Genomic DNA, 102,403 nt, shown 5'->3' with positions numbered 1-102,403 from the left:
GCGGGGTGGACCCCCTACCTGCGGTGGGTCCCCCCCCCGGCGCCTCGCACCCCTTCTTTACCCCCCCCCCCCCGCCCCCCCCCCCCGGGCCGGGGGGGGGGGGGGGGTCCCACCCCCCCCCCCCCCCGGCCGTCGCCGTTCGATCTACCCGTCGGTAGCATCCTGGCCATGGCAGACACCAAGCAGGTTGACGAGACCGCGGACGCCAAGCGGGCCGCGAAGGCCGAGCGCACGGCGACCCGCCTCGCCAAGCGGATCAGCACCTTCTCCCAGGCGCACGGCGGCGCCGAGGGCCAGGTCGCCCACCTCGGCGAGCGCGGCGCCCGGATCGTGCTCGTCGGCGAGGACGGCGGCTGGGGCGACCTCGTGGCGCCCAGCGTGGAGATCGCCGCCAAGGCGGTCGAGAAGTCCGGGATCACCGTCCACGAGAACTTCGACGGCGAGTTCGCCGCCAAGGTGACGACCGGCCCCTACGAGTGGACCCGGATGGCCGGCATCCAGGTCGGCGGCCCGCGCAACACCTGAGCAACACCTGACGCCGGGTTCACCCGTTAGGACGTGTGAGGAGCACACCGAGCACACGGTCCAGCCGCGGGAGTCCCGGATGATCGAAACACCGTCCCTGGCGGACCCACCGTCCCTGGTGGACCAGTACTGCCACGGCGTCCTGAGGACGGAGCTGGGCCTCGGCACCTTCGAGGCCCAGCTGGCCCGCACCGAGGGGCCGCCCGCGCCCGGCACCACCCTGTTCGACACCCAGACCGGCTTCGCGGTACGCCGCTGGTGCCCCCCGCTGCTCGGCCTGGAGCCGCACTGCCCGCCCGCCCGCTACCTCGCCCGCCGCCGCGAACTGGGGGTGCCGGAGGCGAGCCGCCGGCTGCTGCGCGGCAGCGGCATCACCACCTACCTCGTCGACACCGGCCCGCCCGGCGACCTCACCGGCCCCGACGAGATCGCCTCGGCCGGCGAGGCCGAGGCCCGCGAGATCGTCCGGCTCGAACCGCTGGCCGAGCAGGTCGCCGACACCTCCGGCACCGTCGAGTCCTTCCTCGCCAACCTCGCCGAGGCGGTGCACGGCGCCGCGGCGACCGCCGTGGCCTTCACCTCGGTGGCCGGCACGCGCCACGGTCTCGCCCTCGCGCCCGAGCCGCCCGGACCGGGCGAGGTCCGGGGCGCGGCGGGCCGCTGGCTCGCCGGGCGCCGCGCCGGCGAGGAGGTGGACGACCCCGTGCTGCTGCGGCACCTGCTGTGGATCGCCGTCGCCGCGGGGCGGCCGCTCCAGCTCCACGCGGGCCTCGGCGAGCCCGGCCCGCGCGGCGACCGCACCGACCCCGTCCTGCTGACCGACTTCGTCCGCGCCACGGCCGGCCTCGGCACCGACCTGGTCCTGCTGCACGGCTACCCCCACCACCGGCAGGCCGCCCATCTCGCCGGCGTCTTCCCGCACGTCTACACCGACTCCGGGGCCGCCCTCGTCCGCACCGGCGCCCGCGCGGCGACGGTCCTCGCCGAGATCCTGGAGCTGGCCCCCTTCGGCAAGATCCTCTTCTCCAGCGGGGCCCGCGGACTGCCCGAGCTGCACGTCGTGGGCGCCCGCCTGTTCCGCGAGGCACTGGGACGGGTGCTCGGCGGCTGGGTGGCGGAGGACGCGTGGTCGCTCGCGGACGCCCGGCGGGTGGCGGGGCTGGTCGCGGCGGGGAACGCGCGGCGGGTCTACGGGCTGGGATGAAGCGAAGGCCCCACCGGCCGGAGCGTGCCCCACCGGCCGGAGCGTGCCCCACCGGCCGGAGCGTGCCCCACCGGGCGGGGCGGATGCCGTACCAGACTGGGCGGATGCAGACCGAAGCCCTGCTCGACCGCTTCCTGGGCGCCTTGGCGCCCCTCGGACCCCTCGCCGTCTGGGCGCACGGCTCGCTCGCCGGCGGCGACCACCAGGAGGGCCGCAGCGATCTGGACCTGATCGCGGTGCTGCCCGGACCCGTGCGGCCCGGCACGGTGTGGCGGGTGGCCGTCCTGCACCAGGGGCTGCGCGCCGACCCGCTCGCGGCGAAGCTGCACTGCAGCTACCTGACCCCGGCCACGGTCGCGGACTCCGGGCACCGGCACCTGACCTGGGCGCACCAGGAGCTGATGCGCCGCCCGGTCACCCCCGTCACCCGCCGCGAGCTGCACACCTTCGGGCGGGTCCTGCACGGCGGCGCCCCGGGCGGGCTGCTGCCGGAGGTGCCGGACCGCGAGTTGGCGGAGTTCGTGGTGTCCGACCAGCGGGACTTCTGGCGGCCCGCCGTGGACAGGGCGCAGCTGTGGACGCGGGACGTCTGGGTCGACATGGGCCCGGTGACCTTCGCGCGGGCGACGGTCACGCTGCGGGAGGGGCGGCTGATCTCCAAGCGCGAGGCACTGGAGGAGCTGCCCGGCCTCGGGGCGCCCGCCGAGATCGTCGAGGACATCCGACGGCGCCGCTACGGCGGGCCCGCTCCCGTCCCCTCCGGGGAGGGGTGGCGGGTCCGCAGGGCCGAGCTGGTGCGCGGCTGGCTCGGACCGGCGATCGACGCCCTGGTGGCGGCGTACGCCTGAGCCGGGGACACGGGCCGGGAGCGGTCACGTACGGATGCCGTGAGGCGTCACGCGCGGGTGCCGGGAGGCGTCAGGCGTGGCTGCCGACGGTCGCCTCCGCCGTCGGCCCCGGCCGGTCGAGCACCGTGTCCGGGCGCTCGCGCAGGGACAGCAGGACGCGCAGGACCGCGATCCACACCAGGCAGGAGCCGAGCATGTGCAGGCCGACCAGGACCTCGGGGAGGTCCGTGAAGTACTGGACGTAGCCGATGACGCCCTGGGCGAGGAGCACCAGGAAGAGTTCGCGGGTGCGGTGCAACGGGCCCGCGGGGGCGTCGACCGCCTTGAGGACGAACCACAGGGCGAAGGTCAGCGTCACCACGATCCAGGCGAGCACGGCGTGCAGCTTGGACACGGTCTCCCAGTCCAGCGGCATGCGCGTGACCTCGCTGGAGTCGCCCGCGTGCGGACCGGCCCCGGTGACCACCGTGCCGACCGCGATCAGCAGTACGGACGCGGCGACCAGGAACCACACCAGCTGCCGCACGGACTGGCCGACCAGCGGCTCGGGCGCCCCGTCGCCTTCCCGGGTGCGCTGCCACATCACCGCGGCGACCGCGATCAGCGCCGAGGAGAGCAGGAAGTGGGCCGCGACCGTGTACGGGTTCAGACCCACCAGCACGACGATCCCGCCGAGGATCGCGTTGCCCATCACGACCCAGAACTGCGCCCAGCCCAGCCGGGTGAGGCCGCGCCGGTACGGCTTCTGCGCGCGGGCGGCGACGATCGCCCAGCCCACCGCGGCGCACAGCACGTACGTCAGCATGCGGTTGCCGAACTCGATGGCGCCGTGGACGCCCATCTCGCTGGTCGAGGTGAGCGAGTCGGCGGTGCACTTCGGCCAGGTCGGGCAGCCGAGGCCGGAGCCGGTGAGTCGGACGGCACCGCCGGTGACCACGATGATCACCGACATCACGAGCGCGGCGAGGGCCGCCCGCTGGACCGTCCGGGGGGCGGGGGTCCAGCGCGCGGCGATGAAGGCGAGGGGGTTGCGCACGGCTGCTACGGCGTCGGCGCGGGTCACGTTCGGCACGCCGTCCATCGTAAGGGCCCGCTTGTGCACGCTTTCACGAGGGTCCCGGGCGGACCCGGAGCGGGTCATTCCCAGCGGAAGAACCGGCCGGCCGCGGCCAGCCCCAGGGCCGCCCACACGGCGAGGATCCCCAGGTCGCCCCACGGCATCGCGGCCCCGTGCCGGAGCACGTCCCGCAGTCCGTCCGAGAGCGCCGAGATGGGCAGCAGGGCGAGCACGTCCTGGGCGCCCGGGGGGAACTTCTCCAGCGGCACGATCACCCCGCCGCCCACCAGGAGCAGCAGGAACACCAGGTTGGCGGCGCCCAGCGTGGCCTCCGCCCGCAGCGTGCCCGCCATCAGCAGACCGAGGCCCGAGAAGGCCGCCGTGCCGAGGACCAGCAGCAGCAGTACGGCGAACGGGTTGCCGTGCGGCGACCAGCCCAGCGCGAAGGCGATCACCGTGAGCAGGGCGACCTGGAGGACCTCCGTGACCAGCACGGCGAGCGTCTTCGCGGTCATCAGCCCCCACCGGGGGAGCGGGGAGGCTGCCAGCCGCTTGAGCACGCCGTAGCGGCGCTCGAAGCCCGTGGCGATGGCCTGGCCGGTGAACGCCGTCGACATCACGGCGAGCGCGAGGACGCCGGGGGTCAGGAAGTCGACCGCCTCGCCGGCGCCGGTGTCGATGATGTCCACCGAGCTGAACAGCACCAGCAGCAGGGTCGGGATCACGACGGTCAGCAGCAACTGCTCACCGTTGCGCAGGAGCATCTTCGTCTCCAGCGCCGCCTGGGCCCTGATCATGCGGGGCAGCGGCGCGGCCCCCGGCTTCGGCGTGTACGTACCGGTGGCCGTCATGAGCGCAGCTCCTTGCCGGTCGGCTCGAGGCCGTGTCCCTCCGGGGGGCGACCCCCGGACCCCCGGCCGGTCGTGTGGCGGGCGGGAATCATGAGCGCAGCTCCTTGCCGGTCAGCTCGAGGAAGACGTCTTCGAGGGTGTGCCGTTCCACCGAGATCCGGTCCGGCATCACTCCGTGCTGGGCGCACCACGAGGTCACCGTGGCCAGCATCTGCGGGTCGACCTTGCCGGTGATCCGGTACGAGCCCGGTGTCGGTTCGGCGGCCTCGCTGTCGGCGGGCAGTGCCTTGAGTAGGGAGGTCACGTCCAGACCGGGGCGGCCGTTGAAGCGGAGGGTGTTCTCGGCGCCGCCGCGGCACAGCTCCTCGGGGGAGCCCTGGGCGACGACCCTGCCCGCGTCGATGATCGCGACGTCGTCGGCGAGCTGTTCGGCCTCGTCCATGTGGTGCGTGGTGAGGATGACCGAGACCCCGTCCGCGCGCAGGTCCCGGACCAGGTCCCAGGTGGCGCGGCGGGCCTGCGGGTCCAGGCCGGCGGTCGGCTCGTCGAGGAACACCAGTTCCGGGCGCCCCACCACGGCCATCGCGAGCGCGAGGCGCTGCTGCTGGCCTCCGGACAGCCGCCGGTACGTCGTGCGGCCGCAACCGCCCAGCCCCAGCCGCTCGACGAGCGCGTCCACGTCCAGCGGGTGCGCGTGCAGCCGGGCGACGTGCCGCAGCATCTCGTCGGCCCGCGCCCCCGAGTAGACGCCCCCGGACTGGAGCATCACCCCGATGCGGGGGCGCAGGTCGGAGGCCTGTCCCACCGGGTCGAGGCCGAGGACGCGCACGGTGCCGGAGTCCGGTCTGCGGTAGCCCTCGCAGGTCTCGACGGTGGTCGTCTTGCCGGCGCCGTTGGGGCCGAGCACGGCCGTCACGCCCGCTGTGGCCACCAGGTCGAGGCCGTCCACCGCGGTCTTCGTGCCGTACCGCTTCACCAGGGCCTGGACCTGGACCACGGGCTCGCTTCGCATGGGTCCAGAGTCTAGGTTCGCGCGCGGGCGCCCGGACGGGCGGGTGCGGGAAGCCACCCGCCGGCCCTCCTGCGCGGGGCCCGGGACGCCGCCGGTCCCGCGGGTGGGGCGAGATGGCCGTTCCGGCCGGCCGGAGATCGTTCGCGCAGGTCAGATTAGGTTCACCTAAGTGACGCAGGGCACCGGGCGGTGATCCGGACGCGGCTTGCCTGCCTCCGAGGAATTACGCAACAATGGCGTTGTGAAAAACGTCGGCGAGGCTCGGGAGACCCCCGAGGGGACCCCTCAGGAAGAGCTGGCGACCGGTGAGCGCTCCACGCGCAACCGCGTCGCGCGCTCCATCCTGGACCACGGGCCGTCGACCGTCGCCGAGCTGGCCGGACGGCTGGGGCTCACCCAGGCCGCCGTGCGCCGGCACCTGGACGCGCTGGTCGCCGACGACGTCGTGGCGCCGCGCGAGCAGCGGGTGTACGGAGCGCGGACGCGCGGGCGTCCCGCGAAGGTCTTCGCCCTCACCGACTGCGGCCGCGACGCCTTCGACCAGTCGTACGACAAACTCGCCGCGGACGCCCTGCGCTTCATCCAGGAGCGGTTCGGCGGGGACGAGGCCGTCGCCGCCTTCGCCCGCGCGAGGATCGCCGAACAGGCCGCCGGCTACCGCCGGGCGATCGAGGCCGCCGGACCCGAACAGCGCACCCAAGCCCTGGCCAAGGCCTTGAGCGCCGACGGGTACGCTGCTACGGCGCGCAGCGCACCGGTCGGCGAGCAGCTGTGCCAGCACCACTGCCCCGTCGCCCACGTCGCGGAGAAGTTCCCCCAGCTCTGCGAGGCGGAGACCGAGATCTTCTCCCAGCTGCTCGGAACGCACGTCCAGCGGCTGGCGACCATCGCGCACGGCGACGGCGTCTGCACGACGTTCATCCCCGGGATTTCCCACACGACTGATCACCGCACCGATCACACCACCGATATCGCATCTGCAAGCACGGCCGGGAGGAACCCCGCATGACTCTCCCCACGGAGACTGCCCACCCCGAACTCGAGGGACTGGGTAAGTACGAATACGGCTGGGCCGACTCCGACACGGCCGGCGCCTCTGCGAAGCGCGGCATCAACGAGGACGTCGTCCGCGACATCTCGGCGAAGAAGAACGAGCCGGAGTGGATGACCAAGCTCCGCCTCAAGGGTCTGCGCCTGTTCGAGAAGAAGCCCATGCCGAACTGGGGCTCGGACCTGTCGGGGATCGACTTCGACAACATCAAGTACTTCGTGCGCTCCACGGAGAAGCAGGCGGAGTCCTGGGAGGACCTGCCCGAGGACATCAAGAACACGTACGACAAGCTCGGCATCCCCGAGGCGGAGAAGCAGCGCCTCGTCGCCGGTGTCGCGGCCCAGTACGAGTCCGAGGTCGTCTACCACCAGATCCGCGAGGACCTGGAGGAGCAGGGCGTCATCTTCCTCGACACCGACACGGCGCTGAAGGAGCACCCGGAGCTCTTCAAGGAGTACTTCGGCACCGTCATCCCGGTCGGCGACAACAAGTTCGCGTCGCTGAACACCGCGGTGTGGTCCGGCGGCTCCTTCATCTACGTGCCGAAGGGCGTGCACGTCGAGATCCCGCTCCAGGCCTACTTCCGCATCAACACGGAGAACATGGGCCAGTTCGAGCGGACCCTGATCATCGTCGACGAGGGCGCCTACGTGCACTACGTCGAGGGCTGTACGGCGCCGATCTACAAGTCGGACTCGCTGCACTCCGCGGTCGTCGAGATCATCGTCAAGAAGAACGCCCGCTGCCGTTACACGACCATCCAGAACTGGTCGAACAACGTCTACAACCTGGTCACCAAGCGCGCCGTCGCCTACGAGGGCGCGACCATGGAGTGGATCGACGGCAACATCGGCTCCAAGGTGACGATGAAGTACCCGGCCGTCTATCTGATGGGCGAGCACGCCAAGGGCGAGACCCTGTCCATCGCCTTCGCGGGCGAGGGCCAGCACCAGGACGCCGGCTCCAAGATGGTCCACATGGCGCCGAACACCTCCTCCAACATCGTCTCGAAGTCCGTGGCGCGCGGCGGCGGCCGCACCTCCTACCGCGGCCTCGTCGAGATCGGCGAGGGCGCGCACGGCTCCAAGTCCAACGTGCTGTGCGACGCGCTGCTCGTGGACACCATCTCCCGCTCCGACACGTACCCGTACGTGGACGTCCGCGAGGACGACGTGTCCATGGGCCACGAGGCGACCGTCTCCAAAGTCTCCGAGGACCAGCTCTTCTACCTGATGAGCCGCGGCCTGAGCGAGTTCGAGGCGATGGCGATGATCGTGCGCGGCTTCGTCGAGCCGATCGCCAAGGAACTGCCCATGGAGTACGCCCTCGAGCTCAACCGGCTGATCGAGCTCCAGATGGAAGGCTCGGTCGGCTAAGCGCCGGCCGCCGTATCCATCAAGCCACTCACGTAAGAAAGCGAGCAGACCGACAGCCATGGCTGAGGCTCAGAATATTCCGGTGGGCAGCACGACCGCCGGCCAGATCGCGGTGGCCGCCGAGTCGACCGTCGCCACGCGCATGAGCGCGCCCGCGTCCTTCGACGTGGCGGACTTCCCGGTCCCGCACGGCCGCGAGGAGGAGTGGCGGTTCACCCCGCTGGAGCGGCTGCGCGGCCTGCACGACGGCACCGCGGTCGCCACCGGCGACGGCGTGAAGATCGACGTCGACGCCCCCGAGGGCGTCGTCGTCGAGACCGTCGGCCGCGACGACGCCCGCCTCGGCAGGGCGGGCACCCCCGTGGACCGCGTCGCCGCCCAGGCGTACTCGGCGTTCGAGAAGGCCGGCGTCGTCACCGTCCCCAAGGAGACGGTCCTCACCGAGCCCATCCGCATCACCGTGCACGGCGAGGGCGGGGTCGCCTTCGGCCACCAGGTGATCGAGCTGGGCGCCTTCGCCGAGGCCGTCGTCGTCATCGACCACACCGGTGACGCCGTGCTGGCCGCCAACGTCGACTACGTCCTCGGTGACGGCGCCAAGCTGACCGTCGTCTCCGTCCAGGACTGGGACGACAAGGCCGTGCACGTGGCCCAGCACAACGCGCTGATCGGCCGGGACGCCACCCTCAAGTCGTTCGTGGTCACCTTCGGCGGCGACCTCGTACGGCTGCACCCGCGCGTCGCCTACGCCGGCACCGGCGGCGAGGCCGAGCTGTTCGGCCTGTACTTCACCGACGCCGGCCAGCACCAGGAGCACCGCCTCCTCGTCGACCACAACACCCCGCACTGCAAGTCGAACGTCGCCTACAAGGGCGCGCTCCAGGGCGACGGCGCCCACGCGGTGTGGATCGGCGACGTCCTCATCGAGGCCAACGCCGAGGGCACGGACACCTACGAGATGAACCGCAACCTGGTTCTCACCGACGGCGCCCGCGTCGACTCCGTGCCCAACCTGGAGATCGAGACCGGCGAGATCGTCGGCGCCGGCCACGCCTCCGCCACCGGCCGCTTCGACGACGAGCAGCTGTTCTACCTGATGGCCCGCGGCATCCCCGCCGACGACGCCCGCCGCCTGGTGGTCCGCGGCTTCTTCGCCGAGCTGGTGCAGCAGATCGGCGTCGCCGACATCCAGGAACGCCTCCTCGCCCGGATCGACGAGGAGCTGGAGGCGTCGGTCTGATGACGTTCGTACGCGCCTGCGGGCTGGGCGAGCTGGAGGAGAACACCCCCAAGCGGGTGGAACTCGACGGCACGCCGGTCTCCGTCGTGAAGACGGAGGGGGAGGTGTTCGCGATCAACGACATCTGCTCCCACGCGAACGTCTCGCTCTCCGAGGGCGAGGTGGAGGACTGTCAGATCGAGTGCTGGCTGCACGGCTCCGCCTTCGACCTGCGCACCGGCAAGCCGTCCGGTCTTCCCGCGACGCGCCCCGTCCCCGTATACCCCGTAAAGATCGATGGGGACGACGTGCTCGTCTCCCTCACCCAGGAGTCCTGAGGCACCCATGGCAACGCTTGAAATCCGAGACCTGCACGTCACCGTCGAGGCCGACAACGCCACGAAGGAGATCCTCAAGGGTGTCGACCTGACCGTGAAGCAGGGCGAGACGCACGCCATCATGGGCCCCAACGGCTCGGGCAAGTCCACCCTCGCCTACTCGCTCGCGGGTCACCCCAAGTACACGATCACCGGGGGCACCGTCACCCTCGACGGCGAGGACGTCCTGGAGATGTCCGTCGACGAGCGCGCCCGCGCCGGCCTGTTCCTGGCGATGCAGTACCCGGTCGAGGTCCCCGGCGTCTCGGTCTCCAACTTCCTGCGCACCTCCGCCACCGCCGTCCGCGGCGAGGCCCCCAAGCTGCGCACCTGGGTGAAGGAGGTCCGGGAGGCCATGGAGCGCCTCAACATGGACGCGTCCTTCGCCGAGCGCAACGTCAACGAGGGCTTCTCCGGCGGTGAGAAGAAGCGCCACGAGATCCTCCAGCTGGAGCTGCTCAAGCCGAAGGTCGCGATCCTCGACGAGACGGACTCCGGTCTGGACGTCGACGCCCTGCGGATCGTCTCCGAGGGCGTGAACCGCGTCCGCGAGACCGGTGAGGTCGGCACCCTGCTGATCACGCACTACACGCGCATCCTGCGCTACATCAAGCCCGACTTCGTCCACGTCTTCTCCGGCGGCCGCATCGTCGAGTCCGGCGGCGCCGAACTCGCCGACAAGCTGGAGAACGAGGGCTACGAGGTTTACACGAAGGGTGGCGTATCCGCGTGACGCAACTGCCGGGCCTCCTCGACACAGAGGCGATCCGCAAGGACTTCCCGATCCTGGACCGCGTGCTCCACGACGACCGGAAGCTCGTGTACCTGGACAACGCGGCGACCTCGCAGAAGCCGCGCCAGGTGCTGGACGCCCTGAGCGAGTACTACGAGCGCTACAACGCCAACGTCCACCGTGGCGTGCACGTCCTCGCCGAGGAGGCCACGGCACTGTACGAGGGCGCGCGCGACAAGGTCGCGGAGTTCATCAACGCGCCCAGCCGCGACGAGGTGATCTTCACCAAGAACGCCTCGGAGTCGCTGAACCTGGTCGCGAACATGCTGGGCTGGGCCGACGAGCCCTACCGCGTGGACTCCGAGACCGAGATCGTCATCACGGAGATGGAGCACCACTCCAACATCGTGCCGTGGCAGCTGCTGTCGCAGCGCACGGGCGCGAAGCTGAAGTGGTTCGGTCTCACCGACGACGGCCGCCTCGACCTGTCCAACATCGACGAGATCATCACGGAGAAGACGAAGATCGTCTCCTTCGTGCTGGTGTCGAACATCCTGGGCACGGTCAACCCGGTCGAGGCGATAGTGCGCCGCGCCCAGGAGGTCGGCGCCCTGGTGTGCATCGACGCCTCGCAGGCCGCGCCGCACATGCCGATGGACGTGCAGGCCCTCCAGGCCGACTTCGTGGCCTTCACCGGCCACAAGATGTGCGGCCCGACCGGCATCGGCGTCCTGTGGGGCCGCCAGGAGCTGCTCGAGGACCTGCCCCCGTTCCTGGGCGGCGGCGAGATGATCGAGACGGTGTCGATGCACTCCTCGACCTACGCGCCGGCTCCCCACAAGTTCGAGGCGGGCACCCCGCCGATCGCGCAGGCGGTCGGTCTGGGCGCGGCGATCGACTACCTGTCCGCGATCGGCATGGACAAGATCCTCGCCCACGAGCACGCGATCACCGAGTACGCGGTGAAGCGGCTCGGTGAGGTTCCCGACCTGCGGATCATCGGCCCCGCCACGGCCGAGGAGCGCGGCGCCGCGATCTCCTTCACGCTCGGTGACATCCACCCGCACGACGTGGGCCAGGTCCTCGACGAGCAGGGCATCGCGGTCCGGGTCGGACACCACTGCGCGCGCCCCGTCTGCCTGCGCTACGGAATTCCCGCGACCACGCGAGCGTCGTTCTACCTGTACTCCACGCCTGCCGAGATCGACGCGTTGGTCGAGGGCCTGGAGCACGTACGGAACTTCTTCGGCTGAGGGGCGTGACGACGACGATGGGACGCGAGGTTAGCTGACGTGAAGCTGGACTCCATGTACCAGGAAGTCATCCTGGACCACTACAAGAACCCGCACGGGCGGGGCTTGCGGGACGGCGACGCCGAGGTGCACCACGTCAACCCGACGTGCGGCGACGAGATCACCCTGCGGGTGAAGTACGACGGCACGACCGTCGAGGACGTCTCGTACGAGGGGCAGGGCTGCTCCATCAGCCAGGCCTCGGCCTCCGTGCTGAACGAGCTCCTCGTCGGCAAGAGCGTCTCCGAGGCGCAGAAGATCCAGGAGACCTTCCTGGAGCTGATGCAGTCCAAGGGCAAGGTCGAACCGGACGACGCGATGGAGGAGGTGCTGGAGGACGCGGTCGCGTTCGCCGGTGTCTCCAAGTACCCGGCACGGGTCAAGTGCGCCCTCCTCAGCTGGATGGCGTGGAAGGACGCGACGGCCCAGGCGCTGGGCGCCGACGCCGACGTCGAAAGGAAGACGGCATGAGCGAGACCGTTGAGATGAAGCCGGCCTCCGAGGAGGAACTCCGCGAGGCGCTGTACGACGTCGTCGACCCCGAACTGGGCATCGACGTCGTCAACCTCGGGCTGATCTACGGCATCCACATCGACGACGCGAACATCGCGACGATCGACATGACCCTGACCTCCGCGGCCTGTCCGCTGACGGACGTCATCGAGGACCAGGCGAAGTCCGCCACGGACGGCCTGGTCAACGAGTTGCGCATCAACTGGGTCTGGATGCCGCCGTGGGGCCCGGACAAGATCACGGACGACGGCCGCGAGCAGCTCCGCGCGCTCGGCTTCAACGTCTGAGATCCGCGGTACCCCCGCGGTACCTCCGCAGCACCACAGAACGGCGACGTCCGCGAGGACGTCGCCGTTCTGTCGTGCGCCGTTCTTCCGTGTGTGGTTCTTCCGTGTGTGGGCCCTACGCCAGCCCCTCCACGAGTCGGAAGGCGGAGTCGGCGGCGTACTGACCGCCGTTCTGGTACCGCTGCAGCTTCACCTGGAAGCTCTGGTGGCGCAGGAAGTACCCCGGGAAGTTCGCCGACTCCAGCATGACCGCGCCGGAGCCGGCGGCACGGGCGCAGAAGGTGGCGTCCTGCCGGAACAGCGAGGATCCGTCGTCGGGTTCCGCGCGCAGCACGAAGTCGCGGTGGCGCAGATAGGTTCCGTCGGACGTGCGGAACGACAGACACGAGCCGCTCGCCAGACCGCTCACCACGGTGAAGGTGGCGTCCGCACGGAACTCCGCGCCGCCGGCCGCTTCGAGCCGCACCTGGCCGCCGCCCACCCGCCAGTACCGGTCGGGGTAGTTGACGGACCGCACCGACCGCCGCACGGTCACCGGCCGGGGATCGGAACCGCCCCCGCCGGCCGAGGCCGAGGGGAAGGGCGGAGCCGGAGGGCGCGGCGAGGAACTGCCGCCGGGCGACGGCGACGAGGAGGCCGACGCGGACGGCGAGGCACCGGCCCGCGCGGCCGCCGCCGAGGGCGAACCGCTCACCGGGGGCGAGGCGAAGGAGATGAGCCCCGGCGACGTCTCCTTGTCGGACATGGTCCGCCCCGCCCGGGCGGCCGACTGCTCGTCGGACGGCCGGTCGGTGAGCGAGACGGTGGCGACGCAGGCCACGACGGTCGCGACGGCGAGGACGCCGGCCACCCACAGCCGCCGCGTCCCGGGTATCCGGGAGGTGTCCGGAGCCCAGCCGTTCTCCCAGGGATGCTCCGGAGAAGGCCGGGACCTGTTGTCTGGCATGCGCTGTTCCTCCAGCGGCGCCCGAAGGGCGAACACGGCTGCGACGGCCCGGTGTTTGAACGGTGAAACAGTAGCGGAACCGGCGGCTCTCGAGCAGGCGTTTGGGTGAGCGGTTTCCCTGACGGGTTCCGGGTGCGGTGGGGGACCGGAACGATGGGCTGGACGAGCCGGACGAACCGGGGTCGGCCGGGTGTCTGGACCGGCGGGAGCGGCCGGGCCGGCCGGGTCGGCCTGGGTGGCCGCCGGGCCCGGACCGGGGTGGCCGTCGGGGCCCGGAACACCGGGAGCAGGGCCGTGGCACGCCCCCGTCGGCGGCCCCGCACGCCGCGCCGCCGCTTCCCGCCCGCCACCTGAGACACCGCCCCGCGGGTTGGCCTCCACCCGTTCCCGCCGGTTAGGTTTCCCTCATGACCGACACCACTCGCACCACCGGCGCCGCGGCCGCCGGCCTCGCCACCCTCGCCGCCGACGGCACCGTTCTCGACACCTGGTTCCCCGCCCCCCTGCTCACCGACGAGCCCGGCCCGTCCGGCACCGAGCGCCTGTCCGCCGAGAAGGCCGTGGAACTGCTCGGCGAGGGAGCCGCCAGGGCGATCGGCCCGGACGCCCGGCGAGGCGTCGAAGTGGTCGCGGTCCGCACGGTCATCAGCTCCCTCGACGACAAGCCGATCGACACGCACGACGCCTACCTGCGCCTGCACCTGCTCTCCCACCGCCTGGTCAAGCCGCACGGCCAGAGCCTGGACGGCATCTTCGGCCTGCTCGCGAACGTCGCCTGGACGTCCCTCGGCCCGGTCGCCGTGGACGACATCGAGAAGGTCCGGCTGAACGCCCGCGCCGAGGGCCTGCACCTCCAGGTCACGTCGATCGACAAGTTCCCGCGCATGACGGACTACGTGGCCCCGAAGGGCGTCCGCATCGCCGACGCCGACCGTGTCCGCCTGGGCGCGCACCTGGCCGAGGGCACCACGGTCATGCACGAGGGCTTCGTGAACTTCAACGCGGGCACGCTCGGCACGTCGATGGTCGAGGGCCGCATCTCCGCGGGCGTCGTGGTGGGCGACGGCTCGGACATCGGCGGCGGCGCCTCCACGATGGGCACCCTCTCCGGCGGCGGCAACGTGATCATCGCCATCGGCGAGCGCTGCCTGATCGGCGCCGAGGCCGGCGTCGGCATCGCCCTCGGCGACGAGTGCGTGGTGGAGGCCGGCCTGTACGTCACGGCGGGCACCCGCGTGACGATGCCCGACGGCCAGATCGTCAAGGCCCGCGAACTCTCCGGCGCCTCCAACATCCTGTTCCGCCGCAACTCCGTGACCGGCACGGTGGAGGCCCGTCCGAACAACGCGGTGTGGGGCGGTCTGAACGAGATCCTGCACAGCCACAACTGACATCCCGACACCCCGGGCCGGGGCCCGTACCGCGGACACCCGCGGTACGGGCCCCGGCCCATCTTTATGCCGGTGCCGGTGCCGGTGGCGGGGCCGGTGACGACCCGCCGGGGGAGGTGCGTACCGCCTGCCGCCCCTCCTACCCGGACACGCAGGCCCGGTACGCCGCCAGCAGCGCGTCGACCGTCTCGCGGCCGGCGGGCCGCAGGGGCGCCCGCACGGGGCCGGCCGGGAGGCCGAGTTCGCCCAGCAGGCCCTTCGCGGTGACCGTGCCCGGCAGTCCCGAGGCCGTCATCAGCTCGACGAGTTCCAGGGCACGTCGCTGGAGGCGCGCGGCCCCCGCCGTGTCACCGGCGTCGAACGCGTCGACGACGGAACGGAGTTGGCGGGGGACGACGTTCGCGACGGTGCTGATGTACCCGGCCGCGCCCACCGCGTACAGCGCGAGGATCTGCTCGTCGCAGCCCGCGTAGTAGGCCAACTCCGTGCGGGAGAGCACCTTCTGGGTGCCGAGGAGGTCGTAGGAGCAGTCCTTGACGCCCACGATCCGGGGGTGCTCCGCGAGGCGGATCAGCGTCCGCGGCTCTATGCGGGTGCCGGTGCGGCCGGGGATGTCGTAGAGCAGGACGGGGAGGCCGGACGCGTCGGCGACCTCGCGGAAGTGCGCCTCCAGGGCGTCCTGCGGAGGGCGGCTGTAGTACGGACTGACCACCAGCACGCCGTCGGCGCCTGCCTTCTCGGCGGCGAGGGCCAGTTCGACGGTGTGCCGGGTGTCGGCGGTGCCCACGCCCGCCACCAGGGCGGCCCGGTCCCCGACCGCCGCCCGCACCGCCCGCACCAGCTCCGCCTTCTCGGCGTCCGACGTGGTCGGGGACTCGCCCGTGGTGCCGGACAGGACGAGCCCGTCGCAGCCGTCCGCCACCAGACGGGCGGCGAGGCGCTGGGCACCGTCGAGGTCCAGGGCGCCCGACGCGGTGAAGGGCGTGACCATCGCACAGAGCGCACGGCCGAAGGGGGTGGCGGGGAGGGCTGCGTTCGTCATGGAAGCAGTCTCGGCACCGTGATCGTGAAGCTCCACTTAAATCTGCTACGAGGTAAGGCTAAGGACTGCTGCGACGTCGACGGCGCGGCGAACCCGTCGCACCGCACGGGTAGCCGTCGTTCCTGTGGGTACCCGGACCGTCACCACCGCGAGAGGAGGCGGAGCACGTGGCAGGTACCACGGAGACCCGGCCCGTCCACGACGGGCACCACACGGTCGGAGAACTCGTCGGACAGGCGAGCGAACAGCTCTCCCGGCTCGTCCGGCAGGAGATGGCACTGGCCAAGGAGGAGCTGGCCGAGAAGGGACGCCGCGCCGGCCGCGGCGGCGGTCTGCTGGGGGCCGCGGGCGCGTTCGCGTACGCCGGTCTGCTCGCACTCGCCGGCACGGGCGTCGCCGCCCTCTCGCTGGTGCTGCCGGTCTGGGCCGCGGCGCTCATCGTGACGGCGGTGCTGTTCGTGATCGCCGCCGTCCTGGGGGCGACCGGACGCAGTCAGCTGCGTCAGGCCACGCCGCCCACCCCCGAGGCGGCCCTCGGCAGCGTCAAGGCGGACGTCGAGGAAATCAGGGAAAGGGCGCACCGATGACGGACAGGGCAGCCGGGGACGGCGCCGCGGAGCTGCGCAAGCAGATAGCACAGACCAGGAACCAGCTGGGCGCCACGGTCGAGGAGCTGGCGGCGAAGACGGACATCCGCGGGCGGGCCAAGGCTCGCGCGGCCGACCTCAGGGACCGCGCGGGCGCGATGACGGTCCAGCTCCGCAGCACGGCGGCCCAGGCGGGCCACACCGTGCAGGAGAAGGCGAAGGGCGCGGGGCACACCGTCCAGGACAAGGCGGGCCGCGTCGGCCACACGGCCCGGAACAGGGCGAAGGACACGCGGTACGAACTCCGGGCCAGGGCCGCGAAGGCGGGCGAGGACCTCCAGGAAAGGGGGTCTCACACGGAACTCGCCGCCCCGGCGCCGCTGCGCGCGCCGGTCCGGTTCGCCGCGCGGCATCCGAGGCCGTTGGTGATCGCGGCCGTGGCGGGCATCGCGATCGTGGCGGCGGGAGTGCTCGGCCGCCGCCGCTGCGCACGCTGACCCGACCGCCGGCGGACGACGGCCGCCGGCGACCGGCGGTCGGCCGTCGATGGTCGGCAGCCGACGGGACACCGGACCCGGCCCCCCTCCGGGGCGCCGGGTCCCTCCCTGTCCGGGCACGCCCCGTCCTGCCCGCCGGGCCGGCGAAACGGCCCGGCGGGGCCGACTGAACGGGTGTGTTCAGCCGGCCCGGGAACAGCCGGTCACGGCTTGAAGCGCAGCACCTGCGGGTCGTGGTCGCTGATCTGGTCGTTGAACTCCGCGTTGATGTGCACGCTGTCGTACGCGAAGTCGCAGCCGCGCCGGATCGACGGGCTGACCAGGATCTGGTCGAGGACCTGGCTGTTGCCCTGGTAGACGTACGAGTAACGCTCGCTCCTCGGCAGCGACTTGACCGCCGACCACAGCTCGCCGTCACCCTCGAGGAGCTTCGCGGTGCCGGAGAACTCGAAGTCGTTGATGTCGCCGAGCGCGACGACGTCCGCGTTCTTCTGGGTGTCGAGGATGTCCTTGACGAAGGCGTTGACCAGCGTCGCCTGCTGGTGGCGCTGGGTCTCCGAGCTGCGCGCCGCCGGCTGGTACTGCGAGGTCAGGCCCTGGTCGCCGCCCTTGGAGTTGAAGTGGTTGGCGATCACGAACACCGTGCGCCCACGGAAGACGAACTCGCCGACCAGCGGCTTGCGGCTGGAGTTCCAGGCCGCGTTCGCCGGGTCGATCCGGCCCGGCGAGACGGTCAGGGCGGCCTTGCCGCGCTCCTCGGTGACGCCGGCCGCGGTGGTGGCGTCGCCGCCCGCGCGGTCGGTGAAGGAGACCCGCTCCGGGTTGAACAGGAACACCTGGCGGATGTTCCCGCCCGGCTCACCGCCGTCGGTCTTGTCCGCCGGGTCGATCGAGCGCCAGTCGTAGCGGGGGCCGCCCGCGGCGACGATCGCGTCGATCAGCTCGGTCACCGTCCGGTCGGCGGCCACCGTGCCGTCGTCGGTCGCGCCGTTGTTGTCCTGGATCTCCTCCAGGGACACGATGTCGGGCGACTTCAGGTTGTTCACGATCGCGGAGGCGTGCGCCTCGAACGTGGTGTCGGACGGGTCGAGGTTCTCGACGTTGTACGTCGCGACCGCCAGCTCGCCGTTCTTCTGCTTCCGGGTCGTCTCCCGCTCCACACCGGCGCTCTCGAGTGCGCCGATCCGGTTGGCGGCGACGGTGTAACCGCCGAACTGGTTGTAGTCCAGCGGGCCCTCGGTGGCGCCGGTCAGCTTGTCGCCGACGTTCGCCGCCGGGAAGTCGGCGGTCTTGCCGAGCGACTGGATCTGGAGCCGGCCGGTGTTCTGGGCGTCGTAGGAGCCGTAGACCGTGCCGCCGCGGCGGTTGCGGTTCTCCCACGGCTTCACCGTGACCCACAGCTCGGTGTACGGGTCGGTGGCGCCGACCACGCGGACGTCGGAGACCTGGACGTTCATGCCCTCCAGGGACTCGTAGAGGTCCAGGGCGTAGGTGCCGGGCCGCAGGGGCAGGGCGTTGACCGAGTTGTTCGCGGCGGGGTCGCCGGCCGGGGCGTAGGCCGCCGGCACCGACTTCGCGTCGACGACCGTCGCGGCCGGGACCGCGTTGCCCGCGGAGACCACGGTCACCGTCGGCCGGACGATCTCCGTCACGGCCTGGTTGCCGGACGAGGTGCCGCCCGGGACGTACTCCGAGACCGTGCCGGAGACGCTGACCGCGTCCCCGACGGCGGCCTTGGGGGCCGAGCTGGTGAAGACGAAGACGCCCTCGCTGGTGGCCGGGTCGGCGTCCGGGTTCGGGTCCTGGATCCAGAAACCCTTGGAAGAACCGTAGGTGCGCACACCGGTGACGATTCCGGTCACGTCCGTGACCTGCTTGCCGGCGTACGGCGAGACGCGGGTGGTGCCCTGGATGTCGTGGATGCGCACCGAGTCCGCGTGCGCGGGCGCGGCGACGACGACCGCCGACGCGGCGGAGCAGACGGCGGCGACGGTGAGCGCGGCGAGGCGCGTGGAAGACCTGCTAGGCAAGGGGTTCCCTCCGGGGACGTTCATGAGCGCCGGGACGAGGGTGAGACGTGGGGCGCGGATGACGCGCGTAGAAACCAGTGAACACCTGTCCCCCCAACTTCTACGCGCGTCAATCTCCAGCCTGGCCGGTCCAGTTGTCAAGGTTTCGGCCACGTACGAGACCTGACCGGTAGATGAACCGGGCGGCATGCGTCCAAACCCGTCTAGGCTGAGCGGTCGAGTGGCACCACGCGTCCGAGGAGAACAGCCGATGTCAGACAGCTCCCCCCTGCCGCCGGTGCGGCTGCACCCCGAAGCGGAGCTGGCGCGCGACGCGCTGTCCACGCCGTTGCTCTCCCGGGCCGCCCTCCTCGCCCGTTGGGCCGGACCCGGCACCCGCGTCGACGCCGGCGGCGGACTCCTCGACGAGCAGCTCCCGGCCGCCGCCGAAGCGCTCGGACTCACCGGCGACGACGCCGCCGCCCACGCGAGCGAGGCCTGGCGGGTCGCCGTCGACGCCGGGCTCGTCGAGGTCACCGACGAGGAGGCCGGCACCGTCACCGCGGGCGAGGACCTCTCCCTGCTCACCGGCGGCGCCCCGCACGACGTGCTCGCCGTCTGGCTCACCGCCCTGGAGACCGTCCTCGCCGACGCGACCGTGCCCGACCTCGACGAGCTGGTCGACGCCATGGACGAGGGCGGCGAGATCGACTTCTCCCGGCTCGACTGGGACCCCGAGGGCGAGGCCGCCTTCCTCGACGGCGTGCTCGGCAACCTCTACCTGCTCACCGTCACCGAGGACGGCCCCGGCGGCCCCGTGCCGCTGCCCGCCCTCGCCGCCTCCATGATCGTCCCCGGCGACCTGGGCGAACCCACCAACGACATGCTGGAGCAGATCTCCGACGCGATGATGCGTCTCGACGACCAGTTCCGGCTCCTGGAACCCATCGGACTGGTCGTCTACCAGCCCGTCGACGAGGCGCTGATGGGCGACCCCGAGGAGGAGCCCGCCGCCCCCGTCGACGAGACCGACGTCTCCCGCTACGGCATGGTCCGCCTCACCCCGCTCGGCCTCTACGGGCTCCGCGCGCGCCTGCTGGAGGCCGGCTTCCGGGCGCCCGCCGTCGGAGACCTCGTCGACAAGGGCGCCGACGCCCTCCTCGACGGCAGCTCCGGCTACGGACCGCACGCCGCCCGCGCCGAGACCGAACAGTGGCTGGACCGGCGCGAACCCCTCGGCGCCGCCCGCGAACTGCTCGCCGCCGCCCGCGGCTCGGACGAGGGCGCGCCGCTGCGCCGGCTGCGCTGCCAGCAGGCACTCTCACTCGTCGGCGCGCAGGCCGAACCCGCCGTGCGGGAGGTCCTCGACGACCCCGAACTCGGCGGGCTCGCCCGGGTCTGGCTGAGCGAGCTGGGCGCCGCCGACGTACCGCCGCCCTCCGAGGACCTGGTCTACTGGCTCACCATCGACACCCTCGCCGCCCAACTGGCCGCCGAGGGCAACTCCGACGAACTCCAGGGGCTCGTCGAAGGACTCGCGCAGCAGCACAGCGGCTTCTTCGCGGCGGCCTGGCGGGTCGCGCACCCGGCCACCGCCGACGTCCTGGAAGCCATGGGGCGCCTGCACCCGGACAAGCGGATCGCCAAGGAGGCCCGCAAGGCCGCGTTCAAGGCGCGCTCGCAGCAGGGCGGGTGACCGGGGCGGGCCGGTGCGGGTGAGCGGGGGCCGGGCGCGGTTCCCCGCGCGCCCCGGGGCCGCGGACGCGGGCGCGGGTGCGCAGTTTCCCCGGAGCCTGACCGGGCGCCGCTCCGTGTTCAGCCGGTGTTCAGGGGCGAGGGGGACGGTTGCGCGGACCGAGGTCCGCCACCCTCCACGGCACACCAGCGTCTCAGGAGACAACATGTCGCTCACCCGCAGGGACTTCGCCAGGAAAACCGCGGCCACCGGCGCAGGTGTCGCGCTGGCGGGCAGCGTCGACGTGCTCGCCAGCGCACCGAACGCCCTCGCGGCCACGGAGACCGCGGACGCGGACACCCCGGGCGCGGACAGCGCGGACGCGAGCCGGAAGCCGGCGGCGCACCACGGCGGAGTCGGCTACGGACCGCTGCTCCCCGACCCCGACGGCATCCTCGCGCTGCCCGCCGGCTTCGGCTACCGGATCATCACCCACAGCGGGAAGACCAGGCTGGAGTCGGGCGAGCCCACTCCCTCGAACCACGACGGCACGGCCGCCTTCGACGGCCCGCGCGGCACCACCCTCCTCGTCAACAACCACGAGCTGAAGGGCCCGCGCGCCAACTGGAAGTACCCCGTGCCGCTCACCGAGGGCCTCGTCTACGACCCGGCCGCCTCGGGCGGCTGCACGGTCGTCGAGGTCCGCCCCGGCGGCCAGGTCGCCGAGTGGGTGGGCATCGCCGGCACCTCCACCAACTGCGCGGGCGGCAGCACCCCGTGGGGCACCTGGCTGACCTGCGAGGAGAACTCCGACCGGGCCGGCACCAACGGCATGACCAAGGACCACGGCTACGTCTTCGAGGTCGACCCCCGCGACCGGCGCGCCAACCGGGACCCCAAGCCCCTGAAGTTCTTCGGCCGCTACGACCACGAGGCCGTCGTCATCGACCCCAGGCGCGGCCACGCCTACCTCACCGAGGACGCCGCGAACCCCAACGGCCTGTTCTTCCGCTGGACCCCGCCGCCCGGCTTCGAGCACGGCCGCGGCAGGTTCCGCACCCTCGCCGACGACGCCGGCGTCCTCCAGGCCCCCCGGTGCTTCGACTCCGGCGGCCAGTTCGTCGACGACCTCTCCCGCGCCACCAGGACCGGCACGGTGTACGGCGTCGACTGGGTGGACGTACCCGACCGCGACGCGCGGACCACCGCCGTGCGCAAGCAGTTCGGCGCCGGCGAGATCACCCGCGCCCGCAAGCTGGAGGGCATGTGGTGGGGCGACGGCGGCGCCTACCTCGTCTCCTCGTACGCCCGCGCCGAGAGCCCCGTCCAGCACGACGGCCAGGTCTGGTTCTACGACCCCCGGCGCCGCACCCTCACCCTGAAGGTCCTCCTCGGCGTCAACCCCGACCCGTCGGCCGACGGCGCCTTCGACGGCCCCGACAACATCACCGTCTCCCCGTACGGCGGCCTGGTGATCGCCGAGGACGGCGAGGGCGTCTCCCACCTGTTCGGCGCCACCGACAGCGGCCGCACCTACCCGATCGCCCGCAACGACCTGAACATCGGCACCGAAGAGGCCCCCGAGTACAGCGAGTTCACCGGCGTCACCTTCTCTCCCGACGGAAGGACCCTGTTCGCCAACATCCAGCAGCCGGGCATCATGGTGGCGATCACGGGCCCGTGGAAGCGGCAGAAGCGCGGCTGAGCGAAATAGGTTCGCACCCCGCGTGCCGCGCCTCCTACAGTGAGAGCACGACGACGCACCTCCCGGTGCGAAGGCGGCGGCTACTTCTCTTCCACGGAATCCGGGCCGCAGCCGGTCCGATCTCGGGAGGCGCGGCACGCGGTGGGTGCCCGGTGCGCAGGCAACGGTTACTTCATTGGATCGGACGGTCGCGGGTTCGAGTCCCGTCATCGACTTCGGGTCGGTGTAGCTCAGTCGGTAGAGCATCTGGCTAAGTCCGTCGCCGACCTCTGATCTCGGGCACCCTCCCCCTGCCGTGTCTCCCTCCGCAACACCATGGAATTCGGGGGGATTTCAGCATGGCGCGCTTCAACACCCGTGCCGCGAGGGCGCAGCCCGCCTCGGCCGTGCGCACGACGGGCCGGACCCTGCGCACCCACCAGGGCGGCCGGGGCCACGAGCGGGACGCACGCTCCGAGCTGTTCCTGCTCGCGGTGTCCCACTTCGTGACGCAGAAGACCTTCTACGAGACGGCTGCCGACCGCGACGACCGGTTCGTGCGGCTCGTGCGCGAGCTGGCCGTCTCCGACCCGTCCTGGACGGCCGGCCTGCTCGGCTGGCTGCGCGGCGAGGGCGGTCTGCGGACGGCCGCGGTCGTCGGGGCCGCCGAGTACGTCCACGCCCGCCTGAAGGCCGGCGCGACCGACGGGCCTACGGGCCGCCAGGTCGTCGACTCCGTCCTCCAGCGCCCGGACGAGCCCGGGGAACTGCTCGCGTACTGGACCGCGACCCACGGCCGCAACGTCCCCAAGCCGGTCAAGCGCGGCATCGCCGACGCCGTACGGCGTCTCTACGGCGGCAAGTCGCTCCTGAAGTACGACACCGCGTCCAGGGGTTACCGCTTCGGCGACGTCCTGAACCTCGTCCATGCGACACCGGACCCGGCCAAGCCGTGGCAGGGCGAGCTGTTCCGGTACGCGCTGGACCGCCGGCACCACCCCGACACCGCCGTGCCGCCCGCCTCGGACCGGGTCCTGACCGCGCACCGCGAGCTGATGGCACTGCCGGTCGAGGAGCGGCGCGCGGTCGTCACCTCCGCGGGCGGCGCCGAGCGGCTCGCCGCGGCCGGCATGACCTGGGAGGCGCTCGCGGGCTGGCTCCAGGGGCCGATGGACAAGGCGGCCTGGGAAGCGGTGATTCCGTCCATGGGGTCGATGGCACTGATCAGGAACCTGCGGAACTTCGACGAGGCCGGTGTCTGCGACGAGGTCGCGGCGCGGGTCGCGGCCCGGATCAGCGACCCGGCCGAGGTCGCGCGCTCACGGCAGTTCCCGTTCCGCTACCTCGCCGCCCACCAGCACGCGCCCTCGCTGCGCTGGGCGTACCCGTTGGAGCGGGCGCTCGGGCACGCGCTGGGCAACGTGCCCGCGCTGCCCGGCCGCACGCTGGTGCTCGTCGACCGTTCGGGCTCGATGTTCTTTTCCCGGCTGTCGGACCGTTCCGCCCTCAACCGTGCCGACGCGGCGGCGATCTTCGGCACGGCACTCGCGCTGCGGGCGGCGGACGCGGACCTGGTCGAGTTCGGCACCACCAGCAGGCGGGTGGAGTTCCGCACGGGCGGGTCGGTGCTGAGGATCCTGGAGCGTTTCGGCGACCTGGGCGGCACCGACACGACCGCCGCGGTGCGCGAGCACTACCGGGGGCACGACCGGGTGCTGATCGTCACCGACGAGCAGTACGGCTTCAGCGGTCACGGCTCGCCGACCGAGCAGGTCCCGGCCGACGTGCCGGTCTACACGTGGAACCTCGCGGGGTGCCGGGCGGGCCACGGACCCTCGGGGGAGCGGAGCCGGCACACCTTCGGGGGGCTCTCGGACGCGGCCTTCCGCATGGTTCCGCTGCTGGAGGCGGCGCGCGACGCCGACTGGCCGTGGGAGGGCCGGCCGTCCGGCCCTGAGCCCAGAGGCCAGAGGCCCGAGGCCCGCACCGCGCCGGTGCGGGCCTCGGGCCTCTTCCCGTACGGGTCTTCTCCTGCCGCCGACTGACATCTAACATGTCAGTCCATGGAGCCTCTGCGACCCGTGCCCCGCACCCTGCTCAGGGAGCGGGCGTACACAGCGATCCGCGACGCCATCGTGGCCGGGGAGATCGAGCCCGGCGCGGTGGTGCGCGACGCCGACCTCGCGGAGCGGCTCGGGCTGTCCCGGGCGCCGGTCCGGGAGGCGTTCGCGCGGCTCGTGGACGAAGGGCTGCTGGAGAGCAAGCCGCAGAGCTACACGCGGGTGACCCCGGTCGTCGCCGGGGACGTGCGGGACGCGGCGGCCGTGGTCGGCGCGATGCACGAGCTGGTCACGCGGGTGGCGGTGCCCCGGCTGTTCGCGGCGGACGTCGAGGCGATGCGCGCCGCCAACGAGCGGTTCGGCGCCGCCGTGGACGCCGGTGACGTCGAGGGCGCCCTGCGCGCCGACGACGAACTGCACGACGTCCTGGTGCGGGTGAGCGGCAACCGCGCGGCCGCCGCCACCGTCGCCCGCTACACCCCCCTGATCCGGCGGCTGGAGCGACGGCGCTTCGGCGAGGGCGGCACCTGCCGCTCGGCCGGGCTGCACGACCGGCTGATCGCCGCCTGCGCGACCACCGACGTGGACGAGGCGGTCCGCGTCACGGCCGAGATCTGGCGCACCCTCGCGGATCTCGCCGACACCGACGACTGACCGTCCTGCCGAACCAGCCCCAGGAGGCGACATGTCCCTGTCCTCGTACGAGCGTTACCCCCTGCTCTTCGGTCCGTCGCCCGTGCACCCGCTGCACCGGCTGACGGAACACCTCGGCGGCGCCGCCGTGTGGGCCAAGCGGGAGGACTGCAACTCCGGGGTCGCGTACGGCGGCAACAAGACGCGCAAGCTGGAGTACCTGATCGCCGACGCCCTCGCGCAGGGCTGCGACACCCTGGTGTCGATCGGCGGGGTGCAGTCCAACCACACCCGGCAGGTGGCGGCCTGCGCGGCCCGCGCCGGACTCAAGTGCGTGCTGGTGCAGGAGAGCTGGGTGGACTGGCCCGACGCGGTGTACGACAAGGTCGGCAACATCCTGATCAGCCGGCTCGCGGGGGCCGACGTCCGGCTGGTGCGGGCCGGGTTCGGGATCGGCTTCAAGGAGAGCTGGGAGCTGGCGCTCCGGGAGGTCGAGGAGTCCGGCGGCAAGCCGTACGCCATCCCCGCCGGTGCCTCCGACCATCCGCTCGGCGGGCTGGGTTTCGCCGGGTGGGCGTACGAGGTGGCGGAGCAGGAGCGGGACCTGGGCGTCTTCTTCGACACCGTGGTCGTGTGCTCGGTGACCGGGTCGACGCAGGCCGGCATGGTCGCCGGGTTCGCGGCGCTGGAGGAGGCGGGCGGCCGGCCCCGGCGCGTCCTCGGCGTCGACGCCTCGGCCAAGCCGGCCGAGACCCGGACGCAGATCGCCCGCATCGCCCGGCGCACCGGAGAACTCATCGGGGTGCGGCGGGAGTTGACCGAGACGGACGTCGAGCTGGACGAGCGCTACCACGCCGGGGTCTACGGCGTCCCCGACGAGGTCACCCTGGAGGCGATGCGGCTCGCCGCGCGCACCGAGGGCATGGTCACCGATCCCGTCTACGAGGGGAAGTCGATGGCCGGACTCGTCGACCTGGTCGCCCGCGGCGAGATCGGCCGCGACTCCACCGTGCTCTACGCCCACCTGGGCGGCCAGCCGGCGCTCAACGCCTACAGCGCGCTGTTCTGAGTCCGGACGGCGCCACCGCGGTCCTCGCTACCATCGGGGAGAATCCCCGGTTGACGAGGAGTGACGGGATGACGCAGGTCAAGCCCATGCGTGCGGACGCCCGCCGCAACTACGAGCGGTTGCTGACGGCGGCGGCGGAGGCCTTCGCCGAGCACGGGGAGGGCGCCTCCCTCGACGACATCGCCAAGCGGGCGGGGGTCGGCTCCGGCACGCTGTACCGGCACTTCCCCACGCGTCAGGCGCTGCTGGAGGCGGCGTACGTCGACCGGATCGAGGCGTTCGCGGTGCGCGCGGACGAACTCGCCGCGCGCCTGCCGCCGGGCGAGGCGCTGGTGGAGTGGCTGAACGAGGTGTGCGTCGGCACGATCCAGGTGCGCGGCATGAAGGCGCTGCTGGGCTCGGCCGTCACCGACGCCGGCAGCGCCGCGGCCACCGCCTGCGGTACCACCGTGCAGGGCGCGGCGGCCCGGCTGGTGGAGGCGGCGCAGCGGGAGGGGACACTGCGGGCGGACGTCGAGCCCGTGGAGGTGCTGCGGCTGGCGCACGGTGTGGCCACGGCGGCGGAGCTGGCGAACGGGGGCGCGAGCGGCATCCGCCGGTACGTGTCGCTGCTGACGGAGGGGCTCGGCCCTACGCGGTGAGCGGGCGCCGGCGACGGGCGCCCCCGCCGAGGGGGGCGCCCGCGTGCGTCGGCGGGGGCCGGCCGGGCCGGAGGTCAGAGTGCCTGCGCCGCCGGCTTCACCATGTTCCGCACCGTGCGGGCCTTGACGAAGTCGCCCATGGCCGTCATCTCCCACTCGCCGGTGAACTGGCGGATCAGCTTGGCCATCATCACGCCCGTCTGCGGCTCGGCGCTGGTCAGGTCGAAGCGGACCAGTTCCTCGCCGGTGGCGGCGTCCAGGAGACGGCAGTAGGCCTTGGCGACCTCGGTGAACTTCTGCCCGGAGAAGGAGTTCACGGTGAAGACCAGGCCGGTGACCTCCTGCGGGAGCCGGCCCAGGTCGACGACGATCACCTCGTCGTCGCCGCCGCCCTCACCGGTGAGGTTGTCGCCCGAGTGCTTGATCGCGCCGCCCACGATGGACAGCTTGCCGAAGTAGCAGCTGTCGATGTGGTTGCGCTGCGGGCCGTAGGCGATCACCGAGGCGTCCAGGTCGATGTCCTTGCCGCGGTACGCCGGCTCCCAGCCGAGACCCATCTTGACCTGTGAGAGCAGCGGGCTGCCGCCCTTGACCAGGGACACCGTCTGGTTCTTCTGGAGGCTGACGCGGCCCTTGTCCAGGTTGATCTTCCCGGCGCCGGGGGCGGGCGGGGCCGGGGGAGCGGGCGGGGCGGCCATCGGCGGGGCGGGCGGGGTGACCGGGGGCTGCGTCGTGGGCACGGGCGGGGCGGCCGGCCGGGCCGGGGCGGCCGCCGCGGGCTCCTCCACGGTGACGCCGAAGTCGGTGGCGATGCCGGCCAGGCCGTTGGCGTACCCCTGGCCGACGGCGCGGGCCTTCCAGGCGCCGTTGCGCAGGTAGATCTCCACGATCACCAGCGCCGTCTCGGCGCCCAGCCGCGGGGGAGTGAAGGTGGCCAGGACGCTGTTGTCGTCGGCGCCGCGGACGGTGGCCGTCGGCTCGATGCCCTGGAAGGTCTGGCCCGCCGCGTCCGGGCTCGCGGTGACGACGATCTTCTCGATGCCCGGGGGCAGCGCGGAGGTGTCGACGATGATCGCGTCGGGGGCCGCGCCGCCGCCGGAGCGGTAGGTCACGCCGGGGCCGGCCGGCTGGTTGTAGAAGATGAAGTCGTCGTCGGAGCGCACCTTGCCGTCGGCGGTGAGCAGCAGGCCCGAAACGTCGAGACGCACGGGGGCGGCGACGTCCACCGCCACACGGGTGACGGGGAGAGGGATGTTCGAGCCGGGGGTCATAGCTGTCATGCCCGGATGAACGAGCGAGGGCGTTTTACCGTTCCCTTACCTGTGGTCCGATCGGGGCCGGTGGGCCCGCGGGGGCCTCGCCCCGCCGCCCCGTCCCGCCCCGTCCCCGGGGAGGGTGAGTGCCCCGGGGACGGGACGGGGAGGGGCGGCGGGGCGAGGAAGCCCCTACGGGACGACCACGATCTTCCTGCCCACGCCCGCGGCGAACTGGTCCAGGGCCTGGGGGTACCGGTCCAGCGGGAGCCGGTCGCTGATGAAGACGTCCGGGTCCAGGACGCCACCGGCGAAGAGCTCCGCCGCCCGCTCGTAGCTGTGCAGGACGGCCATCGAACCCGTGATCGTGATCTCCTGGTTGTAGATCCGGTACGGGTCGATCGTCACCCGCGTCGCGTAGTCGGCGACCCCGAACTGCAGAAACGTACCGGCCTTGGAGACCCGCTCCAGTCCGTCCTGGATCGCCGCCGCGTTCCCCGTCGCGTCGATGACGAGGTCCCACCCCTGGGGCCGGTCCAGCTCGTCCGGGCTCGCCGCCGACGCGGACACCCCCAGCTGCCGCGCCGTCTCCAGTCGCGCCGGGTTCAGGTCCACCACGTCCACGCTCGCCGCCCCGGTCCGTTTGGCCAGCTCCAGCATCATCAGGCCCATGGTCCCGGAGCCGTAGATGAGGACGTGGGCACCCAGGCGGGACTGCAGCACGTCGTAGCCGCGCACCGCGCAGGAGAGGGGCTCGATCAGCGCCGCGTCCTCGGTGCGGACGTGTTCGGGCAGTTTCACGCAGTTCGCCACCGGCGCCACCGCGTACTGGGCCGCGCCGCCGGCCGCCGTCACGCCGATCGCCGCCCAGCGCTCGCAGAGGTTGTTGTGGCCGGTGCGGCAGTAGCGGCACTCGTGGCAGTACAGGGACGGGTCGACGGCCACCCGGTCGCCCACCGCCACCTCGGTGACCTGGGCGCCGGTCCCCACCACGGTGCCGGCGAACTCGTGGCCCGGCACGATCGGCAGCTTGGGCGCGAACTCGCCCTGGAGGATGTGCAGATCGGTGCCGCACAGTCCGCAGGCGGCGACCTCGACGACGACGTCGCGGGGACCGGGGGTCGGGTCCGGGACCTCGGTGACGACGGCGCGGCCGATGGACTCGATGACGGCGGCCTTCATTTCACGGCTCCCAACGACAGGCCCTGGACCAGCTTGTCCTGGGCGGCGAACCCCGCGGCGAGCACCGGCAGGGAGATGACGAGCGACGCGGCGCACACCTTCGCCAGGAACAGGCCCTGGCTGGTGATGAAGCCGGTCAGGAAGACCGGGGCGGTCTCGGCGACGACGCCCGTGAGGACCCGGGCGAACAGCAGCTCGTTCCAGCTGAAGATGAAGCAGATGAGGGCCGTGGCGGCGATGCCGGGCAGGGCGATCGGGCCCACCACCCGCGTGAGGACGGTGGGCAGGCGGGCCCCGTCCACCCGGGCCGCCTCGATGACCGCCACCGGGACCTCGGCGAGGAACGACTGCATCATCCACACCGCGATCGGCAGGTTCATGCAGGTGTAGAGGACGACCAGCAGCCAGATGTTGTCGAGCAGCCCGGTGTCCCTCGCGAAGAGGTAGATCGGCAGCAGGCCCGCGACGGCCGGCAGCATCTTCGTCGACAGGAAGAAGAACAGCACGTCCGTCCACTTGCGCACCGGGCGGATCGAGAGCGCGTAGGCCGCCGGGACGGCCAGCAGCAGCACCAGCAGGGTGGACGCCACCGAGGCCACCGCCGAGTTGGTCAGCGCGGGCCAGGGGCTGGCTCCGCCGTCGGTGCCGAAGAACTCGCGGTAGCCGTCCAGGGTGAGCGGCGCGGTGAAGGAGGGCGGGTTGGTCGCCGCGTCCTCCTCGGAGTGGAAGGAGGTCAGCGCCATCCACGCGATGGGCAGGAAGAAGACGATCCCGGCCAGCCAGGCCAGCAGGCCGAGTCCGGCGCCCTTGCGGCGGGCCCGTACGGTCGGTGCGGTCATGCGCGCGACACCTCCTCGCGGAACAGGGACGACACCACGCGCAGCGCGAAGGTGGCGATGACGATCGAGCCGATGACCACCAGGACGCCCGCGGCCGACGCGAGGCCGTTCTCGTGGGCCTGGTAGAAGCTCTGGTAGACGGTGTAGGGCAGGTTGGCGGTGCCCAGGCCGCCGGACGTGATCGTGAAGACCGCGTCGAAGTTCTGCACGATGTAGATCGAGCCCAGCAGGGCGCCCAGCTCCAGGTACCGGCGCAGGTGCGGAAGCGTGAGGTGCCGGAAGATCTGCCAGTCGCTCGCGCCGTCCACCCGCGCGGCCTCCATCTGCTGCTGGTCCCGGCTCTGCAGCCCGGCCAGCAGGATCAGCATCATGAAAGGCGTCCACTGCCAGACCAGCGAGGCCTCCACCGCGAGCAGCGGGGTGTCGGAGATCCAGTCGGGCTGCGGGCCGCCGACGTAGTGCAGCAGGCCGTTCAGCAGGCCGTACTCGGGGTTGTACAGGACGTGCTTCCACAGCAGGGCCGCCGCCACCGGGACCACCAGGAAGGGGGCGATGAGGAGCGTGCGGACCACGCCCCGGCCGCGGAACCTGCGGTCCAGGAGCAGGGCGAGGCCCAGGCCCAGGACGAGACTGGCCAGCACCACCGAGACCGTCAGCACGACCGTCGTCCACACCGAGTGGCGCAGGTCGGCGTCGCTCAGCACCTGCCGGTAGTTGTCGAGGCCGGTGAAGCTGCGGGCGTCGGGGTAGAGGGCGTTCCAGTCGTAGAACGAGATCACCAGCGTGGCCACGAACGGGAGCTGGGTCACGACGATCATGAAGATCAGGGCGGGCAGCAGCGGGGCGCGGGTGGCCCAGGCGCGCAGCCGGGCGGAGGGCCGACGTCCGGCCGGTACCGGGGTGGTGGCCACGGGGGCCGTCGTGGTGGCGGTCATCGGCCCTCGTACTCCTCGGAGACGCGCTCGGCGAGCTTCTGGGACTTCTTCAGGGCCGACTCGACGGACTGGCGTCCGGCGATGGCCGCGCTGATCTCCTGGGAGACCTTGGTGCCGAGGTCGGTGAACTCGGGGATGCCGACGAACTGGATGCCGGGCGCGGGCCGCGGCTGCACGCCGGGGTCCTTCGGCCGGGCCCCCTCGATGGCGGCCTTCGTCATGTCCTGGAAGGCGGACGCCTCGGCCCGGTAGGCCGCGTTGGCGTACGTCGAGGCGCGCTTGCCGGCGGGCACGTTCGACCAGCCGATCCGCTCGCCGACCAGCTGCTCGTACTCCTTGCCGGAGGCCCAGGAGACGAACTGCCAGGCCTTGTCGGTGTTGCGGGAGGCCTTCTGGATGCCCCAGGCCCAGGTGTAGAGCCAGCCGGAGGTCCCCGTCTTCTCGACGGGGGCGGGGGCGTAGCCCATCTTGCCCTTGACCGGGGAGTTCGCCGCCTCCAGGGAGCCGGCGGCGGAGGTGGCGTCGTACCACATGGCGACCTTGCCCTGGGTCATGTTGTTCAGGCACTCGGCGAAGCCGGACTGGGCGGCGCCGGACTCGCCGTGCTCGCGGACGAGGTCGACGTAGAACTTCGTCGCCTTCTCGAACTCGGGCGAGTCGAGGCGTGCCGTCCAGTCCTCGTCGAACCAGGTCCCGCCGAAGGTGTTCACGACGGTGGTGAGCGGTGCCATCACCTCGCCCCAGCCGGGCAGTCCGCGCAGGCAGATGCCCTTCATGCCGGGCTCGGCCCCGTCGGTCTTCGCGGCCAGGTCGGCCACCTGGGTCCAGGTGGGGCGCTCGGGCATCGTCAGACCGGCCTTCGCGAAGACGTCCTTGCGGTACATCAGGAAGGACGACTCGCCGTAGAACGGCTGGCCGTAGAGCTTGCCGTCGTCGGCGGTGAGCGACTCGCGCATCGGGGCGAGGACGTCCTGCTCGTCGTAGGCCGGGTCCCGGGCGACGTAGGAGTCCATCTCGTGCAGCCAGCCGTTGCGGGCGTAGATCGGTATCTCGTAGTTGGACAGGGTGGCCACGTCGTACTGGCCCGCCTGGTTGGCGAAGTCCTGGCTGATCTTGTCGCGGACGTCGTTCTCCGGCAGGACGGTGAAGTTCACCTTGATGCCGGTGTCCTTGGTGAAGTGGGCGGCGGTCAGTTTCTGCAGCTCGGCCATCTGGGGGTTGTTGACCATGAGGACGTTGAGGGAATCGCCGCCCGATCCGGCCCCGCCGGCTCCGGTCCAGCAGCCGGAGAGCAGGGGGGCGAGCAGCGTCCCTGCGGCGGCCAGGGCGAGCGTGGCGCGCGGTGGCCGCCGTCGGCTCGGGGTTCGCATGGATCACTCCTGGACTTGTGGAACATAGGGGATGTTCAGGGAGGCAAAAGGGTGTGCGGGGGCAGGGGAGTGCCCCTCGGCGGGGGAGAGGGCGGGTTCTCCGGACGCGCGTCCGGCCGGGTGTGCCGGTTCCTCAGACGCGGACGACCTGGGGGCCCAGCAGGGAGTAGCGGTGGGCCTCGGGGGCCGGCAGCAGCGTGCTCGTCACGATCGCCTCCAGCGAGCCGATCTCGGCGAACCGGCAGAAGCTGACCGCGCCGAACTTGGTGTGCACGCCCACGAGCACCGTGCGGCGGGCGGCCCGTACCGCCTGCGCCTTGACCTCCCCGACGGCCGGGTCGGGGGTGGTCAGGCCGTGCTCACGGGAGATGCCGTTGGCGCCGATGTAGGCGAGGTCGACGACGAAGCCCGCGAGCATCTTCGTCGTCCAGTGGTCCACCGTCGCCAGGGTGCCGGCCCGGACCCGGCCGCCCAGCAGCAGGACGGACACGTTGTCGGTCTCGGCGAGGGCGCCCGCGACCGGCAGGGACGCGGTGACCACGGTCAGCGGCCGGTCCCGGGGCAGTGCCTCCGCGATGAGCTGCGGGGTGAAGCCCTCGTCGACGAACACCGTCTCGGCGTCCCCGAGGAGTCCGGCCGCCGCGGTGGCGATCCGGCGCTTCTCGGGCACGTGACTGGTGGAGCGGAAGGCGAGGGTCGTCTCGAAACCGGCGCTCTCCACGGGATACGCGCCGCCGTGCGTGCGCCGCACCAGGCCGTGGTCCTCCAGGGCGCGCAGGTCCCGCCGCACGGTCTCCTTGGCCACGCCCAGTTCGGTGGCGAGCGCGGCGACGTCGACCGAGCCGGTGGCGCGCGCGGCCCGCACGATCTCCCGCTGGCGCTCCTCCGCCGTCCTCGGGGTCACTGCCGTCACCTCGTTCTTCCGCCCGTTTCTGCCCGTTCGGGCCCGGTGGGGCCCATGGGGGAAGTTCTACAACGGGGTGGGGGCGGTGACCAGGCCTGTCGCGGGCCCGATGCGGCCCGTCTGTGCCCGTTCTCCGTGGCCGCCGCCCGCCGCGGACCTGCACGGCTGTGGCGGCGGGCGACGGTTCGGGCAGCGCGGACGCCCGAACGCGGCGGCGGGCGGGCCCGTTCGGTGCCCGCCCGCCGCCGTACCGCTCCCGTGGGGGCGTCAGTACGGCCAGATCGGCGGGTCGTTGACGAAGTGGCCGCCGAGGTGGGCGTGCGCGATGTTCTCGGGGTCCAGCTCGCCCTGCTCGGCGATCAGCTTCCCGGCCCACGGCTCGGAGTCGTCCTGCGGCTCGTAACCGAGCGCCCGCGCGCTGGTCAGGTCCCACCACAGCCGGGTGTTGGCGGAGGAGCCGTGGACCACGGTGTGTCCGACGTCCCCGGCGGTCAGGGCGGCGTGGAACAGCCGGGCGCCGTCGGCCGGGCTCATCCACACCGACAGCATCCGGACGCTGGTCGGCTCCGGGAAGCAGGAGCCGATGCGCACCGAGACGGTCTCCAGGCCGTGCTTGTCCCAGTAGAACTGGGCGAGGTCCTCGCCGAAGGCCTTGGACAGGCCGTAGAAGGTGTCCGGGCGGTGCGGGGTCTCGACGGGGATGAGGGGGTCGTCGCCCTGAGGACGCGGGGTGAAGCCCACCGCGTGGTTGGAGGAGGCGAAGACGACGCGCCGCACACCCTCCTCGCGGGCGGCCTCGTACAGGTGGTAGGTGCCGACGATGTTGGCGTCGAGGATCCTGTCGAAGGGGGCTTCCAGGGAGATGCCCGCCAGGTGGATGATCGCGTCGACGCCCCGTACGGCCTCCCGTACGGCGTCCCGGTCGGCGAGGTCGGCGACGAGTGCCTCCGGCTCGCCCTCGATCGGGCGCAGGTCCATCAGGCGCAGCCGGTAGCCGTACGCGGGGAGCAGCTCCCGCATCAGGGTGCCGAGGCCTCCGGCGGCGCCGGTGAGCAGGACGGTGCGCGGAGCGGGCATCCTCGGGTCTCCTTGGGTCGGCGGGTGCGGCAGGCGACGGGCCCGGCGGCCGTATGCGTGGACATCATTCACATGCATGGACACGCTAAGGATCTCCCGCCCGTCGCGTCAAGTGTCTCGCGGAGCCGGAGAATCGGCCCCTGTCTGGTGGTTTGTGCGCTTGACCGGGCATCGGGGGCCTTCATAGGCTGAGTCCGTTCATAGATGTGGACATTAGTCAGAAGAACGCACGCGTCGTCCTAGGGAGAGCCCGTGACGCCAGCCCCGCTCGCCGCACGTCTGCGCGTCCCCAGCGGACCACTGTTCTTCCCCGTCACCGCCTACGGTCCCGACGGCTCCCTCGACCTCGACACCTACCGCGCGCACGTCCGCCGCGGCATCGAGGCCGGAGCGGCGGCCGTCTTCGCCTGCTGCGGCACCGGGGAGTTCCACGCGCTCACCCCCGAGGAGTTCGAGACGTGCGTGCGCGCGGCCGTGGACGAGACGGCCGGACGCGTGCCCGTCGTCGCCGGCGCCGGCTACGGGACCGCGCTCGCGGTGCGCTACGCGCGCCTGGCCCAGGCCGCCGGCGCGGACGGGCTCCTCGCGATGCCGCCGTACCTCGTGGTCGCCGGCCAGGAGGGGCTGCTGCGCCACTACCGGGAAGTGGCCGCCGCGACCCCGCTCCCGGTGATCGTCTACCAGCGCGACAACGCCGTCCTCACCCCCGAGACGGTCGTCGGACTGGCCCGCACGGACGGGATCATCGGGCTCAAGGACGGGCTCGGCGACCTCGACCTCATGCAGCGCATCGTCAGCGCCGTCCGCACCGACGCCCCCGGCGACTTCCTCTACTTCAACGGCCTGCCGACCGCCGAGCAGACCCAGCTCGCCTACGCCGCCATCGGCGTCACCCTCTACTCGTCCGCCGTGTTCTGCTTCGCCCCCGAGATCGCGCTCGCCTTCCACCGGGCGCTCGCCACCGGCGACGAGACCACCGCGCACCGTCTCCTCGACGGCTTCTACCGCCCCTTCGTCGAACTGCGCGCCCAGGGCCGCGGCTACGCGGTCTCCCTCGTCAAGGCGGGCGTACGGCTGCGCGGCCTCGACGTGGGCGAGGTGCGGCCCCCGCTGCACGAGCCCGCCGAGGAACACGTCAAACTGCTCGCGCAGCTGATCGACCGCGGGTACGCGCTGCTGGAGGAGGGCGAGTGAAGGCGTCGGCGTTCGTCTACCCCTGGGACGTCAACGGCGACCCGGCCGCACCGGGCCGGATCGCCGCGCTCGGCGTCCGGCAGGTCACCCTGGCCGCCGCCTACCACTCCACCCGCGCCCTCACCCCCCGCCACCCCCGCCACCGCGTCGTCACCGCCGAACACGCGGCCGTGCTGTATCCGGCCGGCAGCCGCTGGCAGGGCCGCGCACTGCGCCCGTACCCGGCCGGGGACTGGGCGCCCGGCGACGCGTACGGCGAGGCCGCCGCCGCGCTCGCACGGGCCGGCCTGGAGGTGCACAGCTGGGTCGTCCTCGCCCACAACTCCCGGCTGGGCGCCGAGCATCCGGCGACCTCCGTCGTCAACGCGTACGGCGACCGGTACCCGTGGGCCCCGTGCATCGCGCAGCCCGCCACGCGCGCGTACCTCGTCGACCTGGCCGCCGAGGCCGCCGTACGGCCCGGTGCGGCCGGCACCGAACTGGAGTCCCTCGGCTGGTACGGCCTCCAGCACCTGCACGCCCACGACAAGACCGGCGGGGTCGGGCTCGGCGAGGCCGGGCAGTACCTGATGTCGCTCTGCTTCTGCCCCGCCTGCCGGGCCGGCTACGACGACCTCGGCCTGGACCCCGACGAGCTCGCGGCGGCCGTGCGGAGCGCGCTGGAACCGGTGTGGCGGGGACTGCCGGACGACGGGGGCGCCGCCCGGCCGGGCGAAGCCGGGACCGGGGAAGGCTGGGCCGGCGTGGAGAAGCTGCTCGGCACGGAGCCGGCGGGCGCCACGCGCGCGTGGCGCGACGCCACCGCCCGCTCGCTCCAGGAGGAGGCCGTCGCGGCCGTCCGCGCGGCGGCACCCGAGGGCTTCCAGGTGCTCCTGCACGCCGACCCGGTCTCCCACCACGTGGGGGCCAACCCGGGCGTCGACCCCGCGCACGTCCTGTCGGTCGCCGACGGCGTGGTCGTGCCCTGCACGGGCGGGCCCGCGCTCCTGGGCCCGTTCGCGCGGCAGCGCCGCGAGAAGGCCGTGATCGCCGCCAACCTCACCGTCGTCTCCGGCATGGGCGGCAGCCCCGGCACGCTCGCCGCGGACGCGGCACGCGCGCGTGAGCTGGGCGCCACGGAGCTCCGGCTGTACCACGCGGGACTGGCCTCGGACGCGGACCTGGAGGCGGTCCGCGAGGGACTCGGCGCGCTCTGAGCCGGCACGGGCGCGGGGACGGGGACGGGCGCGGGGACGGGGACGGGCGCGGGGACGGGGACGGGCGCGGGGACGGGGACGGGCGCGGGGACGGCAGCGGCGCGGGACACGGGGCACGTGCCGCGGCGCGGCGGAGCGGCCCGTCACCCGGTGATCACCGGGTGGTGCGCGGGCGGCGGACGGATTCCGGCCGGGCCGGTCCGGGCCGCGGCGAAGAGACGGTCCGCCCTGCGATGAGTTCGGGCCGCTCCGCCGGTCTGCCCTTCAGGACCCACCTGGAGGAGCGGCAGATGACCGACACCGACACCAGCACTGACACCGACACCAGCACTGACACCGACACCAGCACTGACACCGGCACCGGCACCGGCACCGGCACGGTGACCCTCGACCTCGGAGCGCAGACCCGGACCGTGGCCCGGCTCGCGGCGGGCGTGCGGGACGACCGGCTCGCGGACGGGACGCCCTGCCCCGCGTACGCGGTCCGCAACCTGCTGGGCCACCTCGCCGGCCTCGCCGTCGCCTTCCGTGACGCCGCCCGCAAGGACTTCGGCCCGACCACCGACACCCCTCCCGACGACGCCACGCCCGACATCGGCCCCGGCTGGCGCGAGGAACTGCCCCGCGTCCTCGACGAACTCGCCGCGGCCTGGCGGGAGCCCGCCGCGTGGACCGGCATGACCCGCGCCGGCAGCGTCGACCTGCCGGCCGAGGTCGCGGTCGCCGTCGCGGTCGACGAACTGGTCGTCCACGGCTGGGACCTCGCCCGCGCCACCGGCCAGGACTACACCCCCGACCCGGCCGCGCTCCGGGCGTCCCACGCCTTCCTGCGGGCGGCCGCCGAGGACCCCACCCGCGGCGGAGGCATCTTCGGCCCCGTCGTACCGGTTCCGCCGGACGCCCCCCTCCTGGACCGCACGATCGGCCTGAGCGGCCGCGACCCGGCCTGGACGAAACCGTAGACGGACGTGAACCGGGCGCGGTCCCCAGGCGCGGTACGTAGCCTCCCCTCCACGCCCCTCAGCCTCACCGTCCTCGGCACCGCCTCCCCGCATCCCGGGCCGGGGCGGCCCTGCTCCGGCCACCTGGTGCGGGGCGGGGATGCCGAGGCGTGGGTGGACGCCGGGCCGGGGACGTTCGCCGAGTTGCAGGGGCACACGGATCCGCGACGGCTCACCGCGATCTGGATCTCGCACCTGCACGCCGACCGCAGCGCGGATCTCCTCGCCGCCGTCCACGCCTTCGCGTTCGGCGACACGACCCCGCCGGCCCCGGTGCCGGTGCGCGCGCCGCGCGACCGCGCCCGGCGCCCGGCGGGCTTCCTCGGCCGGCCGGACGTACGGTTCCTGGACGGAATCCCCGACTTCAGGGCGCTGCGCGACGGTCACGCCGTCCGGCACCGGAACCTCCGCCCCACCTCCCGCGCGGTGCTCCGCGACACCGGGGCGTACGGGCTGCGCGCCGAGTGCCAGGGCGGCGTGCTCGCCCACTCGGGAGACGGCGGACCGTGCGACGTGCTCACCGGACTCGCGGCAGGCTCCGACCTGTTCCTGTGCGAGGCCGACGTCGACGCGCATCGCGAAGGCGAACAGCCGGTGCACCTCGCTCCGGAGGGCGCGGGGGCCTGCGCGAAGGGCGCGCGGGAACTGCTCGTCACCCATGTGGGACCCACCCTCACCCGTGAGGCCGCGGCCGACCGCGCCGCACGGGTCTTCGGCGGCCGGACCGCCGCCGCGCGCGAGGGATACACCGTCTCCTTCTGACGGGCGAGCCGACGGGCGAAAAGAAGCAACCTCGACTTCCTCTGTCAGAAGCATTGACGAAACACACCGCCCCTCCTACCTTCAACCCGTCGTACTTCGTACGTCATATATGAGACGCGATACGCGAGATCAGATACGCGACACCGAGAGGCGCGCATGACCTCTGTGCCCACGCCGATCCCCTCCCGCACGCAGTACGTGCTGGAGGAGATCAAACGCCGCATCCTCACCGGGCAGTTGACGCCCGGTCAGGCGCTGGTCGAGACCGAGCTGGCCGCGCAGTTCGGGGTCTCCAAGACCCCGGTGCGCGAGGCGCTCAAGACCCTGGCCGGCACCGGGCTGGTCGTCATGAGCCAGTACAAGGGCGTCACGGTGCGCATGGTGGACGCGGACATGGCGCGCGAGGTCTACGACGTGCGACTGCTCCTCGAACCCGAGGCGCTGAAGCGGGCCGTACGGCGCGGCGCCTCCCTGGACGCCGCCCGCGCGGCGCTCACCATGGCCGACGAGGCGACCGACACCGCCGAACGCTCCCTGGCCAACCGGGAGTTCCACCGCGCCCTGTACCTGCCGTGCGGCAACCCGCTGCTCGGCCGGATGCTCGACGAGGTCCGCGACCAGGCCGCCCTGGTCTCGGCCGTCGCCTGGGCCGCCTCCCCCTCCTGGGAGCGGGAGGCGGGCGAGCACCGCGAGATCCTGCGGCTCGCCCTGGACGGCGACGCCGACGGCGCGGCCCGCGCCCTGCACGCCCACATCGCGTCGTTCGTCCGCAGGGCGTTCCCCGACGTCCAGGCAGAGGAAGGTCAGGAATGAGCAGCGTGGTGTTCGAGACCCAACGTGCGGCCCTGGCCGACATCGTGGCCATCCCGGTGACCCCGTTCGCCGAGGACGGCTCCGTCGACCGGGACGTCCACCGGGCCCTGCTGCGCCGTCTGCTCGACGGCGGGATCAGGACCCTCACCCCCAACGGCAACACCGGCGAGTTCTACGCCCTCACCCCCGAGGAGCGCCGTCTCGTCACGGAGCTGACGATCGAGGAGGCCGGGGACCGCGCGGCGATCCTGGTCGGCGTCGGGCACGACGTGCCCACCGCCGTCGCCTCCGCCCGTCACGCCCGTGAACTCGGCGCGGGCATGGTGATGGTCCACCAGCCCGTGCACCCCTACGTCTCGCAGAGCGGCTGGGTCGACTACCACCGTGCCATCGCCGAGTCGGTGCCCGAGCTGGGTGTCGTCCCCTACATCCGCAACGCGCAGCTCGCCGGCGCCCGCCTCGCCGAACTCGCCGACGCCTGCCCGAACGTGATCGGCGTGAAGTACGCCGTCCCGGACGCCTCCCGGTTCGCCGCGTTCGCCCGTGACGCGGGTCTCGAGCGGTTCGTCTGGGTGGCCGGCCTCGCCGAACCGTACGCCCCCTCCTACTTCTCCGCGGGCGCCACCGGCTTCACCTCGGGGCTGGTGAACGTCGCCCCGGCCGTCTCGCTGAACATGATCGAGGCGCTGCGCTCCGGCGACTACCCGGCCGCGATGAAGGTCTGGGAGCAGATCCGCCGCTTCGAGGAACTGCGCGCGGCCAACGGTTCCGCCAACAACGTCACCGTCGTCAAGGAGGCCCTCGCCTCCCTCGGCCTGTGCCGCCGCGATGTCCGCCCGCCGAGCCGGCCGCTGCCCGAGGCGGACCGCGCCGAGGTCGCCGCCATCGCCGCGGGGTGGTCCATATGACCGAGCCCGTCCGCAGGCGCCCCGAGGACCTGCGCAGCCACCAGTGGTACGGCACCGACGGCCTGCGTTCCTTCAGCCACCGCGCCCGCACCCGCCAGCTCGGCTACCTGCCCGAGGAGCACCTCGGCAAGCCGGTGATCGCGATCCTCAACACCTGGTCGGACATCAACCCCTGTCACGTGCACCTGCGCGACCGGGCGCAGGCCGTCAAGCGGGGCGTGTGGCAGGCGGGCGGCTTCCCGCTGGAGTTCCCGGTCTCCACCCTGAGCGAGACCTTCCAGAAGCCGACCCCCATGCTCTACCGCAACATGCTGGCGATGGAGACCGAGGAACTGCTGCGGTCGTACCCGGTGGACGGCGCCGTCCTGATGGGCGGCTGCGACAAGACCACCCCCGCCCTCCTCATGGGCGCCGCGAGCGTCGACCTGCCGGCCGTCTTCGTGCCCGCCGGCCCGATGCTGCCGGGCCACTGGCGCAACGAGGTCCTCGGCTCCGGCACCGACATGTGGAAGTACTGGGACGACAAGCGGGCCGGCCTGATCGGCGACTGCGAGATGGCCGAGCTGGAGAACGGCCTGGCCCGCTCGCCCGGTCACTGCATGACGATGGGGACGGCGTCCACGCTGACGGCGGCCGCCGAGGCGCTCGGCGTCACCGTCCCCGGCGCCTCCAGCATCCCGGCCGTGGACTCCGGGCACGACCGGATGGCCGCGAAGGCCGGCATGGCGATCGTCGACCTCGTCCACCGGGACCGCAGACTGTCGGGCATCCTCACCCGCGACGCCTTCGAGGACGCGGTGACGACCGTCCTCGGCCTCGGCGGCTCCACCAACGCCGTCATCCACCTGATCGCCATGGCCGGACGGGCGGGGGTGAAGCTCACGCTGGACGACTTCGACCGCATCGCCCGCACGGTCCCGGTGCTCGCCAACGTCCGGCCCGGCGGACAGACGTACCTGATGGAGGACTTCCACTTCGCCGGCGGTCTGCCCGGGTTCCTCTCCCGCATCCCCGACCTGCTCCACCTGGAGCGGCCGACCGTCTCGTACGACACGATGCGCGAGCAGCTCGCCGGGGCGCGGGTGCACGACGACGACGTCATCCGGCCGCGGGACAACCCGGTCGCGGCCGAGGGCGGGGTCGCCGTCCTGCGCGGCAACCTCTGCCCGGACGGCGCGGTCATCAAGCACATCTCGGCCGAGCCGCACCTGCTCAAGCACACCGGCCCCGCGGTCGTCTTCGACGACTACCGGACCATGCAGCGGACCATCAACGACCCGGACCTCGGCATCACCGCCGACAGCGTGCTGGTCCTGCGCAACGCCGGCCCCAAGGGCGGCCCGGGCATGCCCGAGTACGGCATGCTGCCGCTCCCCGACCACCTGCTCCGGCAGGGCGTGCGGGACATGGTCCGGATCTCCGACGCCCGGATGAGCGGGACGAGCTACGGGACGTGCGTGCTCCACGTGGCGCCCGAGTCCTACGTGGGCGGGCCCCTCGCCCTGGTCCGCACGGGCGACCCGATCACCCTCGACGTGGAGGCCCGCACCCTCCACCTCCACGTGGACGACGAGGAGCTGGAGCGGCGCAGGGCCGACTGGACGCCGCCGCCGAACCGCTACGAACGCGGCTACGGCGCGCTCTACAACGAACAGATCACCCAGGCCGACACCGGCTGCGACTTCGAGTTCCTGGCCCGCCAGGGCACGGTGGCGGACCCGTACGCGGGCTGACCCGCACAGCGGAGCCGCCTCCGCCGACCCCTACCCGGGGAGAAAGCGCTTCCTACGCGACGCGAGCACCACGACAGCACCACAAGCACCACGACAGCACCACAAGCACCGCGACAGCACCACACCAGCACGACGTACGACGACGTACCCAGAAACGGAGAACAGTCATGGCCCAAGCCGCAGCCGTGGCGAAACCGCCCGCGCCAGCCCGGCGGCGCCGTGCCTCCGCCACGCCGCGCAGGCTGCCGTACCTGCTGATCGCGCCGGCGGCCCTGCTCATGCTGGGCTTCATCGCCTACCCGGTCATCAGCGTCTTCTACTACAGCCTGCAGAACTACAACCCCACCAAACCGTGGCGCAACGGCTACGCGGGCTTCGACAACTTCGTCCACGCCTTCACCGACGACCCGGTGTTCTGGGACACGCTCACCTTCAGCGCCAAGTGGGTGTTCGTCGAGGTCGGGCTCCAGCTGATGTTCGGCCTGGCGCTGGCGCTCATCGTCAACCAGACCTTCGTGGGCCGCTCGCTCGGCCGCGCCCTGGTCTTCTCCCCGTGGGCCGTCTCCGGCGTGCTGACCTCCGCGATCTGGGTGCTGCTCTACAACTCCCAGACGGGCATCACCCGTTACCTCGCGGACATGGGCATCGGCAGCTACGGCACCAGCTGGCTGTCGGACACCTCCACGGTGTTCCCGGCCGCGATCGTCGCCGACCTGTGGCGCGGCGTCCCCTTCTTCGCGATCCTCATCCTCGCCGACCTCCAGTCCGTCTCGAAGGACCTGTACGAGGCCGCCGAGGTCGACGGGGCCAGCAGGCTCAAGCAGTTCTGGCACATCACGCTGCCCCACCTGAAGGACGCGATCGTCCTGTCCACGCTGCTGCGCGCGGTGTGGGAGTTCAACAACGTCGACCTGCTCTACACCCTGACCGGCGGCGGGCCCGCGGGCGAGACCACCACGCTGCCCCTCTACATCGCCAACACCTCCGTGGACGCCCACAACTTCGGCTACGCGTCCGCCCTGACCACCGTCGCGTTCGTGATCCTGCTCTTCTGCTCGATGGTCTACCTGAGGCTGAGCAAGTTCGGAAGTGAGGCCAAGTGATCACCAAGGAGGCCACCGAGGTGGCGCCCACGCCCGTGAGCGTCCCCACCCCGTCCGAGCCGCGCCCGCGCGGCGGGAGGAACCGCGCCTGGGACGAGGCCCCGCGCTGGCAGATCTACCTGCCGCTGTCGGTCTACCTCGTCTTCACGCTGATCCCCTTCTACTGGATCCTGCTGTTCGCGCTGCGCCCGGCCGGTTCCACCTCGCTCCTGCCCTGGCCGGTCACCTTCGACCACTTCGAGAAGGTCTGGACGGACCGCAGCTTCGGCACCTACTTCCAGAACAGCCTGCTCGTCGGCGTCGCCACCCTGCTGATGACGACCCTCGTCGCGCTGGCCGGCGGCTACGCCCTCGCCCGCTTCGACTTCAAGGTCAAGCGCGCCTTCATGCTGGCCCTGCTCTGCTCCCAGTTCGTGCCGGGCGCGCTGCTCCTGGTCCCGCTGTTCGAGATCTTCGCCGAACTCCAGATGATCAACTCGCTGACCAGCGTGATCATCGCCGAGACGGTGTTCCAGCTGCCGCTGTCGATGATCCTGATCAGCAACTTCATCAAGAACGTGCCGTACTCGCTGGAGGAGGCGGCCTGGGTCGACGGCTGCAACCGGCTGACGGCTTTCCGCATCGTCGTGCTGCCGCTGCTGCGGCCCGGTCTGATCGCCGTCGGTTCCTTCGCCTTCGTGCACTCCTGGAACCACTTCCTGTTCGCCCTGATGTTCCTCAACAACCAGAGCAAGCAGACCATCCCGGTCGGCCTCAACACCCTGATGAGCGCGGACAGCGTCGACCTCGGCGCCCTCGCCGCCGGCGGCATCATCGCCGCCGTCCCGGTGGTGCTCGTGTTCGCCTTCATCCAGAAGTGGCTGATCACCGGCTTCAGCGCGGGGGCGGTGAAGGGATGAGGATCCGTCACCCCGCCGCGGCGACGGCCGCCGGAAGCCGCACCCCCACCCCGCGCGCGGCGACCGGCCGTGCCACGGCGACCGACCACGGGACGGTGGCAGACCACGGGACGGTGGCAGACCGCGGAACGGCGACCGACCACGGGACGGCGACCGACCACGGGACGGCGACCGACCGCGGGACGGTGGCAGACCGCGGGCCGGCCCGCGGCGCGGGCGCGGGGAGGACCCCGTGAACACCCCCGAACCCCTGACCACGGGCGCTTCGCCGGGCACGGGCGTCCCCGTCGTCCTCGCCGGTGCGCGCGGCCACGGCCGCTGGCACCTGGAGAACATCCGCCGTCTCCAGGACAAGGGCATCGTGCGCCTCGCGGGCATCTGCGAGTTGACCCCGCTCACCCCCGACGAGATCCCGGACGGCCTCGGCACGCCCGAGCAGTCCGCCGACTTCGGCGCGCTGCTGGACTCCACCGGCGCCCGGATCGCCGTCGTCTGCACCCCGATCCCCACCCACACCGACCTGGCGCTGACCGCGGCGGGCAAGGGCGTGCACCTGCTGCTGGAGAAGCCGCCGGCACCGTCGTACGCGGAGTTCCGCCGGATGGCCGACGGGGTCGCCGAGGCGGGCGTGGTCTGCCAGATCGGCTTCCAGTCGCTGGGCTCGCACGCCGTGCCCGCGGTCCGCCGGATGATCGGCGACGGGGTGATCGGCGAGGTCACCGGGGTCGGCGGGGCCGGCGCCTGGGCCCGCCCGGAGGTCTACTTCCGGCGCGCGCCCTGGGCCGGGAAGCGGCGGCTGAACGGCGTCGACGTGATCGACGGCGCCCTCACCAACCCGCTCGCGCACGCCGTCGCCACCGCCCTCACGCTGGCCGGCGTCACCCGCGCCGAGGACGTCACCGGCATCGAGACCGAGCTGGCGCACGCCAACGCCATCGAGTCCGACGACACCTCCTGCGTCCGGATCACCACCGCCGCCGGACGCCCCGTCGTCGTCGCCGCGACCCTGTGCGCGGAGGACCCCGACGACCCGTACGTCGTCGTCCACGGCAGCCACGGCCGGATCACCTTCTGGTACAAGCAGGACCGCGTCCTGCTCCAGCGCGGCGGCCACGGCCCCGAGGAGTTCGAGTACGGCCGCACCGACCTGCTGGAGAACCTCGTCGACCACCTCACCGACGGCGCCGAGCTGCTGGTCCCGCCGGCCACGACCGAGGCGTTCATGCGGGTCGTCGAGGCGGTCCGGGTCGCCCCCGACCCGCTCGAACTGCCCGACGACGCCTGGCACCGGCTCCCCGGCGAGGACCGCCGGGTCGTCCCCGGCGTCGACGGGCTGGTCGCCGCCGCCGCCGACACCCTCGCCCTCTTCTCCGAGCTGGGCGCCGCCTGGGCGTCCCCGACCGCGCACCCGAAAGGGGTGGACACCTGATGGCACAGGCCCCCGACGCACCCGTCGTGCTGCGGGTCGCGGGCCGCCCGGTCGGCGGCTACGTCACCCGGCCCGAGCTGCCCGACCGGCTCTCCCCGCGCCCCTTCCTGCACCCGGTCACCACCCTGGCCGGCACGGCCGTCACCGAACTGAGCCCCGCCGACCACACCCACCACCTCGGCGTCGGTGTCGCCGTTCCCGACGTCGAGGGGCACAACTTCTGGGGCGGCCGCACCTACGTCCGCGACCAGGGACCGACCGAACTCGCCAACCACGGCGTCCAGCGGCACACCGGCTTCCCCCTGTGCGACCCCGACGGCTTCGTGGAGGAGCTGCGCTGGACGGCCGCCGGAACCGAGCTGCTGCGCGAACGCCGTACGGTCGCGGCCACCGGACTCACCGACACCGCCTGGGCCCTGGACTTCACCTTCTCCCTCACCAACGCCACCCCGGACCCGGTGACCATCGGCAGCCCGGCGACGAACGGACGCCCCGGCGCGGCCTACGGCGGCTTCTTCTGGCGCGCCCGCAAGGAGGACCGGGCCCCCGACGTCTTCACCGCCACCGCCGAGGGCGAGGCCGAGGTGCACGGCGGGTGCGCCGACTGGCTCGCCCTGGCCGGCCGGGACTGGACCCTGGTGTTCGCGGGCGCCACCGACGCCACCCGCCGCGACCCCTGGTTCGTGCGCACCGCCGAGTACCCGGGCGTCGGCTCCTCGCTCGCCTGTGCCGAGCGGCTCGTGATCGCCCCCGGCGACACCGCCGTCCGCCGCGTCGTCACCGTCGTCGCCGACGGCCGCCTCGGACGCGACGAGGCGGCCGCCCTCGTGCGGAAGGCGGTCACCCAGTGACGGACGCGGTCGTGGCCGACGAGACGTACGAGAACCCGGTCCTGAACGCCGACTGGTCCGACCCGGACGTGGTGTGCGTCGGCGACGACTTCTACCTCACCGCCTCCAGCTTCGGCCGGGCCCCCGGCCTGCCGCTGCTGCACTCCCGCAACCTGGTCGACTGGACGCTGGTCGGGCACGCCCTCGAACGCCTCGAACCGGCGGCCGAGTTCGACTCCCCGCGCCACGACCGCGGGGTCTGGGCGCCTTCGCTGCGCCACCACGACGACCGCTTCTGGATCTTCTGGGGCGACCCCGACCAGGGCGTCTTCCAGGTCAACGCCCCCGAGATCAGGGGACCCTGGACCCGGCCCCACCTGGTGAAGGAGGGCAAGGGCCTGATCGACCCGTGCCCCCTGTGGGACGAGGAGACCGGCGAGGCCTACCTGGTCCACGCCTGGGCGAAGTCCCGCTCCGGGATCAAGAACCGCCTCACCGGCCACCGGATGCATCCCGACGGCACCTCGCTCCTCGACGACGGCAAGGTGATCGTCGACGGGGACCGCATCCCCGGCTGGTTCACCATCGAGGGCCCCAAGCTGTACCGGCACGACGGCTGGTTCTGGATCCTCGCCCCGGCCGGCGGGGTGGAGACCGGCTGGCAGGGCGCCTTCCGCTCCCGGGACTTCTTCGGCCCCTACGAGGAGAGGATCGTCCTGGAGCAGAAGGACACCGACGTCAACGGCCCCCACCAGGGCGGCTGGGTGCGCACCCCGTCCGGCGAGGACTGGTTCCTGCACTTCCAGCAGCGCGGCGCGTACGGCAGGGTCGTCCACCTCCAGCCCCTGCGCTGGGACGGTGACGGCGCCTCCGGCCCGGGCGGGGCCGGGAGCGGGGGAAGCTGGCCGGTGATCGGGGACCGGGGCGCCCCCGTCGCCGTGCACCGCAGGCCCGCGCTGCCGCCGCAGCCCGCCGCCGCGCCCGCCACCGACGACGACTTCCCCGGCGGACGGTTCGGCAGGCAGTGGCAGTGGACGGCCAACCCCCAGGACGGCTGGGCCACCCAGCACTCCGGCGACGGACTGCGCCTGTCCTGCGTCCGCACGGCCGACGCGCACGACCTGCGCAAGCTGCCCCACGTGCTCACCCAGCGGCTGCCCGGCACCCCGTCGGCCGTCGAGGTGGACCTGGAACTGCACGGTGAGGAGCCCGGCGCACGGGCCGGACTCGCGGTGCTGGGGGACGCCTACGCCTGGATCGGGCTGCAACGCGGCACCGACGGCACGGTCCACCTCGTGCACCGCTTCGCCGAGTCGGCCGCCGAGCGGGAACGGGACGCCGCCCACCCGCGGCCCGCCCCGCACGGCACGGTCCGCCTGCGCATCGAGATCGGCGCCGGCGCCCGCTGCCGTTTCGCCTACGACCTCGGCGACGGCCGACGCCGCAGCGGGCCGGTCTTCGCCGCCACCCCCTGGCGCTGGGTGGGCGCCCTGCTCGGCCTGTTCGCCCTGGCACCCGACGGACCGGGCCGCCCCGGGGCCGCCACGTTCACCCGCTTCAGGATCAGCCCCCTCTAACCCACCGCAACGGTCAGCCTGTCGGGAGCCGCAATGACGCACTTCCCCAGCAAGCGCTCGTCGAGACCCGGCGCCGTCCCGGCCGCCGTGGCCGCCCCGGTCGCCGTGCCCGCCCTCGGCGCGGCCGGCGAGGCCCGCTCCGCGCCGGCCCCGGTCGCCGTCGCGCCGGACACCCGCCGCGCGGAGGCGTCCGTCCCGGCGGGCGAGCCGAACATCTTGCCGCAGGGGACTGGACAGGACCGCTCCGGCACCGTCATCGTCTACGACACGCCTGTGGCGCACGGGGTTCCGACCGGCGGCGCCACGTTCCGGATCGCGGCCCACGGCGTCACCGCCCGCCACCCCGCCCTCGGCGACGACGGCGACGAGGCCGCGCACGAGCCGAACGGCGAGCAGGCGCCGGCGGCGGGGACGACCGGCGACCGGACCGTCCTCGAGGACACCGCCTTCCCGGCCCGCCGGGGCACCCCGGTCACCGGCAGCCCCCGGCCGGCCGCGGCCGGCCGGATCCGCGTCCGCGCCTCCCGCTCCGAGGGCGACGTCGACCACCTCAGGGGCACCGGCGACCCGGCCCCCCACGCCCGCCGCTGACCCCGCGCCCCCCACACGCCCGCACCGCACATGCCCGCACAGCCCGTTGGATCCAGAAGAGAAGAAGAAGAGAGCCGACCAATGAAGATCAGCATCCACAGAAGCAGGCGCGCCGCCACGGCCGTAGCCCTGGGGGCCGCGCTCGCCCTGACCGCCACCGCCTGCGGTGACGACGGCAGCGGCGCCGGCGGGGACAAGGGGTCCGACGGCAGCGGCAAGGGCAAGATCGTCTTCTGGGACAACAACGGCGGTGTCCGCACCGACATCTGGAAGCAGGTCATCGCCGACTTCGAGAAGGCCAACCCCGACATCGACGTCGAGTACGTCGGCATCGCCTCCACCGAGTACCAGTCCAAGGTCGACACCGCCATCCAGGGCGGCGGCCTGCCGGACGTCGGCGGCATCACGGCGTCGATGGCGGCGGCGATCGCGGCGCAGGACGCCCTGGAGCCGCTGGACGACCGCCTCGCCAGGTCCTCCCTCAAGGGCGAGCTCAACGCGTCCATGGTCGAGTCGCTGAAGTCCGCCGGCGGCGGTGAGGCGCTGTACTCGATCCCGACCTCCGCCAACAACGGCGTCCTCTACTACCGCACCGACCTGTTCAAGGCGGCGGGGCTGGCCGAGCCGACCACCTGGGACGCGTTCTACACGGCGGCGGAGAAGCTGACGAACAGCGGCAAGAACCAGTTCGGGTACACCATCCGCGGCGGCGCCGGATCCATCGCCCAGGCGCTGGACGCGATGTACGGGCAGAGCGGGATCACCTCGTTCTGGAACGGCGACAAGACCACCGTCAACGACCCGAAGAACGTCGCGGCGCTGGAGAAGTACGCGGCCCTCTACAAGAAGGTCACCCCGGCCGCCGACCTCAACAACGACTTCACCAAGATGGTCGCCCAGTGGGACTCGGGCACCATCGGCATGCTGAACCACAACCTGGGCTCGTACCAGGACCACGTGAAGGCTTTCGGCGCCGGCAAGTTCCGGGGCATCCCGCAGCCGGTCGGCGCCTCCGGCAAGCGGGTGCAGGTGTCCAACCCGGTCGACGGCATCGGCATGTTCAAGAGCTCGAAGAACAAGGACGCCGCCTGGAAGTTCATCGAGTTCGCCACCTCGCAGGCGGAGAACTCGAAGTTCAACGAGTCCGCGGGGCAGGTGCCGTCCAACACCAAGGCGGCGAAGGACGCGTGGATCGACAAGGCCGAGCCGACCAAGCTGGCCGCGCAGGCGCTGTCGGACGGGTCCACGACGATCGTGCAGCTGCCGTACTACCTGCCCGACTGGGGCACCATCTCCAAGTCCGACAACGAGCCCAACTTCCAGAAGGTCCTGCTGGGCAAGCTCACCGCCAAGGAGTTCCTGGACACCCTCGCCGAGCAGCTGAACACGGCGCAGGCGGAGTGGAAGGAACAGAAGGGCTAGGCCTTCCCCCTTCCGCAGCACGGCGGCCGGCCGCGGTGTCCCGCCGGAGCCGGCCGTGACTTCCGCGGCGGAGCCGGCCGTGACTTCCGCGGCGGAGCCGGCTGTGACCTCCGCGGCGGAGCCGCACATGCGTACCGTCCCGCGCCCCGGCAGGGGCGCGGTCCCCCTCCCTGTGAGAAATCCCTGTGCGAAAGGCGCACCTCCGTGTCCCTCACCCGCAGACAGGTCACCTCGGCGGCCCTCGCCGCCGTCCCCCTCGCCGTCGCGGCCACCGGCACCGCCCGGGCCGCGGGGCGACCCCGCACCCTCTACATCGCCGGTGACTCCACCGCCGCCCAGAAGTCCGCCGACGCGGCGCCCGAGACCGGGTGGGGCATGGCGCTGCCGTTCTTCCTGCACAAGGACCGGCCGGTCGCCAACCACGCGGTGAACGGCCGCAGTTCGAAGAGCTTCGTCGACGAGGGGCGGCTGGACGTCATCCTGGCGTCGATCCGGCCGGGGGACTTCCTCCTGATCCAGTTCGCGCACAACGACGAGAAGACCACCGACCCGGCCCGCTACACCGAGCCCTGGACGACGTACCAGGACCATCTCCGGCTGTACGTCGAGGGGGCGCGCTCCCGCGGGGCGCGGCCCGTGCTGGCCACGGCCGTGGAGCGCCGCCGCTTCGACGCGGACGGCGACGCCCTGCCCACCCACGGCGACTATCCGGCGGCGATGCGCGCCCTCGCCGCGGAGGAGGACGTCGCGCTCCTCGACCTCCAGGCCCTGTCGCTCGCGCTGTGGCAGAAGCTCGGGGCCGAGGAGACCAAGCGGTACTTCAACTGGACCGACACCGAGCAGGACAACACGCACTTCAATCCGCCGGGCGCGATCGCCGTGGCCCGGCTCGCCACCGCCGAACTGCTGCGCCGCCGGGTGCTGACGGCGCGGGACGTGCGCCGGCTGGACGCGGAGATCCCGGAGTCGTGGATCACCTGGCCTCCGGCCACCACCGCCTGACCCCTACCTTCCGTGAAAGAGAGCCGCACAGTGAACACACAGAGATGGCATGGGCATGCCATAAAGTCGGCCGTCGTGGTCGGCTGCACCGCCCTCGCCCTGACGGTCACCGGCACCCCCGCCCAGGCCCACTCCGCCCAGGACGTCGCCCGGCAGACCCTGCCGGCCGGCGACGGCTGGGCGGCCTACGGAACCGGCACCACCGGCGGTGCCGCCGCCGACGCCGAGCACGTCCACACCGTCACCACCTGGGCGGAGTTCAGGGCCGCCCTGGAGGGCGGCGGCACCGCACCGAGGATCATCAAGGTCAAGGGCACGATCGACGCCGTCTCGGAAGGGTGCGACGCCTTCGCCGCGCCCGGCTACGACTTCGACGCCTACCTCGCCGCGTACGCGCCCGAGGTGTGGGGCCTCGACACCGACCTGAGCGCCGAGCCCGCGGACAGCCCCGAGGGCCTGCGGCGCGCCTCCGCCGCCGCCCAGGACACGGCGATCAAGGTGAACGTCCCCTCCAACACCACCATCATCGGTGTCGGCAGGAACGCGGGCATCAAGGGCGCCAGCCTCCAGATCAAGGCCGTCGACAACGTGATCATCCGCAACCTCGCCTTCGAGAGCCCCATCGACTGCTTCCCGCAGTGGGACCCCACCGACGGCTCGAAGGGCAACTGGAACTCCGAGTACGACACCGCCGTCGTCTACGGGTCCACGCACGTCTGGCTGGACCACAACACGTTCACCGACGGCTCCCACCCCGACAGCGCCGCGCCGACCTACTTCGGCATGCTCTACCAGCAGCACGACGGCGAACTGGACGTCGTACGCGGCTCGAACTACGTCACCGCCTCCTGGAACGTCTTCACCGAGCACGACAAGACGATCCTCATCGGCAACAGCGACAGCGAGTCCACCGCGGTGGGCGACCGGGGCAAGCTGAAGGTCACCTTCCACCACAACCTGTTCTCGAAGCTCGTCGAGCGCGCGCCCCGCGTCCGCTTCGGACAGGTCGACTCCTACAACAACCACTTCGTCGCCGACGCCTCCTACTCCTACAGCTTCGGCATCGGCAAGGAGTCCCAGCTCGTCGCCCAGCACAACGCGTTCACGCTGCCCGCCGGCGTGAGCGCCGCGAAGGCGCTGAAGAAGTGGAGCGAGGCGCCGGTCACCGCCGACGGCAACTACGTCAACGGCAAGCCCGTCGACCTGATCGCCGTGCACAACGCGGAGATCCCCGCCGAGACCCTCCGCTCCGGCGCGGGCTGGACGCCCACCCTGCGCACCAGGGTCGACCCCGCGAAGGCCGTCCCCGGCATCGTCACCGGCCGGGCCGGCGCCGGAAAGATCTGCTGACCCGCACCGCAGAGCACCACACCGCACCACACCGCACCGCAGAGCACCGCACCGTGCGGGCCGGGGCCCCACCGCCCCGGCCCGCACACCCCACCCCCCACACGTCCGAGGTCCGCATCCCACGAGCCGCACGAGCCGCACCCCGAAGGAGCACCCGCATGCCCTCGCACCACGTCCAGCTCCCCCTGTCCAGAAGGGGTTTCCTCCTGGCGAGCGCCGGTGCGGGCGCCGCCCTCGGCCTGTCGGCCGGACCCGTCCGCGCCGGCACCCGCGGGCCGTTCGGCCGCTTCGGCTCCCCGTCCGCCCGCCTCACCCCGGGAACCCTGTACGTCGACGCGCGCGGACGCGGTGACCACACCTCGGTCCGCGACGCCGTGGCCGCCGCCACCGGCACCGGCCGCACCCTCGTCATCGCCCCCGGCACCTACCGGGAGACCCTCGCGGTCGACGTCACCCGCGCGGAGGCGACCTGGATCGGCGCCTCGGAGAACCCCCGCGACGTCGTGATCGTGTACGACAACGCGGCCGGCACCCCGAAGCCCGGCGGCGGCACCCACGGCACCACCGGCTCGGCCACCACGACCGTGCAGGCCGACGGCTTCACCGCCCGCTGGATCACCTTCGCCAACGACTGGCTGCGCGCCGACCACCCCGGCGTCACCGGCACCCAGGCCGTCGCGATCAAGGTCCAGGGCGACCGCTCCGCCTTCCACCACTGCCGCTTCCTCGGCCACCAGGACACCCTCTACGCCGACTCCATCGCCCTGGGCACCTTCGCCCGGCAGTACTTCTCCCACTGCTACGCCGAGGGGGACGTCGACTTCGTCTTCGGCCGGGCCACCGCCGTCTTCGAGCACTGCCACTTCCGCACCCTGAACCGCACGGACCTCGCCGCCGCCCCCCACGGCTTCGTCTTCGCGCCCTCCACGGCCGGCGCCAACCCGCGCGGCTACCTGGTGACCGGCAGCCGGGTCACGAGCGAGGCCCCGGACGCCTTCTACAAGCTGGCCCGCCCCTGGGTGCCCAGCTCCGACACCACCGCCCGCCCCATGCTCACCGTCCGCGACACCCACCTCGGCCCCGGCATCGACGCGGTCGCGCCCTACGCGAACATGTCGGCCGCCTTCCCCTGGCAGGACCAGCGGTTCGCCGAGTACCGCAACTCCGGACCCGGCGCGGTCGTCACCGTCCCCGAGAACCGGCCCCAGCTCACCCCCGAGCAGGCCGCGTCCGCGACCCGGTCGGCCCACCTCGGGGACTGGACGCCCTGGAAGGAGACCTGCTGACATGCGCAGGCGCACCCTCCTGACCGGTCTCACCGCCGCTCTGGCCGCCACCGCCACCGCCACCCCCGCCCTCGCGGCCGGCACGGGCACGGGGGGCCGCCGGGTCCTGCACGTGCGCCCCGGCGACTCCGTCCAGGCCGCGGTGGACGCCGTCACCGGGCCCGGCTGGACGATCGTCGTGCACCCCGGCACCTACCGCGAGGTGGTCACCGTCCCCGCCGGCGCGGCCGGGCTGACCCTGCGCGGCGCCTCCCGCGACCCGCGCGCCGCCGTCCTGGTGCACGACAACGCGAACGGCACGAAGAAGCCCGACGGCACCACCTACGGCACCGCCGGCTCCGCCACCTTCACCTCCGCCGCCCCCGGCCTGACCGTGCGCGACCTCACCCTCGCCAACGACTGGCTGCGCGCCGACCACCCCGACATCACCGGCACCCAGGCGGTCGCCGCGTACGTCACCGGCGACCGTTCCCGCTTCGACAACGTGCGCTTCCTCGCCCACCAGGACACCCTCTTCGCGGACACCACCGCCCTGGACGCCTTCGACCGGCACTACTACCACCGCTGCCACATCGAGGGCGACGTCGACTTCGTCTTCGGACGGGCCCGCGCCGTCTTCGACACCTGCCGCTTCCACACCCTCCGGCGGGACGTCGCCTTCACCCCGAAGGGCATGGTCTTCGCCCCGGCCACCGCCCGCGCCAACCCCTACGGCTTCCTCGCCGTCCGCTGCCGCGTCACCTCCGGTGCCGAGGACGCGGCCTACAAACTGGCCCGGCCCTGGGTGCCGTCGTACGAGACGACCGCCTGGCCCTCCCTCGTCGTACGGGACTCCTGGATCGGCCCCGGCATCGACGCGGCCGCCCCGTACACGAACATGCGCGAGGCCTACCCCTGGCAGACCATGCGTTTCCGCGAGTACGGCAACGCGGGACCCGGCGCGGTGATCTCCGCACCGGACGACCGCCCGCAGCTGACCCCCGCGGAGGCGGCCGTCCACACCCGGCGCACCTACCTGGGGGACTGGAGGCCGTATGAGCGTCCGTGAACCGGTGGGCCGGCGGGCGTTCGTGGTCGGGACGGGGGCGGCCCTGCTGGCCGGGGGAGCCGCCGGCGGTGCGCGGGCGGCGGTCGTCGACGGTCCGCTGCCCGACTTCCATCCCGCCCTCAAGCAAGCCCTCACCTTCCCGCTGGCCTGGGGGAACTCGCCGATCCGCGACTTCCGCGCCTGGCGCCGGGCCGCCCGCGCCACGGTCGAGGAGGCGCTGCTCGTCGACCGCGAGGACGGCACGCCGTACGCCCCCGAATTCCACGGGCGGACCGAACAGGACGGCTACACGGCCGAGTTGGTGACACTCTCCCTCACCCGTCACGAACGCGTCCGGGCCGCCCTGCTCACCCCGCACGGACCCGGACCCTTCCCGGCCGTGCTCCTGCTGCACGACCACGGGGCGAAGTTCGACATCGGCAAGGAGAAACTGGTCCGGCCCTGGTACGACGCCGGCCGGCTCGCCTCCGCGCAAGCCTGGACCCAGAAGTACTTCAGCGGCCGTTTCGTCGGCGACGAACTGGCCCGGCGCGGATACGTCGTGCTGGCCGCCGACGCGCTCGGCTGGGGCGACCGCGGCCCCCTCGCCTACGACCAGCAGCAGGCACTGGCGAGCACCTTCTACCACCTGGGGTCCTCCCTGGCCGGGCTCATGGCCCGCGAGGACGCCCGCGCCGCCGGCTTCCTCGCCCGCCTGGAGCGCGTGGACCGGCGGCGGATCGCGGCCGTCGGCTTCTCCATGGGCGCCTTCCGCGCCTGGCAGGCCGCGGCGCTCACCGACGACCTCGCCGCCGCGGCCGCCGTCTGCTGGATGACCGGACTCAAGGAGATGATGGTCCCCGGCAACAACACCCTGCGCGGCCAGTCCTCCTACTACATGCTCCACCCCGGACTGCCCCGCCACCTCGACTTCCCCGACGTGGCGAGCATCGCCGCACCCAGGCCGATGCTCTTTTTCGACGGCGGCCTCGACCCGCTGTTCCCCGCCGACGGCGTCCGCACGGCCCACGAGAAGCTGCGCGCCGTCTGGCGGTCCCGCCACGCCGAGGAGCGGTTGCACCTGAGGACCTGGCCCGACCTCGGCCACGTCTTCGTCGACCGCATGCAGGACGAGGTCTTCACCTGGCTGGACCGCGTCCTCTGATCCCCCCGCACCCCACCGGGATCCGACCGTCCCCCCACCCCCACGAGCGAAGGACCCGCACTCCATGCCTCGTCGCACCGCTCTCCCCGCCCTGGCCGCCCTCGCGCTCGGCGCCGGCCTGGCCGTCCTCCCCACCCAGGCCCAGGCCGCCACCGTCGTGGTCGGCAACTCCACCGACCTGGCCAACGCCGTCAAGAACGCCACCGCCGGCACCGTCATCCAGGTCCGCGGCGGCACCTACTACCCGACGGCCACCCTCCAGTCCACCGCCGACGGCACCTCGTCCGCGCCCGTCACCCTCACCGCGTACGGCTCGGAGACCGTGAAGATCGACGGCTCGAACCTCCCCGCCGGCGGCTGGATCTTCAAGCTCACCGCCGACTACTGGAACGTCTCCAACCTCACCTTCCAGAACTCCCCGGACAGCGCCGTCGTCTGCCAGTCCTGCACCGGGACCAACTGGAACAACATCAGGACCATCAACGGCGGCGACTCCGGCTTCACCCTCACCGGCGACGGCACGGTCAACAACACCGTGAAGAACATCGACAGTTACGGTCACTACGACGCCGCGAACCACGGCGAGAACGCCGACGGCATCGCCGTGAAGTTCGGCTCCGGCACCGGCAACCTCATCACCGGGGCCCGCCTCTACAACAACTCCGACGACGGCCTCGACCTCTGGTCCTTCTCCTCACCCGTCACCGTCGAGCACACCTGGGCCTTCGGCAACGGCGCCAACCGCTGGTCCGACTCCGCCTTCGCGGGCGACGGCAACGGCTACAAGCTGGGCGGCGACGGCGAGGTCGTCGCCCACGTCGTCAACAACTCGGCCGCCTGGGGCAACGCCGGCAACGGCTTCACCGAGAACTCCAACACCGGCGCGATCGTCATCAACCGCACCACCGCCTACGCCAACGCCAAGTGGGGCTACTACTTCGCGACCGGTTCCGCGAGGCTCGGCAAGAACCTCGCGGTGAGCAACGGCAGCGGCCAGGCGAGCAGGAGTGCCAAGGCCGTCTCGGCCGGCAACAACTGGGACTCCGGCATCGCCACCCCCGCCTTCCGCTCCACGGACGCGTCCAGCACGTACGACGCCCGCCGGTCCGGCGGCGCACTGCCCGTGACCACCTTCCTGACCACGGGCAGCACCACCATCGGGGCGACCATGGACTGACCGCGGCGAAAGTTCCGGCATCTTTTCGCACGGTCCGGCAACCCTTTCCGGCCACGGCGGCGACTGGTGTGAGGAAACGGGCCGGGGCGGCCCCTCCGGCCCGTTTCCCCTCCATCCCCCTCAGGAAAGGAACGCCCCGTGCGTTTGAGCACCGGACGCCACCGCAGGACGCGCACCCTCTCGATCGCCGCCGCGGTGGCCGTCGCCTCGGGGGCGGGCGGCGTCTACCTCGGCCTGACGAACGACGGCGCCCAGGCCGCGACGACCACGGTCACCGTGTCGACCACCGCGCAACTGGAGGCGGCCGTGAGGAACGCCGCCGCCGGCACCGTCATCCAGGTCCGGGGCGGCACCTACTACCCGACGGCCACCCTGAAGTCCACGGCGAGCGGCACCTCGTCGAACCGGATCACCCTCCAGGCGTACGGCACCGAGAAGGTGAAGATCGACGGCTCGAAGCTCCCGGCCGGCTCCTGGCTCGCCGGGATCTACGGCAGCTACTGGACCGTGCAGAACCTGACCTTCCAGAAGTCCCCGGCGCAGGGCTTCGTGGTGACCTCCTCCACCGGAGGCGTCTTCAGGAACCTGGTCACCGCCGCCAACGGCGACACCGGCTTCACCCTGCGCGGCGACGACACCGTCGGCAACCTCGTCCAGAACCTCGACAGCCACAGCAACTACGACCCCGCCGGACACGGCCAGAACGCGGACGGCATCGCCGTGAAGTTCGGCTCCGGCAGCGGCAACCGGATCACCGGCGCCCGCCTCTACAACAACTCCGACGACGGCCTCGACCTCTGGCAGTTCTCCACGGCGGTCACCATCGAGCACTCGTGGGCCTTCGGCAACGGCAAGAACCGGTGGGGCGACACCGCCTTCGAGGGCAACGGCAACGGGTTCAAGCTGGGCGGCGGAGGCGTCGCCGTCGCGCACGTCGTGAACGACGACGCGGCCTGGGACAACACGCTGAACGGCTTCACCGAGAACTCCAACCCCGGCGCGATCGTGCTGAACCGCAACACCGCGTACGCCAACGCGCAGGCCGGCTTCTACTTCGCGACCGGCAAGGCCCGGCTGGCCCGCAACCTCGCCGTGGGCAACAAGGGCGGTCTCGCGAAGCTGGGCTCCGCCACGGTGAGCGCCGCGAACAACTGGGACGGCGGCGTCGGCACCCCGGCGTTCCGGTCGACGGACGCGACGACGGCGTACGGCGCCCGCGCGGCAGACGGGTCGCTGCCGGCGACGACGTTCCTGACGACCGGGTCCACCACGATCGGCGCCACCATGAACTGAACCGGGCAGCAGAACGCCCCCGCCGGTGACCGCCGGCGGGGGCGTTCTCGTGCCGGCCCGAGAGGGGCTCGGGCCGGCGGGCCGAGGGGCCTACTTGTAGGTGATGTCGGACGACGAGAACTTGCAGGTCTTGCCGTCGGCACCGGTGCCCAGCTCGGTGGGCTCCTTGCCGGTGTTGTTGCCCTTGAAGCGGACGCAGGTCTTCGTCTTCTTCTTGGTGTCGCCCTGGATGCGGATCTTCGACAGGGTCGCGGTGTCGCCGTAGTTGGCGTTGACGCCGACGATGGCCTTCAGGGGCGCCACGATGTCGATGTCGCTCAGCACGACCGTGCGCTTGTACTGCGTCTTGCAGTTGCCGCACGAGCGGACCAGCTTGCCGGAGTTCTCCACCCGGAAGCCGGACACGGTCAGCGTGCCGGCGCCGTTGAACTGGAGCACCTTGTCGGCGGCGTTCTTCGCGCCGCCGCCGATGACCTTGTACACCGACGAGGCGGACTTGCCCTTGAAGCTGGCGGCGTCCTCGCCGACGTCCAGCCACCACACGTTCTGGAGCGTGCAGGAACCCTTGCAGTGGACGCCGTCGGCGGCCGGGGTGCCGATGATCACGTTCTTCAGGACGGCGCCGTCGGCGAGCTCGAAGATCGGGTCCTGGCCCTCGTCCTGGCCGCTGCCGCCCAGATCGCCGGAGCCGACGAACTTCGTCAGCTTGCCGTCGTAGGTCCCCGACACCTTGATCGTCGACGACACGGACTTGCTGCCGGTGGCGGTCGGCCAGGCCGTCGCCGCGCCCGCGGACGAGAGCATCGTCGTGGTGACGATCGCCGCGCCCGAGACCGCGAGGGCGGCGGAGCCGGCGATCAGCGCCCGCCGCTTGGTGACCTTGCGGCGGTGCCGGACGCGCGGTTGTGCTGGTGCAGTCATGTACCGGTTCCTCAAGTGGGTGGTGACTCTTGCGCTGTGTGGTCGTCACCGGTGAGGAAAGGGTTGCCGCTTCGTCGAAAGTTTTTTTCTCCGGGATCCCCGCGGCCGCTACGAGTCGCCCTCGTCGTCGTCCCGGGCCGCGAAGTCGCCGCCCACGGAGCTCTCCTGGCCGCCCGACGCGCCGACCACCACGTAGCTGTCGTCCTTGGCGTCCCGGCCGCCGCGGTCGTGGTCGTACTGCCCGGCGAACACCCACTCGCCCTCGGGGACCGTACGGCCCTCCTTGAGCACCCAGGTGTAGACGAGGAAGCCGTCCCTCTCCTGGGCCGTGAACGTGAAGTCGCCCTCGGGCAGCGAGCGCCAGGCGCCCGCGGAGGACACCCCGCCGGTCTGCGCGACCTTCAGCTGCACGGTCAGCGCGGTGAGCTGCTCGGAGGTCTTGAACGTCACGTTGCTCTGCGCCCAGAAGTCGTTGCTGTGCGGGTCGACCGAGCCGTCCGACCACAGCGGGCCGTCCTCGGTGTCGTCGACGGCCGGCAGCAGGTCCACGGCGGAGGCGGACGGCGTCGCCTGCGCCGACTTCGTCGGTGAGGCGCTCGGCTCGGCCTCGTCCTGTCCGCCGCCGCCCTGACCGGGCGTCGGCTCCGGCGAGGCCGGCGGGCGGCTCGTCGCGTCCGGGGACTCCACCGGCGGCGGCGAGACGGCGACCGTCTGCTGCTGCGGCGGGTCGTCCTTGACCGCCGACGCCACCGCGTAGCCGCCGACCGCGAGCATGCCCGCGACCGCGGCCGTGGCGCTCACGATCCGTGCCCAGCCCCACAGGGCCGGCCGGGTCGCCCGGTGACCGCCGGGCCGTTCCTGCTGCACCATGCCGCGTTCGATCCGGGCGAGGATCCGCTCGCGGTTCGGCTCGTACGCCCCGGCCGCCTCGTGCAGCCGGGCGCGCAGCTCGCCGTGCCCGTCCCGCTGCATCGTCATCGGTTTCTTCCTCCGGCCTCACCCGTGCGCGCCGCCATGACGGCGGGCACCTTCCGCGGACCCGCTGTGGCGCCGAGCAGCTTCTGCAACTCGGCCATTCCCTTCGAGGTCTGGCTCTTCACCGTACCCACCGAGACGCCCAGGGCGAGCGCGGTGTCCTTCTCCGACAGGTCGAAGGCGTGCCGGAGCACCACGCAGGCCCGTTTGCGGAACGGGAGTCTACGCAGCGCCGACTGGACGTCCACCACGCCCGCGACGTCCGGATTCTCCGTCTTCTCCTCGCGCTGCGACCAGAACAGGGCGATCCTGCGGCGTTCGCGGACCGCGCTGCGGATCCGGGTGCGGGCCAGATTGGCCACGACACCACGTGCGTACGCCACCGGGTGGTCGGCCGCGCGGACCCGGTCCCAGCGGTGCCAGAGCGCGAGCAGCGCGTCCGCCGCCAGGTCGTCGGCCGCGTCCGCCTCGCCGGTCAGCAGATGGGCGAGCCGGGCCAGTTCGGCATGGTGGCGTTCGAAGAAGGCATGGAACTCCACGGAGGCGGCGTCGTCGACGACTGTGCCCACGAGTGACCTCTTCTCGGTGCGGAATCTGCACCCCGGCGGGGGTGGCTGCTGTGCGTGTCATGTGAATGACATGGGGATGCCCCGAGGAGGTGGCCGGGGCGAGATCCGGAAGCGTAGCAGTGGTCAACCGCCTGGTCGGTACAGGGGTTCGAACAACGTGTGGCCGACCGAACCCCGATTCCGTAACACGTCGAAAACCTGAACGCGGTTCGACGAGGGAACAATCCAGCCAGCATCCACCCGCAGATCACCAGGTCACGAGGAGTGCCCGTCATGTCCGAAACACAGCAGGCGGCCGACCGGCCGACGTCCCCGCCCCCGGCGGTGAACGGGGTCGACCGGTTCTTCAGGATCTCCGAACGGGGCTCCACCCTCGGCCGGGAGATACGCGGCGGCTTCGCCACGTTCTTCACGATGGCCTACATCCTCGTCCTGAACCCCCTCGTCCTGGGCAGCGCCGAGGACAAGTTCGGGCACCGGCTCGACGCCGTCCAACTCACCACCGCCACCGCCCTGGTGGCCGCCGTCATGACCGTCATCATGGGCATCGGCGGCAACCTCCCGCTCGCCCTCGCCGCCGGCCTCGGCCTCAACGCCGTCGTCGCCTTCCAGATCGCCCCGCTGATGAGCTGGGACGACGCGATGGGCCTGATCGTCCTCGAAGGCCTGCTGATCTGCGTGCTGGTGGTCACCGGCCTGCGCGAGGCCGTCATGCACGCCATCCCGCAACCGCTGAAGCAGGCGATCAGCGTCGGCATCGGCCTGTTCATCGCCTTCATCGGCTTCGTCGACGCCGGCTTCGTCAGCCGCGTCCCCGACGTCGCGGGCACCACCGTGCCGGTTCAGCTCGGCGCCACCGGCGCCCTCGGCGGGTGGCCGGTCCTCGTCTTCTGCCTCGGCGTGCTGCTGACCGTCGGACTGCTCGCCCGCAAGGTCAAGGGCGCCATCCTCATCAGCATCGTGACGATGACCCTCGTCGCGATCGTCATCGACTCCCTCGCCGACATCAGGTCCTGGGGCCTGACCACACCGGCGTGGCCCGACAAGCTCGTCGACACCCCCGACTTCGGACTCCTCGGGCACTTCAGCCTGTTCGGCGCGTTCGGCGAGACCACCGCCGTCACGGTCGTCCTGCTCGTCTTCACCCTGGTCCTGTCCGACTTCTTCGACACCATGGGCACCGTCGTCGGCATCAGCGCCGAGGCGAACCTCCTCGACGACGAGGGCAAGGTGCCGCACCTCGGCCGCGTGCTGCTCATCGACGGCGCGGCGGCGGTCGCGGGCGGCGCGGCCTCCTCGTCCTCCGCCACCTCCTACATCGAGTCGGCGGCCGGCGTCGGCGAGGGCGCGCGCACCGGCTTCTCCAACCTGGTCACCGGCGGCCTGTTCGCCCTCGCCCTGTTCCTCACCCCGCTGCTCACCATCGTCCCGCTCCAGGCGGCGGCACCGGCGCTGGTCGCGGTCGGCTTCCTGATGATGACCCAGGTCAAGTCCATCGACTGGGACAGGTACGAGATCGCCGTCCCCGCCTTCCTGACCATCGCCGTGATGCCGTTCACCTACTCGATCACCAACGGCATCGGCGCGGGATTCATCGCGTTCGTCCTGATCAAGACGGTGCTGGGCAGGGCGCGGGAGGTGCACTGGCTGATGTGGGGGGCCTCGGCCCTGTTCGTCGTGTACTTCGCGATCGACCCCCTCGAGCAGATGCTGGGCGTCGGGTGAGGTGAGGCGCGCGGGCGCCCCCGCGGGGGCGCCCCGACCCGACCAGTGCCGCCCGCCCGCGGGCCGGGCCGTCGTCCGCGGAGGTCAGTCCTCCAGCACCAGGACGACCTCGTCGATCTCCGCGCCGCGCGCGTGGGCGTACCCCGTGGCCCGCGCGGTCACCCGGAAGCCGCACTTCTCCAGGACGCGCCGGGAGCCGGCGTTGTCGTCGGCCGCGCGCGCGTACAGCGGGCGTTCGGTGACCTCGGCCAGGAGCGCCCCCAGGGCGGCCGTGGCGATGCCGCGCCCCCAGTGGGAGCGGTCCACCCAGTACGTGACCTCGCGCTCGCCCGGTTCGCCGTAGACCGCCGCGCTGCCCACCACGTCGCCGTCGGCCAGGATCGCGCGCACCACGTCGGCGGAGGCGCGGATCCGTCTCCAGTGGGCGTCGAAGGCGTCCCGGTCGGCCGGGTCCTCGGGGGTGAACGCGGCCATCCGCAGGGACTCGGGGTCGTTCATCTGCCGGTAGAACACCGGCAGGTCGCTGTCGTGGACCGGGCGCAGGGCGATCTGCATGCCTCAGAGCCTACGGGTCGCCAGGGTCAGCCGGTCGCGCGCGTCGAACAACGCGTCCTTCACCAGCTGCTCGTGCGCGGGCGTCAGCCGGGCCACCGGCACCGAGCAGCTGATCGCGTCGCGCGCGGGGGTGCGGTACGGGATCGCGACGCCGAAGCAGCGCAGCCCCAGCGTGTTCTCCTCCCGGTCCACGGCGAAGCCCTGCTCGCGGACCTGGTGCAGCTCCTCGATGAGCTTCTCGCGGTCGGTGATGGTGTGCTCGGTCAGCGCCGGCAGCGTCTCCGGGAGCAGCTTGCGGACCTGCTCGTCGGTGCAGGTGCTCAGCAGCGCCTTGCCGAGGGAGGTGGAGTGGGCGGGCAGCCGGCGTCCGACCCGGGTGAAGGGGCGCAGGTAGTGCTGCGACTGGCGGGTGGCGAGGTACACCACGTTGGTGCCGTCCAGCCGGGCCAGGTGGATCGTCTCGGTGGTGTCGTCCGACAACCGGTCCAGCGTGGGGCGGGCGGCCGCGACCACCTCGTCGCCGTCGATGTAGGAGGTGCCGACCAGCAGCGCCCGTACGCCGATGCCGTACCGCGTGCCCGTCGCGTCCGTCTCCACCCAGCCCAGCTCCACCAGCGTGCGGAGCAGCATGTAGAGGCTGGACTTGGGATAGCCGACGGCCTCCTGGACCGACGCGAGGGAGTGCATTCCGGGGCGGCCGGCGAAGTATTCGAGCAGTTCAACCGTCCGCACCGCGGACTTGACCTGCGCTCCGCCCCCCGTCTCGCCAGCCGACATCGCCCTTGACCCCTTCGTTCGACGGGAAATAGTCTCCGACAGCATATTCATCATCAGAGACAGCGTTCAGTATATCGAACGTCCCTGGTGGTGAGGTAAGGACAGCGGCATTGCGATGCGGCGACGAACGTGGAGGGACCCGCGGTGGCAGCAGCACCAGTCTGGAGTGTCGACCCCCGAACCGGGAAGCAGCGTGAACAGGTTGCGGTGGAGGCCACGGCCCAGGAGGTGGACTCCGTCGTCCGCGCCGCGCACGGCGCGCGCGCGGCCCTCGCCGACCGCACCGTCCGCACGGCCTTCCTGCGCACCGCCGCGGACCGGCTGGAGGCGGCCAGGGACCAGCTCGTCGAGGTGGCCGACGCCGAGACCGCCCTCGGCCCGGTCCGGCTGACCGGCGAGCTCGCCCGCACCTGCTACCAGCTGCGCGCCTTCGCCGACATCGTCGAGGAGGGTGCCTTCCTCGACGTCGTCGTCAACCACCCCGACGACACCGCGACCCCGCCCGTGCCCGACCTGCGCCGCTACAAGGTGCCGCTGGGCGTCGTCGCCGTGTACTCGGCGTCCAACTTCCCCTTCGCGTTCTCCGTCGCCGGCGGCGACACCGCGAGCGCGCTGGCCGCGGGCAACCCGGTCGTCGTCAAGTCCCACCCCGACCACCCGGGCCTTTCCGAGCTGGTCGCCAAGGTGGTCCGCCGGGCCGCCGCCGAGCACGGCGTCCCCGGCGACGTCCTCGGCCTCGTGCACGGCTTCGAGGCGGGCGTCGAGCTGATCAAGCACCCGCTGATCGCCGCCGCCGGCTTCACCGGGTCCATCCGCGGCGGCCGCGCGCTGTTCGACGCGGCGGCCGCACGGCCCGTGCCGATCCCCTTCCACGGCGAGCTGGGCTCGCTCAACCCGGTCGTCGTGACCGAGGCCGCCGCCGCCGAGCGCGCGGAGGCCATCGGGACCGGCCTCGCCGGCTCCATGACGCTGGGCGTCGGGCAGTTCTGCGTGAAGCCGGGCCTGGTCCTGGTGCCGTCCGGCGCGGCCGGTGACGGCCTCGTGAAGTCGCTGACCGACGCGGTCAGCGACACCGACGCGGGCGTCCTGCTCGACCACCGCATGCGCGACAACTTCCTCGCCGGCGTCACCGAGCGGGCCCAGCTGCCCGCGGTCGAGACGCCGGTCACCCCCGGAGCGGGCGGCGAGCACACCGTGAGCGCGGGCTTCCTGACGGTCCCGGCCGAGAAGCTCACCGAGGAGGGGGCCCACGACCTGCTCCTGGAGGAGTGCTTCGGCCCGGTGACCGTGGTGGCGCGCTACGACGACGACGACCAGGCGCGGTCCGTCCTCTCACGGCTCCCCGGCAACCTCACCGCGACCGTGCACCTGTCGACGCAGGAGGCCGCCGGCGAGGGCCGCGGCGCCGAGATCCTCGCCGAACTCACCCCGCTCGCCGGCCGCGTGCTCGTCAACGGCTGGCCGACCGGTGTCGCGGTGGCCCCCGCACAGCACCACGGCGGCCCCTACCCGGCGACCACCTCCACCTCCACCTCCGTGGGCGGCACGGCCATCGAGCGCTGGCTGCGCCCGGTCGCCTACCAGAACGCCCCCGAGGCCCTGCTGCCGCCCGAGCTGCGCGACGACAACCCGCTCGGACTGCCGCGGCGCTTCAACAACCGCCTCGAACGCTGACCGGCACCGGGTGAGAGCCCGGGCGACAGAAGGATCTGGAAAACTCCGCGCATGGACCTCGAACTGCCCGAACTCCCCTTCCCGCTGCGCACCTACGGGCCCGACGGGCACTGGAGCCACGAGGACGGGGTCCTCACCGCATGGGCCGGTCCCCGCCAGGACCGGTTCGTGCCGCCCACCGCGGAGGCGCTGGACCCGGCCGCCGACGCACCCCGGCTGCTGGGGGCGCCCGAGGGCGACTTCCAGTTCATCGCCCGGGTGACCGTCGGCTTCAACGGCGCCTTCGACGCCGGGGTGCTCTACGTCCACGTCGGCGAACGGGCCTGGGCCAAGCTCTGCCTGGAGTACTCCCCGGACGTGCCCACCGTCTGCACGGTGGTCACCCGCGGCCACTCCGACGACGCCAACTCCTTCACCGTGGAAGGCAGTTCGGTCTGGCTCCGGGTGAGCAGGACCGGCCGGGCGTTCGCCTTCCACGCCTCCCGCGACGGCAAGCGGTGGATCTTCGTCCGGCTGTTCACGCTGGGCGACGAGACGCAGACGGGCGCGGCCCTGGTCGGCTTCATGGCGCAGGCGCCGATGGGGCAGGGGTGCGTCGTCACCTACGACCACCTGGAGTTCCGGCCGAAGTGGCCGGACGACCTGCGCGACGGCAGCTGACCGGGGCGCTCCGGGGTCCGCCTCCGGGGCCCGTCCGCCGTTCCGGAACCGGAGCGGCGGACGGCACGCCCTCCGCGACGTGACCGGAGACCGGGGACCGCGGACCGGGCGGCCGCAGGACGAGCGATCCGCACCGCCGTGCCCGCCGCACCGCCGTGCCCGCCGCACCGCCGTGCCCGCCGAGGCGCGGGCCCTCGCCGCGCCGCACCCGGCGTGCGTGCGGCAGCGGCGCGCCGGCGGCAAGGACGCGGAACTGCCGGACGTGCGCGTCGGCAACCCGCGCGTCCAGGACTTCTCCGCACGGCGACTTCTCCGCACGGCAGCGCTGGTTCCCGGACCCGGCGAACCCGCCCGCGTAAGGCGCCCGCCACCTCTTCCCGCGGTTCCCGGGGAACGGGGAATGAGCCGAACCGTTTGAACGTTCACCTACGCGCCGGAGGGAGTCTCCGTACCCGCACGACCTGGAGAGAGCCGAGACATGCGCGTCGAGATCTGGAGCGACATCGCCTGCCCGTGGTGCTACGTGGGCAAGGCCCGCTTCGAGAAGGCGCTCGACGCCTTCCCGCACCGTGACCAGGTCGAGGTCGTGCACCGCTCCTTCGAGCTGGACCCCGGCCGCGCGAAGGGCGACATCCAGCCCGTGCTGACCATGCTCACCAAGAAGTACGGCATGAGCGAGGCCCAGGCCCAGGCCGGCGAGGACAACCTCGGCGCCCAGGCCGCCGCCGAGGGCCTCGATTACCGCACCCGCGGGCGCGACCACGGCAACACCTTCGACATGCACCGGCTGCTGCACCTCGCCAAGGAGCGAGGCCGCCAGGACGAGCTGATCCAGCTCCTGTACCGGGCCAACTTCGCCGAGGAACGGTCGCTGTTCGGCGAGGGCGACGAACGGCTCGTGGAACTGGCCGTCGAGGCCGGCCTCGACGCCGACGAGGCGCGCGCGGTCCTCGCCGACCCGGCCGCCTACGCCGACGAGGTCCGCGCCGACGAACGCGAGGCCGCCCGGCTCGGCGCGAACGGCGTGCCCTTCTTCGTCCTCGACCGCACGTACGGCGTCTCCGGCGCCCAGCCCGCCGAGGTCTTCACCCAGGCCCTCACCCGGGCCTGGGGCGAGCGCTCCCCGCTCCGGCTCGTCGACCAGGGCGAAGCCGAGGCCTGCGGCCCGGACGGATGCGCGGTGCCGCAGCACTGAGACGGGCCGTGTCCGGGCGCGGCCGGGACCGAAACCGCGGCTGACGGCCGACTCATAAGCGTTCCTTGGGGAAACCGCGCAGAAATTCGCCATGGACTTCGACTTCGCGGCACCGCAGAGTGGAGTCATGGAGACCTTCGAGACCCTCGTCCGCGCCGAGTTCGCCCCGAAGCACACCTACCTCAACACCGCGAGCAACGGCCTGCTGCCCGCCCGTACCGTCACCGCCCTGCACGAGGCGGCGCTGCTGCGGGCCGAGGGCCGGCCGCTGACCCCGCTGTACGAGGACGTGGAGGCCAGCCGCGCGGCGTACGCCCGGCTGGCCGGCGTCCCCGTGGGCCGGGTCGCGGCCGGCGCCTCGGTCGCCGCGCACACCGGCGTGATCGCCGCCTCACTGCCGGCCGGCGCCGAGGTCCTCACCGCCGAGGACGACTTCACCTCGGTGCTGAACCCGTTCCACGCCCGCGCAGACCTCAAGGTCCGCGCGGTCCCGCTGGAGCGGATCGCCGAGGCCGTCCGCCCCGGCACCGCGCTCGTCGCGGTCAGCGCCGCCCAGTCCGCCGACGGACGGATCGCCGACCTGCCCGCCCTGCGCGAGGCGGCCCGTACCCATGGAGCGCGCACCTACGTCGACTTCTCCCAGTCCGCGGGCTGGCTGCCGATGGACGCCGGCGCGTACGACTACTCCGTCTCCGTCTCCTTCAAGTGGCTGCTCGGCCCGCACGGGGCCGCCTTCCTCGTGGTCCCGGAGGACTTCGGCGGACTCACCCCGCTGCTGGCCGGCTGGGTGGCCGCCGAGGTGCCGTGGGACAGCTGCTACGGCCCGGTCGCCGAACTCGCCCACTCGGCACGGCGGTTCGACCTGAGCCACGCCCTGTTCACCTACGCGGGGCTGCGCCGGTCCCTCGACCTGATCGAGGAACTCGGGGTCGCCGCCGTACAGGCCCACGACCTGGCCCTCGCGGACCGGTTCCGGGCCGGGCTCGCGGTACTCGGCCACGAGCCCGTGCCCGCACCCGGCTCGGCGATCGTCTCGGTGCCCGGCCTCGGCGGCCGGCAGCCGGAGCTGAGCCGCGCGGGCATCGAGGTCTCCGACCGTGCCGGCAACCTGCGCGCGGCCTTCCACCTGTTCAACACGGCGGCGGACGTGGACCGGCTGCTGGACGTGCTGTCGGGCTGAGCACCCCCGGGCGCCCCGGCGGGGCCGAGCCCTCCCGGGCGCCCCGGCGGGTGTGTTCAGCGCACCGGCGTGAAGTCGCGGGCGCCGATGAACTCGGGCCGCCGCACCGGCGCCGCGAACGGCTCCACCGCGGCGTTCTCCACGCTGTTGAACACGATGAAGACGTTGCTGCGCGGGAACGGCGTGATGTTGTCGCCGGACCCGTGCATGCAGTTGCAGTCGAACCAGGTCGCCGAACCGGCGCGCCCGGTGAACAGCTTGATGCCGTGCGCGGACGCCATCTCGGTCAGCGCCTCGTCGGAGGGCGTGCCCGCGTCCTGCATCTGGAGCGACTGCTTGTAGTTGTCCTTCGGCGTGGCACCGGCACAGCCCAGGAACGTCTTGTGCGAACCCGGCATGATCATCAGGCCGCCGTTGGTGTCGTGGTTCTCGGTCAGCGCGATCGAGACGGACACCGTCCGCATCCGGGGCAGGCCGTCCTCGGCGTGCCAGGTCTCGAAGTCGGAGTGCCAGTAGAAGCCGGAGGCACCGAAGCCGGGCTTGACGTTGATGCGCGACTGGTGGACGTACACGTCCGAGCCGAGGAGCTGGCGGGCCCGTCCGACGACCCGCTCGTCGCGCACCAGCCGGGCGAAGACCTCGCTGATCCGGTGCACCTCGAAGACGGACCGGATCTCCTTCGATCCCGGCTCCACGATCGACCGGTCGTCGGACCGGATCGCCGGGTCGGTCACCAGCCGGTCCAACTCCCGCTTGTAGACGGCGACCTCGTCGTCGGTGAGGAGCTGGTCGACGGTGGCGAAGCCGTCCCGCTCGAACGACCGGAGGTCGAGCGGCTCGAACGGGCCGGGCGCGTCCGGGGCGCCCCAGACGACCGGGTCCTGGCGGGGGACGGTCACCTCGGTGGTGCCGCGGCTGGGGTAGAGATCGGTGACGGTGGTGCCGGTGACGGTGGTCATGGGGATGTCAGACCTCCTCGGGCTCGGTGAGCAGGGGATAGACGCCGTTCTCGTCGTGGTCCTCCCGTCCGGTCACGGGCGGGTTGAACACGCAGATGCAGCGGAAGTCCTCCTTGACGCGGAGCGTGTGCCGCTCGTGGCCGTCGAGGAGGTACATGGTCCCGGGCGTGACGGTGTGCGTCAGCCCGGTCTCGTGGTCGGTGAGTTCCGCCTCGCCCTCCACGCAGACGACGGCCTCGACGTGGTTCGCGTACCACATCGACGTCTCCGTGCCGGCGTACAGGACCGTCTCGTGCAGCGAGAAGCCGACCCGCTCCTTGGCGAGGACGATGCGCTTGCTCTCCCAGGTGCCGGACGCCGCCTTCACGTGCCGGTCGGTGCCTTCGAGTTCCTTGAACGAACGGACGATCACGGTGCTGCGATGCCTCCTAGGTGGCGGTCGGTAACGGTCTGTCAGGCGGTTTCGCGGACGGCGCGGGCCAGGACGCTCATGCCCTCGTCCAGTTCCTCGGGCGTCACGGTGAGCGCCGGCAGCAGCTTGACGACCTCGCTCTCGGGCCCGGACGTCTCGATCAGCAGCCCGAGTGCGAAGGCACGGGCCGCGACCCGTCCGGCGCGGGACTTGTCGTGGAACTCCAGGCCCCACACCAGGCCGCGGCCCCGGTACTCCTTGACGTCGGCGAGGTTCTCCTCGGCGATCGAGATCAGCCCCTGCTCGACCTGCTCGCCGCGCTGACGGGTCTGCTTCTCCATCGCGGATCCGTCGGCCCAGTAGGTCTCCAGGGCCGCGGTGGCGGTGACGAAGGCCGGGTTGTTGCCGCGGAAGGTGCCGTTGTGCTCGCCCGGTTCCCACACGTCCAGCTCGGGCTTGAACAGGCACAGCGACATGGGCAGGCCGTAGCCGCTGATCGACTTGGACACGGTGACGATGTCGGGGGTGATGCCCGCCTCCTCGAAGGAGAAGAAGGCACCGGTGCGGCCGCATCCCATCTGGATGTCGTCGACGATCAGCAGCATGTCCTGCCGCTCGCACAGCTCGGCCAGCGCCCGCAGCCATTCCGGGCGGGCCACGTTGATGCCGCCCTCGCCCTGCACCGTCTCGACGATCACGGCGGCCGGCTTGTTGAGTCCGGAGCCCTGGTCCTCCAGGAGCCGCTCGAACCACAGGAAGTCCGGGACCTGGCCGTCGAAGTAGTTGTCGAAGGGCATCGGCGTGCCGTGCACCAGCGGGACGCCCGCCCCGGCCCGCTTGAAGGCGTTCCCGGTGACGGCGAGCGAGCCCAGCGACATCCCGTGGAAGGCGTTGGTGAAGGAGACGATCGCCTCGCGGCCCTTCACCTTGCGGGCCAGCTTCAGCGCCGACTCCACCGCGTTGGTGCCGGTCGGGCCCGGGAACATGACCTTGTACGGCAGGTCGCGCGGCCGCAGCACCAGGTCCTGGAAGGTCTGCAGGAAGGTCCGCTTGGCGACGGTGGACATGTCGAGGCCGTGGGTGACGCCGTCGCGCATCAGGTAGTCGATCAGCGCCCGTTTCAGCACCGGGTTGTTGTGCCCGTAGTTGAGCGACCCGGCGCCGGCGAAGAAGTCGAGGTAGGAGTGGCCGTCCTCGTCGTGCATGCGGCTGCCCTGCGCCCGGTCGAAGACGACGGGCCAGCCGCGGCAGTAGCTGCGCACCTCGGACTCGACGGTCTCGAACACGCTGAGGTCGGGCTGGGTGATGGTCACGGCGAAACGCTCCTCGATGCGGTGGGAGTCGTGCGGGGGCGGCGACGCGGGTCACGTGCGGCCGGGGGAGGGGGAGGGCTCAGGCGGAGGCCAACGGGCCGATGCGGTACAGGACTTCGGGGGCGTGGGGGCCGTCCGGGAACAGGTCGGTGCCGAACAGGACCTCACGGGTGACGTCCGCGCCGTGCCGGGCGGCGTAGGAGGTGAACAACCGCTCCGAGGCGGTGTTGCCCGGGGTGATCGTGGTCTCGACGGTGACGAGGGGGCGCCCGGCGGCCACCCGGGCGGTGAGCCCGTCGAGCAGCGCGGCGGCCAGACCGCGGCCGCGGTACGCGTCGGCGACCGCCACCTGCCAGACGAGCAGTGTCTCCGGCGCCTCGGGGCGGACGTATCCGGTGACGAATCCGACCGGTTCGCCGCCCTCGGCGCGCGCCACCGCGGAGGTGTCGGCGAAGTCCCGGCACCACAGCAGATAGCTGTAGGAGGAGTTCAGATCGAGGGTCCCGGATTCCTTCGCTATACGCCAGAGAGCGGCCCCGTCCGCCACCGAAGGGCGGTCGATCCGCAGGTCTGCTTGTGTGGCAGTCATGCGGATGGAACTTACCGAGGGAAATTAAAAAATGCATGGAGAGGTGGCGGTGATGTGGTGATGCTCCCGTGATCACCTTCCCTTCTGTCCCGTTATGAGCCGTGCATAACGGGACAGAAGGTCACCTGTGTGCGATGCGTCACGCGTTCGTAATGAGCTCGAAAAATCCCCGCGTTTAAGCCTTGGGAATTCGGGCAGAAGAACCCCGGAAAGCTACCTGGGGAAAGGGCGGGAAAAAGGGGTGCAGAAAGGCGAGGAGAAAAGGGCCGCCATTACGGGTATTCGGGCGCCGGTGACTCGGCCGGTCCGCTCCCGCGGCGCGGACCTCACCGCCAGGCCTGCTCCGCCGCGCGCAGCGCGCCCGTCAGGTCCACGTCCAGGCCCCTCTCCGCGAGTGCCGTGCCCAGGGCCGTGAGGCTGCCGCGGACCGCGCCCGGCGTCGCGTCCGCCCCGTAGTGGTTGACCCGGATCATCTCCTTGGCCAGCGCGCCCCCGCCCGCGGCCAGCGGCGCCGCGGGATCGCCCGCCAGTGCCCGCGCCACCAGCTCCGAGGCCACGACGCCCGACGGCGCCCTGAGCGTCGTCGCCACGGGCGCCGCCTCGCGCGCCTCGTGCACGTACGGCTCCAGCCCGCCCCCCAGCGCCAGCGCCCCCGCGCGGGTCGCGGCGGCGGCGGACGCGTGCCGGGCCATCACGGTCTCCAGCCCCTCCGCCTCGATCCGCTCCACGCACGCCTCGAGCGCCAGCATCTCCAGCTGCGCCGGCGCGTGCAGCAGGGCCTTGCGGCCGCCGTCGATCCACCGCTCCTTCCAGTCCAGCAGCGACAGGTAGGAGCGGCGCGGCGCCCGCGGGTTGGCCGCCATCCGGGCCCACGCCCGCCCGCTCACCGACACCGCCGACACGCCCGCCGGCCCGCCCATCGCCTTCTGCGCGCCGATCACGCACAGGTCCACGCCCCAGGCGTCCGGCAGCACCGGTTCGGCGCCCACGGAGGCCACGGCGTCCAGGTAGAACAGCGCGCCGTGCTCCCTCACCACCTCGCCGATCTCCGCGACCGGGTTGGTGTTGCCGGTGGCGGCCTCGGCGTGCACCAGCGACACGAAGTCGATCCCGGGGTGCTCGGCGAAGGCCGCGCGGATCTGCTCGGCGGTGACCGCCGTGTGGAAGGGCACCGCGAGGTCGATCACGGTGGCGCCGCAGTCGCGCAGCCAGTCCCCGAAGGTCTGCCCGTACGGGCCGGTGATCACGTTCAGCGCGGTCGTGCCCGGCCCGGCCGTCGAGCGGATCGCGCCCTCCAGCGGCAGCAGCGCCTCGCCCTGCGTGATCACGACGTCCTGCCGGGTGTCCAGCAGCCGGGCCACCCGGTCCTCGACGGAGGCGAACCGGGCGGCGGTCAGCGGAGCGAGATCCAGGAAGGGGTGCGTCACGGCGGTGCTCTCTTCACTCACGGGGCAGTGGTGACGAGGGTAGCCAACGTGACCTCCACCCCCCGGACCGGCGACTTCTTAGGCCGGGGAACCCGGCTGCCAAGGGTTTGATTTGAGAGACTCAAACTTCTCCTTATAATCGGAACCTACAGTTCCCCCCACAGGAAGGCCCGCCGTGAACACGCTCCTCGGGCGTCGCACCCGTGTCCTGGCCGCCACCACCGCTACGGCCGGGCTCATGCTCGTGGCCGCCTGCACCTCCAGCGACGACGGCGGCAGCGGCTCCAAGACCGCCGCGGGCGGTGTGGAGCTGGTCAAGGCGGGTCAGCTCACCACCTGCACCCACCTGCCCTACCCGCCGTTCCAGTCGGAGATCGACGGCAAGGTGCAGGGCTTCGACGTCTCCCTGATCGACCTGGTCGCCAAGGACCTGGGCGTCAAGCAGGAGATCCTCGACACCCCGTTCGAGAACTTCAAGACCGGTGCCTTCCTCAACTCCGGCGAGTGCGACCTGGCCGCGGCCGGCATGACCATCACCGAGGAGCGCAAGAAGAACGTCGACTTCTCCGACCCCTACTTCGACGCCACGCAGGCCGTCCTGGTCGCCAAGGACGCCGGGGTGAACTCCCTCGCCGAGATCAAGTCCAAGAACGTCAAGCTCGGCGCGCAGGCGCAGACCACCGGCGAGGACTACGTGACGAAGCAGGGCTTCGACCCGGTCTCCTTCGAGTCCTCCGACGCCGTCCTCAACGGTCTGCGCACCGGCCAGGTCAAGGCCGTCGTCATCGACTACCCGGTCGTCCAGGGCTGGCTGAAGGACAAGGCCAACGCGGACGCCTTCAAGGTCGTCGACAACCTCAACACCGGCGAGCAGTACGGCTTCACGGTGAAGAAGGGCAACACGAAGCTGGCCGAGGCCATCGACAAGGCGATCGCCGACGCCAAGGCCGACGGCACGTACAAGAAGCTCTACGAGCAGTGGATCGGCTCGTACGACGCCGCCGCGGCCTCCCCGTCCGCCTCATGAGCGACGCCACGAAGCTCGAAGCACCGCCCCGCCGCAAAGGGCTGACCCGCGGCCAGAAGCGCAGGCTGTCGCGCGGTGTCCAGTACGTCGTCTTCGTCGCCGCCCTGGTCGCGTTCGCGCTCTCGGCGGACTGGGGCCGGCTGAAGAACCAGTTCGCGCAGGCGGACATCGCCCGGCAGATGTTCCCGGACGTCATCACGCTGGCGCTGAAGAACACCGTGCTGTACACCGTGTCCGGCTTCCTCGTCGGGCTGGCCCTCGGCATGGTCATCGCCCTGATGCGGCTGTCCTCCGTCGGCCCCTACCGCTGGCTCGCCGGCATCTACATCGAGATCTTCCGCGGCCTGCCCGCCCTGCTGATCTTCATCTTCATCGGCGTGGCCGTGCCCCTGGCCTTCCCCGGCACGGAGATCGTCGGAGGCACGTACGGCAAGGTCGCCCTGGCCCTCGGCCTGGTGGCGGCGGCGTACATGGCCGAGACCATCCGCGCGGGCATCCAGGCGGTGCCCAAGGGGCAGATGGAGGCGGCCCGCTCGCTGGGCTTCTCACCCGCCCGCGCGATGGTCTCGATCATCATCCCGCAGGCCTTCCGCATCATCCTCCCGCCGCTCACCAACGAACTGGTCCTGCTGTTCAAGGACTCCTCGCTGGTGCTGTTCCTCGGCGTCACCCTGGAGGAGCGCGAACTGTCCAAGTACGGCCGCGACCTGGCCAGTACCACCGCCAACTCCACCCCCATCCTCGTCGCCGGCCTGTGCTACCTGCTGGTGACGATCCCGCTCGGCTTCGTCGTGCGCCGCATGGAGGCGAAGGCCCAGGAGGCCGTGAAATGAGCCGACCGGAGATCGAAGTCCGCGGGTTGCACAAGTCGTTCGGCGACAACGAGGTGCTGCGCGGCATCGACCTGGAGATCGGCCAGGGCGAGGTCGTGTGCGTCATCGGCCCGTCCGGCTCGGGCAAGTCGACCCTGCTGCGCTGCGTGAACCTCCTGGAGGAGCCCAGCAAGGGCCGGGTGGTCGTCGGCGGCGTCGAACTGACCGACCCCGACGTCGACATCGACGCCGCCCGCCGCCGCATCGGCATGGTCTTCCAGCAGTTCAACCTCTTCCCGCACCTGACGGTGACCGAGAACCTGACGCTGCCACAGCGCCGGGTCCTGCGCCGCGGCAAGGCGGAGGCGGCCAGGGTCGCCGCCGGGAACCTGGAGCGGGTCGGCCTGTCGGAGAAGGCGACCGCCTACCCGGCGTCCCTCTCCGGCGGTCAGCAGCAGCGCGTGGCCATCGCCCGCGCGCTGGCGATGGGCCCCCAGGTGATGCTGTTCGACGAGCCCACGTCGGCACTCGACCCCGAACTGGTCGGCGACGTCCTCGCGGTCATGCGCATGCTCGCCAACGAGGGCATGACCATGATGGTCGTCACCCACGAGATGACCTTCGCCCGCGAGGTCGCCGACCGGGTCGTCTTCATGGACGGCGGCGTGATCGTCGAGGACGGCGCCCCCGCGCAGGTCATCGGCGCCCCCCGCCACGAACGCACCCGCCACTTCCTCTCCCGCCTCCTCGACCCGGCGATGGCCGACGTGGAGGAGGAGACCTCGGACCAGGTGGGCGGCGACGCCTGACCCGGACGAGAAGCCCTAAGGTGCCGTGCATGAGCGACGACACGGTGCTGCACGTGAAGGGCAGGGTCCTCGCCGGACCGGACGAGGACCAGGTCCGCGACGAACTGTGGGTGATCGACGGGAGGGTCTCCTACGACCGTCCCGCCGGCGCCCGTGACATCCGCACGGTGGCCGGCTGGGCCCTGCCCGGCCTGGTCGACGCCCACTGCCACGTCGGCCTCGGCGCCCACGGGCCGGTCGACGCCGACGCCGCCGAGAAGCAGGCGCTCACCGACCGCGACGCCGGGACCCTGCTGATCCGCGACGCCGGCTCCCCCTCCGACACCCGCTGGGTCGACGACCGCGAGGACCTCCCGAAGATCATCAGGGCAGGCCGGCACATCGCCAGGACCCGCCGCTACATCCGCGGCTACGCCCACGAGATCGAGCCGGCCGACCTCGTCGCGTACGTCGGCCGGGAGGCCCGGCGCGGCGACGGCTGGGTGAAACTGGTCGGCGACTGGATCGACCGCGGGACGGGCGACCTGGCGGCGTGCTGGCCGCGGGACGCCGTGGCGGCGGCGATCGACGAGGCGCACCGCCTGGGGGCCCGGGTGACGGCGCACTGCTTCGCCGAGTCGTCCCTGCGCGATCTGGTCGAAGCGGGCATCGACTGCATCGAACACGCCACGGGTCTCACCGACGACCTCGTCCCCCTGTTCGCCTCCCGCGGCGTCGCGATCGTCCCGACCCTGGTGAACATCGCGACGTTCCCGCGGCTCGCGGCCGGCGGCGAGACCAAGTACCCCGCCTGGTCCGCCCACATGCGCCGCCTCCACGCCCGCCGCTACGACACCGTCCGCAACGCCTACGACGCCGGCATCCCGGTCTTCGTCGGCACCGACGCGGGCGGCTCCCTGCCGCACGGCCTGGTCGCCGCCGAGGTGGCGGAACTGGTGAAGGCGGGCATCCCCCCGGTGGCGGCCCTGGCCGCGGCGACCTGGTCCGCCCGCAGCTGGCTCGGCCGCCCCGCGCTGACCGAGGGCGCCCCGGCCGACCTGGTCGTCTACGCACAGGACCCGCGCACGGACGTACGGGTGCTCGGGACACCGGCGCGGGTGGTGCTGAACGGGCGGATCGTGGGCTGAACCGGTCGAAGGCGTGTACGGGTGCGCCACGTTGGGGTGAACCCGTGCCGGGGCCCTGTCGAACGGGCGGCGGTGCGACATCCTTTCGAGGTCCCAAGCTTTCTCTCCGGGGGTCCCACACCGTGAACGTCCACCGCTTCCGCATGCCCGCACGCCGTTGCGCCACCGTGCTGGCCGCCGCCGCCCTCGCCGCCGGTCCCGCGGCGCTGGCCGGCGCGCCCGCCGCCCACGCGACCGAGGAGGGGAGCGCGAGCGCCGTGGTGCTGCGCACCGGCCTCGACGTGGCCCTGCTCGACAAGACCGTCGACGTGCCCCTCACCGTCTCCCTCAACGAGGTCCGGGCGCCGCAGAGCGCCGGGCGGACCGCGCTGACGGCCGAACTCGACGGCGTCGACGGCGGCCGCCCCTTCAGCGTGCTGCGCGCGGACGTGGCCGAGGCCTCCACCCGGCTCGCCCACGCCAGGCTGCACGTTCCGGGGCTGCCGCTGCTCTCCCTCGTCGAGATCGAGGCCGTCTCCTCCCGTGCCGTCTGCGAGGCCGGCAGGACACCGGTCGCCACCTCCCGCCCGGTCGGCGCGGTGACCGTCCTCGGCAAGCGGGTGACGGTGTCGGCGGGCGGTCCCACCGACGTGAAGGTGCCGGGGGTGGGAGAGGTCCGGCTGGACCTCGCGCAGCACGCGACGACGTCGCGCACGGCCGCCGCGACGGCGCTGAGACTCACCGTCTCCGTCGACCCGTTGAACCTCAACGTCGCCGAGGTGACGGGCACGGTGACGCTGGCCGAGGCCACCTGCGAGACGCCCGCGGCGCCGCGCGGGGAGGCCCCGCCGAGCGCCGTATCCGCCGAGCCGGCAGACCCCGCCGAGCCCGTCGGGGACGTCGAGGCACAGGGCGCCCGCGCGGAGGCCGGGCTCGCCGAGACGGGCGGCGGCTCGATGACGCCGTACCTCGCGGGCGGCGCGGTCGCCCTGCTGACGGCGGGCGGGGGAGCGGTGGCCCTGGCGCGGCGCCGCCGCTGAGGACCGGAGGCAGCCCCCGGTCCCCCGGCCTCTGCCCACCCACCACCCGGCTCGGTGGACCGAATGGCGACGGTCGGGCATCTCAACCCGTCCGGCGCTTGAGGACGAGGCGCGAAGCGCCGACAGGGGGTCCGGGGGCGGAGCCACCGGGTTCGGGGGGGGAAGGGGCGGCGGGGGCGGAACACCCCCGGCGTCACCCCGCCGCCCCCACCACCGTCCCCACCGCCCGCAGGAACCCGTCCACCGTCCCGCGGTCCCGCACCGCGACCCGCAGCCAGTCCTCACCCAGCCCGGGAAACGTGTCCCCGCGCCGCACCGCGTACCCGAGGGCACGCAGCTCCCGCCGCACCGCCACCGCCGCGGGCACCCGCACCAGCACGAACGGCCCCTGCGCGGGCCCCGCCACCCGCACGCCGGCCCCCGCGAACCGCGCCAGCCCGGCCACGAGATGCGCCCGGTCGGCAGCCACCCGCTCCGCCGCCTCCGCCGCCTCGGACAGCGCCCGCGGCGACACGCAGGCCTCGGCCGCCGCCAGCGCGGGCGTGGACACCGGCCACAGCGGCTGGGCCCGCTCCAGCTCGCCGACGGTGTCCGGCCCGGCGAGGACGTACCCGATGCGCAGCCCCGCCAGCCCCCACGTCTTCGTCAGGCTGCGCAGCACCACCAGACCGGGCACGTCCGTCCGCCCGGCCAGGGCCTCGCGCTCGCCCGGCACCGCGTCCATGAACGCCTCGTCGACGACCAGTGTCCGCCCGGGCCGGGCGAGCCCGGCGACCGCGGCGGCGGGATGCAGCACCGACGTCGGGTTCGTCGGGTTGCCGATCACCACCAGATCGGCGTCCTCGGGAACGGCCGCCGGATCGAGCCGGAAGCCGTCCTCCTCCCGCAGCAGCACCCGGTCGACGCTGTGCCCCGCGTCCCGCAGCGCGGCCTCCGGCTCGGTGAACTGGGGGTGCACCACGACCGGCCGGCGGACCTTCAGGGCGCGGGCCAGCAGCACGAACGCCTCCGCCGCACCCGCCGTCAGCAGCACCCGCTCCACCGGCAGCCCGTGCCGCGCCGCCACCGCCGCCCGCGCGGCCCGCCCGTCGGGGTAGGCCGCGAGCCCGGTCAGGGACGCGGCGACGTGCTCGCGCAGCCACGCCGGGGGCGTGTCCGCGCGGACGTTGACGGCGAGGTCGACCAGCGCCGAGCCGTCGTCGCGCACCTCCGCGTCCCCGTGGTGCCGCAGGTCGTGCCCGTCAGTGTGCATGGGAATGCGCGTGCCCTCCGTGATGGTGGTGACCAGGGCCATGACCGTGGCCGTGGTCGTGGCCCTCGTCGTCGGGGTGGAAGTGCGGCTGCTGCGGCTGCCCCACCTTGTCCTCGAAGCCGGGCAGCGCGATCCGGTACACGCACGAGTCGCAGTTCATCCGCAGATCACCCTTGACGGCCTCCGCGTACCGTTCCATCACCAGGTCCAGCAGCTCCGGCTCGGGCCCGATGACGTCCGCCGACCGCACCTCGACCTCCGGGTGGGCGGCCGCCCACTCCTCGGTCTGGCGCCGCACCCGGTCCGGCAGGATCCCGGTGAACAGGAAGTAGGGCAGGACGACGATCCGCCGCGCGCCGAGCCTGAGGCACCGGTCGAGCCCGCCCGGCACGTCCGGCGCCGCCAGCGACACGAACGCGGTCTCCACACCGGCGTACCCGCGGCCCTCCCACAGCAGGCGGGCCGCCTTGTGCACCTCGGCGTTGGCGTCCGGGTCGGTCGAGCCGCGCCCGACGAGCAGGACGGTCACGTCGGCCAGCTCCTCGGGCGTGCGCGCGCCGCCCAGCGCCTCGTCCAGCCGCCGCCCCAGCACGTTCAGCAGCGCCGGGTGCGGGCCCAGCGGACGGCCGTACGTGTAGGAGATCCCCGGGTGCCGCTCCTTCTCCCGGGCCAGCGCCGCCGGGATGTCCCCCTTGGCGTGGCCGGCGGACACCAGCATCAGCGGGACGGCCGCGAACCGCCGTACGCCGCGCTCCACCAGGTCCGTCACCGCCTCGCCCAGCGGCGGCGGGGACAGCTCGATGAAGCCGCCCGCGACGGGCAGTTCGGGGTGGCGGCGGCCCAGCTCCCGGACGAAGTCGCGGAACGCCTCGGCTCCGGCCTCGTCCCGGGTGCCGTGGCCGGCGATGAGCAGGGCGGGCGGCGGGGTGGTCACGGTTTCTCCTCGGAGTGTGAATCGGCGTGCGAATCGGAGTGCGAAAGGGGGGTGTACAGCAGGGCGTTGAGCGCGGCGGCGGCGACCGCCGAGCCGCCCTTCTCGGACACGTTGCTCACGGCGGGCAGGCCGCTCCCGCGCAACGCGGCCTTGGACTCGGCCGCGCCGACGAAACCGACGGGCAGGCCGATGACGAGCGCGGGGGAGGCGTCGAGGGTGAGCAGCTCCTCCAGGGCGGTCGGCGCACAGCCGATCACCCACAGGGCGCCGGGCCCGACCTGCTCGTACGCCAGCCGGACCGCGTGCGCCGAACGCGTCAGCCCGGGACCGGCCACGGCGTCCCGGAGCCGGCAGACGGTCTCGCGCCGGGTGATGCCGGCGGCCACCATCTCCACGTCCACGACCACCGGCGCCCCGGCGTGCAGCGCGGCGTGCGCCTTCTCCAGGGCGACCTCGTCCATGACGAGGTCGCCCGCGTACTCCAGGTCGGCGGCGGAGTGGATCACCCGCTCCACCACCGCCCGGGTCAGCGGCGGGAAGTGCGAGGTGTCCAGGCGGGCGCGCAGCCGCCGGAAGGACTCCTGCTCGATCGGGTGGACCACGCGGTTCACTTGGGCTCCTCCTGCCAGCGGTAGCCGCGCGGCGTCACCATGCGGCCGGCGATGTCGCGGGTCGCCGTGTTGCCCACCGTCACGACCGTCATCATGTCCACCGTCGCCGGGTCGAGCAGCGCGAGCGTCGTCACCCGCGCGGTGCCGTCCGGGCGTGAGGCGTTGCGCACGACGCCCACCGGGGTCGTCGGCTCCCGGTGCCCCGCGAGGATCGCCAGCGCCTTCGGCAGCTGCCAGTCCCGGCCCCGGCTGCGCGGGTTGTAGAACGTCACCACGAGGTCCGCCTCGGCCGCCGCCCGCACCCGCCGCTCGATGACCTCCCACGGCGTGTGCAGGTCGGACAGGCTGATCGACACGTGGTCGTGGCCCAGCGGCGCGCCCAGCAGCGCGGCGGCGGCCAGCGCGGCGGTCACCCCCGGCACGCCGACCACGTCGATGTCGTCGGACGCCTCGGCCAGCGCGGGGGAGGCCATGGCGTACACGCCGGCGTCCCCGCTGCCGATCAGCGCGACGGCGTGCCCGCGCCGGGCCTCGGCGACGGCCGTGCGGGCCCGCTCCTCCTCCGCGCCGAGCCCGGACTCCAGCACCCGGGTGCCGGGCCGCAGCAGGTCACGGATCTGGTCGACGTACTGGTCGAGGCCGACGAGCACCGAGGCGCGCCGCAGCTCGGCCTTCGCGCGCGGGGTGAGCAGGTCGCGGGCGCCGGGCCCGAGCCCGACCACCGCCAGCCGGCCGCGTCCGGGCCGCCGTACGACGGCACAGGTCGCCGTCGCGGGGACACCGGCCGACTTGCGCTTGGGCACGAGGAGTTCGCCGCCGCCGGCCAGGGCGGCCGCCTCGGCGACGGACGGGGTGCCCACGGCGGCGAGGGGCGCGTCGGAGGGGTTCGGCACCGGCACCGCCGCCAGCTCCCCGGCCGGGTACGTCACCACCGGCACACCGAGCCGCTCGGCCGCCCCCACGATGCCCGGCTCCTCGCGCTTGGCGTCCACGGTGGCCAGCTCGGCGACGCAGCGCGCGGACAGACCCGCGTCCCGCAGGGCCGACTCGATCACGTCGAGCACTTCACCCACCGGAGCGCCCTTGGACGCACCGACCCCCACCACCAGCGACGGCGGACGCAGCAGCACCTCGCGCCCGGCGGGCGGGGCGGCCCGGTCCGTGAGGCGCACGGTCCAGGCGCCCCGCTCGGCGAACGGCACCGGCGGCAGCGGCCACGCCACCTCCGCGCGCAGCGCGACCGGCTCCCCGTCCAGCAGGGCCCGCGTCACGCCCGCGACATCGCCCTCCACGGGCATGCCGAGGGTGTCGAGACCGGGGATGCCGACGGCGTCCGTCGCCGTGGTCACCACGGGCACCGCACCCAGCGACTCGCCCACCTCGCGGGCCAGGTCGTTGGCGCCGCCCGCGTGCCCGCCGACCAGCGGCACCGCGAACCGGCCCGCCTCGTCGACGCACACCACACCCGGGTCGGACGCCTTGTCGGACAGCAGGGGCGCGACGAGCCGTACCACCGCGCCCGTCGCCAGGAAGCACACGAGCTGCTCGCACTCCGCGAACGCCCGCCGGACGGCGTCCCCGACGGGCCCGTCGTACACGCGCGTGCGGTCCGGCCACGCCGCGGCCAGCCGGTCGCGCGCCGCCGCCCCCGCCGCGGTGGCGGAAATGAGGCCGATCACTGGGCAACTCCTTCTTCAGGGACCTCCGCGGGAACTTCCGCAGAGTCTTCTCCAGGGACTTCTCCGGGAACTTCCTCGGGAATTTCTTCGGGAACTTCCTCGGGGACGGGGGTCCTCGCCCCCCACAGCAGGAAGACGGGATTGGTCGCCGCCAGCCGGGTCACGTCCCCCGGCAGCGGGGCCAGTCGCGAGGACTGCAGCAGGACGCCGTCGACGGCGAACCCGGCGTCCGTGAGCGCGGCCCGCGCCGCGGGCACCCGGTCCAGCGCGGCCATCGCGACGACCACGGTCCGCCGGGCCCGCCGCGCGCACGCCCCGACGATGCCGGGCAGCTCCCGCCCGCCGCCGCCGACGAACACCGCGTCCGGATCGTCGAGTCCGTCCAGCGCCCGCGGCGCGCTGCCGTGCACCACGTGCACGTCGACGCCGTGCGCGGCCGCGTTGGCGCGGATCCGTCCGACGCCGTCCCCGGACTTCTCCACCGCGCTGACCGCGGCGCCCAGCCGCGCGCACTCCACGGCCACCGACCCCGAACCGGAACCCACGTCCCAGACCAGGTCGCCGGGGCGCGGCCCGAGCCGGGCCAGGGCCAGCGCCCGCACCTCGAACTTGGTGATCATCGAGTCGCGGTGCGCGAAGTCGCCCTCGTCCAGCGCCCACCCGGCGGGCCGGCGCACCGGCCCCGCCAGCGTCCGCACGGGACCGGAGGCCCGCGCCTCGTCCAGGCACAGCACGACACTCACCGCCGTCCCCCAGTCGCGGGCCGCCGCCTCGGCGGGCGTGACCCGCTCCACGCGCTCGCGCGCCGGGTCGCCCAGCGCCGAGGCGACGACGAGCACCCGGCCGGGAGCGGTCCGGGCCAGCGCGGCGCCCAGCTCGGCGGGACCGGCACCGGGCCCGGTCAGCACGGCCACCTTCGGATGGGCCCGGCACACCTGGACCGCCGTCCGCGGATCCCGCCCGTGCGCACTGACGACGACGGCGTCCTCCCAGGTCAGACCGAGCCGCGCGAACGCGGTGGCGACCGAGGACACCCCCGGCACGACCTCCAGCCGGTCCGCGCCGAACCGCTCGGCGAGCGCCCGCACGATCCCGAAGAACCCCGGGTCCCCGGACGCCAGCACCACCACCCGCCGCTCCTCGGCGACGTACCTCTCGATGCCGTCGAGCGCGGGCGCCAGCGGCCCCAGCACGATCCGCCCGGCGCCCTCCGGCAGCTCCACGGCGTCCAGGTGCCGGCGTCCGCCGACGACGAGGTCCGCGCCCGCCGTCACTGCCGCGGGGACGGGCGCCCCGGTCCCCGTGCCGACGACGGTGATCGGACGGCTCACGTACGGGCACCCCGTTCGCGCAGGACCCTGCGGGCCTCGGGGTCGGCCTTGCGGTGGCCGTGGAAGTGACCGGGGTGGTACAGGTGCGAGCGGGTGCCGTGCGCGGCGAGCGCCGGGCCGACCAGGAACAGCGTGTGCTTCCACAGCTTGTGCTCCTTGACCGTCTCCTCCAGCGTGCCGATCGTGCACCGCACGACCAGCTCCTCCGGCCAGGTGGCCTGGTGGGCGACGACGACGGGCGTCTCGGTCGGGTAGCCGCCCTCCAGCAGCTCCCGCACCAGCTGTCCGCTGCGCGCGGCCGACAGGAAGACCGCCATGGTCGTGCCGTGCCGGGCGAACTCCCGCACCTCCTCGCCGGGCGGCATGGGCGTCTTGCCGCCGCCGAGCCGGGTGAGGATCACCGACTGCGCCACCTCGGGGATCGTCAGCTCGCGCCCGGCCAGCGCGGCGACGGCGGAGAAGGAGGACACCCCGGGCACGATCTCGGTGGCGATGCCGATCTCGTCGCAGCGGTCGACCTGCTCCTGGGTGCCGCCCCACAGGGCGGGGTCGCCGGAGTGGATCCGGGCGACCGCGAGGCCGTCCCGGTGCGCCCGTTCGTAGACGGCGACGACGTCCTCCAGGGACATGGTCGCCGAGTCGAGGACCTCCGCGTCCTCGCGCGCGTGCTCGAGGACCTCCGCCTGGACCAGGCTCGCGGCCCAGATCACGACGTCGGCCTCGGCGATGGCGCGGGCGGCACGGAAGGTCAGCAGGTCGGCGGCGCCGGGACCGGCGCCGACGAAGGTCACCTTGCCGGTGGGGGCGTCGGCCATGGGTTCGGGTCCTCTCATCACGGGGTGGAGTGCGGGGCGGGAGACGGGTGGTGGCGAAGGTGCGTGGCCGGGGCCCGATCGGATACGAAGGGCACATGGCGGTGTTCGTCGCGCTCGGCGCGTTCCTGATGACGTTGGCCGGCGGCTGGACCGCACAGCGCGTGACCGACCGCCGCCACCTGGTGCTGGGCCTGGCCGGGGGCCTGATGCTCGGCGTGGTCGGCCTGGACCTGCTGCCGGAGGCCCTGGAGGCGGCCGGCACGGAGGTCTTCGGGGTGCCCGCCGCGCTGCTGCTGTTCGTGGCGGGCTTCCTGCTGGCCCATCTGGTGGAACGTCTGCTGGCCCACCGGCAGGCCGCGCACGGCGCCGACGAACACGACGGCCGCAGCCCCCGGGTGGGCCTCACGGCGGCCGCGGCGATGGTCGGTCACAGCGCCATGGACGGCGTCGCGATCGGCGCGGCCTTCCAGGTCGGCGGCGGCATGGGCGCGTCCGTCGCGCTGGCCGTCATCGCCCACGACTTCGCGGACGGCTTCAACACGTACACCATCACCAGCCTGTACGGGAACGCCCGCCGCAGAGCCCTCACCATGCTGGTCGCGGACGCCGCGGCACCGGTGGTCGGCGCCGCCTGCACCACGTTCGTCACCATCCCCGGGCCACTGCTCGGCGGCTACCTGGGCTTCTTCGCCGGCGGACTGCTCTACCTGGCGGCGGCCGAGATCCTGCCCGAGGCCCACCACGAACACCCCGCCCGCTCGACGGTGCTGTGCACGATCGCGGGCGCGGCCTTCATCTGGCTGGTGGTGGGCCTGGCGCAGTGAACCGGCCGCCGCCCGGCGGCGGGCGTCGATGACGGAGCCGGTGGCGGGGCGGCCGGCGGCGGCCACGGAGCCGGTGGCCGGGCGACGGGCGGTGGTGACGGAGCCGGCGACCGGACGGCCGGGAGCCCCGGCGCGGGCCGACCGGTGGTGGGCCCCGGCGGGGGCCGGCTGCCGGCGAGGCCGGACCGCCGGACCGGTCACCGGCTTCCGGCGACACCCGGCGGCCGCCTCCGGGACGGGGCGTCTCACAGCTTGCCGCCCCGTCCGCCGTCGCGCCGCGCGGGCGCGATGAGCGTCGACAGGTAGGGGAGGGGCTCCCCGGCCAGCTCGGCGGCGGGCCGGACGGACTCCTCGGCCAGCCCGAGCGCCGATCCCCACACCGCGTCCTCGAGCCGCCCGGTCTCGCGCAGCGCCTCCGCGACCTCGGCGGCCTGCCGGCCGAACTTGTAGGCGACGACGGTGCCGGGTCCGGCCAGGGCGTCCTTGAGCACGGCCGACCCCGCCGTCACGGGCACCAGCGTCAACGGCTCGGTCCCCTCGGTCAGCACGGCCCCCGACCGCGCCGCGAGGTCCTGCATGGCGGTGATCCCGGGCACCGTCTCCACGACCGTGCCCGGCACCAACTCGCCGACGGTATGGGCGAGATACGTGAAAGTCGAGTACACGTTCGGATCGCCGATGGTGGCGAAGGCGACGGTGTCGACCTGCGTGAGCAACTGCGCCACCCGCTCCCCGGCGACGTCCCAGGCGGCCTCCCGCCGGCCCCGGTCGGTCCGCTCGTTCAGCGCGAACGCCACCCGGACGACCTTCTCCGCGGGCACGTAGTGGAGCACCGTGGCCTCGGCGCGCCCCCGCTCGGCGCCCGCCGTTCCGTCGGGCGCGGCCATCACGGGGACGACGACCACGTCGGCGGCCCGCAGAGCGTTGACGCCCTTCACGGTCACCAGCTCCGGATCCCCGGGACCGACCCCGACTCCGATCAGCCTGCTGCTCATGACGTCCGGCACCTCTCCACGAACCGACGGGCCGCACCGGGCGACGACGCCCAGTGCGTGTGCAGATAACTCGCGTGCACACCGCGCTCCACAAAACCCTCGACCCGCTTCACGGGAGCGAGGACCCCCCACGCGGGAGCCGCCCCGGCGCCCGGCTCGACGACGGTCCGGTGGAACTCGTGCCCCCGCATCCGCGTCCCCGCCCCGGCGAGCACGCTGTCGCCCACCGCGACGGCGTCCCGGTAGCCGAGGGTGAGCCGCCCGGTCATCCGGGCCGTGGCGTCGAGCACCCCGCACATGGGCCGCCCGTCCAGCTCCCGGCACAGATACAGCAGCCCGGCGCACTCGGCGGCGACCGGCGCCCCGCTCTCCGCGAGCGCGGCGACCTCCTTGCGGAGCCCCTCGTTCGCGGACAGCTCGGCGGCGTACACCTCGGGGAACCCGCCCCCCACCACCAACCCGGCCGTCCCCGGAGGCAGTCGCTCGTCCCGCAGCGGATCGAAGGTCACGACGTCGGCCCCGGCCGCGGCGAGCAGCTCGGTGTGCTCGGCGTAGGAGAAGGTGAACGCGGCCCCACCGGCGACGGCGACCGTGGGCGCCGGCCCCCCGGCCGGCCGGGCGGGGAGGGCCGGGAGGGCCGTGCGGTCATCGCCGGGCCGGGCCGTGATCCCGGCCCCGGCTCCGGCTTCGGTTGCGACCCCGGCCACGGCCTCGGTCGCGTCCCAGGCCGCACCCGGCAGCGGCCCCGCACCACGCGCCAGCGCGGCCAGTGCCTCCAGATCACACCCGGCCGAGACCTGCGCCGCCATGGCGGCCACCGCCTCCACCGCCCGCGCCCCGCGCTCGGCCACCGGCACCAGCCCCAGGTGCCGCGACGGCGTCTCCACCGCCGCGGCCCGCCGCAGCACGCCCAGCACCGGCACCCCCACCGACTCGAGCGCCTCCCGCAGCAACGCCTCGTGCCGGTCGGAGGCGACCTTGTTCAGGATCACGCCCCCGATCCGCACCCGCGGGTCCCACGACACGAACCCGTGCACCAGCGCCGCCACCGACCGCGACTGCGACGACGCGTCCACGACCAGCACCACCGGCGCCCGCAGCAGCTTCGCCACCTGCGCCGTGGACGCCAGCTCACCCTGCCCCGCGGCCCCGTCGTACAGCCCCATCACGCCCTCGACGACGGCGATGTCACACCCGCGCGCCCCGTGCAGGAACAGCGGAGCCACCAGCTCCGGCCCGCACAGGTACGCGTCGAGGTTGCGCCCCACCCGCCCGGTGGCGAGCGCGTGGTACCCGGGATCGATGTAGTCCGGCCCCACCTTGTGCGGGGACACGGCGAGCCCCCGCGCGGCGAACGCGGCCATCAGCCCCGTGGCGACGGTGGTCTTGCCGCTGCCCGACGAGGGCGCGGCGACGACCAGCCGTGGGACGGAGGACGTCACCACTCGATGCCCCTCTGCCCCTTCTGCCCCGCGTCCATGGGGTGCTTGACCTTGGTCATGTCGGTCACCAGGTCCGCGAACTCCACCAGCTTCTGCGGCGCGTTGCGCCCGGTGATCACGACGTGCTGGGTACCGGGCCGGTCGCGCAGCACCTCCACGACCTCGTCGGTGTCGATCCATCCCCAGTGCATCGGGTACGCGAACTCGTCGAGCACGTACAGCCGGTACGTCTCGGCGGCCAGATCGCGCTTGACCTGCTCCCAGCCCTCGCGGGCCTTCTCCTCGTTGTCCATCTGAGAGTCCCGCTGCACCCAGGACCAGCCCTCGCCCATCTTGTGCCAGGCGACCGACCCGCCCTGCCCGGAGTCCCCGAGCACCCGCAGCGCGTTCTCCTCGCCGACCTTCCACTTCGCCGACTTGACGAACTGGAACACCCCGATGGGCCACCCCTGGTTCCAGGCCCGCAGCGCGAGCCCGAACGCGGCCGTCGACTTGCCCTTGCCGACCCCGGTGTGCACGACGACCAGCGGCCGGTTGCGCCGCTGACGGGTCGTCAGTCCGTCGTCCGGTACGACACTCGGCTGTCCCTGCGGCATTACGCGGCCCTCCTCGAAGTCCCCTGCACGTCCCTGACCAGCCCGGCGATCGCGTCCGCCCGCAACTCGTCGAGCGTGACGGCGCTGCCCCCCAGCTCGACCGCGAGCCGCCCGGCGAGCCCCAGCCGCACCGGCCCGGACTCGCAGTCCACGACCACGGACGCGACCCCGTCGGCCGCGAACAGCCGGGCCGCCCGCCCGGCGAGGGCGACGGGGTCGGGCCCGCCGGTCGCCCGCCCGTCCGTCACCACGACGACCAGCGGCCGCCGGGCGGAGTCCCGCAACCGCTCCACCCGCAGCACGTCGTGCGCCCGGAGCAGCCCGGCCGCCAGCGGCGTACGCCCCCCGGTCGGCAACGACTCCAGCCGTACCGCCGCCGCGTCCACGGACGAGGTCGGCGGCAACGCCACGTCGGCGGCCGACCCCCGGAACGTCACCAGCCCCACCTTGTCCCGCCGCTGGTAGGCGTCCAGCAGCAGCGACAGCACGGCGCCCTTGACGGCGCTCATCCGCTGCCGCGCCGCCATCGAACCGGAGGCGTCGACCACGAACAGCACGAGATTGCCCTCGCGCCCCTCCCGCGTCGCCTGCCGCAGATCGTCACGGCGCACGACCAGCCCGCGCCCGGACCGCCCGCGCGCCCGCTGGTGCGGCGCCGCCGCCTGCACGGTCGCCGCCAGATGCAGCTTGGTCAGCGCCCCCCGGGGCCGCCGGGACCCGGTGGTCCGCCCCTGCTCGGTCCGCGCCCGCGACCGCCGCCCGGCGGCGCCCTCCCCGATCCCCGGCACGCTCAGCGCCTTGGTCCGGAAGGGCTCGCCGGCCCGCGCCGGCTGCTGCTCACCGGCGCCGCTCCCCGGGGTCTGCGGCTCACCGCTCTCCCCGGCCTCGGGACGCGCTCCGGCGTCACCGTCCTCGGGCCCCTCCGAAGGCGGCTGCCCGCCGCCTCCGCCGGGCCCGTCCGGACCGGGGTCCGGGTCGGGGTCCTCGTCGTCGGACCCGCCGAACTCCTCCAGCGTCTCGTCGAGCTTGCCTTCGTCGAGCCCGGGCGCGTCGAAGGGGTTGCGGCGCCGCCGGTGCGGCAGCGCGAGCAGCGCGGCCTGCCGGACATCCTCCGCGAGCACCTCGGTCCGCCCGGCCCACGCCGCCAGCGCGGTGGCCGTCCGCGCCATCACGATGTCGGCCCGCATCCCGTCGACTTCGAAGGCCGCGCAGGTCGCCGCGATCTGCCGCAGCGCCCCGTCGCCCAGCCGCACCGACGGCAGCAGCTTGCGCGCCGCCACGATCCGCGCCCGTACGGCGGTCTCCTCGTCGGCCCACCGGGCGGCGAAGGCGGCGGGGTCGTCGTCGTACGCCAGCCGCCGCCGGACCACCTCGACCCGCTGGTCGGGCTCCCGGGAGGCGGCGACCTCCACGGTCAGCCCGAACCGGTCGAGCAGCTGCGGCCGCAGCTCGCCCTCCTCCGGGTTCATGGTGCCGACCAGCAGGAACTTCGACGCGTGCCGCACGGACACGCCCTCGCGCTCGACGTAGGAGGCTCCCATGGCGGCGGCATCCAGCAGAACGTCGATGAGGTGGTCATGGAGCAGGTTGACCTCGTCGACGTAGAGGATGCCCCGGTTCGACGTGGCGAGCAGACCCGGCTCGAACGCCTTCACCCCTTCTGTCAGCGCCCGCTCGATGTCGAGCGCGCCGACCAGCCGGTCCTCGGAGGCGCCGACGGGCAACTCGACCATCCGCGCCGGGCGTTCGGCTCCGGGCCCCGGCTCGTGCGGCCCGTCCGGGCACGCGGGGTCCGGCGCCGCGGGATCGCAGGAGAACCGGCAGCCGGGGACGACCTCCACCGGTGGTAGCAACGCCGACAGCGCACGCACCGCAGTGCTCTTGGCAGTGCCTTTCTCACCTCGAACGAGAACCCCGCCCACCGCAGGGCTCACCGCGTTGAGCAGGAGCGCCAGTCGAAGATCGTCCTGCCCGACGATGGCGGTGAACGGATAAGGCGTGCTCACGCGGCGATCACTCCTTGGTGTGAAACGGACTCAGACGGTGCGCAATCCGCATGCCGTTCTGCGAATGTCGAAGCGTGCTCCCCGCTCGTGCGGGGGGGATGGTCCACTGCTCCACGAACATCTCGTCGAGCTGTTCCTGTGCTCCCCGCCCGCGCGGGGATACCGAGGGAGATCACGCGTCCCCCTCCAGATCACCCTCAAGCTCGAGGTAGGTCGCCTGGAGCCGGGCCAGGGTCTCCTGGTCCGGCTCCGCCCACAGGCCACGGTCCGCCGCTTCCAGCAGGCGCTCCGTGATCCCGCGCAACGCCCACGGGTTGGACTTCCTCATGAAGTCCCGGTTCTCCGGGTCGAAGACGTACTCGGCGCTGAGCTTCTCGTACATCCAGTCGTCGACCACGCCCGCCGTGGCGTCGTAGCCGAAGAGGTAGTCGACGGTCGCCGCCATCTCGAAGGCGCCCTTGTAGCCGTGCCGCCGCATCGCGGCCATCCAGCGGGGGTTGACCACCCGGGCGCGGAACACCCGGTGGGTCTCCTCGCCCAGCGTCCGCGTCTTCACCTGGTCCGGAGTGGCCGAGTCGCCGACGTACGCCTCGGGGGAGGCGCCCGTCAGATGGCGCACCATGGCGACCATGCCACCGTGGTACTGGAAGTAGTCATCCGCATCCGCGATGTCATGTTCACGTGTATCCACATTCTTCGCGGCGACCGCGATCCGCCGGAACGCCGTCTCCATGTCCCCGCGCGCCGCCCGTCCGTCGAGTCCGCGCCCGTAGGCGTAGCCGCCCCACACCGCGTACACCTCGGCGAGGTCGGCGTCCGAGCGCCAGTTGCGGGCGTCGATCAGCGGCAGCAGTCCCGCGCCGTACGCGCCCGGCTTGGAGCCGAAGACGCGGGCCGTCGCCCGGCGCCGGTCGCCGTGCTCGGCGGTGTCCTCGTCGGCGTGCGCCTTCACGTAGTTGACGTCGGCCGGTTCGTCCAGCTCGGCCACCGCCCGCACCGCGTCGTCGATCAGCCCGACGACGTGCGGGAACGCGTCGCGGAAGAACCCGGAGATGCGGACCGTGACGTCGATGCGGGGCCGGCCCAGTTCCGCCGCCGGCACGATCTCGAAGCCGGTCACCCGGCGCGAGGCGTCGTCCCACACCGGGCGGCAGCCCAGCAGCGCGAGGATCTCGGCGATGTCGTCGCCCTGGGTGCGCATGGCCGAGGTGCCCCACACCGTCAGGCCGACCGACTTCGGGTACGCGCCGGTGTCCTGGAGGTACCGCTGCACCAGTGAGTCGGCGAGGGACTGGCCGACCTCCCAACTCAGCCGGGAAGGAATGGCCTTGGGGTCGACCGAGTAGAAGTTGCGGCCGGTCGGAAGGACGTTGACCAGACCGCGCGTCGGCGAGCCGGACGGACCGGCCGGGACGTAACCGCCGTTCAGCGCGCGGAGGATGTTCCCGATCTCGTCGGTGGTCCGCTCCAGCCGGGGCACGACCTCCGTGCAGGCGAACTCCACCACCGCGACGGCGTCCGGGAGTTCGGTGCCCAGGACCTCCCGGACGAGCGCACGGCTCTCACCTGCCGCCCACCCCCGCGCCTCCATGCCCTCCGCGATCCGCCGGCACAGCTGCTCCAGCAGGTCGATCGCGTCGGCGGCGCTGCGCGAGGGGCCCGGCACCAGGTCCGTCAGCTCCACCGGGACCTTGACCGGCGCCCCCGGCTCGGCGAGCAGCTCCTTCTCGGCCAGCCCGAAGTGCTCCGCCAGGCAGGCCCGCAGACCCGGCAGCGCGTTCGCCCGCCCGCCCCACACCTGCGAGGCCCGCAGCACGGCCAGCACCAGGTTCACGCGCGGTTCGCCCACCGGCCCGCCGCCGAGGACGTGCAGGCCGTCGCGGATCTGCACGTCCTTGATCTCGCACAGATAGCCGTCGATGTGCATGACGAACTCGTCGAACGCCTCGTCGTCCGGCTGGTCGTCGACGTGCAGGTCGTGGTGCAGCTCGGCCGCCTTCACCAGCGTCCAGATCTGCGCCCGCACGGCCGGCGCCTTCGCCGGGTCCAGGTCGGAGACGAGCGCGTACTCGTCGAGGAGCTGCTCCAGCTTGGCCAGGTCGCCGTAGGTGTCGGCGCGCGCCATCGGCGGCACCAGGTGGTCGACGACGGTGGCGTGCCCGCGCCGCTTGGCCTGCGTGCCCTCGCCGGGGTCGTTGACGATGAACGGGTAGATCAGCGGGAGTTCACCGAGGACGGCGTCGGGGGCGCAGCCCCCGCTGAGGCCCAGCCCCTTGCCCGGCAGCCACTCCATCGTGCCGTGCTTGCCCATGTGGACGATCGCGTCGGCGCCGAAACTGTTCTCCAGCCAGCGGTAGGCGGCCATGTAGTGGTGCGACGGCGGCATGTCGGGGTCGTGGTAGATCGCGATCGGGTTCTCGCCGAAGCCGCGCGGCGGCTGGATCATCACGACGACGTTCCCGAACCGCAGGGACGCCAGCACGATGTCGTCGCCGTCGACGTACAGGCCGCCCGGCGGCTCGCCCCAGGCGTCGAGCATGCCCTGCCTGAGGTCCGGGTCGAGTTCGTCGAACCAGGCCCGGTAGTCGGCCAGCGGCACCCGCGCGGGCGCGGCGGCGAGCTGCTCCTCGGTCAGCCACTCGACGTCGTGGCCACCGGCCTCGATCAGCCGGTGGATCAACTCGTCGCCGTTGTCGGGGTATTCGGTGAGCGAGTAGCCGGCGTCCCGGAGGGCGTCCAGCACCCGGACGGCGGAGGCGGGCGTGTCGAGGCCGACCGCGTTGCCGACCCGCGAGTGCTTGGTGGGGTAGGCGGTGAAGACGAGCGCGAGCTTCTTGTCGGCGTTCGCCTTGTGCTTCAGCCGGGCGTGCCGCACGGCGATCCCGGCGACGCGCGCGGCCCGCTCGGGGTCGGCGACGTAGACCGGGACGTCGTCCGGGCCCTGCTCCTTGAAGGAGAAGGGGACCGTGATCAGCCGCCCGTCGAACTCGGGGATCGCCACCTGCATGGCCGCGTCCATGGGGGACAGGGCGGCGTCGGAGGCGTCCCAGGCGGCCCTCGATGAGGTCAGGCACAGGCCCTGCAGCACCGGCACGTCGAGATCCGCGAGGGCCCCGATGTCCCAGGCCTCCTCGTCGCCGCCGGCCGAGGCCTGCGAGGCGTGCGTGCCGCCCGCCGCGAGGACGGTCGCGACCAGGGTGTCGGCCGTGCCGAGGATCTCGTACAGACCGGGATCGGCGTCGCGCAGCGAACCGCAGTACACCGGGAGGGCGTTGGAGCCCGTCGCCTCGATCGCGTCGCACAGCGTGTCCACGAAGGCGGTGTTGCCGCTCAGCTCGTGGGCGCGGTAGAAGAGCACGCCGACGGTCGGCCGGCCCTCCTGGCGCACCCGGTCGCCGTGGACGCCGTACGCGGGCATCCGCCGCGGCTCCTCGAAGCCCTCGCCCGTCAGCAGGACGGTGTCGGAGAGGAACCGCGCCAGTTCGGTGAGGTTGGCGGGCCCGCCCTCGACGAGGTACCGCAGCGCCTCCGCCACCACGCCGGCCGGCACGGACGACTCGGCCATCAGCTCCGCGTCCGGCACGGCCTCCCCGCCCAGCAGGACGGTGGGGATGCCGGACGCCTTCAGCGCGGCGAGCCCGTCCTCCCAGGCCCGCTTCCCGCCGAGCAGCCGTACGACGGCGACGTCCGAGCCCTCGATCAGGCCCGGGAGGTCCTCCGCGACGTCCACGCGGGTCGGATTGCCGATCCGGTACGAGGCACCGGCGGCGGCCCGGGCCGCCAGCAGATCGGTGTCGGCGGTCGACAACAACAACACTGTGCTCATGCGGGCGCTCCCGGTGGGATGAAAGGCAGTCCTTGCGGCGCGCCCGACTCGATGAGCCGCCACAGCGCGTCCGTGTCCGCGTGCTGTTCGATCAGGTCGCCGAGCCGGTCGAGCTGCTGCTCGCGCAGCGCGGCGAAGGAGGTGTCGGCGGCCGGCACGAAACGGCGGCCCGCGGCGGCCGCCACCTCCCGCAGGAACGCCCGGCGGAATCCGTCCGACTCCAGTGAGCCGTGCCAGTGGGTGCCCCAGGTCTGTCCGACCCGGCAGCCGTCCAGGAAGGCTCGGCCTCCGGTGACGTCGGCGACCCCGTGATGGATCTCGTACCCCTCGACCCGCTCGCCGAGGGCTTCCCCCACCGGCCGGGTGAGGGTCTTCTCGCGGGCGAACCGCACCCGGACGGGAAGGACGCCGAGCCCCGCGACCTCGCCGGCGCGCGACTCGACCTCGTCCTCGATGTGCTCGCCGAGGATCTGGAAGCCGCCGCAGACGCCCAGCACGGGCCGCTGCTCGGCGACCCTGCGCAGGATCGCGTCCGCCAGCCCGCGCTCCCGCAGCCACTCCAGTGCCCGGACCGTCCCCCGGGTCCCCGGCAGCACCACGAGGTCGGCGTCGGCCAGTTCCTCCGGCCGGTCCACGAACCGCACGACGACGCCCGGTTCGGCGGCCAGCGCGTCCACGTCGGTGAAGTTGGACATCAGCGGGACCGCGCAGACGGCGACCCGCAGCACGTCCTCGCCGACGGGCGCGGAGACGGCCGACTCCCGGACGGCGCCCCGCAGGGAGACCGCCATCCCGTCCTCCTCGTCGATCCCGAGCCCGTGCCGGAACGGCAGCACCCCGTACGTCCGCCGCCCGGTCAGCCCGTGCAGCATGTCCAGGCCCGGCTCCAGCAGCGAGACGTCACCGCGGAACTTGTTGACGAGGAACCCGGCGACCAGTTCCTGGTCCTGCGGCGAGAGCAGCGCGACGGTCCCGAAGAAGGAGGCGAAGACGCCGCCGCGGTCGATGTCGCCGACGACGAGCACGGGGAGCCGCGCGTTGCGGGCGATCCCCATGTTCACGATGTCGGTCCGCCGCAGGTTGATCTCGGCGGGACTGCCCGCCCCCTCACAGATCACCGCGTCATACGTGCCCCGCAACTCGGCGAGACAGTCGAGAACGGTCCCGAGGAGTTCCTCCTGCCGTCCGCCGCGCAGCCTGTTCCCGGGGGACGGCTCCCCGGATCCCCCGGATGCCCCGGATGCCCCGGATCCCCCGGGTTCTCCGGCCTTCCCGAAGAACCCGCGCGCGCTCATCTCGCCGACCGGCCTGCCGAGCAGCACGACCTGACTGCTGCGCTCGCCGCCCGGCTTGAGCAGCACCGGGTTCATCAGCGCCGTCGGCTCGATGCGGCAGGCCTGCGCCTGCATGGCCTGCGCGCGCCCGATCTCGGCGCCCTCGCGGGTCACGAACGAGTTGAGTGACATGTTCTGCGCCTTGAAGGGCGCCACCTTGACCCCCTGCCGCACCAGCCACCGGCAGATCCCGGCCGTGACGACGCTCTTGCCGGCGTCCGAGGTGGTGCCGGCGACGAGGAGACCCCCGCTCATGACGTACGCCCCTTCGCTCTCGCCGCGAGGACACCCGCGGAGACGACGCGCGCGGCGACGGTGACGCCGAGCGCGAGCAGGCCGACGCGGCGGGAGAGCCGCGCGGCACGTTCGATGTCGTGGGCCACGACGGGCCGCCCCCGCTCCCCGTTCAGCACGGGCCGGTGTTCGACGCGCCCGGCGTACGACAGCGTCCCGCCCAGCCGCACCCCGAGGGCACCGGCGAACGACGCCTCCACGGGACCGGCGTTGGGGCTGGGATGCCTGCGCGCGTCGGCCCGCCAGGCCCGCACCGCCCCGCGCGGGTCGTCACCGGCGACGGCGGCAAGGACGGCGGTCAGCCGCGCCCCCGGCCATCCGGCGACGTCGTCCAGCCGGGCCGACGCCCACCCGAAGCGGAGGTGGCGCGGCGAGCGGTGGCCGACCATGGCGTCCAGGGTGTTGACGGCCCGGAACCCGAGCAGTCCCGGCACGCCGCCGACGGCCCCCCACACCAGGGCGCCCACGACCGCGTCGGAGGTGTTCTCGGCGACGGACTCGACGACCGCGCGGGCGATGCCGTCGGCGTCCAGGGCCTGCGGGTCCCGTCCGCACAGGTGCGGCAGCCGTGCCCGCGCGCCCTCGACGTCCCCCGCTTCCAGGGCCCGCCCGATGCTCCGGGCCTCCCGTACCAGTGAGGTCCCGCCGACGACGGCCCACACGGCGGCACCGGTCAACGCGACGGAGGCGGCGGGGGAGCGGCGTACGGCACGGGAGGCGAGGGCTCCGAGGGCCACGGCGCCGCCGGCGCACACGGCGGTGTGCAGCGCGCCCCACCCGCGGTGGTCCCGCCACAGCACCCGTTCCACGCCGGCCGCGGCCCGCCCGAACACGGCGACCGGATGCCCCCGGCGCGGATCGCCGAGGAGGAGGTCCCCCAGGAGGCCGGCGGCGGCACCGTACGCGTATCGGCGATCGGCACCCATCGGCTCAGCCGGCCGACGGGCCGGGCAGCGACCTGGTGCGGTACCTCGAACGGCAGCCGAGCATGGCGATATGTCCTCACTCAGGGTGTCCACGCCCTGGTTCGACGAGACCGGCGACGAGAGTTCCTGGCTCCCGGGGGTGTCTACCCCGGTGACAGTGGCGGGACCGCGCCGGATTCACACCGGCTTCCTCTTCTGTCGCCGTACATGGCCCCGGCAGTCCACCACGGGCCCGGAACGGCCGTCAACTCGCTGTTGACCTGGGGCGGGACAGTGTGCAGAACCCCACACACCGCCGGTCACGGCCGTCACGCACGCGTGGGGCGCGGGACGGTGGTCCGTCCCGCGCCCCACGCGCGTGTGTGCGTGCCGGTCCGTCAGGCGACGATCAGCGAGATCCCGTAGGCCACCGCCCCGGCGCACGCCGCGAAGCACGCGTACGCGCCGGTGACGGCCAGGGTGGCGGAGCCGCCCTGGGCCGCGGCCCGTTCGCGGCGGGAGAGGCCCATGATGCCGAGGGTGAAGAGGGCCACGAGGGCCACGGTGACGACGAGACTGACGCCGAAGACGGAGCCGAGAGCCGCCCAGTCGATCTTCATGCTGCTTCTTCCTTCGTACCGGTGGGGGCGGGACTCAGACGGTGGTGACGGTGGGAGCGGCCGGCGGAGCCGGCTCCGCCGCCGGGGCGGGGATGGTGGCCGTGAGGTCCTCGGCGACCGTGCCCGCCGGGGGCGGGGTCACGGCGGCGATCGCGGTGGTGACCACGCCGGCCGGTTCCTCGTCCGCGTCGACGACGTTCGTGTGGTCGATGACCTCGCGCCGCGAGATCTTCCAGATCGCCGCGCTGGAGGCGATGAGGAACACCGCGACGAGCGCCGTGCCCCAGTCGCCGAGGCCGGTCACGTACTCGGCGAGGGCGCCGACCAGGGCCGCGGCCGGCAGCGTCAGGCCCCAGGCCACGAACATCCGGGTCGCGGTCGACCAGCGGACGACGCCGCCCTTGCGGCCGAGGCCCGCGCCCATCACCGAGCCGGACACCGAGTGCGTGGTGGAGAGCGAGAAGCCGAGGTGGGAGGAGGCCAGGATGACGGTGGCCGCGCTGGTCTGGGCGGCGAAGCCCTGCTGCGGCTGGAGGTCGGTCAGGCCCTTGCCCATGGTGCGGATGATGCGCCAGCCGCCGAGGTAGGTGCCGAGCGCGATCGCCAGGCCCGCGGACAGGATGACCCACAGCGGCGGGTCGGAGTCGGGGGCGACGGCGCCGCCGGCGACCAGGGCGAGGGTGATGATGCCCATCGTCTTCTGCGCGTCGTTGGTGCCGTGGGCGAGCGAGACCAGGCCGGCGGAGGCGATCTGGCCGGTCCGGTAGCCCTTGGCGGCGGCCTTGCCGTCGGCCTTCCTGCCCAGCGCGTACGACAGCCGGGTGGCGAGCATCGCCGCGACGCCCGCGACGATCGGCGCGGCGATGGCCGGGATCAGGACCTTGGTGACGAGCACGTCGCCGTGGACCGCGCCGGCGCCCGCCGAGGCGATGGTGGCGCCGATCAGGCCGCCCATCAGGGCGTGCGAGGAACTGGACGGCAGTCCGACCAGCCAGGTCATCAGGTTCCAGAGGATCGCGCCGACCAGGGCGGCGAAGATGACCTCGGGACGGATGCCGGTCTCGTCGACGAGACCCTTGGAGATCGTGTTGGCGACCTCCACGGAGAGGAAGGCGCCTACAAGGTTCAGAACGGCGGACATGGCCACCGCGACCTTGGGCTTGAGGGCACCGGTCGAGATGGTGGTGGCCATCGCGTTGGCGGTGTCGTGGAAACCGTTCGTGAAATCGAACGCGAGTGCGGTCACTACCACAATCGCGAGGATCAGCGAGAAGCTTTCCATTTACCCAGGCAATCGTTCGAGGTCATTGGCTGGATGAACGTAGGTAACCCGAGTGAACGGAAGGTGAACTGGGACGGGCTTCATGGTGTCCACAATCGGCGGAGTTCATTCCGCTTCGCCGTGACACCCCGGACGCCGCACGGGCCCGGGTCCCGCGCCCCCTTCTCCGGGGGTCCTGGAAGGCCGCGAAAGAGACGTTCGTCACCTGGCAGGATCGCGGGCATGGCAGAGCAGCGACGCGACACCGGTGACGGCATCCACGACCCCCGAGACCTCCGTGACGGGGAGGTCGCACACGCCTGGGAACAGCTCGTGGCGACGGCCCGCCGCACCGTCGCCGACCGGCTCGTCGTCGGCACCTCCGGCAACGTTTCGGTCCGCGTCGGGGACCTCGTCCTGGTCACCCCCTCGGGCGTCCCCTACGACCGCCTCACCCCGGACGACGTCACCGGCGTCGACCTCGACGGCCGGCAGGTCCTCGGCACCCTCACCCCGACCAGCGAACTGCCCATGCACCTCGCCGTCCACCGCACCACCGACGCCCGCGCCGTCGTCCACACCCACGCCGTGCACGCCACCGCCGTCTCGACCCTCGTGAGCGAACTCCCGTCCGTCCATTACATGACGGCCGCCCTCGGCGGCCCCGTCCGCGTCGCCCCCTACGCGACCTACGGCACCGAGGAACTCGCCCGCAACCTCCTGCACGCCCTCACCGACCGCACCGCCTGCCTCCTCCAGAACCACGGCACCCTCACCTACGGCACCACCCTCGACCAGGCCTACGACCGCACGGCCCAGCTGGAGTGGATGTGCCGGCTGTGGCTGACCGCCTCGTCCGTCCCGGGCCGCACCCCGAACCTGCTGACCGACGACCAGCTGGGGGAGGTCGCGGAACGCCTGCGGGGCTACGGGCAGAACCGCTGAGGCGACGCACCGGGGCCGCCGACAGGACCCCGACGTCCTCGGCGGCTCAGCGGTCCGGCGGTCCGGCGGCCGGTCCCGAGGCCGGGGCGTGGCGATACGCGGCTCCGCCGGGCGGGCCGCCGCGAGCTCCGCCGTGCGGGCCCGTCCGGTCACGGTGACGGCGGCCAGCCGCGGGCCGCCCGCCGCGGGCGCGCGGGCCGCCGGGCGCGCGGCCACCCGTCCGCCCCCCGGCCCCCTCCACCGCTGGCCCTCGGCGGGATCGGCCGGGACACTGGACGCGTGCGCACCGTCACGGCGACCGCCGTCACCGCAGCCGCGGCCCTGGCCGCCGGCGCCGCAAGCGTGGCCGCGGGCCGCCTCGCCAGCGACGCGGCGCTGAAGGCGTCACCCGGCCGCCCCCTGCCCACCGAACCCCGGCTCACCGTGCACGGCACGGCCGACGGCCGGGTGATCCTCACCCGCGACCTCGCCGCCCTGCGGCCGGGCACCTACGGACTCGCGGGCGACGGCTCCCACGCGGTCGTCGGTCCCGTCCTGGACAGCGCCCCGCACTCCGCCGACACGGTCGTACGACGTCTGGAGCGGGTCACCCACGGCACCCTCGACGCGGGCGACGCCGTGTGGCTCACCCCGAACCTGTACGTGGGCAACCCGAGCACCGCGCTCGGCCTCGACCACGCCGACGTCGACGTGCCCGGCGAGCTGGGACCGCTGCCCGCGTGGTTCGTCCCCGGCGCCCGCCGCACCTGGGTGATCGCCGTGCACGGGCTGGGCACCACCCGGGAACACGCCCTGAACCTGACCGGCTTCCTGCACCGCCGCCGCTTCCCGGTCCTCGCCCTGTCCTACCGCGGCGACCTGGGCGCGCCCCGCCCCCCGGACGGCCTCAACCACCTCGGCGGGACGGAGTGGCGCGACCTGGACGCGGCGATGCGCTACGCCGTCCGCTACGGCGCCGAACGTCTCGTCCTGCTCGGCTGGTCCACCGGTGCCACCATGGCCCTGCGCGCCGCCGCGCACTCGGGGCTCCGCAACCTCGTCTCGGGACTCGTGCTGGACTCCCCGGTCCTCGACTGGCAGGCCACCGTGCGGGCCCTCGCCTCCGCCCGCCACGTTCCCGGCGCGCTGCTGCCGCTGGCCGTCCGCGCCGCCGAGGGCCGCGCCGGCCTGGGCGCCGGCACCGCCGACGGGGCCGCCGACCCGGCCGCACCCGCCGTACCGACCCTGGTCGTCCACGGCCCCGGGGACACCGTGGCCCCGTGGGCGGCCTCCCGCCGCTTCGCCGACCGCCACCCCGGCCCGGTCACCCTCCACTCCGTCCCGCACGCCCCGCACGCCGCCATGTGGAACCCCGACCCGGCCGCCTACGAGGAAGTGCTGCGCCGCTTCCTGACCCCCTTGATGTGACGTGCCGCGGCGGGCCGCACCGGAACGGTCCCACGGGTTCCGTTTAAGCCCGAACCGCCGGCCTGAACAAGCCTCTTCACCCCTCCCCGCACCCCACGCGTTGGCCAGTCCCGTAGCCCGCCGTGACATTCCGTTTGGGATTTCGGACCGTCAACCGGAAGACTGCACCCGTGACGTCCCGTATCCCGCGCGACTCCAGGCTTCGACTCGTCCGCCCACGACCCCTGGCCGCCGCCCCCTCAGCTGTGAACCAGCGGCGCCAGCGCCGCCCCGCGCCCCGCCCGCCGGAGGGCACCCCCGTCCCGGCGGAGCTGGCCAGAATGGCGCGCTCCGTCCTGGCGGCCGCGGCCCGCGTCGCCCGCTGGGCCGACAACGCCCTCGGCCCCGGCCGGGACGCGGCCACCGACGACGGCAAGGCCACCCTCTCCGGGGCGACCGCCGAACGCGCGGCGGCCGACCTGGGCCTGACCGTGGCTCAGGTCCGCGCCGACTGGGACACCGCCCGCCTCGCCGGCCTCGTCGAGGTGCACGGCGACAGCGCCCGCCCCGGCTGGCGGCTGCGCGCCTGGAACCGCGACGACAGCGCCGTCCTGCGCGGCTGGGTCGCCCTCTTCGACGCCTGGTCGCTGGCCACCCCGGAACCCGCCGGCCAGGAGCCCGGCGCCGTCGCCGAGGTCGTCTCGGCCATGCCGCAGGTGCTCTCCTTCCTCCAGCTGTCCGCCGGCCCCGTCCCCGTGGACCAGCTCCTCGACCTGCTGCGCCAGCGCGTCACCGAACTGCGCACCGAACGCTGCGAGGTCTCCTACGGCCCCGAGGACGCCGACACCCCGAGCCCCCGCCGCCCCGGCCCCTCCGCCGACGCCGACCCGGCGGAACCGGCCCGCGCCGCCGAACTCGCCCCCCTCCTCGACTGGGCCCTGCACGCCCTCGCCTCGGTGGGCGCGCTCACCTGCGGCGACGGCCAGGCCACCCTGACCCCGCTCGGCAACTGGGCGGTCTGGGTCAAGCTGGAGCAGATCTGCGTCGCCGCGCAGAGCCCCGCCGGCAACATCGAGGTCGCGGCCGAGGAGATGCTCCGCGGCTGCGCCCAGCTCCGCCCGAACGCCGCCCGCGCCGAGTACCGCGCCTGGCTCGCCGCCCGCACCGTCGGCAGCGCCGTCGGTGAACTCCTCACCGCCGCCCGCGGCGAGGACGCCCTGCTGCGCGGCCTCGCCTTCGAGGCGCTGCGCGTCGTCGGCGCCCCCGCGGAGCCCGACGTGCGGGCCGTCGTCGAGGAGGCCGCCCTGCGGCCGTACGCCCTGCTGTGGCTGGCCGAGCACGACGGGGTGGACCCCGAGGACGCCCACGAGGTGCTCACCCGCGAGGAGGCCACCTGGCTGTGGGTGGACACCGCCGCGGCCGTCGCCGACCACGGCGAGGCGCCGATGCTGGTGCGCCACCTGGAGTCCGCGCTCCAGCCGACCGTGCCGGCGCTGCTGGCCGAGGTCCGCTCCGTCGGGCACCCGCGCACCGTGCAGGTCCTGGTGGCGCTCGCCGCCGCCCATCCCGACCCGGCGCTGGCCAAGGCCGTGCGCAGGGCCGCCTTCCAGGTCCACACCGGGGGCTGAGGCCGGCGCCGGACGTCAGCCCTGTATCTCGGGCGCGTACGTGCCGAAGCTCCAGATGTTGCCCTCGGCGTCCCGGGCCGTGTAGTCCCGCGAGCCG

The 102,403-nt window shown here is 73.0% G+C and carries 93 protein-coding genes, 1 pseudogene and 1 riboswitch (1 of these 95 cut by a window edge); of the genes and pseudogenes, 55 read left to right on the top strand and 39 right to left on the bottom strand.

Going from position 1 to position 102,403, the window contains the following annotated elements; all coding sequences use genetic code 11:
* The first annotated feature begins 168 nt into the window (after positions 1–168).
* From ACH4N1_RS26565 to ACH4N1_RS26555, 3 genes are all read left to right on the top strand, one after another.
* Complete coding sequence (locus tag ACH4N1_RS26565; protein WP_398100729.1) at positions 169–525, top strand: hypothetical protein; 357 nt, start codon at positions 169–171, stop codon at positions 523–525.
* Positions 526–622: 97 nt separating this feature from the next.
* Complete coding sequence (locus tag ACH4N1_RS26560) at positions 623–1,729, top strand: amidohydrolase family protein (RefSeq protein ID WP_398100738.1); 1,107 nt, start codon at positions 623–625, stop codon at positions 1,727–1,729.
* A 104-nt stretch (positions 1,730–1,833) separates the two neighbouring features.
* The gene (locus ACH4N1_RS26555) at positions 1,834–2,577 is read left to right on the top strand and encodes a nucleotidyltransferase (RefSeq protein ID WP_398100727.1); all 744 of its coding nucleotides are present in this window, start codon (positions 1,834–1,836) and stop codon (positions 2,575–2,577) included.
* Between the two features lie 70 nt (positions 2,578–2,647).
* Here the strand turns inward: ACH4N1_RS26555 and ACH4N1_RS26550 are convergent, their stop codons facing one another.
* The 3 genes from ACH4N1_RS26550 to ACH4N1_RS26540 all read right to left on the bottom strand — a co-directional run bounded on the left by ACH4N1_RS26550 (position 2,648) and on the right by ACH4N1_RS26540 (position 5,497).
* Positions 2,648–3,658 (bottom strand): heme A synthase, encoded by a 1,011-nt coding sequence (locus tag ACH4N1_RS26550; protein WP_398100726.1) that lies wholly within the window; start codon positions 3,656–3,658, stop codon positions 2,648–2,650.
* Positions 3,659–3,714: 56 nt separating this feature from the next.
* Positions 3,715–4,485, bottom strand: coding sequence for an ABC transporter permease (locus ACH4N1_RS26545; protein ID WP_398100724.1), 771 nt, complete (start codon positions 4,483–4,485; stop codon positions 3,715–3,717).
* A gap of 88 nt (positions 4,486–4,573) precedes the next feature.
* Complete coding sequence (locus ACH4N1_RS26540) at positions 4,574–5,497, bottom strand: ABC transporter ATP-binding protein (RefSeq protein WP_398100723.1); 924 nt, start codon at positions 5,495–5,497, stop codon at positions 4,574–4,576.
* A gap of 241 nt (positions 5,498–5,738) precedes the next feature.
* Here ACH4N1_RS26540 and ACH4N1_RS26535 point away from each other — a divergent pair, with 241 nt between their 5' ends.
* The 8 genes from ACH4N1_RS26535 to ACH4N1_RS26500 are packed head-to-tail and all read left to right on the top strand — an operon-like array spanning position 5,739 to position 12,345.
* On the top strand, positions 5,739–6,506 hold the full coding sequence (locus tag ACH4N1_RS26535; RefSeq protein WP_398100721.1) for a helix-turn-helix transcriptional regulator: 768 nt from the start codon (positions 5,739–5,741) through the stop codon (positions 6,504–6,506).
* On the top strand, positions 6,503–7,924 hold the full coding sequence (sufB, locus tag ACH4N1_RS26530; protein ID WP_398100720.1) for a Fe-S cluster assembly protein SufB: 1,422 nt from the start codon (positions 6,503–6,505) through the stop codon (positions 7,922–7,924). Before ACH4N1_RS26535 ends, sufB begins: the two co-directional genes overlap by 4 nt.
* A 58-nt stretch (positions 7,925–7,982) precedes the next feature.
* Entirely contained in the window at positions 7,983–9,164 is a 1,182-nt protein-coding gene (sufD, locus tag ACH4N1_RS26525) for a Fe-S cluster assembly protein SufD (protein WP_398100718.1), read from the top strand.
* On the top strand, positions 9,161–9,481 hold the full coding sequence (locus tag ACH4N1_RS26520) for a non-heme iron oxygenase ferredoxin subunit (protein WP_363091199.1): 321 nt from the start codon (positions 9,161–9,163) through the stop codon (positions 9,479–9,481). Before sufD ends, ACH4N1_RS26520 begins: the two co-directional genes overlap by 4 nt.
* Before the next feature lie 7 nt (positions 9,482–9,488).
* The gene (gene sufC, locus ACH4N1_RS26515; RefSeq protein WP_398100716.1) at positions 9,489–10,253 is read left to right on the top strand and encodes a Fe-S cluster assembly ATPase SufC; all 765 of its coding nucleotides are present in this window, start codon (positions 9,489–9,491) and stop codon (positions 10,251–10,253) included.
* Positions 10,250–11,506, top strand: coding sequence for a cysteine desulfurase (locus tag ACH4N1_RS26510; protein WP_398100714.1), 1,257 nt, complete (start codon positions 10,250–10,252; stop codon positions 11,504–11,506). The genes sufC and ACH4N1_RS26510 overlap by 4 nt, the downstream gene beginning before the upstream one ends.
* 39 nt (positions 11,507–11,545) lie before the next feature.
* On the top strand, positions 11,546–12,016 hold the full coding sequence (gene sufU / locus ACH4N1_RS26505; protein WP_398100712.1) for a Fe-S cluster assembly sulfur transfer protein SufU: 471 nt from the start codon (positions 11,546–11,548) through the stop codon (positions 12,014–12,016).
* Complete coding sequence (locus ACH4N1_RS26500; protein ID WP_037743875.1) at positions 12,013–12,345, top strand: metal-sulfur cluster assembly factor; 333 nt, start codon at positions 12,013–12,015, stop codon at positions 12,343–12,345. Before sufU ends, ACH4N1_RS26500 begins: the two co-directional genes overlap by 4 nt.
* Before the next feature lie 115 nt (positions 12,346–12,460).
* On the opposite strand, the gene ACH4N1_RS26495 is transcribed toward ACH4N1_RS26500, so the two are convergent.
* The gene (locus ACH4N1_RS26495; protein ID WP_398100711.1) at positions 12,461–13,291 is read right to left on the bottom strand and encodes an AbfB domain-containing protein; all 831 of its coding nucleotides are present in this window, start codon (positions 13,289–13,291) and stop codon (positions 12,461–12,463) included.
* 407 nt (positions 13,292–13,698) lie between these two features.
* Here ACH4N1_RS26495 and dapD point away from each other — a divergent pair, with 407 nt between their 5' ends.
* Positions 13,699–14,682: a 2,3,4,5-tetrahydropyridine-2,6-dicarboxylate N-succinyltransferase gene (gene dapD / locus ACH4N1_RS26490; protein WP_398100710.1), complete on the top strand. Its 984-nt coding sequence runs from the start codon at positions 13,699–13,701 to the stop codon at positions 14,680–14,682.
* Positions 14,683–14,821: 139 nt separating this feature from the next.
* Here dapD and dapA read toward each other — a convergent pair whose 3' ends face one another.
* Entirely contained in the window at positions 14,822–15,724 is a 903-nt protein-coding gene (dapA, locus tag ACH4N1_RS26485; protein WP_398100708.1) for a 4-hydroxy-tetrahydrodipicolinate synthase, read from the bottom strand.
* A gap of 167 nt (positions 15,725–15,891) precedes the next feature.
* Between dapA and ACH4N1_RS26480 the strand changes: the two genes are divergently transcribed.
* Both ACH4N1_RS26480 and ACH4N1_RS26475 read left to right on the top strand, forming a co-directional pair.
* Positions 15,892–16,311 (top strand): phage holin family protein, encoded by a 420-nt coding sequence (locus ACH4N1_RS26480; RefSeq protein WP_363091176.1) that lies wholly within the window; start codon positions 15,892–15,894, stop codon positions 16,309–16,311.
* Complete coding sequence (locus ACH4N1_RS26475; protein ID WP_398100707.1) at positions 16,308–16,808, top strand: DUF3618 domain-containing protein; 501 nt, start codon at positions 16,308–16,310, stop codon at positions 16,806–16,808. Before ACH4N1_RS26480 ends, ACH4N1_RS26475 begins: the two co-directional genes overlap by 4 nt.
* 203 nt (positions 16,809–17,011) lie before the next feature.
* On the opposite strand, the gene ACH4N1_RS26470 is transcribed toward ACH4N1_RS26475, so the two are convergent.
* Positions 17,012–18,838, bottom strand: a complete 1,827-nt coding sequence (locus tag ACH4N1_RS26470; protein WP_398100705.1) for an endonuclease/exonuclease/phosphatase family protein — start codon at positions 18,836–18,838, stop codon at positions 17,012–17,014.
* A gap of 250 nt (positions 18,839–19,088) precedes the next feature.
* On the opposite strand from ACH4N1_RS26470, the gene ACH4N1_RS26465 reads away from it, so the two are divergent.
* The 6 genes and pseudogenes from ACH4N1_RS26465 (at position 19,089) to ACH4N1_RS26440 (ending at position 26,579) form a co-directional block, all read left to right on the top strand.
* A complete protein-coding gene (locus ACH4N1_RS26465; RefSeq protein WP_398100704.1) occupies positions 19,089–20,513 on the top strand; it encodes a hypothetical protein in 1,425 nt (474 codons plus the stop codon).
* Positions 20,514–20,718: 205 nt separating this feature from the next.
* A complete protein-coding gene (locus ACH4N1_RS26460; protein ID WP_398100703.1) occupies positions 20,719–22,197 on the top strand; it encodes an alkaline phosphatase PhoX in 1,479 nt (492 codons plus the stop codon).
* A 338-nt stretch (positions 22,198–22,535) separates the two neighbouring features.
* Positions 22,536–24,110: pseudogene (locus ACH4N1_RS26455) on the top strand (TROVE domain-containing protein); the annotation flags it as partial.
* Positions 24,111–24,239: 129 nt separating this feature from the next.
* On the top strand, positions 24,240–24,890 hold the full coding sequence (locus ACH4N1_RS26450; RefSeq protein WP_398100701.1) for a GntR family transcriptional regulator: 651 nt from the start codon (positions 24,240–24,242) through the stop codon (positions 24,888–24,890).
* A gap of 31 nt (positions 24,891–24,921) precedes the next feature.
* A complete protein-coding gene (locus ACH4N1_RS26445; protein ID WP_398100699.1) occupies positions 24,922–25,938 on the top strand; it encodes a 1-aminocyclopropane-1-carboxylate deaminase in 1,017 nt (338 codons plus the stop codon).
* Between the two features lie 68 nt (positions 25,939–26,006).
* Complete coding sequence (locus tag ACH4N1_RS26440) at positions 26,007–26,579, top strand: TetR/AcrR family transcriptional regulator (RefSeq protein WP_398100697.1); 573 nt, start codon at positions 26,007–26,009, stop codon at positions 26,577–26,579.
* Positions 26,580–26,653: 74 nt separating this feature from the next.
* On the opposite strand, the gene ACH4N1_RS26435 is transcribed toward ACH4N1_RS26440, so the two are convergent.
* From ACH4N1_RS26435 to ACH4N1_RS26405, 7 genes are all read right to left on the bottom strand, one after another.
* The gene (locus ACH4N1_RS26435) at positions 26,654–27,850 is read right to left on the bottom strand and encodes a TerD family protein (protein ID WP_398100737.1); all 1,197 of its coding nucleotides are present in this window, start codon (positions 27,848–27,850) and stop codon (positions 26,654–26,656) included.
* A gap of 174 nt (positions 27,851–28,024) precedes the next feature.
* A complete protein-coding gene (locus ACH4N1_RS26430) occupies positions 28,025–29,014 on the bottom strand; it encodes a zinc-dependent alcohol dehydrogenase family protein (protein ID WP_398100696.1) in 990 nt (329 codons plus the stop codon).
* Entirely contained in the window at positions 29,011–29,853 is an 843-nt protein-coding gene (locus ACH4N1_RS26425) for a carbohydrate ABC transporter permease (protein ID WP_398100695.1), read from the bottom strand. Before ACH4N1_RS26425 ends, ACH4N1_RS26430 begins: the two co-directional genes overlap by 4 nt.
* Entirely contained in the window at positions 29,850–30,788 is a 939-nt protein-coding gene (locus ACH4N1_RS26420) for a carbohydrate ABC transporter permease (protein WP_398100693.1), read from the bottom strand. Before ACH4N1_RS26420 ends, ACH4N1_RS26425 begins: the two co-directional genes overlap by 4 nt.
* Positions 30,785–32,158, bottom strand: a complete 1,374-nt coding sequence (locus ACH4N1_RS26415; protein WP_398100692.1) for an ABC transporter substrate-binding protein — start codon at positions 32,156–32,158, stop codon at positions 30,785–30,787. Before ACH4N1_RS26415 ends, ACH4N1_RS26420 begins: the two co-directional genes overlap by 4 nt.
* Positions 32,159–32,291: 133 nt before the next feature.
* Positions 32,292–33,071: a DeoR/GlpR family DNA-binding transcription regulator gene (locus ACH4N1_RS26410; RefSeq protein WP_398100691.1), complete on the bottom strand. Its 780-nt coding sequence runs from the start codon at positions 33,069–33,071 to the stop codon at positions 32,292–32,294.
* A 258-nt stretch (positions 33,072–33,329) separates the two neighbouring features.
* Complete coding sequence (locus ACH4N1_RS26405; protein WP_398100689.1) at positions 33,330–34,139, bottom strand: NAD-dependent epimerase/dehydratase family protein; 810 nt, start codon at positions 34,137–34,139, stop codon at positions 33,330–33,332.
* A gap of 252 nt (positions 34,140–34,391) precedes the next feature.
* On the opposite strand from ACH4N1_RS26405, the gene ACH4N1_RS26400 reads away from it, so the two are divergent.
* The 21 genes from ACH4N1_RS26400 (at position 34,392) to ACH4N1_RS26300 (ending at position 57,897) form a co-directional block, all read left to right on the top strand.
* The gene (locus ACH4N1_RS26400; RefSeq protein ID WP_398100687.1) at positions 34,392–35,333 is read left to right on the top strand and encodes a 5-dehydro-4-deoxyglucarate dehydratase; all 942 of its coding nucleotides are present in this window, start codon (positions 34,392–34,394) and stop codon (positions 35,331–35,333) included.
* The gene (locus tag ACH4N1_RS26395) at positions 35,330–36,529 is read left to right on the top strand and encodes a hypothetical protein (RefSeq protein WP_398100685.1); all 1,200 of its coding nucleotides are present in this window, start codon (positions 35,330–35,332) and stop codon (positions 36,527–36,529) included. The genes ACH4N1_RS26400 and ACH4N1_RS26395 overlap by 4 nt, the downstream gene beginning before the upstream one ends.
* A 290-nt stretch (positions 36,530–36,819) precedes the next feature.
* Complete coding sequence (locus tag ACH4N1_RS26390) at positions 36,820–37,491, top strand: TIGR03086 family metal-binding protein (RefSeq protein ID WP_398100684.1); 672 nt, start codon at positions 36,820–36,822, stop codon at positions 37,489–37,491.
* 6 nt (positions 37,492–37,497) lie between these two features.
* A complete protein-coding gene (locus tag ACH4N1_RS26385; protein WP_398100682.1) occupies positions 37,498–38,292 on the top strand; it encodes an MBL fold metallo-hydrolase in 795 nt (264 codons plus the stop codon).
* Between the two features lie 156 nt (positions 38,293–38,448).
* Entirely contained in the window at positions 38,449–39,105 is a 657-nt protein-coding gene (locus ACH4N1_RS26380; protein WP_398100680.1) for a GntR family transcriptional regulator, read from the top strand.
* Entirely contained in the window at positions 39,102–40,013 is a 912-nt protein-coding gene (locus ACH4N1_RS26375; protein ID WP_398100679.1) for a dihydrodipicolinate synthase family protein, read from the top strand. The genes ACH4N1_RS26380 and ACH4N1_RS26375 overlap by 4 nt, the downstream gene beginning before the upstream one ends.
* Complete coding sequence (gene araD / locus ACH4N1_RS26370; protein WP_398100678.1) at positions 40,010–41,746, top strand: L-arabinonate dehydratase; 1,737 nt, start codon at positions 40,010–40,012, stop codon at positions 41,744–41,746. The genes ACH4N1_RS26375 and araD overlap by 4 nt, the downstream gene beginning before the upstream one ends.
* Positions 41,747–41,913: 167 nt before the next feature.
* Positions 41,914–42,849: a sugar ABC transporter permease gene (locus ACH4N1_RS26365; protein WP_366061767.1), complete on the top strand. Its 936-nt coding sequence runs from the start codon at positions 41,914–41,916 to the stop codon at positions 42,847–42,849.
* Positions 42,846–43,748 (top strand): carbohydrate ABC transporter permease, encoded by a 903-nt coding sequence (locus tag ACH4N1_RS26360; RefSeq protein WP_382781336.1) that lies wholly within the window; start codon positions 42,846–42,848, stop codon positions 43,746–43,748. The genes ACH4N1_RS26365 and ACH4N1_RS26360 overlap by 4 nt, the downstream gene beginning before the upstream one ends.
* Before the next feature lie 232 nt (positions 43,749–43,980).
* Complete coding sequence (locus ACH4N1_RS26355) at positions 43,981–45,177, top strand: Gfo/Idh/MocA family protein (RefSeq protein WP_398100677.1); 1,197 nt, start codon at positions 43,981–43,983, stop codon at positions 45,175–45,177.
* Positions 45,177–46,028, top strand: coding sequence for a PmoA family protein (locus ACH4N1_RS26350; protein WP_398100675.1), 852 nt, complete (start codon positions 45,177–45,179; stop codon positions 46,026–46,028). The genes ACH4N1_RS26355 and ACH4N1_RS26350 overlap by 1 nt, the downstream gene beginning before the upstream one ends.
* Positions 46,029–46,039: 11 nt before the next feature.
* Positions 46,040–47,584 carry a family 43 glycosylhydrolase gene (locus ACH4N1_RS26345; RefSeq protein WP_398100736.1) on the top strand — a complete coding sequence of 515 codons (1,545 nt, stop codon included), beginning with the start codon at positions 46,040–46,042 and terminating at the stop codon, positions 47,582–47,584.
* Positions 47,585–47,617: 33 nt separating this feature from the next.
* On the top strand, positions 47,618–48,175 hold the full coding sequence (locus tag ACH4N1_RS26340) for a hypothetical protein (RefSeq protein WP_398100673.1): 558 nt from the start codon (positions 47,618–47,620) through the stop codon (positions 48,173–48,175).
* Positions 48,176–48,256: 81 nt separating this feature from the next.
* Positions 48,257–49,597: an ABC transporter substrate-binding protein gene (locus ACH4N1_RS26335; RefSeq protein WP_398100671.1), complete on the top strand. Its 1,341-nt coding sequence runs from the start codon at positions 48,257–48,259 to the stop codon at positions 49,595–49,597.
* A 204-nt stretch (positions 49,598–49,801) separates the two neighbouring features.
* Entirely contained in the window at positions 49,802–50,599 is a 798-nt protein-coding gene (locus ACH4N1_RS26330; RefSeq protein WP_398100669.1) for a rhamnogalacturonan acetylesterase, read from the top strand.
* Positions 50,600–50,629: 30 nt separating this feature from the next.
* Positions 50,630–51,949, top strand: a complete 1,320-nt coding sequence (locus ACH4N1_RS26325; protein WP_398100667.1) for a polysaccharide lyase family 1 protein — start codon at positions 50,630–50,632, stop codon at positions 51,947–51,949.
* A gap of 158 nt (positions 51,950–52,107) precedes the next feature.
* A complete protein-coding gene (locus ACH4N1_RS26320) occupies positions 52,108–53,235 on the top strand; it encodes a pectinesterase family protein (RefSeq protein WP_398100665.1) in 1,128 nt (375 codons plus the stop codon).
* 1 nt (position 53,236) lies between these two features.
* Complete coding sequence (locus ACH4N1_RS26315; RefSeq protein WP_398100663.1) at positions 53,237–54,283, top strand: pectinesterase family protein; 1,047 nt, start codon at positions 53,237–53,239, stop codon at positions 54,281–54,283.
* A complete protein-coding gene (locus tag ACH4N1_RS26310) occupies positions 54,270–55,427 on the top strand; it encodes a dienelactone hydrolase family protein (protein WP_398100661.1) in 1,158 nt (385 codons plus the stop codon). Before ACH4N1_RS26315 ends, ACH4N1_RS26310 begins: the two co-directional genes overlap by 14 nt.
* A gap of 64 nt (positions 55,428–55,491) precedes the next feature.
* A complete protein-coding gene (locus ACH4N1_RS26305; protein WP_398100659.1) occupies positions 55,492–56,604 on the top strand; it encodes a chondroitinase-B domain-containing protein in 1,113 nt (370 codons plus the stop codon).
* A 138-nt stretch (positions 56,605–56,742) separates the two neighbouring features.
* Positions 56,743–57,897 (top strand): right-handed parallel beta-helix repeat-containing protein, encoded by a 1,155-nt coding sequence (locus ACH4N1_RS26300; RefSeq protein ID WP_398100657.1) that lies wholly within the window; start codon positions 56,743–56,745, stop codon positions 57,895–57,897.
* A 90-nt stretch (positions 57,898–57,987) separates the two neighbouring features.
* Here ACH4N1_RS26300 and ACH4N1_RS26295 read toward each other — a convergent pair whose 3' ends face one another.
* The 3 genes from ACH4N1_RS26295 to ACH4N1_RS26285 form a co-directional block, all read right to left on the bottom strand.
* Complete coding sequence (locus tag ACH4N1_RS26295; RefSeq protein ID WP_398100655.1) at positions 57,988–58,818, bottom strand: pectate lyase; 831 nt, start codon at positions 58,816–58,818, stop codon at positions 57,988–57,990.
* A gap of 108 nt (positions 58,819–58,926) precedes the next feature.
* Positions 58,927–59,796 (bottom strand): hypothetical protein, encoded by an 870-nt coding sequence (locus ACH4N1_RS26290; protein WP_398100653.1) that lies wholly within the window; start codon positions 59,794–59,796, stop codon positions 58,927–58,929.
* The gene (locus ACH4N1_RS26285) at positions 59,793–60,362 is read right to left on the bottom strand and encodes a SigE family RNA polymerase sigma factor (RefSeq protein ID WP_366061781.1); all 570 of its coding nucleotides are present in this window, start codon (positions 60,360–60,362) and stop codon (positions 59,793–59,795) included. The genes ACH4N1_RS26290 and ACH4N1_RS26285 overlap by 4 nt, the downstream gene beginning before the upstream one ends.
* A 273-nt stretch (positions 60,363–60,635) precedes the next feature.
* On the opposite strand from ACH4N1_RS26285, the gene ACH4N1_RS26280 reads away from it, so the two are divergent.
* A complete protein-coding gene (locus ACH4N1_RS26280) occupies positions 60,636–62,087 on the top strand; it encodes an NCS2 family permease (RefSeq protein ID WP_398100651.1) in 1,452 nt (483 codons plus the stop codon).
* Positions 62,088–62,171: 84 nt separating this feature from the next.
* On the opposite strand, the gene ACH4N1_RS26275 is transcribed toward ACH4N1_RS26280, so the two are convergent.
* Positions 62,172–62,642, bottom strand: coding sequence for a GNAT family N-acetyltransferase (locus tag ACH4N1_RS26275; protein ID WP_398100649.1), 471 nt, complete (start codon positions 62,640–62,642; stop codon positions 62,172–62,174).
* Positions 62,643–62,645: 3 nt separating this feature from the next.
* Entirely contained in the window at positions 62,646–63,419 is a 774-nt protein-coding gene (locus ACH4N1_RS26270; protein ID WP_366060479.1) for an IclR family transcriptional regulator, read from the bottom strand.
* Positions 63,420–63,563: 144 nt separating this feature from the next.
* Here ACH4N1_RS26270 and ACH4N1_RS26265 point away from each other — a divergent pair, with 144 nt between their 5' ends.
* From ACH4N1_RS26265 to ACH4N1_RS26250, 4 genes are all read left to right on the top strand, one after another.
* On the top strand, positions 63,564–65,093 hold the full coding sequence (locus ACH4N1_RS26265; protein WP_398100646.1) for an aldehyde dehydrogenase (NADP(+)): 1,530 nt from the start codon (positions 63,564–63,566) through the stop codon (positions 65,091–65,093).
* Between the two features lie 51 nt (positions 65,094–65,144).
* Positions 65,145–65,753 carry a DUF1349 domain-containing protein gene (locus ACH4N1_RS26260; protein WP_398100644.1) on the top strand — a complete coding sequence of 203 codons (609 nt, stop codon included), beginning with the start codon at positions 65,145–65,147 and terminating at the stop codon, positions 65,751–65,753.
* Between the two features lie 478 nt (positions 65,754–66,231).
* Positions 66,232–66,948 carry a DsbA family oxidoreductase gene (locus ACH4N1_RS26255; RefSeq protein ID WP_398100642.1) on the top strand — a complete coding sequence of 239 codons (717 nt, stop codon included), beginning with the start codon at positions 66,232–66,234 and terminating at the stop codon, positions 66,946–66,948.
* Between the two features lie 127 nt (positions 66,949–67,075).
* Positions 67,076–68,128 (top strand): aminotransferase class V-fold PLP-dependent enzyme, encoded by a 1,053-nt coding sequence (locus ACH4N1_RS26250; RefSeq protein ID WP_398100734.1) that lies wholly within the window; start codon positions 67,076–67,078, stop codon positions 68,126–68,128.
* A gap of 56 nt (positions 68,129–68,184) precedes the next feature.
* On the opposite strand, the gene thpD is transcribed toward ACH4N1_RS26250, so the two are convergent.
* From thpD to ACH4N1_RS26225, 5 genes are all read right to left on the bottom strand, one after another.
* Entirely contained in the window at positions 68,185–69,087 is a 903-nt protein-coding gene (gene thpD, locus ACH4N1_RS26245) for an ectoine hydroxylase (RefSeq protein WP_398100640.1), read from the bottom strand.
* Between the two features lie 7 nt (positions 69,088–69,094).
* Complete coding sequence (locus ACH4N1_RS26240) at positions 69,095–69,499, bottom strand: ectoine synthase (protein ID WP_366060486.1); 405 nt, start codon at positions 69,497–69,499, stop codon at positions 69,095–69,097.
* Positions 69,500–69,540: 41 nt separating this feature from the next.
* Positions 69,541–70,812 carry a diaminobutyrate--2-oxoglutarate transaminase gene (gene ectB, locus ACH4N1_RS26235; RefSeq protein WP_398100638.1) on the bottom strand — a complete coding sequence of 424 codons (1,272 nt, stop codon included), beginning with the start codon at positions 70,810–70,812 and terminating at the stop codon, positions 69,541–69,543.
* A gap of 79 nt (positions 70,813–70,891) precedes the next feature.
* Positions 70,892–71,401 (bottom strand): diaminobutyrate acetyltransferase, encoded by a 510-nt coding sequence (gene ectA, locus ACH4N1_RS26230; RefSeq protein WP_398100636.1) that lies wholly within the window; start codon positions 71,399–71,401, stop codon positions 70,892–70,894.
* 326 nt (positions 71,402–71,727) lie between these two features.
* Complete coding sequence (locus tag ACH4N1_RS26225; RefSeq protein WP_398100732.1) at positions 71,728–72,828, bottom strand: pyridoxal-phosphate-dependent aminotransferase family protein; 1,101 nt, start codon at positions 72,826–72,828, stop codon at positions 71,728–71,730.
* 175 nt (positions 72,829–73,003) lie between these two features.
* On the opposite strand from ACH4N1_RS26225, the gene ACH4N1_RS26220 reads away from it, so the two are divergent.
* The 5 genes from ACH4N1_RS26220 (at position 73,004) to ACH4N1_RS26200 (ending at position 77,622) form a co-directional block, all read left to right on the top strand.
* On the top strand, positions 73,004–73,855 hold the full coding sequence (locus ACH4N1_RS26220) for a transporter substrate-binding domain-containing protein (RefSeq protein ID WP_398100634.1): 852 nt from the start codon (positions 73,004–73,006) through the stop codon (positions 73,853–73,855).
* Positions 73,852–74,688: an amino acid ABC transporter permease gene (locus ACH4N1_RS26215; protein WP_398100632.1), complete on the top strand. Its 837-nt coding sequence runs from the start codon at positions 73,852–73,854 to the stop codon at positions 74,686–74,688. Before ACH4N1_RS26220 ends, ACH4N1_RS26215 begins: the two co-directional genes overlap by 4 nt.
* Entirely contained in the window at positions 74,685–75,476 is a 792-nt protein-coding gene (locus ACH4N1_RS26210) for an amino acid ABC transporter ATP-binding protein (RefSeq protein ID WP_398100630.1), read from the top strand. The genes ACH4N1_RS26215 and ACH4N1_RS26210 overlap by 4 nt, the downstream gene beginning before the upstream one ends.
* 29 nt (positions 75,477–75,505) lie before the next feature.
* Positions 75,506–76,603, top strand: a complete 1,098-nt coding sequence (locus ACH4N1_RS26205; protein WP_398100628.1) for an amidohydrolase family protein — start codon at positions 75,506–75,508, stop codon at positions 76,601–76,603.
* A gap of 143 nt (positions 76,604–76,746) precedes the next feature.
* Positions 76,747–77,622: an SCO1860 family LAETG-anchored protein gene (locus ACH4N1_RS26200; RefSeq protein WP_398100626.1), complete on the top strand. Its 876-nt coding sequence runs from the start codon at positions 76,747–76,749 to the stop codon at positions 77,620–77,622.
* Positions 77,623–77,815: 193 nt separating this feature from the next.
* Here ACH4N1_RS26200 and cobC read toward each other — a convergent pair whose 3' ends face one another.
* The 6 genes from cobC to cobM are packed head-to-tail and all read right to left on the bottom strand — an operon-like array spanning position 77,816 to position 84,244.
* On the bottom strand, positions 77,816–78,874 hold the full coding sequence (gene cobC, locus ACH4N1_RS26195) for an Rv2231c family pyridoxal phosphate-dependent protein CobC (RefSeq protein WP_398100624.1): 1,059 nt from the start codon (positions 78,872–78,874) through the stop codon (positions 77,816–77,818).
* Positions 78,864–79,808, bottom strand: coding sequence for a sirohydrochlorin chelatase (locus ACH4N1_RS26190; RefSeq protein WP_398100622.1), 945 nt, complete (start codon positions 79,806–79,808; stop codon positions 78,864–78,866). Before ACH4N1_RS26190 ends, cobC begins: the two co-directional genes overlap by 11 nt.
* Positions 79,805–80,419, bottom strand: coding sequence for a precorrin-8X methylmutase (locus ACH4N1_RS26185; protein WP_398100620.1), 615 nt, complete (start codon positions 80,417–80,419; stop codon positions 79,805–79,807). The genes ACH4N1_RS26190 and ACH4N1_RS26185 overlap by 4 nt, the downstream gene beginning before the upstream one ends.
* Positions 80,416–82,098 (bottom strand): precorrin-3B C(17)-methyltransferase, encoded by a 1,683-nt coding sequence (gene cobJ, locus ACH4N1_RS26180; RefSeq protein ID WP_398100618.1) that lies wholly within the window; start codon positions 82,096–82,098, stop codon positions 80,416–80,418. The genes ACH4N1_RS26185 and cobJ overlap by 4 nt, the downstream gene beginning before the upstream one ends.
* The gene (gene cbiE / locus ACH4N1_RS26175; protein ID WP_398100616.1) at positions 82,095–83,429 is read right to left on the bottom strand and encodes a precorrin-6y C5,15-methyltransferase (decarboxylating) subunit CbiE; all 1,335 of its coding nucleotides are present in this window, start codon (positions 83,427–83,429) and stop codon (positions 82,095–82,097) included. The genes cobJ and cbiE overlap by 4 nt, the downstream gene beginning before the upstream one ends.
* On the bottom strand, positions 83,426–84,244 hold the full coding sequence (cobM, locus tag ACH4N1_RS26170; RefSeq protein WP_398100614.1) for a precorrin-4 C(11)-methyltransferase: 819 nt from the start codon (positions 84,242–84,244) through the stop codon (positions 83,426–83,428). The genes cbiE and cobM overlap by 4 nt, the downstream gene beginning before the upstream one ends.
* A 95-nt stretch (positions 84,245–84,339) precedes the next feature.
* Between cobM and ACH4N1_RS26165 the strand changes: the two genes are divergently transcribed.
* Complete coding sequence (locus ACH4N1_RS26165) at positions 84,340–85,068, top strand: ZIP family metal transporter (protein ID WP_398100612.1); 729 nt, start codon at positions 84,340–84,342, stop codon at positions 85,066–85,068.
* A gap of 245 nt (positions 85,069–85,313) precedes the next feature.
* Here ACH4N1_RS26165 and cobI read toward each other — a convergent pair whose 3' ends face one another.
* The 9 genes from cobI to ACH4N1_RS26120 form a co-directional block, all read right to left on the bottom strand.
* The gene (gene cobI, locus ACH4N1_RS26160; protein WP_398100610.1) at positions 85,314–86,063 is read right to left on the bottom strand and encodes a precorrin-2 C(20)-methyltransferase; all 750 of its coding nucleotides are present in this window, start codon (positions 86,061–86,063) and stop codon (positions 85,314–85,316) included.
* Entirely contained in the window at positions 86,060–87,505 is a 1,446-nt protein-coding gene (locus tag ACH4N1_RS26155; protein WP_398100608.1) for a cobyrinate a,c-diamide synthase, read from the bottom strand. Before ACH4N1_RS26155 ends, cobI begins: the two co-directional genes overlap by 4 nt.
* Positions 87,502–88,101, bottom strand: a complete 600-nt coding sequence (gene cobO / locus ACH4N1_RS26150) for a cob(I)yrinic acid a,c-diamide adenosyltransferase (RefSeq protein ID WP_398100606.1) — start codon at positions 88,099–88,101, stop codon at positions 87,502–87,504. Before cobO ends, ACH4N1_RS26155 begins: the two co-directional genes overlap by 4 nt.
* Positions 88,101–90,107: a putative cobaltochelatase gene (locus ACH4N1_RS26145; protein ID WP_398100604.1), complete on the bottom strand. Its 2,007-nt coding sequence runs from the start codon at positions 90,105–90,107 to the stop codon at positions 88,101–88,103. Before ACH4N1_RS26145 ends, cobO begins: the two co-directional genes overlap by 1 nt.
* A gap of 172 nt (positions 90,108–90,279) precedes the next feature.
* Complete coding sequence (gene cobN, locus ACH4N1_RS26140) at positions 90,280–93,933, bottom strand: cobaltochelatase subunit CobN (RefSeq protein ID WP_398100602.1); 3,654 nt, start codon at positions 93,931–93,933, stop codon at positions 90,280–90,282.
* Complete coding sequence (locus ACH4N1_RS26135) at positions 93,930–95,522, bottom strand: cobyric acid synthase (RefSeq protein ID WP_398100600.1); 1,593 nt, start codon at positions 95,520–95,522, stop codon at positions 93,930–93,932. Before ACH4N1_RS26135 ends, cobN begins: the two co-directional genes overlap by 4 nt.
* Positions 95,519–96,487 (bottom strand): cobalamin biosynthesis protein, encoded by a 969-nt coding sequence (locus ACH4N1_RS26130; protein ID WP_398100598.1) that lies wholly within the window; start codon positions 96,485–96,487, stop codon positions 95,519–95,521. Before ACH4N1_RS26130 ends, ACH4N1_RS26135 begins: the two co-directional genes overlap by 4 nt.
* 100 nt (positions 96,488–96,587) lie before the next feature.
* Positions 96,588–96,720: riboswitch (cobalamin riboswitch) on the bottom strand.
* 144 nt (positions 96,721–96,864) lie between these two features.
* Entirely contained in the window at positions 96,865–97,086 is a 222-nt protein-coding gene (locus tag ACH4N1_RS26125) for a hypothetical protein (protein ID WP_366060508.1), read from the bottom strand.
* Between the two features lie 34 nt (positions 97,087–97,120).
* Positions 97,121–98,368 (bottom strand): anion permease, encoded by a 1,248-nt coding sequence (locus ACH4N1_RS26120; RefSeq protein WP_398100596.1) that lies wholly within the window; start codon positions 98,366–98,368, stop codon positions 97,121–97,123.
* Between the two features lie 222 nt (positions 98,369–98,590).
* On the opposite strand from ACH4N1_RS26120, the gene ACH4N1_RS26115 reads away from it, so the two are divergent.
* The 3 genes from ACH4N1_RS26115 (at position 98,591) to ACH4N1_RS26105 (ending at position 102,306) form a co-directional block, all read left to right on the top strand.
* The gene (locus ACH4N1_RS26115) at positions 98,591–99,292 is read left to right on the top strand and encodes a class II aldolase/adducin family protein (RefSeq protein WP_398100594.1); all 702 of its coding nucleotides are present in this window, start codon (positions 98,591–98,593) and stop codon (positions 99,290–99,292) included.
* Between the two features lie 279 nt (positions 99,293–99,571).
* Entirely contained in the window at positions 99,572–100,699 is a 1,128-nt protein-coding gene (locus tag ACH4N1_RS26110; protein ID WP_398100592.1) for an alpha/beta hydrolase, read from the top strand.
* Between the two features lie 170 nt (positions 100,700–100,869).
* Complete coding sequence (locus ACH4N1_RS26105) at positions 100,870–102,306, top strand: hypothetical protein (RefSeq protein ID WP_398100590.1); 1,437 nt, start codon at positions 100,870–100,872, stop codon at positions 102,304–102,306.
* 15 nt (positions 102,307–102,321) lie between these two features.
* Here the strand turns inward: ACH4N1_RS26105 and ACH4N1_RS26100 are convergent, their stop codons facing one another.
* A protein-coding gene (locus tag ACH4N1_RS26100) for a VOC family protein (protein WP_398100588.1) crosses the window boundary here: on the bottom strand, positions 102,322–102,403 show its 3' end. 332 nt of this gene lie beyond the right edge of the window; only the last 82 of its 414 coding nucleotides appear in the window; its start codon lies off the right edge, out of view; it ends in the stop codon at positions 102,322–102,324.

The organism is Streptomyces sp. NPDC017202 (assembly GCF_044331705.1).
In the GTDB taxonomy this organism is placed as follows: domain Bacteria; phylum Actinomycetota; class Actinomycetes; order Streptomycetales; family Streptomycetaceae; genus Streptomyces.
The sequence above is the reverse complement of the archived record's forward strand: the minus strand, read 5'-3'. Positions and strand labels throughout refer to the sequence as shown.

Excerpts from the sequence above, each read along its gene's own strand:
- ACH4N1_RS26120 (WP_398100596.1), bottom strand. The coding sequence starts at position 98,368 with ATGGAAAGCTTCTCGCTGATCCTCGCGATTGTGGTAGTGACCGCACTC.
- ACH4N1_RS26545 (WP_398100724.1), bottom strand. The coding sequence starts at position 4,485 with ATGACGGCCACCGGTACGTACACGCCGAAGCCGGGGGCCGCGCCGCTG.
- ACH4N1_RS26415 (WP_398100692.1), bottom strand. The coding sequence starts at position 32,158 with ATGCGAACCCCGAGCCGACGGCGGCCACCGCGCGCCACGCTCGCCCTG.
- cobN (WP_398100602.1), bottom strand. The coding sequence starts at position 93,933 with ATGAGCACAGTGTTGTTGTTGTCGACCGCCGACACCGATCTGCTGGCG.
- dapA (WP_398100708.1), bottom strand. The coding sequence starts at position 15,724 with ATGACGAACGCAGCCCTCCCCGCCACCCCCTTCGGCCGTGCGCTCTGT.
- ACH4N1_RS26255 (WP_398100642.1), top strand. The coding sequence starts at position 66,232 with ATGCGCGTCGAGATCTGGAGCGACATCGCCTGCCCGTGGTGCTACGTG.
- thpD (WP_398100640.1), bottom strand. The coding sequence starts at position 69,087 with ATGACCACCGTCACCGGCACCACCGTCACCGATCTCTACCCCAGCCGC.
- araD (WP_398100678.1), top strand. The coding sequence starts at position 40,010 with ATGACCGAGCCCGTCCGCAGGCGCCCCGAGGACCTGCGCAGCCACCAG.
- ACH4N1_RS26260 (WP_398100644.1), top strand. The coding sequence starts at position 65,145 with ATGGACCTCGAACTGCCCGAACTCCCCTTCCCGCTGCGCACCTACGGG.
- ACH4N1_RS26425 (WP_398100695.1), bottom strand. The coding sequence starts at position 29,853 with ATGACCGCACCGACCGTACGGGCCCGCCGCAAGGGCGCCGGACTCGGC.
- ACH4N1_RS26250 (WP_398100734.1), top strand. The coding sequence starts at position 67,076 with ATGGAGACCTTCGAGACCCTCGTCCGCGCCGAGTTCGCCCCGAAGCAC.
- ACH4N1_RS26125 (WP_366060508.1), bottom strand. The coding sequence starts at position 97,086 with ATGAAGATCGACTGGGCGGCTCTCGGCTCCGTCTTCGGCGTCAGTCTC.
- ACH4N1_RS26405 (WP_398100689.1), bottom strand. The coding sequence starts at position 34,139 with ATGCCCGCTCCGCGCACCGTCCTGCTCACCGGCGCCGCCGGAGGCCTC.
- ACH4N1_RS26115 (WP_398100594.1), top strand. The coding sequence starts at position 98,591 with ATGGCAGAGCAGCGACGCGACACCGGTGACGGCATCCACGACCCCCGA.
- ACH4N1_RS26555 (WP_398100727.1), top strand. The coding sequence starts at position 1,834 with ATGCAGACCGAAGCCCTGCTCGACCGCTTCCTGGGCGCCTTGGCGCCC.
- dapD (WP_398100710.1), top strand. The coding sequence starts at position 13,699 with ATGACCGACACCACTCGCACCACCGGCGCCGCGGCCGCCGGCCTCGCC.
- ACH4N1_RS26445 (WP_398100699.1), top strand. The coding sequence starts at position 24,922 with ATGTCCCTGTCCTCGTACGAGCGTTACCCCCTGCTCTTCGGTCCGTCG.
- ACH4N1_RS26310 (WP_398100661.1), top strand. The coding sequence starts at position 54,270 with ATGAGCGTCCGTGAACCGGTGGGCCGGCGGGCGTTCGTGGTCGGGACG.
- ACH4N1_RS26335 (WP_398100671.1), top strand. The coding sequence starts at position 48,257 with ATGAAGATCAGCATCCACAGAAGCAGGCGCGCCGCCACGGCCGTAGCC.
- ACH4N1_RS26465 (WP_398100704.1), top strand. The coding sequence starts at position 19,089 with ATGTCAGACAGCTCCCCCCTGCCGCCGGTGCGGCTGCACCCCGAAGCG.
- ACH4N1_RS26375 (WP_398100679.1), top strand. The coding sequence starts at position 39,102 with ATGAGCAGCGTGGTGTTCGAGACCCAACGTGCGGCCCTGGCCGACATC.
- ACH4N1_RS26475 (WP_398100707.1), top strand. The coding sequence starts at position 16,308 with ATGACGGACAGGGCAGCCGGGGACGGCGCCGCGGAGCTGCGCAAGCAG.
- ectA (WP_398100636.1), bottom strand. The coding sequence starts at position 71,401 with ATGACTGCCACACAAGCAGACCTGCGGATCGACCGCCCTTCGGTGGCG.
- ACH4N1_RS26305 (WP_398100659.1), top strand. The coding sequence starts at position 55,492 with ATGCCTCGTCGCACCGCTCTCCCCGCCCTGGCCGCCCTCGCGCTCGGC.
- ACH4N1_RS26430 (WP_398100696.1), bottom strand. The coding sequence starts at position 29,014 with ATGAAGGCCGCCGTCATCGAGTCCATCGGCCGCGCCGTCGTCACCGAG.
- ACH4N1_RS26420 (WP_398100693.1), bottom strand. The coding sequence starts at position 30,788 with ATGACCGCCACCACGACGGCCCCCGTGGCCACCACCCCGGTACCGGCC.
- ACH4N1_RS26495 (WP_398100711.1), bottom strand. The coding sequence starts at position 13,291 with ATGCCAGACAACAGGTCCCGGCCTTCTCCGGAGCATCCCTGGGAGAAC.
- ACH4N1_RS26435 (WP_398100737.1), bottom strand. The coding sequence starts at position 27,850 with ATGACCCCCGGCTCGAACATCCCTCTCCCCGTCACCCGTGTGGCGGTG.
- ACH4N1_RS26130 (WP_398100598.1), bottom strand. The coding sequence starts at position 96,487 with ATGGGTGCCGATCGCCGATACGCGTACGGTGCCGCCGCCGGCCTCCTG.
- cobI (WP_398100610.1), bottom strand. The coding sequence starts at position 86,063 with ATGAGCAGCAGGCTGATCGGAGTCGGGGTCGGTCCCGGGGATCCGGAG.
- ACH4N1_RS26210 (WP_398100630.1), top strand. The coding sequence starts at position 74,685 with ATGAGCCGACCGGAGATCGAAGTCCGCGGGTTGCACAAGTCGTTCGGC.
- ACH4N1_RS26135 (WP_398100600.1), bottom strand. The coding sequence starts at position 95,522 with ATGAGCGGGGGTCTCCTCGTCGCCGGCACCACCTCGGACGCCGGCAAG.
- ACH4N1_RS26315 (WP_398100663.1), top strand. The coding sequence starts at position 53,237 with ATGCGCAGGCGCACCCTCCTGACCGGTCTCACCGCCGCTCTGGCCGCC.
- ACH4N1_RS26340 (WP_398100673.1), top strand. The coding sequence starts at position 47,618 with ATGACGCACTTCCCCAGCAAGCGCTCGTCGAGACCCGGCGCCGTCCCG.
- ACH4N1_RS26295 (WP_398100655.1), bottom strand. The coding sequence starts at position 58,818 with ATGACTGCACCAGCACAACCGCGCGTCCGGCACCGCCGCAAGGTCACC.
- ACH4N1_RS26275 (WP_398100649.1), bottom strand. The coding sequence starts at position 62,642 with ATGCAGATCGCCCTGCGCCCGGTCCACGACAGCGACCTGCCGGTGTTC.
- ACH4N1_RS26270 (WP_366060479.1), bottom strand. The coding sequence starts at position 63,419 with ATGTCGGCTGGCGAGACGGGGGGCGGAGCGCAGGTCAAGTCCGCGGTG.
- ACH4N1_RS26320 (WP_398100665.1), top strand. The coding sequence starts at position 52,108 with ATGCCCTCGCACCACGTCCAGCTCCCCCTGTCCAGAAGGGGTTTCCTC.
- ACH4N1_RS26365 (WP_366061767.1), top strand. The coding sequence starts at position 41,914 with ATGGCCCAAGCCGCAGCCGTGGCGAAACCGCCCGCGCCAGCCCGGCGG.
- ACH4N1_RS26500 (WP_037743875.1), top strand. The coding sequence starts at position 12,013 with ATGAGCGAGACCGTTGAGATGAAGCCGGCCTCCGAGGAGGAACTCCGC.
- ACH4N1_RS26460 (WP_398100703.1), top strand. The coding sequence starts at position 20,719 with ATGTCGCTCACCCGCAGGGACTTCGCCAGGAAAACCGCGGCCACCGGC.
- sufC (WP_398100716.1), top strand. The coding sequence starts at position 9,489 with ATGGCAACGCTTGAAATCCGAGACCTGCACGTCACCGTCGAGGCCGAC.
- cobO (WP_398100606.1), bottom strand. The coding sequence starts at position 88,101 with ATGCCGCAGGGACAGCCGAGTGTCGTACCGGACGACGGACTGACGACC.
- sufB (WP_398100720.1), top strand. The coding sequence starts at position 6,503 with ATGACTCTCCCCACGGAGACTGCCCACCCCGAACTCGAGGGACTGGGT.
- ACH4N1_RS26350 (WP_398100675.1), top strand. The coding sequence starts at position 45,177 with ATGGCACAGGCCCCCGACGCACCCGTCGTGCTGCGGGTCGCGGGCCGC.
- sufD (WP_398100718.1), top strand. The coding sequence starts at position 7,983 with ATGGCTGAGGCTCAGAATATTCCGGTGGGCAGCACGACCGCCGGCCAG.
- ACH4N1_RS26215 (WP_398100632.1), top strand. The coding sequence starts at position 73,852 with ATGAGCGACGCCACGAAGCTCGAAGCACCGCCCCGCCGCAAAGGGCTG.
- ACH4N1_RS26565 (WP_398100729.1), top strand. The coding sequence starts at position 169 with ATGGCAGACACCAAGCAGGTTGACGAGACCGCGGACGCCAAGCGGGCC.
- ACH4N1_RS26380 (WP_398100680.1), top strand. The coding sequence starts at position 38,449 with ATGACCTCTGTGCCCACGCCGATCCCCTCCCGCACGCAGTACGTGCTG.
- ACH4N1_RS26540 (WP_398100723.1), bottom strand. The coding sequence starts at position 5,497 with ATGCGAAGCGAGCCCGTGGTCCAGGTCCAGGCCCTGGTGAAGCGGTAC.
- ACH4N1_RS26200 (WP_398100626.1), top strand. The coding sequence starts at position 76,747 with ATGCCCGCACGCCGTTGCGCCACCGTGCTGGCCGCCGCCGCCCTCGCC.
- ACH4N1_RS26450 (WP_398100701.1), top strand. The coding sequence starts at position 24,240 with ATGGAGCCTCTGCGACCCGTGCCCCGCACCCTGCTCAGGGAGCGGGCG.
- ACH4N1_RS26440 (WP_398100697.1), top strand. The coding sequence starts at position 26,007 with ATGACGCAGGTCAAGCCCATGCGTGCGGACGCCCGCCGCAACTACGAG.
- ACH4N1_RS26165 (WP_398100612.1), top strand. The coding sequence starts at position 84,340 with ATGGCGGTGTTCGTCGCGCTCGGCGCGTTCCTGATGACGTTGGCCGGC.
- ACH4N1_RS26390 (WP_398100684.1), top strand. The coding sequence starts at position 36,820 with ATGACCGACACCGACACCAGCACTGACACCGACACCAGCACTGACACC.
- cobC (WP_398100624.1), bottom strand. The coding sequence starts at position 78,874 with ATGCACACTGACGGGCACGACCTGCGGCACCACGGGGACGCGGAGGTG.
- ACH4N1_RS26205 (WP_398100628.1), top strand. The coding sequence starts at position 75,506 with ATGAGCGACGACACGGTGCTGCACGTGAAGGGCAGGGTCCTCGCCGGA.
- ACH4N1_RS26290 (WP_398100653.1), bottom strand. The coding sequence starts at position 59,796 with ATGACGATGCAGCGGGACGGGCACGGCGAGCTGCGCGCCCGGCTGCAC.
- ACH4N1_RS26550 (WP_398100726.1), bottom strand. The coding sequence starts at position 3,658 with ATGGACGGCGTGCCGAACGTGACCCGCGCCGACGCCGTAGCAGCCGTG.
- ACH4N1_RS26280 (WP_398100651.1), top strand. The coding sequence starts at position 60,636 with ATGTCCGAAACACAGCAGGCGGCCGACCGGCCGACGTCCCCGCCCCCG.
- cobM (WP_398100614.1), bottom strand. The coding sequence starts at position 84,244 with ATGGCCGACGCCCCCACCGGCAAGGTGACCTTCGTCGGCGCCGGTCCC.